Source organism: Larkinella humicola, from assembly GCF_008727875.1.
GTDB lineage: Bacteria > Bacteroidota > Bacteroidia > Cytophagales > Spirosomataceae > Larkinella > Larkinella humicola.
Genome location: NZ_VTWS01000012.1, coordinates 57,672 through 173,014, shown reverse-complemented (window position 1 = coordinate 173,014; position 115,343 = coordinate 57,672). Strand labels below are relative to the sequence as shown.

At 53.8% G+C, this 115,343-nt stretch carries 80 protein-coding genes and 1 pseudogene (2 of these 81 cut by a window edge); 29 read left to right on the top strand and 52 right to left on the bottom strand.

Annotated elements, in window-relative coordinates; all coding sequences use genetic code 11:
* Positions 1-695, bottom strand: partial view of an alpha-hydroxy acid oxidase gene (locus F0P93_RS29975; protein WP_150881476.1) — the 5' portion only. It extends 361 nt beyond the left edge of the window; only the first 695 of its 1,056 coding nucleotides appear in the window; it begins with the start codon at positions 693-695; its stop codon lies off the left edge, out of view.
* A 304-nt stretch (positions 696-999) separates the two neighbouring features.
* On the opposite strand from F0P93_RS29975, the gene F0P93_RS29970 reads away from it, so the two are divergent.
* Together F0P93_RS29970 and F0P93_RS29965 are read left to right on the top strand one after the other, a co-directional pair.
* Positions 1,000-3,258, top strand: coding sequence for a S8 family serine peptidase (locus F0P93_RS29970; protein WP_150881475.1), 2,259 nt, complete (start codon positions 1,000-1,002; stop codon positions 3,256-3,258).
* Positions 3,259-3,279: 21 nt separating this feature from the next.
* Positions 3,280-4,365 (top strand): ComEC/Rec2 family competence protein, encoded by a 1,086-nt coding sequence (locus tag F0P93_RS29965; protein WP_150881474.1) that lies wholly within the window; start codon positions 3,280-3,282, stop codon positions 4,363-4,365.
* 10 nt (positions 4,366-4,375) lie between these two features.
* On the opposite strand, the gene F0P93_RS29960 is transcribed toward F0P93_RS29965, so the two are convergent.
* Entirely contained in the window at positions 4,376-5,131 is a 756-nt protein-coding gene (locus F0P93_RS29960; RefSeq protein WP_150881473.1) for a sensor histidine kinase, read from the bottom strand.
* Between the two features lie 297 nt (positions 5,132-5,428).
* Here F0P93_RS29960 and F0P93_RS29955 point away from each other — a divergent pair, with 297 nt between their 5' ends.
* A complete protein-coding gene (locus tag F0P93_RS29955) occupies positions 5,429-7,348 on the top strand; it encodes a tetratricopeptide repeat-containing sensor histidine kinase (protein ID WP_150881472.1) in 1,920 nt (639 codons plus the stop codon).
* On the opposite strand, the gene F0P93_RS29950 is transcribed toward F0P93_RS29955, so the two are convergent.
* From F0P93_RS29950 to F0P93_RS29925, 6 genes are all read right to left on the bottom strand, one after another.
* Positions 7,320-9,170, bottom strand: coding sequence for a T3SS effector HopA1 family protein (locus F0P93_RS29950; protein WP_150881471.1), 1,851 nt, complete (start codon positions 9,168-9,170; stop codon positions 7,320-7,322). The two genes, F0P93_RS29955 and F0P93_RS29950, sit on opposite strands and share 29 nt — an antisense overlap.
* The gene (locus F0P93_RS29945; RefSeq protein ID WP_150881470.1) at positions 9,167-10,240 is read right to left on the bottom strand and encodes a phosphotransferase; all 1,074 of its coding nucleotides are present in this window, start codon (positions 10,238-10,240) and stop codon (positions 9,167-9,169) included. Before F0P93_RS29945 ends, F0P93_RS29950 begins: the two co-directional genes overlap by 4 nt.
* Positions 10,237-10,767, bottom strand: a complete 531-nt coding sequence (locus tag F0P93_RS29940) for a hypothetical protein (protein ID WP_150881469.1) — start codon at positions 10,765-10,767, stop codon at positions 10,237-10,239. The genes F0P93_RS29945 and F0P93_RS29940 overlap by 4 nt, the downstream gene beginning before the upstream one ends.
* A gap of 96 nt (positions 10,768-10,863) precedes the next feature.
* Positions 10,864-12,195: a tetratricopeptide repeat protein gene (locus F0P93_RS29935; RefSeq protein ID WP_150881468.1), complete on the bottom strand. Its 1,332-nt coding sequence runs from the start codon at positions 12,193-12,195 to the stop codon at positions 10,864-10,866.
* Positions 12,196-12,382: 187 nt separating this feature from the next.
* Positions 12,383-13,627 carry a beta-ketoacyl-ACP synthase II gene (fabF, locus tag F0P93_RS29930; RefSeq protein WP_150881467.1) on the bottom strand — a complete coding sequence of 415 codons (1,245 nt, stop codon included), beginning with the start codon at positions 13,625-13,627 and terminating at the stop codon, positions 12,383-12,385.
* Positions 13,628-13,853: 226 nt separating this feature from the next.
* A complete protein-coding gene (locus tag F0P93_RS29925) occupies positions 13,854-14,975 on the bottom strand; it encodes a fatty acid desaturase family protein (RefSeq protein ID WP_150881466.1) in 1,122 nt (373 codons plus the stop codon).
* 678 nt (positions 14,976-15,653) lie between these two features.
* On the opposite strand from F0P93_RS29925, the gene F0P93_RS29920 reads away from it, so the two are divergent.
* The 6 genes from F0P93_RS29920 to F0P93_RS29895 all read left to right on the top strand — a co-directional run bounded on the left by F0P93_RS29920 (position 15,654) and on the right by F0P93_RS29895 (position 22,907).
* On the top strand, positions 15,654-16,865 hold the full coding sequence (locus F0P93_RS29920) for a cystathionine gamma-synthase family protein (protein WP_150881465.1): 1,212 nt from the start codon (positions 15,654-15,656) through the stop codon (positions 16,863-16,865).
* Between the two features lie 121 nt (positions 16,866-16,986).
* Positions 16,987-18,060, top strand: coding sequence for a class A beta-lactamase (gene bla / locus F0P93_RS29915; RefSeq protein ID WP_225309710.1), 1,074 nt, complete (start codon positions 16,987-16,989; stop codon positions 18,058-18,060).
* Complete coding sequence (locus F0P93_RS29910) at positions 18,060-19,553, top strand: serine hydrolase (RefSeq protein WP_150881464.1); 1,494 nt, start codon at positions 18,060-18,062, stop codon at positions 19,551-19,553. The genes bla and F0P93_RS29910 overlap by 1 nt, the downstream gene beginning before the upstream one ends.
* A gap of 52 nt (positions 19,554-19,605) precedes the next feature.
* A complete protein-coding gene (locus F0P93_RS29905; RefSeq protein WP_150881463.1) occupies positions 19,606-20,175 on the top strand; it encodes a type 1 glutamine amidotransferase domain-containing protein in 570 nt (189 codons plus the stop codon).
* A gap of 123 nt (positions 20,176-20,298) precedes the next feature.
* On the top strand, positions 20,299-21,129 hold the full coding sequence (locus F0P93_RS29900; RefSeq protein ID WP_150881462.1) for a helix-turn-helix domain-containing protein: 831 nt from the start codon (positions 20,299-20,301) through the stop codon (positions 21,127-21,129).
* Positions 21,130-21,224: 95 nt separating this feature from the next.
* Positions 21,225-22,907: a serine hydrolase domain-containing protein gene (locus F0P93_RS29895; protein WP_150881461.1), complete on the top strand. Its 1,683-nt coding sequence runs from the start codon at positions 21,225-21,227 to the stop codon at positions 22,905-22,907.
* 67 nt (positions 22,908-22,974) lie between these two features.
* Here F0P93_RS29895 and F0P93_RS29890 read toward each other — a convergent pair whose 3' ends face one another.
* Positions 22,975-25,398 (bottom strand): ABC transporter permease, encoded by a 2,424-nt coding sequence (locus F0P93_RS29890; RefSeq protein ID WP_150881460.1) that lies wholly within the window; start codon positions 25,396-25,398, stop codon positions 22,975-22,977.
* A 189-nt stretch (positions 25,399-25,587) separates the two neighbouring features.
* Positions 25,588-26,568: a GTP 3',8-cyclase MoaA gene (gene moaA / locus F0P93_RS29885; protein WP_150881459.1), complete on the bottom strand. Its 981-nt coding sequence runs from the start codon at positions 26,566-26,568 to the stop codon at positions 25,588-25,590.
* 138 nt (positions 26,569-26,706) lie between these two features.
* Here moaA and F0P93_RS29880 point away from each other — a divergent pair, with 138 nt between their 5' ends.
* The 5 genes from F0P93_RS29880 (at position 26,707) to F0P93_RS29860 (ending at position 30,522) form a co-directional block, all read left to right on the top strand.
* Positions 26,707-27,225, top strand: coding sequence for an RNA polymerase sigma factor (locus tag F0P93_RS29880; protein ID WP_150881502.1), 519 nt, complete (start codon positions 26,707-26,709; stop codon positions 27,223-27,225).
* A gap of 42 nt (positions 27,226-27,267) precedes the next feature.
* Complete coding sequence (locus F0P93_RS29875; RefSeq protein WP_150881458.1) at positions 27,268-28,083, top strand: HEAT repeat domain-containing protein; 816 nt, start codon at positions 27,268-27,270, stop codon at positions 28,081-28,083.
* 89 nt (positions 28,084-28,172) lie between these two features.
* Positions 28,173-29,042, top strand: coding sequence for a DUF4097 family beta strand repeat-containing protein (locus F0P93_RS29870; protein ID WP_150881457.1), 870 nt, complete (start codon positions 28,173-28,175; stop codon positions 29,040-29,042).
* Positions 29,043-29,169: 127 nt separating this feature from the next.
* Complete coding sequence (locus F0P93_RS29865; RefSeq protein ID WP_150881456.1) at positions 29,170-30,012, top strand: DUF4097 family beta strand repeat-containing protein; 843 nt, start codon at positions 29,170-29,172, stop codon at positions 30,010-30,012.
* A 90-nt stretch (positions 30,013-30,102) separates the two neighbouring features.
* Positions 30,103-30,522 (top strand): organic hydroperoxide resistance protein, encoded by a 420-nt coding sequence (locus F0P93_RS29860; protein WP_150881455.1) that lies wholly within the window; start codon positions 30,103-30,105, stop codon positions 30,520-30,522.
* Between the two features lie 163 nt (positions 30,523-30,685).
* Here the strand turns inward: F0P93_RS29860 and F0P93_RS29855 are convergent, their stop codons facing one another.
* Positions 30,686-31,108 (bottom strand): phage holin family protein, encoded by a 423-nt coding sequence (locus F0P93_RS29855; protein ID WP_114405663.1) that lies wholly within the window; start codon positions 31,106-31,108, stop codon positions 30,686-30,688.
* 86 nt (positions 31,109-31,194) lie between these two features.
* On the opposite strand from F0P93_RS29855, the gene F0P93_RS29850 reads away from it, so the two are divergent.
* The 3 genes from F0P93_RS29850 (at position 31,195) to F0P93_RS29840 (ending at position 36,666) form a co-directional block, all read left to right on the top strand.
* Positions 31,195-31,932 (top strand): class I SAM-dependent methyltransferase, encoded by a 738-nt coding sequence (locus F0P93_RS29850; RefSeq protein WP_150881454.1) that lies wholly within the window; start codon positions 31,195-31,197, stop codon positions 31,930-31,932.
* A 195-nt stretch (positions 31,933-32,127) separates the two neighbouring features.
* Positions 32,128-33,600, top strand: a complete 1,473-nt coding sequence (locus F0P93_RS29845; RefSeq protein WP_225309709.1) for an MFS transporter — start codon at positions 32,128-32,130, stop codon at positions 33,598-33,600.
* Between the two features lie 315 nt (positions 33,601-33,915).
* Positions 33,916-36,666, top strand: coding sequence for an alpha-d-galacturonidase (locus F0P93_RS29840; RefSeq protein ID WP_150881453.1), 2,751 nt, complete (start codon positions 33,916-33,918; stop codon positions 36,664-36,666).
* Between the two features lie 34 nt (positions 36,667-36,700).
* Here F0P93_RS29840 and F0P93_RS29835 read toward each other — a convergent pair whose 3' ends face one another.
* From F0P93_RS29835 to F0P93_RS29825, 3 genes are all read right to left on the bottom strand, one after another.
* On the bottom strand, positions 36,701-37,651 hold the full coding sequence (locus F0P93_RS29835) for an NmrA/HSCARG family protein (RefSeq protein WP_150881452.1): 951 nt from the start codon (positions 37,649-37,651) through the stop codon (positions 36,701-36,703).
* A gap of 141 nt (positions 37,652-37,792) precedes the next feature.
* Positions 37,793-38,557: a DeoR/GlpR family DNA-binding transcription regulator gene (locus tag F0P93_RS29830; protein ID WP_114405658.1), complete on the bottom strand. Its 765-nt coding sequence runs from the start codon at positions 38,555-38,557 to the stop codon at positions 37,793-37,795.
* Between the two features lie 315 nt (positions 38,558-38,872).
* Positions 38,873-40,486: a DUF5060 domain-containing protein gene (locus tag F0P93_RS29825; RefSeq protein WP_150881451.1), complete on the bottom strand. Its 1,614-nt coding sequence runs from the start codon at positions 40,484-40,486 to the stop codon at positions 38,873-38,875.
* Between the two features lie 169 nt (positions 40,487-40,655).
* On the opposite strand from F0P93_RS29825, the gene F0P93_RS29820 reads away from it, so the two are divergent.
* The 8 genes from F0P93_RS29820 to F0P93_RS29785 all read left to right on the top strand — a co-directional run bounded on the left by F0P93_RS29820 (position 40,656) and on the right by F0P93_RS29785 (position 57,404).
* The gene (locus F0P93_RS29820) at positions 40,656-43,829 is read left to right on the top strand and encodes a SusC/RagA family TonB-linked outer membrane protein (RefSeq protein WP_150881450.1); all 3,174 of its coding nucleotides are present in this window, start codon (positions 40,656-40,658) and stop codon (positions 43,827-43,829) included.
* A gap of 23 nt (positions 43,830-43,852) precedes the next feature.
* Positions 43,853-45,268, top strand: a complete 1,416-nt coding sequence (locus tag F0P93_RS29815) for a RagB/SusD family nutrient uptake outer membrane protein (protein WP_150881449.1) — start codon at positions 43,853-43,855, stop codon at positions 45,266-45,268.
* 258 nt (positions 45,269-45,526) lie between these two features.
* On the top strand, positions 45,527-46,435 hold the full coding sequence (locus F0P93_RS29810) for a glycoside hydrolase family 43 protein (protein ID WP_150881448.1): 909 nt from the start codon (positions 45,527-45,529) through the stop codon (positions 46,433-46,435).
* An 18-nt stretch (positions 46,436-46,453) separates the two neighbouring features.
* On the top strand, positions 46,454-49,237 hold the full coding sequence (locus F0P93_RS29805; RefSeq protein ID WP_150881447.1) for a glycoside hydrolase family 2 protein: 2,784 nt from the start codon (positions 46,454-46,456) through the stop codon (positions 49,235-49,237).
* Between the two features lie 101 nt (positions 49,238-49,338).
* Positions 49,339-51,846, top strand: coding sequence for an L-rhamnose mutarotase (locus F0P93_RS29800; RefSeq protein WP_150881446.1), 2,508 nt, complete (start codon positions 49,339-49,341; stop codon positions 51,844-51,846).
* Between the two features lie 3 nt (positions 51,847-51,849).
* Positions 51,850-52,911 carry a Gfo/Idh/MocA family protein gene (locus F0P93_RS29795; protein WP_150881445.1) on the top strand — a complete coding sequence of 354 codons (1,062 nt, stop codon included), beginning with the start codon at positions 51,850-51,852 and terminating at the stop codon, positions 52,909-52,911.
* A gap of 56 nt (positions 52,912-52,967) precedes the next feature.
* Complete coding sequence (locus tag F0P93_RS29790) at positions 52,968-54,545, top strand: sodium:solute symporter family transporter (protein ID WP_150881444.1); 1,578 nt, start codon at positions 52,968-52,970, stop codon at positions 54,543-54,545.
* Positions 54,546-54,563: 18 nt separating this feature from the next.
* The gene (locus tag F0P93_RS29785; protein WP_150881443.1) at positions 54,564-57,404 is read left to right on the top strand and encodes a glycoside hydrolase family 95 protein; all 2,841 of its coding nucleotides are present in this window, start codon (positions 54,564-54,566) and stop codon (positions 57,402-57,404) included.
* Positions 57,405-57,756: 352 nt separating this feature from the next.
* On the opposite strand, the gene F0P93_RS29780 is transcribed toward F0P93_RS29785, so the two are convergent.
* The 3 genes from F0P93_RS29780 to F0P93_RS29770 form a co-directional block, all read right to left on the bottom strand.
* Positions 57,757-59,538 (bottom strand): RagB/SusD family nutrient uptake outer membrane protein, encoded by a 1,782-nt coding sequence (locus F0P93_RS29780; RefSeq protein WP_150881442.1) that lies wholly within the window; start codon positions 59,536-59,538, stop codon positions 57,757-57,759.
* Positions 59,539-59,549: 11 nt separating this feature from the next.
* Positions 59,550-62,765, bottom strand: a complete 3,216-nt coding sequence (locus tag F0P93_RS29775) for a SusC/RagA family TonB-linked outer membrane protein (RefSeq protein WP_150881441.1) — start codon at positions 62,763-62,765, stop codon at positions 59,550-59,552.
* 61 nt (positions 62,766-62,826) lie between these two features.
* Positions 62,827-63,507 carry a DUF3826 domain-containing protein gene (locus tag F0P93_RS29770; protein WP_150881440.1) on the bottom strand — a complete coding sequence of 227 codons (681 nt, stop codon included), beginning with the start codon at positions 63,505-63,507 and terminating at the stop codon, positions 62,827-62,829.
* 460 nt (positions 63,508-63,967) lie between these two features.
* Here F0P93_RS29770 and F0P93_RS29765 point away from each other — a divergent pair, with 460 nt between their 5' ends.
* Positions 63,968-64,870, top strand: coding sequence for an AraC family transcriptional regulator (locus tag F0P93_RS29765; RefSeq protein ID WP_150881439.1), 903 nt, complete (start codon positions 63,968-63,970; stop codon positions 64,868-64,870).
* Positions 64,871-65,001: 131 nt separating this feature from the next.
* Here the strand turns inward: F0P93_RS29765 and F0P93_RS29760 are convergent, their stop codons facing one another.
* Positions 65,002-66,552: an MGH1-like glycoside hydrolase domain-containing protein gene (locus F0P93_RS29760; RefSeq protein WP_150881438.1), complete on the bottom strand. Its 1,551-nt coding sequence runs from the start codon at positions 66,550-66,552 to the stop codon at positions 65,002-65,004.
* A gap of 91 nt (positions 66,553-66,643) precedes the next feature.
* On the opposite strand from F0P93_RS29760, the gene F0P93_RS29755 reads away from it, so the two are divergent.
* Complete coding sequence (locus F0P93_RS29755; protein WP_374756795.1) at positions 66,644-68,998, top strand: DUF5703 domain-containing protein; 2,355 nt, start codon at positions 66,644-66,646, stop codon at positions 68,996-68,998.
* A gap of 2 nt (positions 68,999-69,000) precedes the next feature.
* Here the strand turns inward: F0P93_RS29755 and F0P93_RS29750 are convergent, their stop codons facing one another.
* The 11 genes from F0P93_RS29750 to F0P93_RS29700 all read right to left on the bottom strand — a co-directional run bounded on the left by F0P93_RS29750 (position 69,001) and on the right by F0P93_RS29700 (position 86,020).
* Positions 69,001-71,040 (bottom strand): aceric acid hydrolase, encoded by a 2,040-nt coding sequence (locus tag F0P93_RS29750; RefSeq protein ID WP_150881437.1) that lies wholly within the window; start codon positions 71,038-71,040, stop codon positions 69,001-69,003.
* 114 nt (positions 71,041-71,154) lie between these two features.
* Entirely contained in the window at positions 71,155-72,744 is a 1,590-nt protein-coding gene (locus F0P93_RS29745) for a sodium:solute symporter family protein (RefSeq protein WP_150881436.1), read from the bottom strand.
* 16 nt (positions 72,745-72,760) lie between these two features.
* Complete coding sequence (locus F0P93_RS29740; RefSeq protein ID WP_150881435.1) at positions 72,761-73,906, bottom strand: four-carbon acid sugar kinase family protein; 1,146 nt, start codon at positions 73,904-73,906, stop codon at positions 72,761-72,763.
* A 90-nt stretch (positions 73,907-73,996) separates the two neighbouring features.
* A complete protein-coding gene (pdxA, locus tag F0P93_RS29735) occupies positions 73,997-75,055 on the bottom strand; it encodes a 4-hydroxythreonine-4-phosphate dehydrogenase PdxA (RefSeq protein WP_150881434.1) in 1,059 nt (352 codons plus the stop codon).
* Positions 75,056-75,192: 137 nt separating this feature from the next.
* Complete coding sequence (locus F0P93_RS29730; RefSeq protein WP_225309707.1) at positions 75,193-76,107, bottom strand: dihydrodipicolinate synthase family protein; 915 nt, start codon at positions 76,105-76,107, stop codon at positions 75,193-75,195.
* Between the two features lie 8 nt (positions 76,108-76,115).
* The gene (locus F0P93_RS29725; protein WP_150881432.1) at positions 76,116-77,264 is read right to left on the bottom strand and encodes an iron-containing alcohol dehydrogenase; all 1,149 of its coding nucleotides are present in this window, start codon (positions 77,262-77,264) and stop codon (positions 76,116-76,118) included.
* Between the two features lie 13 nt (positions 77,265-77,277).
* Positions 77,278-78,411, bottom strand: coding sequence for a sialidase family protein (locus F0P93_RS29720; RefSeq protein ID WP_150881431.1), 1,134 nt, complete (start codon positions 78,409-78,411; stop codon positions 77,278-77,280).
* A gap of 74 nt (positions 78,412-78,485) precedes the next feature.
* Positions 78,486-79,181 (bottom strand): DUF3826 domain-containing protein, encoded by a 696-nt coding sequence (locus tag F0P93_RS29715; protein WP_150881430.1) that lies wholly within the window; start codon positions 79,179-79,181, stop codon positions 78,486-78,488.
* Positions 79,182-79,235: 54 nt separating this feature from the next.
* Positions 79,236-81,140: a sialidase/neuraminidase family protein gene (locus F0P93_RS29710; protein WP_225309706.1), complete on the bottom strand. Its 1,905-nt coding sequence runs from the start codon at positions 81,138-81,140 to the stop codon at positions 79,236-79,238.
* A complete protein-coding gene (locus tag F0P93_RS29705; RefSeq protein WP_150881429.1) occupies positions 81,137-84,289 on the bottom strand; it encodes a DUF6298 domain-containing protein in 3,153 nt (1,050 codons plus the stop codon). The genes F0P93_RS29710 and F0P93_RS29705 overlap by 4 nt, the downstream gene beginning before the upstream one ends.
* An 87-nt stretch (positions 84,290-84,376) precedes the next feature.
* Complete coding sequence (locus tag F0P93_RS29700) at positions 84,377-86,020, bottom strand: pectate lyase family protein (protein ID WP_225309705.1); 1,644 nt, start codon at positions 86,018-86,020, stop codon at positions 84,377-84,379.
* 323 nt (positions 86,021-86,343) lie between these two features.
* On the opposite strand from F0P93_RS29700, the gene F0P93_RS29695 reads away from it, so the two are divergent.
* Positions 86,344-87,705 (top strand): sensor histidine kinase, encoded by a 1,362-nt coding sequence (locus tag F0P93_RS29695; RefSeq protein ID WP_225309704.1) that lies wholly within the window; start codon positions 86,344-86,346, stop codon positions 87,703-87,705.
* 28 nt (positions 87,706-87,733) lie between these two features.
* On the opposite strand, the gene F0P93_RS29690 is transcribed toward F0P93_RS29695, so the two are convergent.
* The 4 genes from F0P93_RS29690 to fbp form a co-directional block, all read right to left on the bottom strand.
* Positions 87,734-89,860, bottom strand: coding sequence for a xanthine dehydrogenase family protein molybdopterin-binding subunit (locus tag F0P93_RS29690; RefSeq protein WP_150881428.1), 2,127 nt, complete (start codon positions 89,858-89,860; stop codon positions 87,734-87,736).
* 20 nt (positions 89,861-89,880) lie between these two features.
* Complete coding sequence (locus F0P93_RS29685; protein WP_150881427.1) at positions 89,881-90,894, bottom strand: FAD binding domain-containing protein; 1,014 nt, start codon at positions 90,892-90,894, stop codon at positions 89,881-89,883.
* Between the two features lie 19 nt (positions 90,895-90,913).
* Positions 90,914-91,714, bottom strand: a complete 801-nt coding sequence (locus F0P93_RS29680; RefSeq protein WP_150881496.1) for a 2Fe-2S iron-sulfur cluster-binding protein — start codon at positions 91,712-91,714, stop codon at positions 90,914-90,916.
* Between the two features lie 117 nt (positions 91,715-91,831).
* A complete protein-coding gene (gene fbp / locus F0P93_RS29675; protein WP_150881495.1) occupies positions 91,832-92,833 on the bottom strand; it encodes a class 1 fructose-bisphosphatase in 1,002 nt (333 codons plus the stop codon).
* 298 nt (positions 92,834-93,131) lie between these two features.
* Between fbp and F0P93_RS29670 the strand changes: the two genes are divergently transcribed.
* Positions 93,132-94,145, top strand: coding sequence for a LacI family DNA-binding transcriptional regulator (locus tag F0P93_RS29670; RefSeq protein ID WP_150881426.1), 1,014 nt, complete (start codon positions 93,132-93,134; stop codon positions 94,143-94,145).
* A gap of 93 nt (positions 94,146-94,238) precedes the next feature.
* On the opposite strand, the gene F0P93_RS29665 is transcribed toward F0P93_RS29670, so the two are convergent.
* From F0P93_RS29665 to F0P93_RS29580, 19 genes and pseudogenes are all read right to left on the bottom strand, one after another.
* The gene (locus tag F0P93_RS29665; RefSeq protein WP_150881425.1) at positions 94,239-97,253 is read right to left on the bottom strand and encodes an outer membrane beta-barrel protein; all 3,015 of its coding nucleotides are present in this window, start codon (positions 97,251-97,253) and stop codon (positions 94,239-94,241) included.
* Positions 97,254-97,413: 160 nt separating this feature from the next.
* Complete coding sequence (locus tag F0P93_RS29660) at positions 97,414-97,734, bottom strand: hypothetical protein (RefSeq protein ID WP_114405631.1); 321 nt, start codon at positions 97,732-97,734, stop codon at positions 97,414-97,416.
* Between the two features lie 76 nt (positions 97,735-97,810).
* Positions 97,811-98,320: a Spy/CpxP family protein refolding chaperone gene (locus F0P93_RS29655; RefSeq protein WP_191908959.1), complete on the bottom strand. Its 510-nt coding sequence runs from the start codon at positions 98,318-98,320 to the stop codon at positions 97,811-97,813.
* Positions 98,313-98,660, bottom strand: coding sequence for a hypothetical protein (locus tag F0P93_RS31635; RefSeq protein WP_191908958.1), 348 nt, complete (start codon positions 98,658-98,660; stop codon positions 98,313-98,315). Before F0P93_RS31635 ends, F0P93_RS29655 begins: the two co-directional genes overlap by 8 nt.
* Before the next feature lie 5 nt (positions 98,661-98,665).
* Positions 98,666-99,271: an RNA polymerase sigma factor gene (locus F0P93_RS29650; protein WP_225309703.1), complete on the bottom strand. Its 606-nt coding sequence runs from the start codon at positions 99,269-99,271 to the stop codon at positions 98,666-98,668.
* 124 nt (positions 99,272-99,395) lie between these two features.
* Positions 99,396-99,587, bottom strand: a complete 192-nt coding sequence (locus tag F0P93_RS29645; protein ID WP_150881423.1) for a DUF433 domain-containing protein — start codon at positions 99,585-99,587, stop codon at positions 99,396-99,398.
* Between the two features lie 51 nt (positions 99,588-99,638).
* The gene (locus tag F0P93_RS29640) at positions 99,639-101,648 is read right to left on the bottom strand and encodes a beta-L-arabinofuranosidase domain-containing protein (protein ID WP_150881422.1); all 2,010 of its coding nucleotides are present in this window, start codon (positions 101,646-101,648) and stop codon (positions 99,639-99,641) included.
* Positions 101,649-101,703: 55 nt separating this feature from the next.
* On the bottom strand, positions 101,704-102,783 hold the full coding sequence (locus F0P93_RS29635; protein WP_150881421.1) for a glycoside hydrolase family protein: 1,080 nt from the start codon (positions 102,781-102,783) through the stop codon (positions 101,704-101,706).
* A 109-nt stretch (positions 102,784-102,892) separates the two neighbouring features.
* Positions 102,893-103,207, bottom strand: a complete 315-nt coding sequence (gene rhaM, locus F0P93_RS29630) for an L-rhamnose mutarotase (protein WP_150881420.1) — start codon at positions 103,205-103,207, stop codon at positions 102,893-102,895.
* A 34-nt stretch (positions 103,208-103,241) separates the two neighbouring features.
* Positions 103,242-106,061: a glycosyl hydrolase gene (locus F0P93_RS29625; RefSeq protein ID WP_150881419.1), complete on the bottom strand. Its 2,820-nt coding sequence runs from the start codon at positions 106,059-106,061 to the stop codon at positions 103,242-103,244.
* A 125-nt stretch (positions 106,062-106,186) separates the two neighbouring features.
* Positions 106,187-107,833: a GH39 family glycosyl hydrolase gene (locus F0P93_RS29620; protein ID WP_225309711.1), complete on the bottom strand. Its 1,647-nt coding sequence runs from the start codon at positions 107,831-107,833 to the stop codon at positions 106,187-106,189.
* Between the two features lie 309 nt (positions 107,834-108,142).
* Positions 108,143-108,592, bottom strand: a pseudogene (locus F0P93_RS31805) (polysaccharide deacetylase family protein); the annotation flags it as partial.
* 123 nt (positions 108,593-108,715) lie between these two features.
* Complete coding sequence (locus F0P93_RS29610; RefSeq protein WP_150881418.1) at positions 108,716-110,035, bottom strand: MFS transporter; 1,320 nt, start codon at positions 110,033-110,035, stop codon at positions 108,716-108,718.
* Between the two features lie 175 nt (positions 110,036-110,210).
* Positions 110,211-111,326 carry an ABC transporter permease gene (locus tag F0P93_RS29605; protein ID WP_150881417.1) on the bottom strand — a complete coding sequence of 372 codons (1,116 nt, stop codon included), beginning with the start codon at positions 111,324-111,326 and terminating at the stop codon, positions 110,211-110,213.
* Positions 111,323-112,429 carry an ABC transporter permease gene (locus F0P93_RS29600; protein WP_150881416.1) on the bottom strand — a complete coding sequence of 369 codons (1,107 nt, stop codon included), beginning with the start codon at positions 112,427-112,429 and terminating at the stop codon, positions 111,323-111,325. The genes F0P93_RS29605 and F0P93_RS29600 overlap by 4 nt, the downstream gene beginning before the upstream one ends.
* Positions 112,430-112,553: 124 nt before the next feature.
* A complete protein-coding gene (locus F0P93_RS29595) occupies positions 112,554-113,288 on the bottom strand; it encodes an ABC transporter ATP-binding protein (protein ID WP_150881415.1) in 735 nt (244 codons plus the stop codon).
* A gap of 5 nt (positions 113,289-113,293) precedes the next feature.
* Complete coding sequence (locus tag F0P93_RS29590) at positions 113,294-114,217, bottom strand: ABC transporter ATP-binding protein (protein ID WP_150881414.1); 924 nt, start codon at positions 114,215-114,217, stop codon at positions 113,294-113,296.
* 98 nt (positions 114,218-114,315) lie between these two features.
* Positions 114,316-115,245 carry an HlyD family secretion protein gene (locus F0P93_RS29585; RefSeq protein ID WP_150881413.1) on the bottom strand — a complete coding sequence of 310 codons (930 nt, stop codon included), beginning with the start codon at positions 115,243-115,245 and terminating at the stop codon, positions 114,316-114,318.
* A 20-nt stretch (positions 115,246-115,265) separates the two neighbouring features.
* Positions 115,266-115,343, bottom strand: partial view of a TolC family protein gene (locus tag F0P93_RS29580; protein ID WP_150881412.1) — the final stretch only. It continues 1,188 nt past the right edge of the window; the window shows 78 of its 1,266 coding nt (coding positions 1,189-1,266); the start codon falls outside the window, past its right edge; the stop codon is at positions 115,266-115,268.

Genomic DNA, 115,343 nt, shown 5'->3' with positions numbered 1-115,343 from the left:
TCGTCCGGGTTTAGAATGCCCTTCAGCAAAACCGGTGTTCTGGCAAACGACTGAATCCACTCGATGTCTTTCCAGGTGAGCGGTTTTTTCTCGACCAACGGCCCGCCCATGTGGGGCGTGCGCACGCCGTCCGGCAATTTAAATCGGCTCCGGTGTTCCCGGTTCCGGACGCCGGGCGTGGGCGTATCCACCGTAATGCAAAGGGCGCGATAGCCCAGGGCTTCCGCTTCCTGAATCAGATCTTTGGTAAACGCCCGGTCGTCCCGAACGTAAAGCTGAAACCAGAGCGGCTGCGTCACCCGCTCCGCAATTTCAGCGAGGGGCGTGGTCGTAAACGAACTGACGACGTACAGTGCCGAAGCCGCTCCGGCTCCCCGGACGGTAGCCAGTTCACCTTCGGGGTGCAGGAGCCGATGGTAGGCCGTAGGCGCAATCAGAATGGGATGCGATAGACGGGTTCCAAAAAGCGAGACGCTGGTATCAAGTTGGCTCACATCCGTCAAAACCGTCGGGTTGAGCCGGATCGCATCCAGCGCCTGCCGGTTCCAGCGGAGGGTCAGTTCATCGGCGGCCCCGCTCGCTACGTATTCGTACGCCATTTTCGTCATCCATTCACCCGCGCTTTCTTCAAAGTCGAACAGATTGAGTAGGGTTGATACATCACGCATCAGGGCACCGGGCGGTCTTTCTTCCATACGGATTCACTTGATTTTCCAACCTATAAATGGGGATTCCGGTCCGATTCTACCCGTAAAACCGGCTTTTTATCCAAAATTCTCCTGTCATTTCATTCGACCCCTTTCGGACCGTATTTCGGAGTCAAACGAGCCAACGGTTCCCACCTTACCGTTCAGTAAAAACCGTTTCCGAGACGATGGATTCTGGGTTTCAGAATGATACCTTAGCACCTGTTCCTGTCTGGTAGAGCGGGCCGGAATACCCCGCTTCATCAACACCCGACAGGTCCTTGATTCACCCTAAAGCCTTCCTCCTACCGCCATGGCGATCAAACGTGTTATTGCTCATTTCATGCATGAGTTTGAGCAGAATGCCGCCCGGCAATTGCTCTCCCAGGCCGAAGAAACCGAGAGTTTTGTCATTGGCAGTGCCGACGACACCCAAATTGCCACCTTGCGCGAACAGGGTCTGATTGTGGAAGAAATCCCGGTTTCGGAACCGCCGGCCGTTGACGGAGATCCGCGTCGGGCGGGGAGTTTCTCCGTTGGCCGGCCCCGGGGCGGTTTTGTGGAGAACGCGGAAGATTTTCCGCGCGACATTGATTTTTACAAAGTGTACCTGAACGGTCCCTTGCTGGAATCCCAGCGGGATCGGCTGCAGGTGCTGGACGTCAGCCCGATCGAGTTTTTTCCGCCTAATTCGTTCTCCGCCCGGCTGTCCATTGCGCAGGTGCAGGATTTACGCAACGAGTCGTACGTCACGGACGTGGTGCGCTACGCCACGCCCGCCGTCAAGAGCAAACCAGCGACTAAAGGCGTCGGCAGGGGCGTTCCGCAGTTGGGTAGTATAAAAACCTACGACGTCCTGCTCCATTTGCCCGACGACCTCGACATCGTGGTGGATGCCCTCCGCGACCGGAATACACTGGTGGTTCAGGCGAAAGGGCGGAAAATTCGCATTCAGGCGCTGGAAGATGACCCGTTGCTCGACGACCTCCGATCCATGTCGGAAGTGTTTGACATTGAAGAATATACGCTCCCAAAACTCTTCAACGACGCGGCTCGTCAGTTGCTCCGGATCGACAACGCACCCGTGCCACCGGGGCTGACGACCACCAACCTTTTCCAAACCGGAACCGGTCAGATTGTGGGGGTAGCGGATACCGGTATCGACGACACGCACCCGGATCTGGTCAATCGACTGATCGGAGCGGTGGGCCTGGGGCGGCCCGGTGATCATTCCGACCCGAACGGCCACGGAACCCACGTAGCCGGGTCAGTAGCCGGTGATGGATCGGCGTCGGGCGGAGTCATACGGGGAACGGCCCCCGGAGCTTCCCTCTTTTTCCAGTCCCTGCTCGATGCGCGGGGCGAATTAGGCGGTTTGCCGCTCAACCTTGCCGATCTGTTTGAGGAAGCCTACCGCCAGGGAGCGCGGATTCACAACAACAGTTGGGGTGCCAATACCGAAGCCCGGTATACCTTCAATTCCAACGAGGTGGACGAGTACGTCGATCAAAACCGGGATATGCTCATTGTCATTGCGGCCGGTAACGACGGCGATGCGTCTGGGACCAGCCAGCGGGTGCAGCCCGGTTTTACCGACTGGCTTTCAGTAGGATCGCCAGCCACCGCCAAAAATGCCCTGACAGTGGGTGCCAGCCGCAGTAACCGCACCACAGGCGGACTCGCAGCGCTCACCTACGGCAATGTCTGGAGCGGGTCCTTTCCGGTCAACCCCAGTTCGTCCGAAACCGTGTCGGGCGACCCCACCTCCGTGGCCGAGTTCAGCAGCCGGGGGCCGTGCGACGACGAGCGGATCAAGCCCGATGTGGTGGCCCCCGGAACCGACATCGTTTCGGCCAAATCCAGACTGGCCCCCCTCCGGAACTTTTGGGGACCCGACACCCGCCCGGAATACGCCTACAACGGCGGCACCAGCATGGCCTCCCCCCTCGTGGCGGGTTGTGCCGCGCTGGTTCGTCAGTATTACATCGAAGACCGGAACCTGGCCGAACCCAGTGCCGCGCTGCTCCGGGCCACGCTCGTCAACGGCACCAAATGGCTGACGGGCCGAAGCGCCGTGGCCGAACACCCTACCCTGCCCAATTTTCACCAGGGTTTTGGCGGCATCGATATGGGCCGGACCATTCCGAACGCTGCCGAAACGTTTGATCTGGTTTTTATCGATTCCTGGAAAAACGATCCCCTGCTCCGGTTTGTAAGAACCGGCCAGCGGTTTCAGTTTGCGTTTAACCTCCCGGCCGCAAGCTGGCTGCGATTGTGCCTGGTCTACACGGATTCTCCCGGCCGCTCTCTGCAAAACGACCTGGATCTGACGCTGGAACACCGCCCGGCGGCCGGGCCTGCCACCAAATGGGTTGGCAACCAGGACGCCGTGGCCAATCAGTTGCTGAAAACGCCGGATCGGAAAAACAATGTGGAGGTCATTCGGCTGGAGGCTGCGCAGCCGGGGCGGTATCTGATCAAGGTCAGTGCCTATAACATTCCCAAACCGATTTCGCAGGATTTTGCGCTGGTGCTAACGGCCCCTTCCATTCAGAATTTCGGACGTATTTAACCCGGTTTTTTCCTCAAAACGATGGTATTTCGCATGATTCAGGCCGAATTCGGCGACTGTTTGATTTTAGAAACCCCGGACGCTGACGGCGTTATCCGTTACATCCTGATCGATGGCGGGCCGGAACGGACGTATGACGATCACCTCAGCGGGGAACTGGACGCCATCAAGCAACGGGGCGGGCAGCTCGATCTGGTGGTGTTGAGCCACGTCGACGGCGACCACATCGTGGGCTTACTGGACCTGTTTTCGGAATTGCTGCAACGCCCTCAAATTCCAATTTCGCAACTCTGGTTTAACAGTTTCGACAAAGCCATCGGGCAGAATAACGCCATTGCCGTTCGCGTCAGTGCGGTTTTTCAGCAAGCGGGCATGCAGGGCGTCCGCATGGCAAATACCGAAGAAGTAACGATTCAATCCATCAATCAGGGCAACAAACTGCGAACCCGGGCGCAGCAACTGAACATTCCGATTAACCCCAATGTGCCAAACGGCCTGCTCAAAGCCACGGGCAACCCCTTCAAGCTGCAAATCGGCGGTATTACGCTCACGGTGGTTGGCCCCACCGCCCGGAACCTGACCGAACTGCGAAAAGAATGGCAAAAGTGGCTCGACAAACAGGAAGAAGCGGTTGCCTCCGCCGACATCGAAAGTTTTGCGATGGCCGACGAAAGCATTCCGAACCTGAGCAGCATCTGTCTGCTGGCCGAATCGAACGGCGTTCGGGTGCTGCTGACCGGCGACGCCCGGGGCGATCACCTGTTGCAGGGCCTGAAGCAGACCCGCTTGTTGCAGCCTGACGGCTCCATTGATATCGATGTGCTGAAAGTCCCCCACCACGGCAGCGACCGCAACGTAACGCTGGATTTTTTCCGGAAGGTGCGGGCCAGGCAATACGTCATTTCGGCCAATGGAAAACACGGCAACCCGGATTACGACACCCTGAAATGGATCGTTACGGCAGCAACGGTTCAGCAACGACCCATCGAACTGGTTTTGTCAAACCATACGCCCCTTATCCAGCAATTTCTGGACGATTTTCCGCAGAACGAAAATACGTACCAGATCCGGTTTATGCCCCCCGGAGCGCATTCGATGGTGGTTTAGTGCGGCCCGTTCATGGCCCGACGGAAGCCGGTTTGGTTTCAGCGAACTCCGTCGGAAGCCGAATAACGACCCACGTTCCTTTTCCTTCTTCGCGGCTCATCAGGCATCGGCCACCCAGCAGGGCCATTTTCCGGTTTATCGTTTGGATTACAGCCGAAACTCCTTCCTGACTCCCGCCCGGCTTCGCAGCACGGGTAAGCCCGTAGTCATCATCACGCAGCGTGATATACAACGATGACAGAACGTACTTTAACCGGATCGTCAGTTTGGGTCCTCCCGATTTTTCCAGAACCGTTTTGGCGAGTTCCTGGATCAGGTGGAGCACAATCGGTTCGGCCCGGTGCGGAATGGGCCGGGTTGGGCCATGCCGGGTGAGCTCGACCTCAAACGGGCCTGATTGGCGGATGCGATCACAGATCTGTTTCAACCCTTCCCACAGATCCGGGTTCCGGCCATTCACCAGGGTGTTCGAAACGCCCCGAACCGCCTGGATGCTGGTCTGAAGCGAATCGAAGGCTTTCTTGAAATCGTGCGTAGTAGATGAATCGCCTATTTTCTCTTCGATGGTGTAGATGACCAATTGGGTCACGGTTAGCAATTGCCCGACGTTTTCGTGGAGTTCGTCAGCCGTTTCCTGTAACAGCACCTGCTGCATGGCCAGTCGGGAGGCCAGGCTTTCCCGGTCGAGGGATTCTTGTCGTAACCGATGGCTGAGCTGGCTCAGAAACTGTCTTTGCCGAACCAATACCAGGCAGAGACCGATCATGATCGCCCCTGTAATTACTATAAAAACCAGCAGATATCCATTTTCAAAAACCATAAAGGCCAGGGTTGTTATATGCCTCAGCCTCCCCAAATAGATTCACCATATTTTCAATTGTTTAGCTCAACGAAGGTCAGTACCTTTCGATACCATTTTACGAGAAAACCGTGATCTGAATTGGTAAATTTGCCGTTCGTTCTTTGTAGATTCAAGGGGATAATTCCCGTATTTTCCCGGGAATTCCCGCTCAACGATTCGTCATAAGCAGCAGCTTGTTTACACCGGAAACCCATCCTGTCCATGCGTCATTTCTCTCTGGCCTTTCTTTTTTCGTTTCTTTCATTGGCAGACGCATTTGCCTTTAGTCCGGTGGATAGTTTACGTAAAATGCTGGCGCAGATTCCCTCCGGTATTCATTCATTCGAAACCGATACGGCGCGGATAAAACTGCTCTGCGAATGGGGAAAGCTCGCCATGCAGGACGACACCGCGCTGGCCCTTTTCCAGCAGGCTATCGGGCTGGCCGAAAAACAGAAATGGAACCGGGGACTCATGATCGCCAATTGTTATTACGGTTATTATTCCGGCCGCAAGGGCTATTATTACCGGGCCTGCGAACACCTTTTGCGGGGGCTTCACATCGCCGAGGAATTAAACAACAAATCGTACAGGGGTTTTGCACTGCGGTTTCTAGCAGACAATTACCTGAATCTCAATGCCACTGGAAAAGCGATGGCCTATTATAAAGCGGCTATGCCGGTTTTACTGGAAGCTGGCGATACCCTGCGCCATTTGGTTTGCATCAATAATATTGGCCTTATTCAGTATCAACTAGCTGCCTACGACAAGGCCATTTCATTTTTTAATTTGTGCTTGCAGAAGAACCGCTCCCCGTATTTCATGGAAGTGGAAGGGTATTGCCTCATTAATTTATCCGCCTGTTACCGGCAAAAAAAGCAGTATACCCAAGCGCTGATGTATCTTGACTTGTTTCGAAAATTAAAGCAGCAAGATGCTAACGAAGTTACGTTTGCCGACACTCAAAAGGCCCGAATTTTGCTCCTGCAAGGCAATACCAGACAGGCACTGAACCTGGCAAAGAAAGCCTACCGTCGCAACACGGGTTTAATGAGTAATGCGATGATCGAACTACATGACGTTCTTTATCTAGGCTATAAGGCCACTGAAAATTACCGGTCTGCCCTTGCTCATCACGAAGAACTGACAACCATCCAGGCAAAAGACAGAAATGATATGCAGAAAAAGCAAATCAATGCGCTGCGTTTCGAGTATGAAAACGAAAAGAATAAAATTCGGGTCGATCGGTTGAATAGTAACCTGGCCCAAAAAGATGTCGAACAGGTTATGCTGGTTGGGAGCATTGTTATTTTCCTGCTCTTTATTGGTTTACTGATCTCAAACAACTATATTCTTAACAAAAAAAACCGGCAGATTCTCCAGGTTCAACATCAGCTCGCAGCCTCCATTCAAGACCTTAACAACCTCAACAGTACGCTCGAAGAACGCGTTTTGCTGCGAACCTCCGAATTAACCGAAGCCAACACCGAACTGGTTCGTAAAAACCGGGAGATTCAGGAAGCCTATTACAATGGCCAGTCGATTGAGCGCAAACGGGTCGCGTCCGAATTGCATGACAACCTGGGCAGTACCCTGGCGGCTTTAAAATGGCAGCTAACCGGTTTTGAAGTCGAAAACCTTACTTCTCAGGAGCAGCAAATCTACACGAACCTGGTCTCCACGCTCAACCAGGCGTATCTGGATGTTCGTTCCATCTCCCACAATTTAATGCCCCCCGAGTTAGAAAAACTGGGGCTGTCCGCAGCCATTGAAACCCAGGTAGCGGATTTAAACCGGAGTGGACGAATCGTGCTTTTATTCGAATCAAACTACCGCAGAGGCTTATTGGGCAAAAAGCAGGAGATGGAAGTCTACAGCATTAGCCGGGAGCTAATCACCAACATTTTGAAACACGCCAAAGCTTCGGCCGGTCAGGTTAGCATTTTGGTGACGGATGAGTTCATCACCCTTCGTGTTTCCGATAACGGCCTCGGGATCCGATCAGACCTGCTTTCCAATGGAATAGGCCTGAAAAACATCCGGGAGCGGGCGGCAGCCATTCCGGGAGACCTCCACCTCACCTCCGCCAACCCGTCCGGAACAATCATCACGCTCACGGTTTCGAAAGAGCAATGGGTTTGAATTGCCGTGGATCATACACGCGAAGGAAATAATAACCCAATCCGGCCAGACCGAACCGAAAATTGGGACAGAAAAGATCTGACCGCTCCGGTTCACTCTCTCCATATCCGTTCCCCAAGGGTCTGCCCTGATTCAGATAGCGCTCGATGAGGGCATCGGCCACTTTTTCATCCGGCAAATCGTTGCTCATCCCATTTTGAACCTCTTTCACTTCTTTGGAGGAAATAAAAACCGTACCGTTCAGGTTATGTTGACTTGTGCCAGGGTTCTGCACCGGCTTTTCAAATACGACCTTTAACCCCTGTTCAAGATCCGGGTCTTTTAACGTCCAGACAGGTTCAGCAAGGCCTTCCAAGCTCTCAAAAGCGGAACCTGCGGGTCGGGCGTTCGCGATCACAAACGCCAGCAATTCAGACTGGTAGCATTTTATCAAAACGGTATTCAAAAAAAATCGAATACCGCTGACCCCCTCTTCGAATGAATCATCCAGAAGCCGGTATGTGACGTTTTTCCGATCGGGAGTTGGTCGGTAGGTAAGCCAGTTACACGACCAGTTCCCGGTACGATCATCGTAATACCAGATGGCCTCCCGGCACAATTGAATGGCAATTCGCAAGGCCGCCAGCAAATACGGTTTTCGGCTGAAGCCGGGCTGGCCAAACCAGTCGGTTTCATCGATCAGACGAAACCTGACTACCCTAAATCCATCATCTTCCCCACCCGGTCCAGCCTCACCACGGGCTACCCGGTCAAGTTCTTCAAAATGGTCGAACAGAAACTGGAATTGAACGGGAGACGAAGGGTTTTTATAGAAATGGTTCGGATCAAATTCTTTTGCCCGCAAAAAATCCAGGACCGCGTTTTTCCTGATTTCGGTTTCCGGATGTGTACCGACCGCTATCAAGGCATCAGCTAGCTGAAAGGACCGATCCAGGCCAAAGCTGGTGCCGGTATCCGGCTCTTCGGCCACACCCAGCCCCGGTGCCAGTTGCCGGGTAAAGAGGGGGACATTTTCCCGCAAAGCGGAATTTCGATGCAATTCCAGGTAAATATTCTGCAACAGAACAGTCACCAGATTGAGGTATCGATGATCGGTGTAAAGCACTGACGAATCGGCCCGGTCGCATTTTTCCGGATCTCCGATGAATTTCAGGATGAACGGAACTTCATGCAGGTTGAAGCAGTTCTGGATTTCACGCACCAGACAGGCCGCTGCCGCCTTCGTGGGTTTTAAGTTAAAATAAAACCGTATAAAACCCCGGTCATCGTCATCCGACAGATGCCGACCATATACCCAATTGAATTTTACGCCGTCTGAAAGCGATCCAAATTGATGCGTTGGTTCGTTCGATTCCAGTACGATCCAGCCTGACTCTTTGGCGATACCGGTTTCAAAATATTGCCCCCCGCTGACCCACCGCGCCTTGCTTCCTTTCAGCAACACCACTTCATTCGAAAACCGGCTGGGGCGGCTCGATCCGGTCGTATACCGCCAGCTTCCGGTATTCCAGAAGTCAAATTTGATTCCCGTATCGGCATAGGTAAAGCGATCAATGTCTGTTGGCTCGTCGATGGGTGGTTGACCCGGACGGATGTAGTGCAATCGGTAAATCCATACCTGAAGTAAGGCTCTCAGATCCGATGTATCAAAGATGTACCCCTCTTCAAGCATTTTCCGACCAATGAGATCGGTCTGGTCCTGCCCATCCAGGAAAAGGCGTTGTCGGTTTTCCGAAACCCGAATCGAACGAACAATCCGTTCAATGGCTTCCAGGGTGCCGTTTTCGGTTGACTTTTCAGTCATCATGGCGTTCCTGTTCATGGGTTAAATTCAAGGATTACGGATTCAGGCTGAGTAAGACACCGCTGGGCATAGGTAAACACTTCCGGGAAGTTTGTTAATTTATCCAACGAGCCTTCGACCGCCCACCGAAAATATTTCTGAAGCAAGAGAATACCCAGAAGTTGAATCACTTTTCGGCGTTCAGTAGGGAGCTGCTCAAAAAAGTTCATCGAAGAATGAAGCAGTACGGGGATCAACCCAAGGTATTGCCCATTCGAAAGGCTGGCTTCGTCAGACGTACTGACCGTACGAAAACGCGCCAGCAAATAATCGGCCGCTAAACTGACAATTTCCCATAGTGGATCCCCGACACTGGCAAACTCCCAATCGATCAAAACATACGGCGGAATTGCGGTGTCATCCGCTCGTGGTGTGAGAATATTCCGCCAGCAAACGTCCGTATTGATCAAGTGAGTAGATTGCCAGTTTGCCAACAGGGAAGCCAAAAGTGCTTTATGCTGCTTGATAAATCGCCCAAAGGCCGACAAATAGAGGTTATTCGCCTGCCCGATTTGCTGCACTTCCTGATCGCCCAGTTTCAGCAACCAGGGGACAAATGTACCAAAACGGTGACCCGGAATCGGGTTATTCCCTTTGTTTAGCATCAGCTTGTCACGTAGTCCCGCCAGAAGCTGACCAAGCTGGCGGGTTGGCTCCTTTAACAGATTACCCCGGAACGGAGAGGGGATTTGCACCACCAGTTCCTCGAACGTAATCTTCAAATCCGAATATTCCAGAATGAGGATCCGGTTTCGCGTGTCGATCGGCTCCACGGCCCGCAGGCAATGTTCATCCAATTTCCGGTCCGCTTCTCCCACCAATTGGTAAAACCGAAGCTCACTCTGGCCTTCCGATACTTCATTGAGATGCCGGGGCTGTTTCACAAAAAAATTGGATCCAGTAGGCCGACAAACCACAAAATTGGCATTTCGGGTTGATGGAAATGGATTGTCCACCATCACCACCTCACCGGTAAATAACTCCTCAAGCTGCACTAACCGGCGATTCAGAAGGTAATGGAAGATGGTATAGCCCGTCAGCGCAATCATAGGATCAGCGGAGCGTTACTGTGGTTCGTTGATGTGGTGCCGGCAATCCGAAACTGCCCTAAAATTTCACCAATGGGCTCAAAGGATTGTGATGCCCATTGTTGGGCGGCATCATCACTATAAATAAACGGCGTATTGGTCAGCAGGTAGTTGGCAAACCCCAGACTGTTGGGGTTTGCAGCGGCATCCGCAATCGTTTGCCCCGGTGGACAATAGAAGACGTTTTCGCTCTTCCACTCAAAATACAATACTTTTTTCAGGAACTTGTTTGCGAGAAAAAGAGCCGCAAAACGCTTGCCGGACGAAAAATTCTGGCTGAAAGAATCTTCAAATTTCCCGGTCTGCCGAATTTCATGAATATCGGAAAGGGGGTCGGCGGCCACAATCCACCCTTCGCGAATAACCGCTTTGAAAGCATCTTTGACGAAGTCATCCGCCGTTTTATCAACGCCAAATTGCTTCTTGTGAAATTCAATGTACATTTCGAGAGTAATGTCAGAAGATAACTGTAGACTTTCCATCGGCATGAGGGTTAAATAAAGGTTTATTGTTTATTTGCTTTAAAACAGCACCGGTACTGCGCCAAATTCGCCCCAAAATGACGTCGAATTGATGGCGCCTTTTCAAAGGCCCACGAGTTTGCGGAAGTCTTCATCCTCCGCAAACACCTCCAGATCGCTTTCATTGGGATCCTTGTTCGGGAAGTTTTTGTCCATCATTTCCCGAATCTTTTTCTTCCATCGCTCGCCCATCCCGGCGGCTTGCTGAACCACCGCCAGTGCCCGGCTCCGGGTGGTATCCAGCGCCGTCTGATCGGCCGGATTGTTGGCCAGCAGCCATTTCATTTTTTGTCCATAAGCCGCAGCGAGGTTAGCCCAGACACCCGGCGAAACCAGGTTCTGATGGTCCCGAACGTATTCCTCACCAAACCGGATGGCATCGTCGAAGCCTTTCGGCGGGTCCTGAAACAGCGCCTGATACGTCAGGGAGCGGTATACATTTCGGCGAAGGGTTTTATCCGAGGCCGCGGTCAGTCGTTTGTAAGCTTCCAGCAGTTGCACGAAGGCCAGGTCTTTGGCCCCGCTGTAATACAGGGCCGTTGCGTAGGCATACCGTTTTTCCGGGTCTTCGCCCAGTTGGCCAATCGCTTTCCCATACCCTTTCACCGCATCGACATAATTGCCCAGCGAGAGTTGCGCTTTGGCCCAAACCGAGATTTCATTGGGGGATTCCAACTCCGCCAGAGGCTTACTGGCCACGTTTTTAGCGGCTTTTTTGTCGTCGTCAGACAACACCTCATCCCGGCCCAGTGCCGGCAGTTGGATGTTTTCGACCCGTTGCAGATCCTGCTCCTCCTGTTTCGATGCGGCCCGGTCGGCGCGGCCAAACGCACCGGCAATGTACAGCCGGGTAATCAGGTAAGCCCCCATGAACCCCAGAATGGTGAAATAGACTACCAGACCAGCCGCAAAATAGTCGGTGCCGGGGCCAATTCCCCTGGCAATATACCCTGCCGCACTTTTAAGCCGGGCAGGAACCGTTCGCAACTCGACCAGTCCCAGCCCCACGATAATTTTGGTGAGCCAGTCGGAAATCTGCTCCAGGTTGGTGTTAACCCGCAGATCGTACCCCGCCGTTTGCAGGAGAGTCGGCGGTGAAGGTGGCGGTGGTGGCGCGGTGAGCGGGGCGGCCGGGCTGCCCGATGGCGGAGGGGGGGGCGGGGGATTACCTTGCAGCACGCGCGGAATCCCAAACAGGAAACCGATCAGCGCCCCCAGCACAAAACAGGCCAGCGACCATAGCACGGCTGTGAGCGGTTTTCCGTCCTTCGTGTCGTATACGCCCACCCAAACGAAGACGATTCCGGTGCAGAACGTAATGAGCAAAAACAGAGAGACGATAACCGTGTCGCTCAGAACCGGCAACTTTTTTTTCTTCTTTTCAGGAGCTTCCATACCCATGATGTACCCAATCGGGTTAGTGCGTTATGATCAGCGGATTGCTGACTCAAAACTCACACAGTACGCCCTGATTCGGTAGGGGGGAATTCCTGTATCGATCCGGGGTTTCCCCCGTATTTCGGCAGGAACCCCGGAAAGTCCCGTCTTACGGTCTTAAAACTTCCGCTTTCTGCCCTTTAATTCACACTTTCCGGAAAACCACAATTCCGTTGTGCCCCCCAAAACCGAAGGTGTTGCTCATGACGGTTTTGACGGGCGTCGACACGGCTTCTTTGAAAACGAGATGCAGGCTTTCGGGAATCGCCGGATCGCGGACGGTGGTGTTGATGGTGGGTGGGATCACATTATCGCGCATTGCCAACAAGCAGATGATGGCTTCGATGGCCCCGGCAGCGCCCATCAAATGGCCGGTGATCGACTTGGTGGCGCTGATGTGCAGTCTTGTTTTTTTGGAGCCGGTCAGTTTGGCAACGGCATTCATCTCCGAGAGGTCGCCGACGGGCGTGGAGGTGGCGTGGGCATTCAGGTAATCCAGGTCCTCGATGTTGATGCGGGCTTCGGCCAGCGCCAGTTGCATGGCTTTGGTAGCCCCGATCCCGTCCGGGTGGGTGGCCGTAATGTGGTAGGCATCGCCCGTCATGGCCGCGCCGGTCATCTCGCCGTAGATCGTTGCTCCCCGACTCATGGCGTGTTCGTATTCCTCCAGAACAATGGCTCCTGCGCCTTCGCCCATCACAAAACCGTCGCGCTCGACGTCGAAAGGACGCGAAGCCGTTTGGGGGCTGTCATTCCGGGTCGACATGGCTTTCATGGAACAATACCCACCGAAGGACGAGGGCGTAATGGCCGCATCGGAACCGCCACTCACGATAATTTTGGCTTTTCCCAGCCGGATGTAGTTGAAGGCATCCATAAGGGCCGAATTGGAACTCGCGCAGGCCGAAACCGCCGTGTAGTTAATGCCCCTGAAACCGTGTCGGATCGAAATCAGGCCGGAGGCCAGATTCACCAGCACTTTGGGAACCAGAAACGGGCTGAACCGGGGCTGGCCGTCGCCCAGGGCATATTCTCTCGTCTGTTCTTCCAGTGTTTCCGTGCCGCCCTGACCCGATCCCCAGATAACACCCACCTCGAACGGGTCCATTTGGGCGAGATCGAAACCGGAATCGTTGATGGCCTGGTCGGCAGCAATCAGGGCAAATTGTGTAAACCGGTCGGAGCGTTTGACATCGGTGCGACTGAGGTGCTGCGAAGCGTCAAACCCGGCGATTTCGGCGGCAAACCGGGTCCGGAACAAGGACGCATCGAAGCGGGAGATACCGGCAAAAGCCGCCTTTCCATTGACGACCTGGTGCCAGAAGGTGGAAATATCGTTGCCAAGGGGAGTGAATGCGCCAATGCCTGTAATAACAACCCGGTGTAACATAAGGAACCTAAAGGTGAGTTTTCCGAAGAATTTGTCCGCAAAGAAAGCGACTTCTCCGTTGCGAAAAAACGCCGGAATCCATTTAGGTCAATACCCCAGAAATCAAAGTTCGTAAAACACGAATTAGTATAGAAAAAACCGCTTTCGTTTTTGACCCTAGAGGGGATTTAGGGTAAAAACGAAAGCGGTAAATACTAAGGCTTCAAAATTCTAAAAATACCGCAGACTACACCGGAACGCTCATTGACTCGGGAACGTGTACTTTGACGGGCTCCCGACCCAGTTTTTTCAGCAGCCGGTAGTGCGACGCCAACGCGGTGGAGAACGACGGATTTTCGATGTAAGGTAACCCGAATTCGTGGGCCGTATCCCGCACGATTGCGGTAATGGCCGGGTAATGAATGTGGCAAACTTTCGGAAATAAATGGTGTTCGATCTGGCGATTCAATCCTCCGCAGAAAAAAGCCGCAATGGGCGAATTGGGCGCAAAATTGGCCGTAGTCCGCATCTGGTGAACGGCCCACGCTTCCTGAATGCCCACGCCTTCGACCGGAACCGGGAAGGCCGTGCCTTCCACAACGTGCGCTAGTTGAAAAACCAGTCCCAACACCAAGCCTTCGGCCATGTGCATCAACACAAATCCGATAACAAACTGCCACCAGGTCAGATCCAGCACCAGCAACGGAATAACGATAAAGACGACGTAATAGGCTGCTTTGGTAACAAACAGCGTGATGTACTCTTTGCGGGGATGGTTTGTATTATCGCAGTGGCCGATGGTCTTCTTGAAAAATTTCAGATAGTCCTTCCGAAAAACCCACGAAAGCGAAGCCAGCGAATAGAGGGCGAATGAATACCACTGCTGGTGGCGCTGCCAGGGCCGAAGCGGCTCGTCGACATCCACGCGGATCAAGCCCGGTGCAATTTCGATGTCTTCGTCGTGGCCGGGAATGTTGGTATAGGTATGATGAACGACGTTGTGCGTCATTTTCCAGACGTACGGATTGGCGCCGATCAGGTAAAAACTGGACGCCAGCAACCGGTTTACCCAACCTTTTGAGGAGAAAGCACCGTGAATGGCATCGTGAGAGACATTAAAACCGATAAAAGCCGCAAACATGCCCAGTAAAATAGCCATGCCCAGCATCGTCCACAGTCCAAACTGGTTCGAAAGAATCAGCGCGTACAGCCCTGCGTAACCGGTCAGAAAGAAAATGGCTTTAGCCCACATGGCTCCATTGGCGTTGGGAGAAAGGTTCTTTTCCTTGAAGTGTGCATTGACACGCTGCCGGACAGTAGAGAAAAACGGAGAACGATTGGTGGTATTAAACTTTAGTGGCGTTACCATAAACTAGTTGTTAAAAATTCGGCCGATTACCGGAATATTTTCTAAAATGAGGTAGGTTAATCGGCCCATACCTGATTTGATATAGCAAACCCGTGACGGCATTCCGGCATTGCTCCAACGATTCAGCCTACCCGGATCGTTACCAACAATTACCATTCCGAATTGGGAGGAAGTTCGTCCTGACCCTTCTGGTCATCATGTTTTCTCGGGATACGTTAAACCCGTTTGAAGTTTCCCTCTGGTTGCCCGGTGCCTGAAAAATCATTTTTTTCTGTAGCCCGTGTTAAAGGACAACGATAGCCTGAAACCGAATTGAAGGCATCGTTGAATAGATAAAAAGAAGAGGAGTGGAACTGAACGGCCAGGGAAAGCCGATTCAGATTACGCATTATACCTATACTACGCCGTAAGCTAGCAACAAGTTCTGAAAGTCCAAGAAACATGAAAATTATTTTATATAAAACTGACTTTTTCCAAACCTGACTTCTCAAAAACGAAGCCGGGTCGGGGTTTAGTTTACGATTCAGGGTTTATAGTTCAGGGTAGTGGGTTTAGGGTTTAGGGTGGCAAATTGCCGAATGCGTGAAAAACTATTCTCATGGCAAGTTTAGCATTTATTCAAAATTTTGCAATTTTTGCTTTTCAGCGTAGATTATTCTGCTCTTTACGGAATTAAAAATGGATTTTTCTAAACAAAACAAAGGCACAGCTTCGGTTTGGGCTGGAGAGACCGATCGTTTCTATCAAGGGGCCACTACGTCTCCGATTGTCAACAGTGTCGCATTTGCGTACCACGACCTCGACGAATGGTACGACGTTGCTACCGGCAAAACCGAGGGCCACATCTACAGCCGGAACACCAACCCGACAGTTCATGTGCTGGAAGAAAAAATCCGCATTCTGGAGAGTGCCGAAGCCGCGACCTCGTTTGCCACCGGTATGGGTGCCATCAGCAACACCTTGTTTGCGTTGCTGGGTCCCGGAAAACGGGTGGTTTCCATCAAGGATACCTACGGCGGCACCAGTCGGCTCTTTCTGGATTTCCTGCCCTCCTACCAGATCAACGTAACGCTCTGCGAAACCGGAAACCACGAAGCCATGGAAGCCGAAATTGCCAAAGGCTGTGAGCTGGTTTACCTCGAAACGCCCACCAATCCGACGTTGAAAGTGGTCGACATCAAGCGCTTATCAGCAGCAGCGCATGAAGTCGGCGCGGTGGTGGTGGTCGATAATACGTTCGCGACCCCGATCAACCAGAATCCGCTGAAACTGGGGGCCGATCTGGTGATTCACAGTGCCACCAAATTCCTCGGCGGGCATTCCGACGCCATGGGCGGACTGCTGTGCGGCAAAAAGGAACTGGTCGAAAAAGTATTCCGGTTCCGCGAGATCAACGGGGCCAGCCTCCAGGCCGATCCGGCTTACCTGATTGCCCGCGGCATGAAAACGCTGGAACTGCGGATTGAGCGGCAAAACGCGTCGGCCCTGAAAATTGCCCGGTTTTTGAAAGCCCATCCCAAGGTCAGTGATGTGTTTTACCCCGGACTCGAAACGCACCCCGGTCATGCCATCGCCCGCGAACAGATGGCCGGTTTTGGCGGGGTGCTGAGTTTTTCGCTGAAGGGCGGCTACGAAGAAGTGAAAACGTTCCTGACCAAACTTCAGTTTGTCCATCTGGCGGCCAGTCTCGGATCGGTCAGCACGCTGGCCGGGCCACCCCGAACAACGAGTCACGTGGAACTGACCGAAGCCCAGCGCGCCCAGCTCGGTATTCCCGAAAGCCTGATCCGGTATTCGGTCGGCATCGAAAACGTCGAAGACCTGATCGGCGATCTGAGCCAGGCGCTGGCCACTTTGGAGACGGTTTTGGAGGAAGCACGAACTGTATAACTCAACATTTGCCCCTAAATCCCCTAAAGGGGACTTTAAGCATCCGGCTTAAGCTGTGTCCAAGTCCCCTTTAGGGGATTTAGGGGCAACTTAGGGGCAATTTCAACCTACTTTACGATTCATGAAAAAACAGCTATCCTTCGCCACCATTCCCTTTCTACTCTGGGTGATGCTCCTGGTCAGTGCGCCCGGTTTCAGCCAGTCCAAAAAAACGAAAAAAGAACCGGAGCCCGTCGTCCAGCCAACCTCCCCTATCGTTGAGCAACGACTGAATCAGGAACTGGACCGCATCGCCAAACTGGCGAAAGGCAAAGTCGGCCTTTGCGCGGTTCACCTCGAATCCGGCAAGCAGGTGAGTATGAATCTTCAGGAGCGGTTTCCGATGGCCAGCACCGTGAAAGTGGCGATTGCCGTGGAACTGCTGACTAAAATCGAAAAAGGCGATCTCTCCCTTCGGACCATGGTCGATCTGAAACCGTCCGATCTGCATCCGGGCAGCGGCACGCTGGAAACGCTGTTTGCCAAACCGGGCGTTCAGCTTTCGGTGGAAAATTTGCTGGAACTGATGATGGTCATCAGCGACAACTCCGCAACGGACATTCTGCTGAACCTGGTCGGGGGGGTGGAACCGGTTCGGGCGCGGCTGAAAGCGCTGGGCATTCAGGGCATGTCGGTCGACCGAACCATCGTCGAACTGATTGCGGATCTGGAGGGCGTCACCCTGCCGCCCTCCGACCAATGGACCGTCGGTTTCTACGATAAACTCGGCGCTGCCGCTACCCCGGAAACCCGCCGGGCGGCCGCGTTAAAACTCGAAGCCGACCCGCGCGACACCTCCACGCCGGAAGCGATGGTGAACCTGCTGACCCAGATTTACCAGGCCAAAGCCCTTAAACCCGAAAGCCGCGATCTGCTGCTGGCCGTGATGGAACGCTGTCGGGGTGGTCTGGCGCGCATCAAAGGCTACCTGCCCCCTGCCACCGTGGTAGCCCACAAAACCGGCTCGCTGAATTCCAGTGCCACCGACGACGTGGGCATCATCACCCTGCCGGGCGATGCGGGTCACATTGTCATTGCGGTTTTCATCACCGCATCCTCTCAGGCAGCGGCCGAACGGGAGCAGACCATCGCGCACCTGAGCCGCACGGTTTACGATTATTTCCTGTTTCAGCCGCCGGTTCAATCCATTCGGTAATGAAGACCTTCGCGATCATCGCCCTCGTTCTGAACGCCCTGACCTCCTTTGCACAGAAAAAACCGACGGCCAGACAACTCCAGGAATTTGATGCCTACGTGGAAGCGGTTCGCAAGGAATGGGACGTTCCGGGTCTGGCCATCACGGTGGTGAGAGACAATCAGGTGCTTTTCAAAAAGGGCTATGGTGTCCGGGAACTGGGCAAATCCGAACCCGTCGATACGCAAACCTTGTTTGCCTGCGCGTCTACCACCAAAGCCATGACGGTAACGCTGATGGGCATGCTGGTCGATGAAGGCAAGGTGTCGTGGGATGATCCGGTTTACAAATACCTGCCGGAACTCCAGTTCTCCGATCCGTATCTGACGCGGGAAGTGAAAGTGCGCGACCTGCTGACGCACAATACCGGCATTGGAAGCACCGATTTTTTCACGGGGGCCATGACCATTCCGGCTCAGGAAATGTTCCGGCGGATGGTCTACGTCAAACCGAGTTATTCGCTGCGATCAGGCTTCATTTACCAGAACATCATGTATTCAGCCGCCGGGCGGATCATCGAACGGCTTACCGGGAAAACGTGGGCGGAGGTCATGCAGGAGCGCATTTTCAATCCGCTGGGCATGACCCAAACCGCTCCCAAACGGGGTCTGAGCAAAAGTACCAACATGACCAAACCACATTTCAACGTCAACGACACCATTCGGGTGATCGACTACGGCGCGGATAGTGAAATCGGTTCGGCGGGGGCGGTTTGGTCGTCGGTCGACGACATGAGCAAGTGGGTGATTTGCATGCTCGACAGCAGCAAATACAGCGGGGGACGGCTGGTGAAACCGGCAACCTGGTCGGAAATTTTCAAACCTCAGGCGATGGTACCGGACGATGAGTACCCGACCATGCAAATTCTGAAACCCAACTGGCTCACCTACGGATTGGGCTGGTACCAGCACGATTACCGGGGCCACAAGGTCAATTTTCATACCGGAAGTCTAGGCGGACTGACCGCCATTACCGGGCAGTTACCCGACGAAAAACTGGGGGTGTACGTCTTCGGGAATTACGACCACGCCGAGGTGCGGCATGTGCTGCTCTACAAAACCCTCGACTTCTTCGCGCTCGGTGGCAACCGCGACTGGAACACCGAGTTTAAAAAACTGTATGCCGGTATCCGGGAAGCGGGTAAAAAGTCCGCCAGAGAATTTCAGGAAAAGCGGATTCTTAACACCGCTCCGTCGTTGCCACTGAAGGCGTATGCCGGAAAATACACCAGTCCGCTGTACGGGAAGGCCGAAGTAACCGTAGTCGGTAACCAACTGGTTTTCAATATCAACGACAACGCACTCAAGGCGACGCTGGCACACTGGCACTTCGATACGTTCTATGGCCCGTTCCAGAAAGCCTGGTATGGCAAGGCGCTGGCCCGGTTCAGTCTGGGAAATTCGGGCCAGGTCGATGCGCTGGTTTTCGGAGGAATGGATTTCAGGAAAGAATAAAACCTTCTTCTTTTTTCACGGTTACGTTAGCATAACCAATTCTCACGTAATCATGGAAAATCAGCAAAGATTGAAGGGAAAGAAAGTGGCGATTCTGCTGACCGACGGATTTGAACAGGTCGAACTGACGGAGCCCCGGAAGGCCTTGCAGGAAGCCGGAGCCGAAACGCATTTGATCGCGCCGAAGGGTGGTGAAGTGAAAGGCTGGGCCATGACCGACTGGGGCGATTCGTTCGCCGTCGATGTTGTTCTGGACGATGCCGACGCCAACAGCTACGACGCTTTGCTGCTGCCGGGCGGAGTCATGAATCCCGATCACCTGCGGGTGGATAAGAAAGCCGTTGCGTTTGTCCGGCACTTTTTTGAAGAACAAAAACCGGTTGCCGCCATCTGTCATGCTCCGATTATGCTCATCGAAGCGGATGTGTTGCAAGGCCGTACGGTAACGTCGTATCCGTCCATCAAGACGGATCTGATCAATGCCGGAGCCAACTGGGTCGACGAAGAAGTGGTGACGGATCAGGGTCTGGTCACGAGCCGGAAACCGGACGACATTCCGGCGTTTAACCGAAAAATGATTGAAGAGATTCGCGAAGGCGCTCACGCCGGGCAACACGCGTAAGCGGTTTCCCGCACGGAGTCGTCAGCTAACGGCAACACCCGTCAGGTCTTGAAGACCTGACGGGTGTTGCCGTTAGCTGACGACTCCGTGCACTTTTTGCCATATTGTTCGTTTACTTCGCGCATGAACAGTCAGCTTATTGATGCCGACGAACGGCTGGCGACGGTATTCAGCCATTATTATTGCGTACAGCTTTCTCCGGAAGAGCAACCGGTCACACTGCAATTGATGCCCAACTACGAGATGTTGCTGGTGTTCAATCTGGGTCCGGCCATTCCGATTGCTTTGGGCGGTGCAACCTATGTCATTCAGAAAACCGCCGTGCTGGGGCCGTTGCAAAAAATGCTAACGTATGAACTGCCCGCGGGGACCGATCTGATCGTAGTGAACTTTACGCTCGACGGTTTTTACCGGCTACTGGGCGTATCGATGCAGGAACTTAAAACCGGCGATTGGCACGATCCGGACGTTTTGCTCAACAAGAATTGTTTTTCGGAACTGTGGGAGCAATTGGCCCCCCTGTCTGAACTGGCTGACCGGATCTCGTTGCTCAATGCGTATGCATTAACGTTCGTTGCGCCGACTAATGCGACATCAGATTCTTTGCGGGAAAGCATTCCCTATTTCCGGGATGCGGTCGTCGATCCGATCAAGGTGCTGGCCGAAACGCAGCAGGTTTCAGCCCGGCGTATTCAGATGCGGTTTCAAACGCATCTGGGTTATTCGGCCAAGGAACTAACCCGATTTCTCCGATTCCGAAACCTCCTCAATTTGCTAACCCGACAACATCCACAACCGCCCGACTGGCTCAATCTGGTGCTGACGTTTGGGTATCACGATCACAGCCACCTCATCAAAGATTTTCAGTATTACCTCGGCCTGACGCCCCGGCAGTTTCTGAAGCAACTGGCGCAGGGGAATGTCTGTATCAGCAAAACCGGGCGGTTTTATTGAGGGAGATGATGAATAATGCCTGCAAATGCTTTGCAAAGGATGAATTATTTACTATCCTTGTTATATAATATTCTTTTATATATCAGATAGTAGTTATGTCATCAAAAAGGTTGATTTTCATTTTGTGTTTTATCGCTTTCCAGATCCATGCGCAGGAAATAGTGAGTTTTAACGATGACAAGGTGGCCAGCATTGACAGCGCACTTCGTTTTTATAGCCCAAATAAGCCGGGTGGACAACTTTCCATAAGCCTGAAAGGGCGCGTGGTTTACTCCAAAGCCTGGGGACTTGCTGATCTTGAACATCGTGTTCCGATGACAACCGAGACCCGGATTGAAGCGGGATCCGTTTCCAAACAATTCACCGCTGCGGCTATATTACTCTTGGAGAAACAAGGCAAACTGACCTTAGATGACCCTGTCAACCTATATCTTCCCGAGTTACCTGTCTATCAGCGTCCCATTCGAATCAGACATCTCATTCATCACACCAGTGGATTGCGTGAATGGGGAGATGTAGCTGAACTGGCAGGGTGGCCCAATTCTCTAAGAATACTCGATAATGGACGGGTGTTTGAGATTATTTGCCGACAGAAAAAACTGAATAGCCCTCCAGGAGAGCAATTTCGATACAGCAATTCCAATTATATTCTGCTGGCTATACTCGTCGAAAAAGTAAGCGGGTCATCGTTTGCCGATTTTACCGGGAAATTTATTTTTCAACCAGCGGGGATGACTCATACACAATGGCGCAACGACTATACCGAAGTGGTTCCAATGCGCAGCACCGCCTATGACATCAAGGACGGCCGTTTCTGCAAGTCGATGCCAGAAAATAATATCCACGGTTCAGGCGGCTTGCTAACGACCGCCGAAGATCTGCTAAAATGGAGTGAATTTTACCTGAGTGCCCGGTTGGGCGGCAACGCATTACGGTCTAAACAAATTGGGTTGGATACAGCCAGCACCCTCATTTTCAATACGTATGCTGCGGGATTATTTATTGAAGGAAGCCCGACAAAACGGGTTTTTCAACACGGTGGAGCAACGGCTGGTTACCGCGCCAAACTGATTTGTTTACCGGATACGGGACTATCCATCGCCTGGCTCAGTAATACTTCCACGCTGGATACGACGGGAAGAGACCCCGCCCTGGAAGTTGCCGGAATACTGGTGGGGCCTACCTACCTTTCCCCTCCACAAGAAAAAGAAAAAGTCGAAAACATGGCAGTCAATATCGAAAAACTGAACCGCTATGTGGGACTCTACAAAAGCAGTCACAGTGCCCGTGATGTGGATATTTCACTTGGGCCACATGGCCTCCTATTATCAGGCACCTTATTGAAGCCGATTACTGAAAAGTTGTTTCGTTTTCATGATATTCTTTTGTCCTTTGATACGACTAAAGAACTGGTCGTGTACCCATCCTCTTCGGAGCCGATGCGCTATCACAAAACCGACATGTCCCTTATCAATCCGATTCATTCAGAAAGCTATGTGGGCAACTACTACTCCAAAGAAGTAGGTGGGTGGGTTAAAATCAGGAAAAAGAATAAAAGGCTAATTGCCCGTTTCGCGTCGGGGGGTGAATGCGAGCTAATCAACTACTTTGTCGATGGCTTCATCGCTCCGTGTGATCTCAAAGCCGATCTATTCTTTAAGCGAGGAAGCAACCACGAAGTCACGTCACTGGAAGTGAACACCCAGCGTGCCTATCATATCGATTTTGTCAAGATTAAAAACCGGAAAGCATTATATTATATTCCCTGTATTAACTAAGAATGAGAGACAAGCGACAAAACCGTTGATCAATACCGGTCTTGTCGCTTGTCTCACCTCTCCTATTCTACTCCCCCCGCAAACTGGTCACCGGATTCATCAAGGCCGCTTTGATGGATTGAAAACTGATGGTGAACAAAGCGACCCCAATCGCCAGCAAACCGGCCAGAACGAACATCCACCACGCGATAGACACCTGGTATTCAAAACTTTGGAGCCAAAGGCTCATTGCATACCACGCAACCGGAGCAGCCAGCACCATCGCGATCAGCACCAGCTTGAGGAAGTCTTTGGAAATCAGCCCGACGATGCTGCTGATTGATGCCCCCAGTACTTTCCGAACGCCAATCTCCTTGGTGCGCTGTTCGGCGGTAAACGTAGCGAGGCCAAACAGGCCTAAACAGGCCACGAAAATAGTCAAACCGGCGAACAGGCCCAGAATCTGACCGATTTTCTGCTCGGCTTTGTAGGTATCGTTGAAGCGTTCGTCCAGAAACGAGTAGGAAAAAGGCTGTTCGGGTTTGAAAACATCCCAATTCCTTTTCATGCTGGCCAATAAACCGGTAACGTCCTTGGTTTTTATTTTCACGATCATCGTTCCGGCACCTTTCCCCAACACCATCACGAGGGGCGAAATGCGCTCGTGAAAGGATTTGAAGTGGAAATCTTTTACAACACCAATCACCCGGTACGTGCCTTTGTTGCCCTCATTGTTCATATTGGTGATCGTCCGGTTCAGGGCATTTCCCTTCCAGCCTAACTGAGCCGCTGCGGTTTCGTTGATGATGACCGCCGACGAATCCGTTCCGAAGTCGCTGGAAAAATTCCGGCCAGCCGCCATCTCCATCCCCAGCGCCGGAATGTAATTGACATCGACATCGTACCGCAGCGTTTTCACAAACTGCGTGGTCTGGTTATCGGGGTAAACCATAAAGTTGTTGTTGTACGACGGTCCCGCCGGTAAATAACCTGAGGAACTGACCGTGGCCACACGCGGGTCCCGAAGCAGTTCGTCCCGAAACACCTCCTGATTTTTCCCCAACGCCCAGGCGTCCGGTAAAACCAGCACCTGGTCTTTGTTGTAGCCCAGCTTCTTGTTCTGGATGTAACTAAGTTGCTGATACACAATCGTGGTGCCGATCATCAAGGTAATGGAAATGAAAAACTGAACGACCACCAGCCCACTCCGCAACCCAATGCTCTTTTTGCCGGACGTAAACCGGCCTTTCAACACCGCAACCGGTTTGAACGACGCCAGAAAAAAAGCCGGGTAACTGCCCGCCAGAACGCCAACCAACAGTCCGAAAAGCAAAATACCGGGCAACAGCGTAGGAACCGCATCAAGCTGCAAGCTTAAATTCTTGCCAGACAAGCTGTTAAACAGCGGTAGCGCGGCAAACGCAAAAATACTGGCCAGCACCAGCGCAATGAACGACAACAGTATCGATTCCAGCAAAAACTGCCAGACCAACTCTTTCTTCTGAGAACCCATCACCTTCCGAACGCCCACTTCCCTTGCCCGTTTGGACGCACTCGCCGTCGAGAGATTCATAAAATTGATGCAGGCAATGAGCAGCATGATGAGGGCGACGGCTCCGAAAATATAGACGTACTTGATGTCTCCATTATTTCCCAAATCGTAGGCAAAATCTGACGAATGCAGGTGAATGTCCGTCAACGGTTGCAGGTATAGGCCCAGGTCGTTGCCGCCTTTGCGGAACTCAGCCATGCTCACGCCCATCGCCTTCTTGAGTTGCGGCCCCATGTATTTTTCTACGGTTTGGGGCAGTTTCGCTTCCAGTTGTTTGTAATCGTAACCCTCCGGGAGAACCAGGTACGTAAAAAACTCCGAAATCATCCAGGACGGCGATTTCGCGTCTTCAAAACTAGCCATCGAAGCAAACAGGTCGAAGTGAAAGTGCGAATTCGCCGGTATTTTTTCCATGACTCCGGTAACTTTAAAAACCGAAGACGCGTTTTTGAATGCCAGGGTCTTGCCAATGGGGTCGGCTTTTCCAAAATATTTAGCCGCCAGTTGTTCCGAAATCACGACGGTATTCGGTTCCAGCAGGGCGGTTTTGGCGTCACCTTTCCGAAAAGGCAGCGTGAAGACCTGAAAGAAATTGGCGTCTGCAAACGCCATCTGGTTACCGGTATAGTTCTGATCGCCCAGCACCACCGTTGGCGACCCCGCCTGCCGCAAACGGGTTGACTCCAGCACCTCCGGATAATCCGCCTTGAGAGCCTGCGCCGTCGGTGGCATCACGTGCGATTCGTTCATTTTTCCCCCCTGAACTGTCCCCCGGAAGATGACACGAACGATCCGATCCGCTTTTTCGTGATACCGGTCAAAATTCAACTCGTCCAGCACATACAGGCTGATGAGCAGACAGGACGCCAGACCAAACGCCAGACCGACAATGTTGATGGCCGAAAAGGCGCGGTTACGGGCCAGATTCCGCCAGGCAATTTTGAAGTAGTTGCGAATCATAACAGGGTAAATTGAAGCAGTGATACCAAGATCGGTCAAATCTGATGCCAGTTCGTCAAAAAGGCCATTTTAATGCAACAGGGGCACTTTTCAAAAGGATTTCCGGTAGAATTTGTCCCATTGCGGACACAGAACGTCCCGATGCGGACAGGCCGTTAAGCAGCGATTCGTAGGACAGGAATGACGCGGTCAGCCGCCGATCGTCGACATGGATTCCGTAACCGGACCGCGTTCGTGTTCGGCTTCGAAGCCGTTTTTTGGGCGGTGGGCAAAGGCTTTGAGGAAAGCGGCTGTCAGGTCGGCATCGGTTGCGCCCGACCGGAGCAAGGCCCGAACATCGAGCACGCCGTTGTCGTACAGACAGGTTTTGAGTGTTCCCTGCGCGGTCAGTCGGATGCGGTTGCAGGTGCCGCAGAACGTGCGGGTGAAGGCGGCAATGATGCCGATGGTTCCCTGATGCCCGGGAATCCGGTAAGTCGCAGCGGTCGAAAACGGCGAATCCTGCTGGCGTTCCAGACCGGGATAAAGGGTTTGCAGTTCCTGGAGAATGCGCCGGTGCGTCCAGTTCAAAACCGGGTAGTGGCTCCCCTCGCCATTGAACGGCATTTCTTCGATAAACCGTACTTCCACGGGATGGTCGCGAGTGAGTTCGGCCAGGAGCGGCAGGTCTTCAATGTTCTTCCCTTCCATCACCACCGCATTCAGCTTCACCGGAATCTTGTTTTCCAGCAAGGCGCTGAGTGTTCCCTGCACGGCGGGGAGTTCGTCGCGCCGGGTGATTTGCCGAAACCGTTCGCGGTCGAGGGTGTCGATGCTGAGGTTGACCGAGCCGATGCCCAGCCGCACCAGTTCCGGCACGAGCGGTTCGGTCAACACGCCATTGGTCGTAATGTTCAGTTCGTCAATGCCTTCGGTGGCTTTCAGCCGCCACAGGAAATCCATCAGCCCGTTCCGGACGAACGGTTCTCCGCCGGTAATCCGGACTTTCGACACGCCCAGCCGGGCCAGCACGCGCACCAGCCGTTCCATTTCTTCATACGTCAGCAACTGGTTCTTCGGCAGGTACTTAATGCCCTCTTCCGGCATGCAGTAAAAGCACCGCAGATTGCAGCGGTCGGTAACGGCCAGACGGAGATAGGTGATGGGGCGATTGTGGTTGTCGAAAATCATTACAGGCAAGTTACAAAAAACAAGACGAAAAAATTTCATCTCTTTGTGTAACCTTCTCAAAGCCGCAAAGTTTCCACACCCAACTAAGCCAAACTCGAAACACACACCCGGTTGAAATCGCTGACGGACAACTCACTCATGCTGCAGGTGAAGGACGGCAATCTGGAAAAGATGGGCCTGCTCTTCGAGCGGTATCACCGCGCCCTGTTCGGTTTCCTGTACCACATGACCGGGCAGACCGATGCGAGCGAGGATCTGGTGCAGAACGTGTTTTATCGAATGCTGAAATACCGCCATACGTTCACCGGCGAGGGCGAGTTCCGGACGTGGATGTATCACCTGGCCCGCAATGTGCTGGCCGATCACGTCCGGAAAAACAAACACGCGGTACACCATTATGACGTGGCTGATTTTGTCGAGAAAATTGGCGGTGGCCCTTCGGCCGATGAATCGATGCAGAAAGAACAGGAGCTGGCATCCCTGCACGATGCCCTGCGAAAACTGAGTCCCGACAACCGTGAAGTCCTGATTTTAAGTCGTTTTCAGGAGTTGAAATACGAAGAAATTGCCCGGATCCTGGACACCACCGAAGGAGCCGTCAAGGTTCGTGTTCACCGGGCCATGAATGAATTGAAACGCGTGTATTTAAAAGCCTGAGGCCGTGATTTTTAGAGATCATGAACGGGAACCCATACAACCATGAACTGTGAAAGCGCAAAGGAACAATTGATTGATCTGTTGAGCCATCAGCTTCCGGCCACCGAACGGGCCGCCGTTGAAGTGCACCTGGCACACTGCCCGGAATGCCAGACGGAACTGGCTGCGACCCGCCAGCTCTGGCTGGCGATGGGCAACATCCCGGTGCCGGAACCCGGCGAGAAAGTCCGCTCCCGGTTTTACGCCATGCTGGAAACGGTACAAATCGAAGAGGCTAAAAAACGCCGTCGCTCGTGGAAAAGCATCCTGCGCCGGGTTCGGCGGTTTTTGACGCCCGAACTCGTCCTTCGGGTGGCGTATAGTCTATCGCTGGTGCTGGTTGGGGTGGCGGGTGGCTACTGGCTGAACGCAAAAAAAACACCGGTTTACGAGCAGCAAATCAATGATCTGGGCGCTCAGGTGCAGCAGATGCGGCAGACGGTTTTGCTGTCATTACTCGAAAACGCTTCGGCTACCGAGCGGCTTCGGGCGGTGGAATACACCAAAGACATCAAGCAGGTGGATGCGCAGGTGGTCGAAGCGCTGCTGAGTACGCTGAACAACGACTCGAATGTAAACGTCCGGCTGGTGACGCTGGAAGCCCTGGCTCAACTCGCGGCTGATCCGAAAGTTCGGGAAGGGCTGGTGCATTCGATTGTCCAACAGGATTCGCCCCTGGTGCAATCCGCGCTAGCCGACGTGATGGTGAAACTCCAGGAAAAACGATCGCTCAAACCGCTTCGGCAACTGCTCCGTCAGGAAAACCTCAACGACTTCGTCAAGGTGAAAATCGAACAAACCATCAAGGATTTGACCTGAAAGGACCCTGGACGATGGTCAAAACTATGGTCAATGGTCCATCGTCAACAGTCCTTTCACCTACTCTTTACTCTAAAAAACAACTCCGTATGAAACCATTTATCTCCCTCCTGCTGGTGGGACTGGGGCTTTCCTGTGTCGCTGCATCGGCCCAAACCCTGGAATTTAAAGACCACATCAGCAAGGAATTTACCCTGTCGAAAGACGCCGGTAGCAGCACACTGGCTATTTACAACATCAGCGGTTTTATTAAGGTGGAAGGATACTCAGGCACCAAAATAGTGCTGGAAGTGGACCGGAGCATTCGGGCCAAAACCAGTGAGTTACTGGAACAGGGCAAGAAGGAATTTCTGCTCCAGTTCGATCAGGACGCCGACAGCGTCATCGCCTACATCGCCCTGCCCTATGATTCGCGTCCGAACCGAAATAACTGGAAAGATGGCACCAACCACCGGCGGATCGACTACAAATACGAGCTCGATTTTACTGTCAAAGTCCCCTACTCCATGAACCTGCACGTGTCGACGGTGAACGGGGGCGATGTAACGGTGAAAGATGTCAGCGGTTCTTTATTCGCTCACAACGTCAATGGTGCCGTTACGTTAACCAACATCAAAGGAGCCACCGATGCCCGAACGATCAATGGCAATGTGGAAGCCAATTACCTGGTCAGTCCGCCCGAGAAATCGAAGTATTACACGCTGAACGGCGACATCAAGATCAGTTATCCGGCCAGTTTGTCCGCCGATCTGAGCTTCAAAAGTTTTCAGGGCGACTTCTACACTGATTTTCCCAATGCCGAAATCCTGCCCGTCAAAGTGACCAAAACACAGGAAAAGCAGGGCGACGGCACGGTTTACAAGCTCAACAAAGATACGTCCATCCGAATCGGAAACGGCGGTAAAACGCTCCAGTTCGAGACTTTCAACGGGAATGTGTACATCAAAAAACAATCGTAGCGGTTTTTGCCCCTAAATCCCCTAAAGGGGACTTGAACGCCGAAACATCCGGATGCAAAAGTCCCCTTTAGGGAATTTAGGGGCAAAATTCACCTCTCTATTCCAGAAAAAAAACAAGCTAAAAATCATGAAAACGAATCGCATCCTGGTCGCCCTGTTCATGCTTATTTCCTTAGCAGAAATCCGTCCGCTGTTGGCGCAAAGTGACATCAAGGAACAACTCACCATTCCGCTGACCGATCCGAACAAACCGGGTTCCCTGCACGTCGGCATCATCAACGGCTCCATTCACGTTGTTGGGTATGCCGGAAAAGAAGTCGTGGTGGATGCCGTGGCGGAAGCGTATACCAGCAAAAAGAAAGAAGAAAAACCCGACGAACTCGCCAACGGGATGAAGCGAATTTCAACCCGCGGTGGCCTCGATTTGAGCGCTGAAGAGAAAAACAACAAGATAAACCTGAGTTCGGGGGGGTCCATGAAACGAAACGTCAATCTAACCATCAAAGTCCCGCAACAATTCTCGCTCAAAGTCAGTACAATCAATCATGGCGATATTGTAATCGAAAACGTGACCGGTGAACTGGAGGTGAACAACGTGAATGGTCCCATTACGTTGACTGGCGTGTCGGGCTCTGCCGTTGCTAACAGCGTGAACGGGCCATTGAAAGCCACGTTTAAAAACGTCAATTCCGAAGCGCCGATGGCGTTTTCCACCCTCAACGGCAATGTTGATGTCACCTTTCCGGCCAATGCCAAATTTGACGTAAAACTCAAATCCGACCGGGGCGAAATCTTCAGCGACTTCGATGTGGACGTTGACAAAAGCCAGCCCAAAGCCAGCCGAAGCAGCAAAGACGGCATGTACAAAGTGAGCATCGACGACTGGGTGCAGGGGAAAGTGAACGGCGGGGGCCGCGAGGTGATGATGAAAAACATGCACGGCAACATCTACATTCGGAGAGCGAAATAAACCGTTTTTGCAACCATTTCGACCCAAAGCCAGTTGTCTTGAAAACCTATTTTGTCACCGCCGAACCCCGGCGGTGACTTATTTTTTAGCATGGACAAACTGTATACGGCGAAAGCCACCGCAACCGGAGGCCGCAACGGCCACGTAAAATCACACGATGGAGCATTGGAAGTCGATGTCCGCGTACCGAAAGAAATGGGTGGCCCGAGTGGCACCTACCTAAATCCGGAAACCCTGTTTGCCGCCGGGTATGCGGCCTGTTTCGATAGTGCGCTGAGTTTAATCATCCGCACGCAGAAAGTGGAAGCGGGTCAGACCAGCGTCACGGCGCAGGTCAGTATCGGAAAAAATGAAGACGGCGGATTTGGACTAGCCGTTGTGCTGGAGGTTCAGATTCCAGGCGTCGAGCGTTCCAAAGCGGAAGAACTGGTTGAAAAAGCACACCAGGTCTGCCCCTATTCCAATGCCACCCGCGGGAATATTCAGGTCGATTTAAAAATCATAGAGTAACTTCCTGAAGAATTTTAAATAGAAGGCTTACGTCTGATAATTCTTTACATTTTCGCTTTTGCCCCTAAATCCCCTAAAGGGGACTTGGACGCGACTTAATCCGGATCCTATAAGTCCCCTTTAGGGGATTTAGGGGCAAAAGCGAAAGTCCTAAAGCGCTTTCTTACCGTTTAAAAGTATAAGCGAATTCCGCACCGGGTGTCAGCAGCACCGCTTCCCGTTGACGCTCTTCCACAACCGCTTCGGAGGGAGCCAGGGCACCGTCGACAATGGCACCGGCAATGGCGACAGAAACCGCAATCACCAACGCGGGCCAGAATCCGGCAATGGTGAAACTGCCCATCATTTTATCGATCAGCTTCAGCAGAATGGCCGTCACCACAATCCGCACAATGCCGGTTAAGAAGAAGAGCGTCACCAGGTTGAGTGGAAAACGAATGATCCAGCCGACCAGAAAATTGAGCGCAGCCAGGATAACGGCAATCAGCAGGGCAGTGCCGAAGCTTTTGACATCAACCTGGGGCATGATGTAGGCCAAACCGAAAATCACGGCGGCATCGAGTAACAGGTGCAAAATTAGATTCATGAGAAAGCGGGATTGATGGTAAATAATCCCTAAATAAACACTTTCTTTTGCAGCTTGTTCAACCCATAGCTCATTTCCTGCCCGCCATGAAAAAACCGTTTCGATCCATCAGCCTCTTCCTTTTGTTCATTACGTCCTTCTGTAAATCAGGCTTCGGTCAGCAACCCGCTACCACGACCGATTCGCCCGAAGGCGTGTATCAGTATCGAAAAGCGGCTTACGATGGCATCGGGAAAACCTACCTGGGCCGGGAAATTTCGCAGGTCATGGGCCATTTGGGAGCCGCCTGGCTCGAACGCCCGGAGCGCGAACAGGAAGAACGCACCGATCTGCTGCTGGACGCCCTGAACCTGAAACCGACCGATGTCGTCGCCGACGTGGGGGCCGGAACCGGGTACTTTACCTTTCTGATGGCTCCCAAGGTTCCGAAAGGCAAAATCCTGGCGGTTGACATTGAAAATGAAATGATTAATGATTTGAATAGCGCCAAAAATAAGAGAGGAATTACCAACGTCGAGCCGGTTTTAGGAACGATTACAGACCCTAAACTCCCCGCCAATGGCATCGATATGGCACTGATGATCGACGCCTACCACGAGTTCTCGCACCCCCGCGAAATGATGACGAGCATCGTCCGGGCGCTCAAACCGGGTGGCCGCGTGGTGCTGGTCGAATACCGCGCCGAAGACCCGAACGTGCCCATCAAACCCCACCACAAAATGAGCATCGCCCAGGCCACGAAAGAAATGAAAGCCGTCGGCTTGCGGCTGAAAAGCGTCTATACCAAACTGCCCCAGCAACACGTGATGATCTTTCAGAAGTAAAGCCATTAAGGAATGACAAATAATAAATGATGAATGTTAAATGTAAAAGTCTTGCCAGTTCCGCACTTTCACATTTAACATTCATCATTTATTATTTGTCATTCCTTCATCGAAAACGAAGGTATCCTTTCGATACCTCATTCAAACAACCGGTCCCAACAACCCGTTACTCCTTCGAAGTAATTTGGTTTTCCTGTGTCATCAACAACGTCGGCGGTTTCATCGTCTTCTCCCAATAAATGGATTATTCTGGGCACCATCATGTTCGGAACGTTCATGTCGACGCTCGACAGCAGCATCGTCAACATTGCCCTGCCCACCATCCGGCGGGAACTGGGCGCGGGCGACAGCGTCGAGTGGATCGTGCTTTGTTACCTGCTGACGACCACCAGCACGCTGCTCATCATGGGGAAACTGTCCGACTGGGTGGGCCGGCGAACGCTATACATCACCGGTTTTTGCGTGTTTGTGCTGGGCTCCCTGCTCTGCGGGCTGGCCTGGAACCTGTGGTCGCTGGTGGGATTTCGGGTGGTTCAGGGGCTGGGAGCATCCATGATTTTCGCCGTCGGCCCAGCCATCATCGGCGACACCTTTTCTCCGCAGGAACGCGGTCAGGCGATGGGGCTAATGGGTTCCATCGTGGCGGCCGGGTCCAGTGCGGGGCCGGTTATTGGCGGTTTTCTGCTGGGTAAGTTCGGCTGGTCGAGCATCTTCTTTGTGAACGTCCCGATCGGTTTGCTGGCGATCTGGCGGGCCTGGACCATCCTGCCGGAAAGTCCGAAAGTGACCGGCCAACGGTTCGATCTGGTGGGCGCGGGGCTGTTTCTGTTCGGCGTCATCTCCCTGCTCACCGGGCTGGATTTTGGGCCGGAACCGTCGTATGGCTGGGATCATCCGCTCGTGGTCACACTCTTGTCTATCGGCACGGTTTTGCTGGTGTTGTTTCTGTTTTGGGAAATGCGGGTTCGGGAGCCGATGCTGCAACTGAGCCTGTTCCGCATCCGGCCCTACACAGCCGCCATTCTCGCAGCCTTTTGCGGTTTTCTGGCGTCGGGCGGTAATCTGTTTGTCATTCCCTTTTTCCTGCAACAACTCCTTGGGCTACCCCCCGAACGCGCCGGACTGATTTTGCTGGCAGGCCCTCTGACCCTCAGCTTGGTGGCCCCACTGGGCGGGTATCTTTCCAGCCGGATTAGCACGCGCTGGTTGTCCAGTTTCGGGTTGCTGATCACGGCGGGCGGTTATTTTGCGTTTTCGTTTCTGGCCGTCGACTGGACCTGGCAGGATGTCATCTGGCGGAGTTCGCTGGTGAGTCTGGGCTTTGGCCTTTTTCAGTCGCCCAACAGCAGCAGCGCCCTCAACGCGGCCCCCATCGCCCAGCGCGGCATTGCCAGCAGCATGATTGCCTTCATGCGCAACCTGGGATTTGTCGTCGGCATCGCCATCGCTGCCGCCGTTTGGTACAGCACCCGCAACCGCTGGGCGCTGGCAAACGATGCCTCGCCCGAATCGACGGCGGCCCAACTGCTCGGAATGCATTACGCCTACCTGACCATGTGCGGTTTAGTACTGACCGGTGCGCTCATTTCCTTCACGCGGGGGAGTACGACGCAACCAGTATCCCAGCCGGTGCAGCGGGACAACTCCGTGGCGGGCACAACTTCTTAGAAATTAGTTTGAGTTAACCGGAAAGCCCTGGAAGGGCGATCTGACAATAGAAAACAGGGCAACCAATTCCGGTTAGCTCCGGAGGAGCGGCCTGAACGTGTTTTTTAGGCCGCTCCTCCGGAGCTAACTAGATGAAAGCTAGTTTGTGTTTACGAACAGGATAGGCCTCCAGCCCGCACTCAAACCGTTTTTTGATGAATACCTCGCCGACTAAGTCATCGCTACAACGCTAACATTGTATATTTTTTGGAGAAAATGCTGGAGATTACCGGTATCTAAACAGGGTAAATTTGTACTGTTCCTAAGTCCTGTTGTATGAACCGCTACGCTACAATTCTTCTCTTCTCCGTTCTTTTTTGCTTTATAGGTACCGCATCGGTCATTGCGCAGAAAATCGGTAAAAAAGTCACCATCGTTACGCCGGTTTCAGCCCACGTTCGCGTCACCTTTGGTGCCGAAAAACTCAAACAGGCGCTGGCCAAAGCTGGTTATCAAACTACACCAGGCAAAGGCGTTCCGGAGAAGGGCAGTCAGCAGATTGTCATTGGGTTATGGTCTGATGCCAACGTCAAACAGGTTTCTTTGCGTTATAGATTAACGGCAGACCCAAACCCAGTCAAAGAAAGCTTTGCCATTCGGAGAGACGCGCAGAATCCGCTGCTGATCGTGGGAGCCGACCCGTCCGGTGTGTTGTACGGTTGTCTGGAACTGGCGGAAAAAATCAGCGAAACCGGCCAGCTTCCCGAAACGATCAATCTGCGTGACCAACCGGAAATGGTGCTGCGCGGCACGGCCGTGGGCATTCAGAAACCGGTGTATCTCCCCGGTCGCGAGGTGTATGAATATCCGTATACGCCCGAAACCTTCCCGTGGCTTTACGACAAAGCGCTCTGGATTCGGTACCTGGATCAGATGGCCGAAAACCGCTACAACTCCCTGTATTTGTGGAATGGCCACCCGTTTGCGTCACTGGTTCGGCTAAAAGACTATCCCTACGCCGTTGAAGTGGATGACGCGACGTTCCGGAGAAACGAAGAAATGTTCCGGTTCCTGACCGCCGAAGCCGACAAACGCGGCATCTGGGTCATTCAGATGTTCTACAACATCATTCTTTCAAAACCGTTTGCCGAAAAACACAACCTCAAAACTCAGGACCGAAACCGCCCGATTACTCCGCTCATTTCCGATTACACCCAGAAATCCATTGCCGCGTTTGTTCAGAAATACCCGAATGTCGGCCTGCTCATCACCCTCGGCGAAGCCATGGAAGGCGTCGGGCAGGATGATGTCGACTGGTTCACCCAAACGATTATTCCGGGCGTCAAAGACGGACTGAAAGCTCTAGGCCAAACCGCTGAACCGCCGATTGTGCTCCGCGCCCACGATTCGGATGCACCCCGCGTGATGAAAGCCGCCCTGCCGTTGTACAAGAATTTGTATACGATGGCGAAATACAACGGCGAAGCCCTGACAACCTACACGCCCCGGGGTAAATGGGCGGATTTGCACCGGACGTTAAGCAATATCGGTACGGTTCACGTTGAAAATGTGCACATTCTGGCCAATCTGGAGCCTTTTCGGTACGGTTCGCCCGATTTTATTCAAAAATCCGTTCAGGCGATGCATAACGTGTATGGTGCGAATGGCCTGCATCTGTACCCCCAGGCGTCGTACTGGGACTGGCCCTATACCGCCGACAAAACGTCGCCCCGCCTGCTCCAGCTCGACCGTGACTGGATCTGGTACAAAACCTGGGCGCGCTACGCCTGGAATTCCAAACGGAATCGTCCGACCGAAGTGACGTACTGGGGCAACCAACTGGCGGATCAATACGGTTTACCGGCCGACAAAGGCAAGGACGTACTGGAAGCCTACGAAGAAACCGGCGAGATTTCACCGAAACTATTGCGACGCTACGGCATCACCGACGGCAACCGCCAGACCCTCACGCTCGGTATGTTGATGACGCAACTCATCAATCCGTTTCGCTACGGGCTCTTTACGCTCATGTACGAATCGGAAGCCCCTGAGGGTGAAATGATTATCGAATACGCCGAGACGGAGTCTAAACAGGAAAAACACCGGGGCGAAACGCCGGTTCAGGTGGCCGATGAAGTGATTGAACACGGCAAAAAAGCCGTGGCCGCCATTGACAAAGCCGCTGGTGCGGTGACTAAAAACAAGGCCGAATTCGACCGCCTGAAAAATGACGTCTACGCCCAGAATGCGATGGCGAATTTCTACGCCCAGAAGGCCCGGGCGGCCCTGGCGGTTTTGAAATACAAGTACTCGACCGACGTCCGCGATCTGGAAAAAGCGGTTCCGCTGCTGGAAAGCAGTCTGGAACATTACACGGATCTGGTGAAGCTGACGAAAGATACGTACCTGTATGCCAACAGTATGCAGACGAAGCAGCGCAAAATTCCGATGCGGGGCGTCGATGGAACCTACAAAACGTGGGAAGAAATGCTGCCGGTTTATCAAAAAGAACTGACGCGGTTTAAGTCCGTGATCGACTCGCTGAAATCAGCACCGGCGACGGTGGCCAGGCAACCGGTTTTATTCAAACCGGCTACCGTCACGATTCAAAGCCCGACCGTGGAGACGTATGCCGTTGAAAAAGGGCAGCGTATTTTTTCCGATACGGGTCTTGCCATCGCTGCGGTGGCGGAGGAATTGAAGAACCTGAAAGGGTTGCAACTGGCAAAATCGACACAACAGTCGGAACGCACCAGCCTGACCTTTATAGCCAGCCAACCCGTCAAACTGCTGGTCGGTTTTTTTACCGAAAAGAACCCCCACTACTTACCCGAACCGGAACTGGAAACGGACGCCAGCGCCAACGACTACGGTCAGTCGGAAATCAAAATTTCGAACGCTTTGCTGCTGAACGGTTTCCCGCCCGTCAATGTGCATACGTATTCGTTCAAGGCGGGAACGCACACCCTGAATCTGGGAAAAGGAGCCTGTTTACTGCTCGGTTTTATGGACGGCAATCAGGAAATCCCGGTTTTCGACGCCGGTTTGGCGGGCAATAAAAAGAACATCGACTGGCTGTTTGAGTAACACCAATAGCCAGTCGATGTGCTGAGCCGGACCTTTAGTCCAGCGGAATACGCCCGGCGTTTTGCTCCAGCCAGGCATCAAACGACTGTAATTCGGGGTTCAACTCCCGGGTGTAGTTTACATCCCGGACCTGGTTACATACCTCGTCGAAATCACGGTAGAACTGAAACATATTGCCCATGTCATCGGCTCCCGGGAAGCCAAAGCCCCGGTATACCTCCGGCGTAACGTAGTTGTAGCTTACCTCCTGCCCGATCGCTTTGGAGAGTTTCGCAGCCATTTCCTGGCCCGTCAGTTGATCCCCGGCCACGCCGATGGTCTTCCCAACGAATTCCGTCCCGCCCTTGAAGATGGCGTAAGCGGTTTTGCCGATATCTTCGGAAGCCACACCGGCCATCTTCTTATCAGCCATCGGCAAAGTCAGATACAGCCTGTCATCGGGTCCCTTTTTAGGCCCGGCTCCAAAATAGATGAAGTTTTCCCAGTAAAAAGAAGCCCGGAGGAAGGTAGTCGGTACCCCTAAATCGGTAAAGAACTGGTCTGCTTCGCCTTTCGCATCAAAATGCGGCACTTTGTATTTGCCTTGAAGGGTTGGCATCCGGTCATCGTCCAGCGGAATCCACTCGCGGGTATCTTCCAGCGTCGACCAGATCACGTGCTTCAGCCCGGCCTGTTTGGCCGCCTGGGCCATGCTGCGGGCTTCGTTGTATTCCCGCTCCGGCGAAAAATGCGCCCAGAAAAAGGTCACAAAAAAGGCCCCATAAGCTCCCTCCAGGGCCTGGCTAAGGCTTTGCTCATCATCAATGTCAGCCACCACCACCTCGGCTCCCAATTGGGCCAGTTCCTTTGCCTTATCGGAACTGGTGTCCCGCGTAATGGCCCGGACGGCAAACTCACTGTTTTTATCATGGAGGATGGCTCTGGCAAGTCCGCCCCCCTGGGCACCGGTAGCGCCGAAAATGGCAATAATCTTTTTCTCAGACATGAGTATTATTGAGTTTAGGAGTTTAGAAACAGAACGTTCCATACCGAATGGAACAGAGCCCCCAAGTTAGGACAATAGTGGATACGTTGTCAACAACTGCACCTATTTTGCTCCACCGACCAGCAAATGGCTGTGAGCCGCCTACGGCGCAATGATCAATTCAATCTCGTTGTCGTGGAACACCTGTTTGTATTTTTCCTGAATGGTCGCGTCGGTGATGATGTAATCGATCAGCGACAAGGCCCCCAGACTGGCGAAGGCACTTTTGCCAATTTTGGTCGAATCGGCCACCAGATAGGTTACATCGGCGGCATCAATCATGGCTTTTTTCACCACTAAGTCGCTGATACTCGGATAGGTTAAGCCCGCCTTCAGCGAGATTCCCGCCGTGGCCAGAAACAGCTTCTGGACGTTGATGCCTTTGAAAAAATCGGCGGCTTTCTGGCCCGTCAGCGACAGGGTGGGCGGTTTAAACTCCCCGCCGGTCATGATCACCTCGATGCCGGTTTCGGCGCCCAGAATCAGGGCGATGTTCAGGGCGTTGGTGATCACGGTGAGGTTTCGGTAGCCGCGCAGTTTTTTGGCGATTTCGGTGGTAGTCGAACCCGAATCCAGAATGATGGTGTCACCACTTTCGATGAATTCCAGGCACTTGCTCGCGATGCGTTCCTTTTTGTCGATGTTCTCCTGATTTCCCAGCGAAACCGTCCGCACCTGGTCTTCCACGTTTTTCAGGTAGGCTCCGCCGTGGTCCTTGATCACCAGTCCGTCTTTTTCCAGTTTCTCGATGTCCTGACGAATCGTTACTTCCGTCACCTTAAAAATCCGGGCCAGGTTGACGATCTTGGCGGAGCCGTCTTCCTTCAGCAATTCAAGTATTTTATCCCGACGTTGATTCGGTAGCATACGGTTTTATTCTAAACTATCTGAGTTTGTCAAAAGTAACAAAAAGAAATTTTCTCTTCGCTATCGATTCATTATCAACGTTCCGGTTTGTTCCCCAGCCCACGGTTAAAACCGTGGGGTTTCGCGAAATATCCACCCAAATTTTGAAACCGTTTTAACGGTTTTGAGATCCTGAAACCGTTAAAACGGTTTTTGCACACCCGGTTTTGTCATCCATGTCCCACGGTTAAAACCGTGGGCTGGATTTGTCTCTTTCCCAATTCATTCTCCATTCCCACTATTCACAAATAAAACATAAAAACCGAAAACCAATTCCTATTTGATCTGCGTCAGCCGAATCGCCTGATACGGTTTGGCAGGCAGACGAATTTTCCTGAATCCTTCGTCATACACCCGGTAATCTTTCGCTTCGCCCAGCCGGAAGGTGTCCGAAACGGGGGTAATGGTCATGTTCCAGGTGTCGATGAGTTCGGCTTTGAAAACCGCTCCCGTGGGCGGTGCGCCTTTTTTGGGCAAACTGAACACCCATTCCGACGGCATCTGTTTCCCTAAATAAATCAGGTAATGCGCGCTGTCGGACTGGCAGGTCTGGTGATCTTTCCAGGGGTCCGCCAGTTCAACCGGGCCGGGTTGCTGTTCCAGCAGATTTCGCAAAAAACCGATCCGCGCCGGACTTTGCCCGTGAAACCGGCCGCCTTCGGCCCAGAAGATGGTGTCGCCCGGCGTCCGGTAGGTTTCGCCGTGGGTCACGTAGGTGCCGGCAATCACGCCCTGCCAGAACGTCTCGGTCATTTCCTCCGGACTCAGCCGTCCCCAGCGCTGCGGGAGGTTGCCTTCGTAACAGACCTCGTCGTAAATCACCGGTTTTCGGTAGGCATCGCGCAACAGAACCGCCCGCCCAAAATCCTCGACGGTCGACCCATTCTGAATGCTGACGTGGGTGAAATACGGTTTCCAGTTGTCGTAATATTCCGTTCCGTTGTGGATCGAACAGAGGTGGTGATACGGGTCGGCTTCGACCACGGCTTTGCTGTAGACATCCCAGGCTTCGCGCGGTTTCGTTTTGATAAAATCAAATTCATTCGCCATCGACCACCAGACGTTCTGATACGCAGACAATCTGGCTACCAGATACTTGATATAAAATAAATCATTCTTCATGCCCATGCTGTCGAATCCCCAGCGGCCTTTGTCGTATGGATGAAAAATAATCAGGTCGGCTTCTATATTCAGTTTGGCGAGGTCCGTAATCCGCTTTTCGAGGTGCCGGAAAAACGCCGGATTGAAGCGCGTAAAGTCCCATTCGTACTTTGTCGAACCATTCGGGCGTTTGGTGCGGCCTTTCTCTTCATAGGCAAAAAGGGCCGGTTCTTCCTCCACGTAACTGTACGTTTTCGGGAACACGCACATTCTGATTTTGTTGAACGACGCATTTTTCAAGGTGGTCAACGTCTGTTCCTGCAACGGCTCGGGCTGGTGCGTCCAGGCATACGCCGTCGTCCCAAAGGGGTAATACGGTTTTCCGTTGGCGTACTGAAAGTGGTACGTATTCCGGACGCCGACCGGGCCGTGATTGGTCGCAGAAGGCGCGCGGCATGTAAAACTTCCTGTTTTTCCACGCAACGCGTTGACGTTGCTGGATGTCCGGTACGACCATTGCCCCGTGGCTTCCGGCATGAACCGGATTTTATACACGCCGTCGCCGTCATAAAAACCGGTCGTTTTCACCCGTTTGTCGCCCGACGAGAACTCGGCGGTTAGCCAGACCTCCGTGAAGGGATTGCCAGCCGTTGGCCCCGATAAGGTGATCTCGTAGACCCCCCATTTTTCAACGGCGTTTTCGGAAGCCACCAATCCCTGCGCGATCAGATGCAGCGGAGAACCTATGAATAAAAAAAACAAAAGCCGGATTTGAGCTTGTCTGGCCATAATTCAAGAAAATATTTTTAAAAAACAAAGTAAAACAAATAAAACGAAATACTTTTAAGAAAAAATAAGAAAATACCAACCTGACGTACTTTACACTTTTCATGAACTGCTGGTAATTTATGCGGATTCAATTGATCATTTCTATGAACATTTTAACAAATCCAGTACGATGAGCTCTACTCCTACCTCCCGAAGATCCTGGCGAGCCAGCGTGATCTTTACTTTATTTTGTTTTTCTTTTGTTCAGGGCTTCGCACAGACCAAATCCCTTACCATCACGGGGAAGGTCACCGACGAAAATGGGAAACCGTTGCCGGGCGTTTCCGTGCTGATTAAATCCGCCACCAGCGGTACGATTTCGAATCAGGACGGTGCCTATTCCCTCTCTGCGAACGACAATTCGACACTGGTTTTCAGCTCCATCAGCTACGAAACCCAGGAAATTCCGGTCAGCAACCGCTCAGTGATCGATGTTTCCATGCTTCCGTCCAACAAGACGCTTAATGAAGTCGTCGTGGTGGGTTACGGGACGCAAAGCAAACGGGCCATCACCGGCGCGGTGGCCTCGGTGGGCTTCAATGAGTTCAAAGACCGTTCGTTCAGCAATGTTACTCAGTCGCTGGCGGGCAAAATTGCCGGGGTCAACATCACGCAGTCGCAGGGAGCGCCGGGGGTTTCGCCCATTATCCGGATTCGGGGCGTCAGTTCCATCACCGCCGGTACGACTCCATTGTTTGTGGTCGACGGCGTTCCGCTCGAAAACTTCAACCTCAACCTGATCAATCCGCAGGACATCGAGTCGGTCGATGTCCTGAAAGATGCCTCATCGGCCGCCATTTACGGCTCACGCGGGGCCAACGGCGTCGTTTTGATTACAACCAAACTGGGCAAGGCGGGGAAAACCAACATCAGTGCGGGCTACGAATACGGCACGCAGTCGGTGATCCGGAAGGTGCCGATGATGGACGCCCAGCAGTGGATCGGGTATTACATTGACGCCCACAACAACGCCTGGGTCGACCTGAATCCGGCGGTCAACAAAGCCTCCGACCCCAACAGCGCCCGGCCCTCGACCTACCGCATCCCCGACGATTTTATCACCAATCCGCAGCAATTTGGCAAAGGCACCGACTGGCAGGACGTCATGTTTCGCGTGGCGCCGTCGCACAACGCGCAGCTTTCGGTTTCGGGCGGTACCGAGAAAACCCAGTTTCTGTTTTCGGGATCATTCCTCGATCAACAGGCGGTTCTGGATGAAAATTATTACAAACGCCTGGCGCTGCGCACCAACATCAAACACGCGGTTTCGGACAAGTTTTCGCTGGGGCTGAACCTGAGCGCAACGACGGTTTTTGATCGGACGGAAGGCACGCAGGGCAAAAGCGACGTCGTGAGTCTGGCGATTCAGAGCGATCCGATTTTCCCGGTTTACAACGAAAACGGCAATCTGGGCTACCGCGATCCCAACTCGGTCTGGAGCAAATACGTCGCCTACAACGACCTGAACCTCTGGCATCCGTATTCGCTCACCCGGTTTTACCACAAGCAGAACAAGTCGTTCAACACCCTCGCAACCGCCTTTGCAGAATACTTTATCACCGACGACCTGAAATTTCGGACCAGCATCAGCGGCAACCTGTTCAACACGCGTCTGAACTCGTATCGGGTTAAGAACCAGGGATATGGCTATTCGGGATTGCTCCCGGCAGAGGGCAATGTGCAGTCGTCCTACATGCTGAACTGGCTGTCGGAAAACACGCTGACGTACGACAAACGCTTCGGCGACCACAGCCTGAATGTGCTGGCCGGTTATTCGGTGCAGAAACAACGCGATGAATTTGCGACCGTTACGTCGGGCAGCTTCCCGAACGACCTCGTCGAAACGCTCAATGCCGGGGTGGTCACCAGCGGCTCCAGTACGGCCACTGAATGGTCGATGATCTCGTATCTCGGTCGGGCGCAGTACAATTTCCAGAACAAATATTTCCTGACGGCGGCCATTCGTCGGGATGGCAGCTCGCGGTTTGGGCGCGACACCCGCTGGGGCTATTTCCCGTCGGTTTCGGCGGGCTGGCTGATTTCGGACGAGTCGTTCATGCAAAATGTCAAGTTTGTGAACAGCCTGAAAGTCCGCGCCAGTTACGGGATTGCAGGGAACAATCAGATTCCGAACTACGGCGCCATCAGCCTGTTGTCGGCGACCAACTACGTTTCCGGGGCCGCCCTGGCGTCCGGTCTCACGATCTCCAATATTTCCAATACCAACCTGAAATGGGAACGCACCGGCCAGATGAACATTGGCGTTGACCTGCGCGTGCTGAACGACCGGATCGGGTTGTCGGCGGAATATTACAACTCGGTGACCCGCGATATGCTCCTGAATGTGCCGGTGCCCGACATTTCCGGTTTTTCGTCCCAACTCACCAACATCGGCCGGATGCGCAACCGGGGGATTGAACTGAATATTAATTCGAAAAATACCACCGGCAAGGTCATCTGGACGACGGATCTGAATGTCAGCCGGAACCGCAATACGGTTTTGCAGTTAGGGCCGACGAACGCCCCGATCATCTACACCGATTTCGTCGTGGCGGTTAAAACCGAAGTGGGCCAGCCGATCTCGAATTTCTACGGCTACGTGGTCGACGGCGTGTTTAAAAACCAGGCGGCTGTCGATGCGGCTCCGCACTACAGCTCGACCAAACCGGGTGATCCGATCATCCGCGACGTGAACGGCGACGGCAAGATTACGCCGGACGACCGTACCTCGCTGGGTAATTTCCAGCCCGATTTCACCGCCGGTCTGACCAACACGGTTTCCTACAAAGGCTTCGATTTCTCGTTCCTGTTGCAGGGAACCTACGGCGGGGAGATTGTGAACCAGAATTTCCGCTACCTGGGCTTCTGGAACAACGGCCGGAACATGTTTGCGAGCGTGGACAACCGCTGGCGGTCGGAAGCCGATCCCGGCGATGGCAAACACTTCCGCGCGACCCTCGGCCTGACCGGTTTGCAGGATCAGTTTCACAGCCTGTGGGTGGAAGATGCGTCGTTTACCCGCCTGAAAAACATTCGGCTTTCGTATACGCTGCCGTCGTCGCTGACCCGCAAAACCCCGTTCCGCGTGGCCCGCGTGTACATCAATGCTGACAATGTGTACCTGTGGAGCAAATACACCAACTACGACCCCGAAAACACGACCTACGGCGCCAGCAATTATGCCGGTGGCAGCAACGGTTTGAATGCCTCAGGCAATGCGCCCAACGGGGCGTTCATCGGCGTCGATTACGGTTCGTATCCCATCCCGCGCGTCGTCACGGTTGGCCTGAAAGTAGATCTGTAAACTGAACTCTAGAACGATCACCCATGAAAACGATACAATATTTTCTCACCCTTCTTTGCGTCTGCTTGCTGACCTCCAGTTGCCAGGACACGTTTCTGGACCTGACGCCCCTTTCGAACGCGACAGCGGATAACTTCAAAACCCGGGACGATTTCGAGCTGGCCGTCAACGGAGCGTATGCGTCGCTGTACACGGTTTACCACCCGGAAGGGCCGGTTTCGTACGCCAACGAGCAGATGAGCGACAACGCCATCATGTTCAACATTTCGGGGATTCAGGCTGACAAATGGCAGTTCAAGGACTACAGTCTGGCCACCGCCAACACGATGGTGTACCAGTTCTGGCAGGAATCCTACAAGGCCATTTTTAACGCAAACATCGTTCTCGACAAAATTGAAGGGGCCAGTCTGGATGCGGCTTACAAGGACGGTGTGAAAGCCCAGATGCAGTTTCTGCGGGGGCTCTATTATTTCAACATGGTGCAACTGTGGGGCGATTTGCCCATCGTCACCACCCCACTGACCGGCGAAGCGAGCTATGCAGTGTTGCGTTCTCCACAAAGTGCGGTTTACGACCAGATCAAAAAAGACCTGCTTTTCGCGGCTGAAAAACTGCCGCTGGCGACGGCCATAACGGTTCCGGGCCGGGCTTCCAAAGGAGCGGCTCAGACGTTGCTGGGTAAAGTGTATCTGACCCTGGGCGATAAAGCGGCCGCGGCCACGGTTTTGAAAGAAGTGTACAATAGCAATCAGTATTCATTGCTCGCCAATTACACCGATTTGTGGGGACCGAGTGTCAAAAACACGAAGGAATCCATTTTCGAGATTCAGTATCTGGGCGGAAATGCCTCGGCTCCGTTCAGCCGCTTTTACCAGACGTTCTACCCGAACAACAACTTCCTCGGTTTCTACGGCGGTGGCATGAACCAGGTAACCGACGACCTGTACAATGAATACGAAACCGGTGACCCGCGCCGGGATGCCTCGATTGCGCTGGGCTACAACAACGCCGGAACGTTCATCGCCCAGAAATACCCGATCAAATGGACGGACACCAAAGCAACGCAGGTGGGCGGCAATCCCTTGTCGAACAACAACTTCATGGTGCTGCGCTACGCCGACGCACTGCTGTTGCTGTCCGAAGCGACGGGCGATCCGCTGTACCTCAATCTGGTCCGAACCCGGGCGAAACTGCCCAAGTTTGGCGAGGCAACGTATCCAACCGCCAAATACCCGACGCTCGATCTGGCCATCGAACACGAACGCCGGACGGAATTAGCCATCGAATTTCAGCGCTGGTTCGATCTGAAGCGCACCAACCGCGCCGTCCCGGTTCTGACCGCCAAAGGGAAAGCCATTACTGCCACGAAACTGCTCTGGCCAATTCCCCAAATCGTCCGCACCCAGAATCCGGCCATTACGCAAAATCCGGGGTATTAGTCTGCGGTTTACAGTTTTCAGTTTACGGTTTGCGGTTTACGGTTTGCGGTTTACGGTTTACGGTGGCTGACGCGCATAATTGGAACGCGTCAGCCACCGTAAACCGTAAACTGAAAACCGTAAACCGAACACCAAAATCCCGGATTGACAAAATGCTACACATCCCCGCTAAAATGATACATATCCCACACTCCATAAAATTGATCCTTTGTAGAGGCAAAAAACGGCTCTTCAGCCGAACGGATCGACCCCTAAACCATGAAGCGTATTTCTTACCTGTTCAGTATTCTGCTCCTGCTCAGTTCGTGTTCGAAGAGCGTCTACCTGTTCAGTTCGTTTCATGAACCGGCCAACGAAGGGCTCCGGTTTTTGTATAGCACGGACGGTTATCAATGGACAGATCTGAACCGCACGTTTCTTAAACCCGAAATTGGCAACCAGAAAGTGATGCGCGATCCGTCGATTGCGCAGGGCAAAGACGGTACGTTTCACCTCGTCTGGACGAGTAGCTGGAAGGACGACAAAGGCTTCGGTTATGCGAGTTCCAAAGATCTCATCCACTGGTCGGCGAAGCGGTTTATTCCGGTGATGGAACACGAACCGACGACGGTCAATGTCTGGGCACCCGAACTGTTTTACGACGACGAAACCAACCGGTTTATCATCATCTGGGCTTCCACCATTCCGAATCGGTTTGAGCGCGGGGTAGAAGAGGAGAAAAACAACCACCGGATGTATGTCACCACCACAAAAGACTTCCAAACTTTCGCGCCCACACAGCTCTTTCTCGACCCGAAATTCAGCGTGATCGATGCGGTAATTGTCAAGCGCAAACCCGCTGATTACGTGCTGGTTCTGAAAGATAATACCCGCCCGGAGCGCAACCTCAAAGTCGCGTTCGGAAAAGACGTCACCGGACCCTACACCGACGTATCCGCACCATTTACCAAAAAATTCACCGAAGGCCCCTCCGTTGCCAAAGTTGGGGATGATTGGCTGATTTATTTCGACTCCTATCAGGACAAAACCTACGGGGCCGTGAAGACCCGCGACTTCAAAACGTTTACGGATGTTTCGGCCCAAATCGCGGTTCCGGAAGGCCACAAACACGGGACGATTTTCAAGGTAAAAAAGCACATCTTAAACAGATTAGTAAAGGGTAAGTAATCGACCTGAATCCGACCCATGACGCACCGATTGATACCGGTTTTTCTCCTTCTGATTGCACAGGTTGCCACCGCCCAGCAAACCGAAAAACGGTATTTGTCCGGCACCGGAAACGACCAGACCATCGACTGGGAATTTTATTGCACCGCCGGTCGGAATTCGGGAAAGTGGACCACCATTCCGGTGCCGTCGAACTGGGAGTTGCAGGGATTCGGGAAGTACAATTACGGTTTTGCCAAAGACAGTTCGCGCGGCAAAGAACAGGGACTTTACAAGCATCATTTTCAGGCTCCTGCATCGTGGAAAGGCAAACAGATCAACCTGGTTTTTGAAGGCGTTATGACCGACACCGAAGTCAAGCTGAACGGCAAATCGGCCGGGCCAACGCACGAGGGTTCCTACTACGCATTCAAATACGACATCTCGAATTTACTCCAGTACAGTTCGGGCAATTTGCTGGAAATTACCGTCTCGAAACACTCGGCAAATGCCTCCGTCAACGAAGCCGAACGCAAGGGTGATTTCTGGATTTTCGGCGGTATTTTCCGACCGGTTTACCTGGAAATTCTGCCCGCCGGCCACATCGAACACGTTGCCATCGACGCCAAAGCCAACGGCTCTTTTACGGCCCAACTTCAATTGAAAACAAACCGCAAAGCCTCTGAAATTTCCGGACAAATTTATACGGTTTCCGGACAAAAAGTAGGCGAACCGTTCAGCGCAAAAATCGGTACCGAAACCCATACCGTTGCCCTGACAAAAACCGTCCCGAAACCGCTCTTGTGGACGTCGGAAACACCCAATCGCTACAAAGTAGAATTCAGGTTGTTGGAGGCTGGAAAACCGGTGCATACACTGACGAAATTCTTCGGTTTCCGCACCGTCGACGTGAAACCGCGCGACGGTATTTACGTCAACGGTACGAAAGTTAAGCTCAAGGGCGTCAACCGGCATTCGTTCTGGCCGTCGTCGGGCCGGGCCTTGAGCAAAAAACTGAGCATTCTGGACGTCAATCTGATGAAAGACATGAACATGAACGCCGTCCGGATGTCGCACTACCCGCCCGATGATCATTTTCTCGACGTCTGCGATTCGCTGGGGCTTTTCGTGTTCGACGAACTGGCGGGTTGGCACGGCCACTACGACACGGCGACGGGTTCCAAACTGCTCCACGAACTGATTACGCACGACGTCAACCACCCGTCGGTTATTTTCTGGATCAACGGCAACGAAGGCGGTCACAATGCCGAACTGGATGCGTTGTTCGCCCAAGAAGACCTTCAGAAACGGCCCGTTCTTCACGCCTGGGAGGATTTTGGCGGTTTCGACACGCAGCATTACCGGGAATATAATTACGGCATCGGCACTTACAACCACGGTCATTCGATCACGCTGCCCACCGAATTTCTGCACGGAATGTACGATGGCGGCCACGGCGCGGGGCTGGACGATTACTGGGAAGCGATGTGGCACGATCCGCTGGCGGCTGGCGGTTTTCTCTGGGATTTTGCCGATCAGGGCGTCGTGCGAACGGATCAGAACGGCCTCATCGACACCGACGGAAACCGGGGCGCCGACGGCATTGTGGGGCCATACCGCGAAAAAGAAGGCAGCTTTTTTACGATCAGGGAAGTCTGGTCACCGATTCGGCTGGAACGCCGGGAGATCACGCCAACCTTCGACGGAACGTTTCCGATTGAAAACCGGTATCACTTTACCCATACGAGCCGCTGTTCGTTTACCGGAAAACTAGTCAAAGTGGGTGGCCCATTCAATGGTGTAAAACCGTCTGAAAAGTCATTTCCCGTTGCGGCACCGAACCTGAAACCGCTCGAAAAAGGCGTACTAAAGGCTCAGTTACCCGGCGACTGGAAAGACTACGACTTTCTGTACATCACCGCCACCGATCCGCACCGACGCGAGCTGTTTACCTGGAGTTTCCCAATTTCGTTACCCAACCAGATTGCCGCATCGCTCGTCAAAACCGACGGTTCGGCTCCGGTCACGTTCACCGAATCTGACTCTTTGTATACGGTTTCTGCCAACGGCATTGTGTTGTCATTTAGTAAGCGAACCGGTGTCTTGAAACACGTGGCAAACCTGAACGGAACCATTCCCTTTACCAACGGCCCGGTGTTGCAGGAAGGTATCAATAACTTCAAAAATTTCACGCATCGTATGGACGGTAAAACCGTCGTCATCGAGTCGACCTTTGACCGAAAAAGCAGCTACAACACGCTGCAATGGACCATTTTCCCGTCGGGCTGGGTCAAAATGCGGGTGCGGTATTTTCCCGATGGCTATTTCACGACGCTGGTCGGGGTCAATTTCTCGTTCCCCGAACGCGAGATGAAGGCCGTCAACTGGATGGGCAAAGGACCGTACCGCGTCTGGAAAAACCGGATGAAAGGTGGCACATTGGGCGTCTGGAACAAGGCGTATAACAACACCGAAACCGGTGAAACGCCGGTTGTTTACCCAGAATTCAAAGGCTACCACGCCAACCTGTACTGGTGTCGGTTTGAAACTACGGGGCAGCCTTTTACGGTGGCGACGGAAAACGAAGATGTTTTTTTCCGGCTGTTCACCCCGGCCTGGAAAACCGATCAATGGCACAATTACGAACCCCTTTTCCCGACGGGCGACCTATCGTTCCTGCAGGGCATCAGCAGCATTGGCAGCAAAACGCAACGCAATGAAACCACCGGTCCGATGGGCATGAAGCATATTTTTTACGACTACGAAAAGGAACCCGCACGCGCCAAAGAGCTGACGTTATATTTTGATTTTTCCGGGAAATGAAAAGAATCGCCCCCAACCCCCTAAAGGGGGCTTTAACATCCGGATTTTTAAAGTCCCCTTTTGGCCGGGCCGACGATCGGGATTTAGGGGCAATTGGCTTTATGAAACGACTCATAAACCTATTCATCCTCTCCCTGCTACCAAACCTCACTTTCGCGCAGCAAGCCGAAATCTGGGTTTCGCCGGACGGATCGGATTTGAATGCGGGAACGAACGAAAAACCGGTCGCAAGCCTGTCGATCGCCCTTCGAAAAGTCCGCGAACTGCGCCGGTTAGCCGATCCAAGTGTGGCGGCAGGTGCACATATCTATCTAAAAAATGGCGTTTATGCGTTGAATGAGCCGGTTTTTATTCGCCCGGAGGATTCGGGGACGCCAGCGGGCCCGACGGTGATTGAAGCAGCTCCGAATGCGAAGCCGGTTTTGAGCGGAGGGATTTCGATAAGCGGTTGGCAGAAGTTGAAAAATAGCGTTGCCGGTTTGCCCAGAGAAGCCATTGGAAAAGTCTGGGTGGCCGATGCGCCGAAAGTCGGTGGGCGGCTGGCTGAATTCCGGCAATTGTGGGTGAACGGCGAAAAAGCAATCCGTGCCAAAGATACGCCGTATCCGCTGATGAACCGGATTCTGTCGTGGAACAAAACTGAGCAAACCTGCTGGATTCCGGCCCCAAAGTTTGGTGATTTATCAAAATCCGCCGGTCTGGAAATGCTGATTCACCAGTGGTGGGCGATTGCCAATCTACGCGTAAAACACATGGAAGTACAGGGTGATAGCGCCAAACTAGCCTTTCACCAACCCGAAAGCCGCATTCAATCGGAACATCCTTGGCCCGCACCCTGGCTTTCGAAAGAAACCGGCAACTCGGCATTTTACCTGACCAACGCCGTTCAGTTCCTGAACCAACCCGGCGAGTGGTTTCTGGATACCAAAACCGAAAGAATCTACTACATCCCACGATCCAACGAAAATCTGGCCACGGCGCAGGTCATCGTGCCGTCGCTCGAAACGTTGGTGCGAATGATCGGAACCGCCGACAGCCCGGTTTCAAACGTCCTGTTCAAGGGGATTTCCTTTCAGCATACGGGATGGCTCCGACCGTCGCAACAGGGTCATGTTCCGCACCAGGCCGGGTTGTTTATGCTCGATGCCTACAGACTGAAAATACCGGGGACGCCCGACAAAAAAACACTCGAAAATCAGGCGTGGGTCGGTCGTCCGACTGCGGCAGTGGAGGTGTCGTTTGCCCGGCAGACCGGATTTGAAAACTGCCGGTTTGAGCACCTGGCCGCTACCGGACTGGATTACCACAAAGGCGGGCGTGACAATGTGATCCGGGGCAATCTGTTCAAAGACATCGGCGGAACGGGCATTCTGGCAGGTATTTTTGCCGACGAAGGCACTGAAATTCATTTACCCTACAACCCCGCCGATGAACGCGAAGTTTGCGCGAACCTGCTCATTACCAACAACCTGATCACCAACGTCACGAACGAAGACTGGGGCTGCGTGGGAATTGGCGCGGGGTATGTTCGGGGCATTCGAATCGAGCACAACGAAATCAGCGAAGTGTCGTACAGCGGCATCAGCCTGGGTTGGGGCTGGACGCCAACGATCAACGCGATGCGGAATAATGCGGTGGTTGCCAACAGGATTCATCACTTTGCCAAACACCTGTACGATGCCGCGGCCATTTACACGCTGTCGGCGCAACCGGGTTCTGTGATCGCCGAAAATACCATCGACAGCGTGTACAAAGCGCCCTTTGCGCACCTCCCACACCACTGGTTTTACCTCTACACCGACGAAGGTTCGTCGTATTTTACGATCAAAAACAACTGGACGCCGTCGGAAAAGTTTCTGCAAAATGCCAATGGCCCGAACAACGTCTGGGAACACAACGGCCCGCAGGTTTCGGACAGCATTCGAACGAAAGCGGGGATTCAGAAACCGTATCGGTATTTGCTCAACGACAAAGCACAGCCCGACACCAACTGGCTGATTACCAAAGAAATGCCCGCACTTGTCGAGATAGTCAGCACCGACACCGAACCGGTCGATGCGCAACGCCTGAAGGCGGTTCTGGTTCGAACCAAAATCCGGCCGGATGCGCTGTATCAATGGCAAAACCGCTCCGTTATTTTTGATAAGGTGCAGGATGTTTCGGTGTTGACCGGACGGCTCAAGTCGGCTTTTCCAACGGCCACGATCAGGACCTACTACGAGCTGGTCTACGAGTTCAACCGAACCCGTTGCGATGCCGGCCCGACGGCTGGCGAGTGGGATCATACGATTCTGACGGCCAATCTGGTGGCCGATGAAAACCTTCAGAAGGCATACATCGCCGACCATGCCACGCAGTTTGAGAAGTGGCCGGAAGTGGCGAAAGGTTTCTGCAATGCCAATTTTCAGCAACTGCTGGTGTTCAAAAACGGGCGGCAACTGATGCTCGTGATCAGCATTCCAAAAGGCGAAAGTCTCGACAAACTCAACCCCAAAACCACCGAAAACAACCCGCGCGTCGCAGCCTGGAACGCCCGCATGAAGCGCTATCAGGAAGGCATTCCCGGCACAAAACCGGGGGAAGTCTGGGTCAATTTTCAGAAACCATAAACCATGCTACGAGTAGGAATTTTAGGATTAGGCGAAGGACGCAGCACCATGTCGGCGGCTTTATCGAGCCCGAATTACGAACTGGTAAACGTCTGTGATCAGAAACTGGAGCTGTGTCAACAGCGGGCCAAAGAATTTGATTTTCAGAACTATACGACCAACTATCAGGATTTACTCGACGACCCGGCGATCGACGTCATTGCGATTTACACGCCCGATAAATTCCATGCCGAGCATACCAAACAGGCGTTGTTGCACGGCAAACACGTGGTCTGTACCAAACCGTTTATCGATGATTTATCCAAAGCCAAAGAGTTGATCGACCTCACTGAGCAAACCGGCAAAAAAGTGTTCGTTGGGCAAAGTTCCCGGTTTTTTGAGCCGATGAAAAAGCAGCGGGCGGATTTTGAAGCGGGTCTGATCGGCGAATTAATCACCATCGAAGGCTATTACCACGCCGACCACCGCTGGTTTCTGGCCAAAGGCTGGTCGCTCGAAAATACCTTCAAATGGCTGTATGGCGGTCTCAGCCATCCGGTCGATTTCATCCGCTGGTATTTGCCCGACATTGAGGAAGTGATGGGCTACGGCATGCTCAGTGCCAACGGGCGGAAAGGCGGTTTGAAAAACGACGACACCATGCACTTCATTTTCAAAGCCACCGACGGACGCATCGCCCGCGTCAGCGGGGCCTACACCGGACCCGTTCAACCCGTCGTGCGCGATTCCGAAATGAGTTGCATTCTGCGCGGTACGGAAGGCTGTAGTCAGGCCGACTACATGGATTTGCGCTACGCGATCACGACCCACACCGGCGACGAAATCGTGCAGACCTGGGAACACAAGCTGAAACACTATTTCCGGTTTGAGGGCAAAAGCCACCACGCGGGTGAGTACCAGAATTACCTTGATTATTTCGCCACCTGCCTCGAATCCGGGCAAACGGCCTATCCCGACATCCGCGAAGGCATCGGCACAGTGGCGCTGCTTCAGGCCATGGACAAATCGCTGCAAACCGGTTTGCCGGTGAAACTGCGGGAGGTGCTGGGTGAGTATGGATTGTAAAAACCGGGATCGAACGCCGTCTTTCTTCTCAATTCTATCCGCTTGCTTCTATCCCCATGACCTCCCTTATCGACCGCCTGACCGTCCTGGATTATTGCATCGTTTTGGCCTACCTAACTATTCTGGCGGTGATTGGCTACCGGGCTAGTGTACCGAAAAACGACGGCAAAGACGAGACGCTGTTTCTGGCAAATAAGTCGCTGGGCTGGGCCAGTATTGGCTTCAACATGTGGGGGACGAATGTGGGGCCCTCCATGCTGCTGGCGTTTGCAAGCATCGGCTACAGTACGGGCATTGTCGCCATCAATTTCGATTGGTACGCGTTCGTGTTTTTATTCCTGCTCGCCATCGTTTTTGCCCCGAAGTACCTGACCGCCAACGTCTCGACCATGCCCGAGTTCATGGGAAAACGCTACGGCGAATCGACGCAGACCATTCTGGCGTGGTATGCCCTGATCAAAATCCTGATTTCGTGGCTATCGCTGGGCCTGTTCGCGGGCGGTTTTCTGGTGCGGCAGATTCTGGGCATTCCCATGGCGCAGTCGGTTACAGTGCTGGTGCTGTTTGCGGGACTTTTCGCCTATTCGGGCGGGCTGAAAGCCATTGCCCGCGTCAATGTGTTCCAGATGATTCTGCTCATCGGCGTGTCGTTGACGCTTACGATTCTGGGCATCGTCAAAGTCGGCGGACTCGCTGCGGTTTTTCAGAAAGCACCCGCTTCGTACTGGAGTCTGATTCACCCGGCCAGCGACCAAAGCTACCCGTGGCCCGCCATTTTGCTGGGCTATCCGGTGGCCGCCATCGCCTTTTTCTGCACCGATCAGGCGATGGTGCAATCGGTATTGGGAGCCAAAAATCTGGAGCAGGGACAGTTGGGCGTCAACTTCATCGGCTGGCTCAAAATCCTCTCCTTACCGCTGTTTATTTTACCCGGCATTCTGTGTTTCATTCTGTTTCCGAACCTGAAAGACCCCGCCGAAGCCTACATGACCATGGTCACGAACCTGTTCCCGCCCGGCCTGAACGGGCTGGTGATTGTGGTGCTGATTGCGGTTCTGGTCGGCACGATTGGCTCGTCGCTGAATTCACTGAGTACGGTTTTCACGATGGACGTTTACCGGAAGAAAATCAATCCCAACGCCAGCACACAGCAACTGATCAAAGTCGGGCGGATGACCATAGTCGCGGGTTGCGGGTTCGCCATTCTAATGGCGTTAGCGATTGACAGCATCAAGGGGCTGAATCTGTTCGACGTGTTTCAGTCGGTGCTGGGATTTATTGCCCCGCCCCTGTCGGTGGTTTTTCTGTTGACGGTTTTTTGGAAACGCACTACCCGCACCGCCGTCAACGCCATTTTATCCGTGGGTTCGGCGTTCAGTCTGGGCGTTGGTATTCTGTATTTATGGGTGTTACCGCCCGACCAATACCCTTTCTGGCCCCACTATTTGTTGGTTTCCTTTTCTATTTTTGCGGCATTATTGCTCACGGCCATTCTGATTTCGGTGTTCGATAAAAATCCGTCCATCTACGTACCCCTTGCGTCCGAAATCCGCATCAAACCGACCCGACGCGTATGGATTGCCTGGATTTCACTGATGATCACGATGGGGATTCTGTATCTTGTTTTTCACTAGCGGTCAACCGTTCCAGTTATGAAAAAAACCGCCTTCTTATTCCTTTTAGCCACTTGTTTTTCACGAACAACTCAGGCTCAGCAATCTAGTCCACAACCGCTTACGCTCTGGTACAAACAACCGGCCAGTCAGTGGGTGGAAGCGCTGCCGATCGGCAACGGGCGATTGGGTGGCATGGTGTTCGGGGGCGTTCAAACGGACCACATTCAGTTCAACGAAGAAACGCTCTGGACCGGCGAACCACGGGAATACCAGCGCGAAGGAGCGGCTCAGTACCTGCCCCGGATTCGTCAATTGCTCGCTGAGGGCAAACAGGCCGAAGCCGAAAAACTGGCGCAGGAACAGTTCATGGGGCGGCAAAGCAACGAATCGGATTATACGCCGAAGAAAACCGCCTGGTTTGCGGGTGTCCGCAAGCTGGAGAAATCAAATCCGGCAGCGGTTTCGTTCGATGACCGTTCCTGGAAAACCATGTCCGTTCCCACTCCGGAAGGCTGGGAACGGGCCGGACTGGAGGGGCTGGATGGAGCGGTCTGGTTCCGTACCTCGTTCGATTTGCCCGACGCCTGGGCGGGCAAGGACGTGATTCTGGATCTGGGCCGCATCCGTGACCAGGATTTTACGTATCTGAACGGCGAACTGATTGGTTCCGACAAAGGCATTGCCAAAAACCGGCGGTATACAATTCCGGCGGCAAAACTGCGGGCGGGGAAAAATCATCTGGCGATTCAGGTCATCAACTGGTTCGACAAAGGCGGTTTTATTGGGGTCAAATCCGCTCAGCCCACGTTTGTCGTTTACCCCGAAGGTTCGCAACCGACCGACGGTGTTGCCCTTTCCAAACCGTTCAAATACTGGATTCAGGATGATGCCCCCCCGGCCTCTCCCCGCTATCAGGCCGATTACCAGCCTTTTGGCGACCTGTGGTTCCATTTTAAAGGCTCCGAAAAACCGGTCAACTACCGCCGGGAACTGGATCTAAAAACCGCCCTCTCCCGCGTTACCTATTCGTCCAATGGCGTAACGTTTACCCGTGAATACCTCGCCAGCGCCCCCGATCAGGTCATCGCCGTTCAGCTAACCGCCAGCCAGCCGGGGAAAATCAGTTTTGAAGCCGCATTGACCAGTCCGCACAACGGCTCTTCGGTCAGGAAAATTGATAATCAGACCATTGCGTTGTCGGTTCAGGTACGAAATGGCGCGTTGAAAGGCGAAAGTTTGCTCCATGTTCAGACGAAAAAAGGCCGGATCACCGTATCAGGTAACAAACTTGTCATTTCGGGAGCCGACGAAGCCACCTTGTTCCTGACGGCGGGGACTAACTTCAGGAACTACAAAGACGTCTCCGGCGACCCGGCCACGCTAAGCCAGAAACCGCTGCGAACAGCCCGCACCAGGCCATTTTCCGCCCTAAAAACCGCTCATTGTCAGGAGTATCAGTCTTATTTCAACACCCTCACGCTGGATTTGGGCCACACCGCCAGTGAACAGTTCCCGACCGACGAACGATTGCAACGCTTCGAGAAAGCTGCCGACCCGGCGCTGGTGGCGCTTTACGTGCAATACGGGCGGTATTTGCTAATTTCGAGCTCGCGACCCGGCACGCGACCCGCCAATTTGCAGGGCATCTGGAACGATCTGCTCACTCCGCCCTGGGGCAGCAAATACACCACGAACATCAATTTCCAGATGAACTACTGGCCCGCCGAAATGCTGAACCTGTCGGCCTGCCACGAACCGATGTTTGCGGCCATCGACGAACTGGTGGAATCGGGTCGCAAAACCGCCAAAGCGCACTACAACGCCCGGGGCTGGGTGCTCCACCACAACACCGACCTCTGGCGCGGAACGGCCCCCATCAATGCATCGAACCACGGCATCTGGGTGAGCGGTGGGGCCTGGGTGTCGCGGCACCTCTGGGAACATTACCGCTACACGCAAGACAAGGATTTTCTGCAAAACCGGGGCTATCCAATCCTAAAAGAAGCAGCTCAGTTTTTTGTCGATTTTCTGGTGAAAGACCCCAAAACCGGCTGGCTCATCAGCACACCTTCCAACTCGCCCGAACACCTCGGCCTGGTGGCCGGGCCGACGATGGATCACCAGATTATCCGCGACCTGTTCAAAAACTGCATTGCCGCCAGCGAGGTGCTTGGCACCGATGTGGCTTTCCGCGACACGCTCAGAACCATGTACCGCCAGATTGCCCCCAACCAGATTGGCAAGCGGGGCCAGTTGCAGGAATGGCTGCCGGACATCGACGATCCGAACGACCACCACCGGCACGTGTCGCACCTCTGGGGCGTTCACCCCGGCACCGACATTACGTGGGACGAAACGCCCGGGTTAATGAAAGCCGCCCGGCAGTCACTGCTGGAACGGGGCGACGAAGGAACGGGCTGGAGCCTGGCCTGGAAAATCAATTTCTGGGCGCGGTTCCGCGATGGCAATCACGCGTATACCATGCTCAAACTGCTGTTTCGCCCTGCCATTTCGCCCGAAGGAGTTACGGGTGGCGGCTCCTACCCCAACCTGTTCGACGCGCATCCGCCGTTTCAGATCGACGGGAATTTTGGGGGTGCCAGCGGCATCGGCGAAATGATCCTGCAAAGTCAGGGAAAAACCCTTGATTTACTTCCGGCACTGCCTTCTGAGCTGCCAACGGGCTACCTCAACGGGATTTGCGCCCACGGCGGTTTTGTGCTGAACATCCGCTGGCAGAATGGGCAACTGAGCGGGGTTGAGGTGACGTCAAAAGCGGGCCAGCCCTGTGTGATTCGGTATGGCGATAAACAGGTAAAATTGACAACCGAAAAGGGGAAAACGTATCGACTGAACGGGGAGTTGAACGTAATTTGACGTAAAAACGGATTTAGGCGATTGAAAAAACAGCCCCGGATTTTAATCCGGGGACAACCAGGAAATGGTCCGGGATTTGGAAACCGTTTTAACGGTTTTAGGGCCTCAAAACCGTTAAAACGGTTTCAGCGCAGAGCCGGTTTTTTCAGAACCCACGGTTTGAACCGTGGGCTAAACCGTACTTCTTCCCGTTGTCGCGAGCGACAACGGAGCCCCGGTTTTCCCTATCGATTTTGTCCCGGAGGGGACTCAACAGCGTAGCGTCGCCGGGTTGTTCAGTCCCTACGGGACAAAACCGGCTGGTTTTTAACCGGATATAACCGGAGGGCTCTTTCAATCCTGTTTCAACTTCTTACTTCAACGGATCAAACGCCCCGCCCCAGGTGGTGTTCTGAATCAGTTTGGGGTTGTTGTCGATGGCCGACTGCGGAATGGCGAAGAAGTAATATTCGGGTTTCCAGTTGATGGCATACTTCGTGTCCAGCGGCTTGAATTCCAGCGTGAAATAGTTTGTATAGGCCAGATCCAGGTTGATGTTGTCGCGGGTGGTGGCAAAATCCGCCGGAACGCCTGTCGTTTTCAGGTTGATCGTCACACCCGTCCGCCGGGTGCCGTTCAGGGTTTTCTCGATCAGTTTCCACCGACGCAAATCCCAGAACCGCTTGCCTTCAAAGGCAAATTCGATCTGCCGCTCGTCCAGAATCGCGCTGAACAACTCGGCCCGGGTCATGTTGGCTTTCAACCCGTATAAACCGTCGGTACCAGCTTCGATCCCCGCCCGTTTCCGGATGGCGATCAACTGCGTATAGGCTTCGTCCAGTTTGTTAATCCCAACGGCACTTTCGGCCAGATTCAGCAGCACTTCGGCAAACCGGATTTCGATCCAGTCAGTGCCCGAAAACTGCACGTCGCCAATCGCCGGGGTGGGGTTGACGGCTTTCCGGGTGTAAAAACCGGTGTTCGTTGCTTTTGGCTCTACGGTTTTTCCGCCCGCAAAATACGTCCAGAGTTTGTATGAAGTATTGCCGTTCAGGGGCCAGTTAACGCCGTTGTAGGCGATGGTTTTGTTGAACCTTGGGTCCCGGTTTTTGTAGAACAACTGGTCGGAATAGGCGTATTTCGTTGATTCACCCGGTTTTTTGCCGTCCAGCATCGGGAAGGCTTTCACCATCTCCCACGACGGTTGGTTAGACCCGCCACTGGTGCCGGTGTAGGATGGGCGCGTCGCATTGTCATAGCCATTGTTCTTGCGGGCCTGGTCGCCCGTAGCCGTATTGAAGCCCGTCACAAAAACCGCTTCGGGATTGTTGACCTCCTGAAACCACAACTGATCGAAGGATGCGTGCAGGCCGTAGCCATTGGCCGTCAGCAGATCAACTGCCTGTTTATTGGCATCATACGCCGTCTGCCATTTCGCTACCGCATCGCCCGGATTGAACTGCGGGCTGGCGGCCGTCAGCAGCACCCGCCCTTTCAGAGCCGCAGCCGTTCCTTTCGTGATGCGACCCCAATCGCTCGAATTCCAGCGTCCCGGCACCGACGCAATGGTCGAATCCAGATCTTTCACAATGGCCGCAAACGTTTCGGTGGTGCTGTTACGGGGTAAAAACGCTTTGTCGCGGGCTTCGACGCCCACAGCCGCCAGGGGCGTCAGCACCAGCGGAACACCGCCATATAACCGCACCAGGTCGAAATACCGCCAGGCCCGGAAAAACTGCGCCTGTGCCCGGAGTTTGTTCTTTGTATACTGCGGCAAGGTCCCGGCGTTCACATCGCTCAGAAACATGTTGATCACCCGGATTTTGCCGTAGTTGTTGGTCGCACTCAGCGCCGTTCCAAAATCCCCCACTTCATTGACAAGCAGCGAGCCTTCCAGCAGTTTGCTTTCGCCAAACGACTCATCCGACAGAGTCGTAACACTGGGGCTGTTGGGGCTGCCGGGCCCCAGGGTCGCAATACCGGTGGGTAAATTCTGGTCGTACACGAAATCGAGGTTCATCTGAGTGAGCGTCGAATCATTGAAGATCAGCGCCCCGCTGGTCGAACCCAGGTCGGTTTTATCAAGTACTTCCATGCAACTGGTCAGCACCAGCGACGAACAGCAAACGGCAACGATTTTAGGAAAGAGTTTCATGGTGTCGAAGGTTACAAGCCAAGATTGAGACCGAGTGAGAAAGAGCGCAGCACCGGATAGGCGTCGTAATTGCCCGCATACGTTTTGTAATCGTACGGATTGTAGAGATTGAGCGGGTTGGTCGCCACCAGATACACCCGGACATTGCTCAACCCCAATCGGCTGGTAAAACCGGTCGGCAAGCCGTACGAAATAGTGACGTTCCGCACCGAAACCTGCGTGGCACTCCGGAACCAGAAGTCGGACTCCACGTTGTAATTATCCCGATAATACGGACTGGGGTAGGCGGCATTCGGATTTTCGGGTGTCCAGTGGTTTGCCCAGAACTGCGGACGGTTGGCGGTGGGCGTCGCCTGCGAACGGGCCGACGATTCGACCGAACTCTGGCCGCCAAACGACCCACTGATGACAGCCGCCACCGACAGCCCTTTGTATGAAGTGCTGAAATTAAACCCAAAACCGTAGTGGTTATTGGCTTTTTTCGTCAGAAACTGCATGTCGGCATCGGTGATTTTCCCATCGGGAGCGGTGAACTGCCCCGACGCATCTTTAGGGCCACGCACGTCTTCGTAATACAACATCCCCGGTCTGGGAACTGCGCCGAAAATGGTATAGCCCGGGTATTTTTCCAGATACGAGTCCACATCCTGCTGGGTTCGGAACATGCCGAGGTAGTTGTAGCCCTTGAAGCCCATGTCCGACGACTTGCCGAGAGGGTCCTCGAAGGTGCCAATTTTGCCTTTGTCGACATCGATTTTGATCTGTTTGTTATCGCTCCAGGTGAAAAATCCATTGACTTTGTAGGACCAGTCGCTGCCAATTTTATCACTCCAGCCCAGTGAAATCTCCGTTCCAAACCCGTCGACGGTCGCATAGTTTTCAGACGGCAACGTCGCCCCGACCAACAGCGGAACCGACGAGGTCAGCGACGTCAGCATGTTGTAGCGGTGGTCGTAGAATGCATCCAAACTGAGCGACAGGCGGTTTTTCAGGAATTGCGCGTCAATCCCGATGTTGTATTTCGTATTATCATCCCAGCGAGCCATGCGGTTGGCCATCGCGTTGTTGGGTGATACGATCAGCGGACGGTCGGCATTGCCACCAAAAACCGCCCCTTTTCCCGTCTGGATGGCGTAGCTGGTCAGCCAGTTATACGGTTTGGTGGCATCTCCGCCCAGAAAACCGAGTGAACCGCGCAGTTTCAGGAAATCGACCCAGCGAACGCCATTCCGAAAGAAAGGCTCCTCCGAAATGACCCAGCCTGCCGAAAACGACGGGAAAAGTCCCCAGCGGTATTCGGGCGCGAACTTGGTGGACGCATCGTACCGGATGGCGGTTTCAAACAGGTATTTATTGGCGTAATTGTAGTTGATCCGACCGGCGTAAGACAGAAAACCGACTTCCGATTCGGTTTCCGTCGTGGTTTGCGTGCCGGTGGCGTAGCGCATGTTGTCCAGCCCACCGATGATAACGCCCTCGGCCATGGCTGCAATGTTATCGGCGTGGGTTTCCGACTGCTCGAAGAAGGCAATGGCCGACACCTGGTGTTTCCCGAATTGCCGGTCGTAATTCAGGTACCCGTTGAGCTGGTAGGTATCCGTATAGCCGGGATTGGCGCGCACGCGGTCGCCGTTGTTCAGCGTAACGATTTTGAGGACATCTCCCCCGTAAATGTGCTTGTGGTCGCCCAGCATCGAGAAATTGTAGACATTGTATTTCGTTCCGTATTGTTTTCCGAAGCTGTTATCGACGGTTCGGCTATACAGCACCCGGGCTTTCAGCCCTTTCACAAACGGAATGGAATAATCCAGATTGGCGGTGATGTTCAGGCCACTGCTGCGGGTTTGAGTATAATTATTGGATTTCTGAATCTCGAAAAAGTGAAAAGCACCAAAATCGTTGGAACCGCCATTCGACAGCAAAACCGGCAGGCCGTTCACATACGGCGGAGCAAACTGGGGCGTATACAACAGGCTGCGCATGTCGTTTTCCGCGTTTTCGCCCCCCTGTTTCAGGTAATACATTTTCTTGTCCGACAGATCACCGCTCAACGACAGAGCGGCTTTCAGGTTTTTGGTCACCTGCATGTCCGCACTCGCCCGAAAGGTCCACTTGCCCGAGTTGATGTTGTCGAAGTTGGCATTCTGGGCGTTGTAGGAAGCCCCCGCGAAATACGTCGCTTTCTCGTTGCCACCGCTCACGTTCAGGGCATGACGCTGAACGGTCGACGGTTTCCAGGCCTGCCGCAGCCAGTCGGTGTTGTTGCTTTTGAAATGCGCCAGTTCGTCGGGCGTATAAATGAGCGGGTCGGTCGGGAGTCGGCCAGCGGCATAATTGACGTCGTTCAGGTAGGTCGCGTGCTCAAACCCGTTCATCATGGTTGGCAGTTGGGCATCCGAAATACCGGTCGAACCACTGTAACTGAATTTGGGCGTTCCGGCTTTTCCGCGCTTCGTCGACACCACCACCACACCCTGATTCGAACGCGCCCCGTAAATGGCGGCAGCCGCGTCTTTCAGCACCGAAATGGCCTCGACTTCCGACACATCCAGGGCGTTGAAATCATCCTCCGAGCGCACCACGTTGTCGATGACGTACAAGGGCCGCAGCGTTCCGCCGTCTTTCGATAAAACGATCGGATTCCGAACGGTAATCTGCGCATTTTCGCCCGGTCGGCTGGTTCCACCCGAAACGCCCACGCCCGGCAATTGGCCCACCAGCGCGGCCGACAAACTGTTAACCGGCAGATCCTGAACACTTTTCATATCGATGGTGGCAACGGCTCCCGTCAGACTGACCTTCTTCTGAACGCCGTAGCCCACCACCACGACTTCGCTCAACGCAGCCGCGTCTTCTTCCAGTTGCACCGCAAACGTCGTGCGTCCTTTTACCGGAACCTCCTGGGTTTTGAAACCAATGTAACTGAAAATCAAGGTTTCATCGCCCTTCGGCAGATTCAGCCGAAACGTTCCTTTGATGTCCGAAACCGTACCGGTTTTTGTGCCTTTGATCAGAACGTTCACGCCCGGCAGCGGTTCGCCTTTGGCATCTTTCACAACACCCGTAATGTTTTCCAGGGGAGACGCCGGTTTGAAAGCCGCCAGCGCAACCTTCCCGCCGGTGTTTGCGGCATAGCAAACCGCATCAGAGAGCCATCCCAGCGTCAATACGCAGAGCAACCTGCCGGTGCGCAGGAGGATTGTTTTCGTTCGTAAAACCGATGTCATAGGGTTGAAAGGATGGGAAGGTGCAGAGAACCTCCCGGTTGGTTGGAAAGGATTGACTTGGTTACTGTTTCCGGGCCTTTTCGGCCTCACTCGCAATGCGTTCTTCCCAGGCTTTGCCCGCCTGTTTCAGGTCGATTCCGGCCGCCGACAGGTAGTTGTTGATCCGCCCTTTGTATTTGCCAAACATGGCGTGTTTCTCTTTCGAGGTTCCTTCGTCCATCGCCCGCTCCCGGGCTTCGGTCAGCCAGGCCAGAATTTGCTTTTTCTGCGCTTCCGTTAAATCAGGCAACATAGCCTGATACCCCTTGTAGGTTATCGGCAGGACGCCGTACGTCATACCGTCTTTTACCTGATCGATTTGTTGGCCATTTAAATCAGCGGCTAAACGGGTCAGAAATTCCGTGTGCAGTATTTTTAATTCGCCGGTTATTTCACCTTCCAGTTTCTCTTTTTCGGCAAGTTTAGTCGCTGTCGGTGTCGTTTCAATCCGGTTTTTTATCGCTTCTTTCCGCCGTTCACGAATGGTGTTCAGATCCCGGTATTGCCGCGCGATAGACTCCTGAACCCGGGCCGATTTTGCAGGTTCGCTCAGGTTCAGCGTGGCCACAATCTTCGCAGCCCGTTCGGTAACGACCCGGTTATACGCGGTATCGATATGGGCCGGAGCCGAAGATTGCCCCACGGCCGAAAGAACGCCCATCACAACAAGCAGGCCACTGAACAGAAGGTTTTTTGGTGTCATGGTAGTCGGAAATTAAGAACGCAACAGGCTGATGACGGACTCGGATTCGCTGATTCTCGTCTGGTTGGCTTGTGCCTGCGATTTTCTACATAGCCAGGCGCTAAAAGAAGACTAAATCAGGATTTTACAATACTATTCTACAACTGAATACAAAAATATAGTACATTTCAGGGGCATAGCTGCATTTTTTTGCCAAATTATTATAGGAAGTTATCATCGAATAAATATAAATAATTGGAGTTATTTCGTTTATTTTTGTATATCGGTTACCGAAACCCACAAAGTGAAAACAAAATGAGCCGGAAACGAACGGTATGGCCCGTACGGTTTCCGTCCTGCTCCGGCGGGATAACAGACCCGCGCCAATTCAGTAGATCAGCCGGGATTTTTCTTTATAATGGAGAGGGGTCAGCTTACCGACCCGGTCCGAATTGAGTAGACACGTTAGTGCGCGATACGTATGAAGCCATTATTTCGAAAAGTGACGGATAAGCTGGAAAACTCCTACATTGTCCGGCACGATATTCTGCCGCATTTCAAGAACATCTGGCACTATCATCCCGAGCTTGAACTGCATTATATCATTAAGGGCGAAGGGGTACGGTTTATTGGCGACAAAATCGCTAACTTTTCGCCGGGAGAGATTGTATTAGTGGGCGAGAACTTGCCGCATACCTGGCGAAGTGGGAAAGAATATTACAACAACGACCCGGATTTAACCATCGAAGTTATTGTCATCCAGTTTCTGCCCGATTGCCTGGGCGATGATCTTTTAAAATTGCCGGAAGCGTATTTAATTCCCCGCTTGTTCGAAAAAGCAAAAAGCGGTATGGTCATCACCGGTCAGGCCAATGCCAGACTCGCGAACCTGATGCACCGGGCGCTCGACGCCACCAATCTCGACAAAATCATCATTCTGCTCTCCATCCTGCAAACCCTCGCGGAAACGGAAGAATATGAGCTGATCGTCAATGGCCGGGCGGTTTTTTACCAATCCGACGAAACCGATACCCAGCGACTGAATACGGTTTGCAACTACACGCTCGCAAACTACAAAAAGGAGATTTCACTGGAAGAAATTTCGGCCATCAGCAACCTGAGCGTGACCTCGTTCTGCCGGTATTTTAAACTGATGACCAACAAAACTTACTACGATTTTCTGATCGAGATCCGGATCAGCCACGCCTGCCGAGCGTTGATCGAGGGCAAAACCCTCACCGAAGTGATTTGCTTCGACTGCGGTTTTAACAACGTATCGAATTTTTACCGCCACTTCAAAAAAGTAACCGGCGTCACTCCCCTGGAATACAAACGCCAGTATCTCAACAAGTCGAAATCGCTGCTGAGCAAGGCAAGTGTTTGAAAAATAAATTGAAATATCGAAGTGTTGCCCCTAAATCCCCTGAAGGGGACTTGGACGCGAATCTTCCGGATGCAAAAAGTCCCCTTTAGGGGATTTAGGGGCAACACTTCGATATTCGTTATTTTCCAAGATTAAAACTTCCCTCTCACCGGCCCTACTTTCCCCGTCCGGATCACTTCCTTTCCATTCGCAAACACCCGAAATCCTTTGCCTTTTCCGTAGCGTTTTCCGGCTTTGTCGTACAAAATCGTCAGGATTTTTCCGTGATACAGCACATTATCCAGACAAAACCAGTCCCAGTGGTCGGGAATCAGCGGATGAATTTCCAGCACATCATCAGCGCGGGGTTTCAGCCCAACCAGGTCGCTGATGATCAGATCCGCGAACCCGGAGTGGTTATAAAATTTGCTGCGGGGATTATCGCCTTTCAGCCATTCGCCGGTTTTTTCATCCTGATACTCACCCAAATAAATCGTTCCGTTCATCGTGTGCGACCGGGCGTATTTCTGCAACTCATCGTAAAAAACCGCCTTCGTCATGCGCCCCTGATTTTTGTATTTCGTCAGTAGATTCGACAACGCTTTCAGCGTTTGCGTCGTGGCAAATGGCCAGACCGGCCCATCCCATTCACAGCCGTGGCCGGAACCGTGGGTTCGGAAAAGCGGGTGGCGACGTTCCGCCGTGGTCAGCCCCCAGGGTGCTGAAAAACCGGTCGTGTCGGTCAACAGGTCCCACTGCCGGGCATAAGTCGGGCTGTCGTCGGGCAGGTCAAAATACCAGGGAATGAAACCGATGGCTTCACGGGCGTTGGCAAAACTACCTTTGGGGGATTTCACTTCAAAAAACCGATCCTCCGCGTTCCAGAGACTATCCAGGGTCAGTTTTTTCAGCGACGCGGCCAGTTGCCGGTAGCGGTTTTGGAGCGTATCGTTGTGGACCAGAGCCGCCAGGTCTGCCAGGGCTTTGGCATTGCCATACATGTAACTGTTGATGGTCGGACGCCGGTTTTTATCTTTCCGCGAGCCACTGATCGATTCTTCCATGGCGTCCCGCACGTCAAACTGCCAGAACAAACCGCTGGCTAACTGCTTCTCCTGCTGCCACTTGCGGTAATCAGCATCTAGCGCCAGCAGGTTCTTTTGAATAAAGGGTTTATCCAGATTGACCAGATACCGGTTGTAAACGGCGTCATCGACCCAGCTACTGAACGCGTGAAACCGGGGGGCGGTGTGTTTCGGATCGACGTAGAGCCAGAACGAAATGTAGTCATCGATGTACTGCGGATCGTGCAGCCAGCGCCCCTCGTAAATGTGATGGCCCAACGCGCTGCTGATGGCGTTGTATTTGCCGGCGTGGTTCATTTTCGTGATGAACTCCGTAAAAATATAGCCTTCCGGCGTTCGTTTCAGGTGTTTTCGAAACGACCACCAGCGGTAGTAATACACGGTTTGAAGCGTCGAATCCGGGCAGTCAAAAAGCGGAATGTTCCGGGAAAGCCAGTCGAACGACTCCGCATTCGGAACGTGGTTTATGACCGCTTCGTCATCAATGGAATTAAAGGAGGTTACGTAGTTTTTCAACGTCTCCGTCGACAGCATTTTTGCCGATTGAGCCAGACAAACCGTAGTCTGCAACAACCCGATCAACCACACCACGCCAACCGTTTTTCTGTATTGTATCATTCGCCGTTTTATGCCCGTTGCTTCACAAATATAGTCTGTAAATTTGCTCGGTATCTGTACCATTTTCTCCCATAATTATACCATATTAGCTTTGCATCAGCCAACAATCTGCCTTTTCAAAAACCGGCCATTAGCCGTCACAGCACTAATTAACCTGCTGTCTTTTAGTGTATTGACTAATGTATTTGCACAACAAACCGGTATAAATCAATACAACACAATCTGGACTAGTCCAAGCAAAAATTCTTCGGAATCGATGCCGTGTGGCGGGGGCGACATTGGACTGAATGTCTGGGTGGAAAACGGTGATCTCCTCTTTTATGTGGCCCGAAGCGGGACCTTCGACCACAACAATACGGTGTTGAAACTGGGTCGGATTCGCCTGAAACTGGCCCCCAATCCGTTCGACGCCGGAACAACCTTTAAACAGGAACTGCTGCTGAACAAAGGGCAGGTGGTGATCACCGGCACCCGAGCCGGGCTGTCAGCGAAAATCACGGTTTGGGTCGATGTGTTCCGGCCGGTTATTCACGTGGCGGTTTCCAGTAACCAGGCGGTCAAAGCCGAAGCGGCTTTCGAAAGCTGGCGGTATACCGATCGCATCACGAAAGGCAAGGAAAACAACGCCAATTCGTACAAATGGGCACCCCGGGGCGAAGTCAAAACGTTGAAGGACTCGGTGCGATTCAGCGGAGATGCGGTCGAATTTTATCATCGAAATGGTGCCGAACGTTCGGCGTTCGACGTAACGGTGCAGCAACAGGGGCTGGACAGCGTTAAAAATCAATTATTTAACCCATTGACGAACCTGACTTTCGGCGGGCACTTCTCGGGAAAACGCTTAAAACCCGCCGGAACCTACCGGGGCAAGTACCTCGCTACGGATTTTCAGGGCTGGAAACTGGTGAGTCAAACCGCTTCCCGCCAACACGAACTGGTACTGCACCTGCATACGGATCAAGCCGTCAGCATGGCAGACTGGCGCCAGGGTCTTGAGGCTGGAATAAAAGAAGCTGCGGCCTCGGCAAAAACCGCCCAACGCCGGACTGAAAACTGGTGGAATGACTACTGGCAAAAAAGTTACATTTACCTGAATGCCCCGGTTGATTCGCCCGAATGGCAGGTCGCCCGGAATTACCAACTGTTCCGGTATATGTTGGGTTGCAATGCGTTCGGAAAATACCCGACCAAATTCAACGGCGGACTGTTCACCTTCGACCCTGCACTTACCGACTCCACGATGGCCTTTACGCCCGACTTCCGCAATTGGGGGGGCGGTATTCACACGGCGCAAAACCAGCGGCTGGTATACTGGCCGATGCTGAAAAGTGGCGACTGTGACTTGATGAAACCGCAGTTTGATTTTTACCGGAACCTGCTGAAAACCGCCGAGTTGCGAACCGCCGTTTACTGGCAGCACAAAGGCGCAAGCTTTACGGAACAGATTGAAAATTTCGGTCTGCCCAACTCCGCCGAGTACGGCTGGAAACGGCCCGCTGGCTACGATAAAGGCATGGAATACAACGCCTGGCTGGAGTATGAGTGGGACACGGTTCTGGAGTTTTGCCTGATGATACTGGAAACCGAACGCTACGCCGGAAAGGACATTACGGGTGACATTCCCTTCATCGAAAGTTGCCTGACGTTCTTCAACGAACACTACCCGTATCTGGCGAAACGCCGGGGCAGCAAGGCGTTCGACGGCGAAAACAAGCTGGTGCTGTATCCGGGATCAGCCGCCGAAACCTACAAAATGGCGTACAATGCCACCTCGACCGTTTCGGCCTTGCGAACGGTTTTGACGCGCCTGCTGGAATTGCCGGGGGAGTATTTGACCGCCGAAAAAAGGACGATCTGGAAGCAGATGCTCGACCGGATTCCACCGATTAGTTTCCGGGAATTTGACGGCCACCCGACGATTGCGCCTGCCAAATTGTGGGAGCGAATCAACAACGTCGAAACGCCCCAACTCTACCCGGTTTTTCCGTGGGGAATCTACGGGATTGGGAAACCGGGTCTGGATACAGCCATTAACACCTACCGCTACGACCAAGACGCCCTGAAATTTCGCAGTGCTGTGGGCTGGAAGCAGGACAATATTTTTGCCGCCCGGCTGGGTCTGACCGACGAAGCCGCCCGGCTCACGCTCCTGAAATTAGCCAACTCCGGTCGGCGGTTTCCGGCCTTCTGGGGTCCCGGCTTCGACTGGACGCCCGACCACAACTGGGGCGGTTCGGGGATGATTGGCCTTCAGGAAATGCTGCTGCAAGCCGACGGCCGGAAAATCTACCTGTTTCCGGCCTGGCCCAAAACCTGGGAAGTTCACGTTAAACTGCACGCGCCGTATAACACAACGGTCGAAGCGGTTTTGAAAAATGGGAGACTGGAATCGTTGATCGTAACGCCGGAATCGCGCCGGGGCGATGTGGTGAATTTGCTGAACTAACCCTACCGAATCAACGGAATCCAGACGGCCATTTCGGAACGGCCCCGGTTGCTCCAGGCATAATACGGAATCAGGCGAATGGTTTTGGCAACCGGTGCTTTTTCCGACACTTCCCGGTATAACTGGTTCGTCCAGGACCGGTTTTCCGTCTGTTGCGCCGTACCTTCCAACGCCATCAGTTCGGTGTTTTCAAGGGTCATCAGCTTCGGTTTTAAGTCGTTTTTAGCGGAAAGAGCCAGCGTAGTCAGTTTGGTACCCGGATTATCGACCGATTCCAGGCAATACACCACTGGCCCGCGTTTCACGGCCACCTGATTGCGGGTTTCCTCCACCAGTGGGTTCGCTTCCAGCAGTTTCACCGGCATCGGCAGGCTGATTTCGACCTTGTCGCCCGCTTTCCAGCTCCGGTTCAGTTCGGCGTATTCGCCGGATCGGATCACGGCCGAAACCGCCACGCCATTCACCCTGATCGTCGCGCCCTGACACCAGCCCGGAATGCGGACAAAGACCGAAAACGGTTTCGCCGGAGCCTGTTGCAACCGGAGTTTGATCAGGCCGTCCCACGGATACGCGGTTTCCTGCGTCAGCCGAATCGCCGAGCCATCTTTCAGCGTCGTTGCCAGTTGATTGGCCCCGAACAGATTCAGCCACAATCCTTTATCCGACACGCTATACGCATAGCTGCTCACTTCGGCCAGCGTCCGCACGGTATTGGGCGGGCAACAGTTCGACTTACTGATGTACCGCTGGCGGCCACCCATCCACCGCAGGGCATACGGATAATCGTCGGACGCGCTCAAGGGGTTGGTGTAGAAAAACGTGTTGCCGTCCAGGCTGATGCCCGACAGGATGCCGTTGTACAATTCCAGTTCCATCACATCGGCGTACTTGGCCTGGCCGGTAATTTGCAGCATCCGGTAATTCCAGAGCAGATTGCCGATGTTGGCGCAGGTCTCGTTGTGAGCCGAATGGTTGGGCAACTGATACGCTTTGCCGTAGGATTGGTGGACTTTCTGAACGGTATCGGGTTTGTACGCCGTGCCTTCGGGCGACACGCCGTCGTACAAGGCCCCGCAGCCACCGGTGACGTACATTTTGTGGTTGACCACGTCGTCCCACATCAAATTTAGGGTCGACAACAGCGTGCTGTCGCCGGTTTCGGCAAAAACGTCGGCGGCTCCGGCAAAGAGGTAATTGGCCCGAACGGCGTGACCGATCACTTTGGTCATTTTTCGGAACGGCACACGGTCGGAGTTGTCATCCGTTCCTTCCGACAGGCCCCGAATGTCGATGAGTTTCTGGGCCAGTGCCAGATAGGCGGGTTCGCGGGTGGTGCGATACATCTCGATGATGCCCATGTAATGAGACGGACAAATGGCATTTCGGGCCTGCTCGGGGCTGGCGTTGTTGTAAAAACCGATCAGGAAATTCGTCGCTTTTTTAGCGATGTCGAGCAGGGCGGTTTTTCCCGTGGCGCGGTAATGCACGCAAGCCGCCGTCATCAGGTGTCCGAAGTTGTAAGCCTCAAAACTCAGCTTATCATCGAACATCTTTTTCTCACCGCTTTTTTTCTGCTGGATGATGGCTTTGGTGTAAATATACCCATCGGCTGTTTGCGCCGTGCCGATGACCGCAATGGCCTCATCCATCAACGCATCGAGCTTTTTGTCCCTGGTCATCGCGTACATCCCGGCCAGCGACTCCAGTGTTTTGTAGAAATCCCCATCGTGAAACGACGGCCCCTTAAAATTCCCCGACGCCAGTCCGGCGGCTATTTTGAAGTTCTCGTAGGAATGACTCAGGTTCGGATCGGTATAGGTTTTCCAGAGTTGTGGCACCATCGCGTCGCGGCACACCTGAAAGCGGTCGGCCCAGAAGCCCGTTGTCCAGCTCACTTCGTTCAGGTTGACGCCCTGCAAGCGCACAAACCGGCTCTGTGCCGTATTGACCAGCGCGTTCGGCTGGGCGTGGGCGGTGAGGCTAATGAGTGCGACCGCGAAGCCGGTAAACGTTTGGGTTAAAAAAAATCGCGTTAAGTTCATCGGTTTATAATTACAAAATTAAAAACACAGACAGGTTAAAACCCATCGCTACAAAATCGGTCATCCCTACGGGATTATAGCCCCCTTGTCCATCTACACCCCGGTTTAAACCGTTCAAAAAAAGACCGTCTTTCCCGTTGACCTCTCGTTAACAGTCGCCGTTTTCGAATCTCGCCAGCCGCTGTACAAAAGGTTTTTATCCAGGGTCGGTTTTGGAAAAAACAGGCTGGCAATGTACCCGACGCCAATGACAACCAGGTGACTGTAGACGCCCAGCATCAGTTTATGGTGCGTAAAATTGTATTGACCCAAGTCGAGTAAAAGCGTTTTGTCGTTGCCATAACCAATTTTGGTGGAGGTCAGAAAGGCATACGCCGTGAACAGAATACACACCACAATGGCGATGTTGACGCCCTGCCGGTTGGCCCGCGCACTGAAAATCCCCAGCAGAAAAATACCAACAATGCCGCCCGAAAAAATGGCGTATAGTGTGAAGACAATCCCCAGAACGCCCTCATTCCCAGCCCGCAGATAGAAGGCACCGATCAGAATGGCGGTCAGGCCCGAAGCCACCACAATGGCTTTGCTAACGGTCAGGTATTCGGCATCGGGCCGAGCCGGGCGTGATTTTTTGTAGAAATCTTCCAAGCCGACAGCCGCCAGCGCGTTCAGATCGGCGCTGAGGCTACAAATAGCGGCTGAAATCATGGCGGCCAGAATGAAACCGACCACGCCCGTCGGAAATTGGGTCATAATGAAATACGGAAAAACCGCATCGGGGCGGATGGACGCGGGCAATGGCTGTTGTTTATAATACACAAACAGGGCGGTTCCGATGAACATGAACAGCGCCCAAACCGGCACCGTGAGCGAGATGCCCAGAATCGACGCTTTGATGGCCGCTTTGTCGGTTTTGGCCGTCAGGTAACGCTGCACAACGGTTTGGTCGGTGCCGTATTTCTGAATGGCGTAGAACATACCGTTGATGACCATGACAAAAAACGTCAACTTCGTCAGATCCAGATCATACGGGCCAAAACCGGTTCGACCATTGGCGGAGGCCACCTCGATAACTTCGTAAAAACCGCCTTTGACGGAAAACAGGATGACAGTGACACAGAGAATACCGCTGGCAAACAGCATAAAGCCCTGAAACACATCCAGCCAGATCACGGCTTCGATGCCACCCAGCAGGTTGACGGCAATGATGATCAGCCCGACGACGATGATGATGTAGAACGTATCAACGCCGGTCATGTTGGTCAGCGCGACCGCCAGCAGAAAAAAAACCGTTCCCATCGATGAAAACTGCCGGAGAACAAAGGCGATGGAACTGTAATACCGGGCAAAGGAACCAAAGCGTTTTTCGAAATATTCGTAGGTGCTGAGGCCGATCACTTTGCGGTACAGCGGCACGATGAACCAGATGGTTCCGAGCAACACGATGGGCACCATCAAACCCTGGACGAGCAGAATCCAGTTCGACGAAAAGCCTTCACTCGGGTAACCCAGAAACGTCACGCTGCTGATGAGCGTCGCCAGCAACGACATGCCAATGGCCCAGGCAGGAACCCGGCCTTTGGCGGCAAAATACGTCTCCGTCGTGCGCTGATTCCGGGCATACCGAAGTCCGAAATACAGGTTGATCAGCAATACCGCACTGATGATCAGGTAGTCGATTAGGCTCAGGGTCGGATTTGGCATTCGGTTCAGTAATTTATTAAAATAGGCCCAATTCCGGGGGCCAGCGATAGCTTCCCGGTTTTACGGTAACGTGCAACTCTGTTTTTTCAATGGCTTTGCTGCGAACCACGCCCGTCGCCAGTTCCTCAACCGGGGCCAGCCGCGTAATGCCGATTTCCCGCAAAACCGCCGACGCCGTGGAACCGCCCTCGATGATCAGTTCGTCAATGTGCGTCCGGTTCAGCACGTCCCGGACGGTTTTTGCCAGGTCGGTTCGCAACTGAACTGCCGATGAATTCTCTACCCAGGCGGGGTCGATGGCCATCACAACCGGCTTTCGCTGTTGAAGGCTCGTCGCCACTTCGGTTGCCCACGTAGTTCGGCTCGATTCATCCAACGTGCCGGGTTGCAGTAGTGCTTTGGGCATATACTGCACGAAATGCCCGGAATGTACGGCTTTCTTCACCCAATCCACGCTCTCTTTAAACGCACTGCCGCAGACGTACAGGCGGGTGTTGCCCGGCGCAACCGGCGTTACGGTTTTCCGTTTTGGCGGAAACCGCGAATCCAGAATGGCCGTAAAAAAACCGGAACCGCCCCCCGCCAGGACCTGGTGGTCAATCCGTTCGACCCAGGCTTGTAGATCCGTCCATTTTTCAACGTTGCCAAAAACAACGCCCCGGTTCGGTAATGCATCCGAAGGATTGCGAACAAAAACCGGTTCAGTCGTGATCTTGAACCGCTTCAGAACGTCGGAATCCGTCACCGGAAATTCCGGATCATGGGCGAAATGCGTCTGGTGGAGCGGTTTTCCATCAACGTAATAGCATCCATGAACCAGCGTTCGTCCCAGCGCCGGATTGGCCGGAACGAGCAGCGCCTTCGCCAAACCCAGCACGGTCAACTGTGCGCGAGTTTCCGCCAGAATATGCCCGCGCAGCACCGAATCGATCTTTTTATAAATCAGTAGCGGTTTCAATTCCTGCAAAGCCCGGCTGACTTCAGTCATTTCCCGTACCGCTTCCGGCTCCGAAACCGAGCGGGCGTCGGTAGAAATAACGAGCAAATCGGCTTTCGATTGCAGATTGACCGACATCGAAAGCTCGACCTCCAGGCCGTACGCCAGACCAATTCCACCCAGTTCGGCGGCCCCCGTTAAATCATCGGCAATGACGGCGATCATAGTTTTACAGTAGGCAAACGCCCCTAAATCCCCTAAAGGGGACTTAAAGCATCCGGATTTGAAAGTCCCCTTTAGGGGATTTAGGGGCGTTTATTCCACTGGCAGCAAGTTCTTGCGCCGGTTTTTCGCCAGTTGCACCGCCGACTCAATCGCCAACACCATCGCATCCGGACTCGCCACGCCCTTTCCGGCAATTTCAAACGCCGTTCCGTGATCCACCGAGGTACGAATAATGGGCAATCCCATCGTAATGTTCACACCTTTGACGCTATCCATCTGCTTTTTAGCCGCGTTCCACTGAAAACCGGTCAGTTTGAACGGAATGTGGCCCTGATCGTGGTACATCGCCACGACGCCCCCGTAATAGCCCGTGGCGGCTTTAGAAAACAGCGTGTCGGCCGGAACCGGCCCTTCCACGTCGAAACCGCGTCGTCTGGCTTCCTCAACGGCGGGCAAAATCTCCTCGTCGTCCTCCGTTCCGAACAGGCCCGAATCACCGGCGTGGGGGTTCAGACCGGCAACGCCCAGTTTCAGGTTGGTTTCGCCCAGCGAAATCAACCCGTTGTGCAGCAGTTCGATGACTTCCAGGATCCGGTCTTTTTTGACCAGATCGCAGGCCTGCCGCAACGACACGTGCGTCGAGACGTGAATCACTTTCAGGTTGTCTTCGACCAGCAACATGCCGTATTTCTTCGTATGGGTAAAGTGGGCGTAGATTTCGGTATGACCCGCAAAGTGGTGCCCGGCTTCGTTAATCGACTTTTTGTTGATCGGACCGGTCACCGTCGCGTCGATTTCCTCCGCCAGTGCCAGATCGATCACGGTTTTTACCGAAGCAAAGGCCGCTTCCCCCGCCATCGCCGAGATTTCGCCGAATCGCAGGTTCGCCAGCTCCACGTTCGCCAGGTCATAGACATCGATCGTTCCCAACCGGAACGTGGCGTCCTGAACGGAGGCAACCGGGTGAATAACCGCCTTTAGGTTCAACCGGTAAGAAATATCTTCATAAACCCGGGCGTCACCCACCAGAATCGGACGGCAGATGTCGTAAATAACAGGGTTCAATAGCGCCTTGACCGCGATTTCGGGGCCAATACTCGCCGGATCGCCCATCGTAATGCCGATGATCGGTTTGGAGTCTGTGCTCATTGGTTCTATTTTTGGGGGTTTGCGGTAGTAGGTTTACGGTATTCGGTTTTCAGTTTACGGTTTACGGTGGCTGACGCATTGGCATTCTTGCGTCAGCCACCGTAAACCGAATACCGTAAACGGAAAACCGTAATCCGTTAAAGCTGTATCTCCTCTTTCACCAACACCTCGGCCAGCGCCACTTTCAGCCGGTTTTCCTCAGCTTCGGAAAGGGCTTGCAATGGCGGCATCACGGTGGTTCCGCACAAACCGTATTCCTGCATCAGCACTTTCAGCGCCCACAAAGACTCGCCCAGCGTGCGGCCACCCTGGTAAAGATGGCCGAACGCGTCGGATTGGTTCTGGTGATAATAGGCTTTTGCCGCATCGCCTGCCTGAACGGCTTTTAGCATGTCGCGGTAAATGCCCGGCAACAGATTGCCCGTACTCGGCACCAGTCCATCACTCCCCGCCAGCAAAGCGTCTGCCGACCGGGCCGCCCAGCCCATGAAATGGCTAAAATCCGGACGACCAGCCCACAACGCCAGGGATTCGGCCAGGCGGTCGGCGTTTCGTTCTGAATCCTTGATCCCGGCGATATTCGGGTGGTAGCTCAATTCATCAATGACCGCAACCGGAATCGACATGCGGGTGGTCGCCAGAATGTTATACATGATGAGCGGCCCGTTGAGCTGGTCGGCCAACTGCTCGAAATACCGCTTCATCTGTTCGTCCGATAAGGTGTAATAGCAGGGTAGCGTAGCGGCCACCGCATCGACGCCCAGATCGAAACAATAGTTGGCAAAGTCGACCGATTCCTCCAGGCAATTGGACGAAATGCCCGCGTACAAAACCGTATCGGACGTCTTCAACCGGGCCGCAGCCTTGACGTAGGCTTTTTTCACCGACGCCGAAAGGGAAGTCGCTTCGCCCGTGGTTCCGAGCACAAACGGCATGGAGGCATGGGCCCGCAGGTTCGCCAGCATTTTCTCGACAGCCGCTTCATCCAGTCGATAGGCTTCGGTCAGGGGCGTCACCAGCGGAACCACTACACCCCGGTATTTCTTTTTCATGCTCATAGCTAGTAAGCGGCTGTATAGATGGCCATCGCATCCGCGCGGGTGATCTCCCGCGGGTTATTTTTCAGTAAGCGGGTAATTTTCAATGCATCATCCGCCAGTTGCGGAAGGGCTTCTTCGGGAATCCCAACATCCCGCAACCGGGCCGGAATCCCGCATTCCTGAATCAATTCTTTTATTTTCTGAACCCCGTTCGCGGCCGTTTCGGCTTCATCCCGCCCCCGCTCACACCCCAGCGCCACGGCCACTTGCGCGTACCGCGAAACCGCAGCGGGCGTATTGAATTCCATGACGTAAGGCAACAAAAGTGCGTTGGAAAGACCGTGAGCCAGGTGAAACTGACTCCCCAGCGGATAACTCAGCGCATGAACACCCGCCGTATTCACCGGCCCCAGGCAAAAACCGCCCAGCAAACTGCCCATCGCCACCTGCGTCCGGGCTTCTTCGTCCGCGCCGTTTTTCACGGCCTGCACGATGTTGGCGGCAATTAGGCGCATCCCTTCAAACGCGTAGAGGTCGATGAACGGCTGGGCAAATCGATTCGTATAGGCTTCCAGGCAGTGCGTCAACGCGTCAATGCCCGTAGCCGCCGTGATGCCCGAAGGAACACTTAGCGTCAGCAACGGATCGACGTACACAATGTCCGGCACGAGAAACGGGCTGATGATGCCTTTTTTCTGGTTATCCGCATCGTCCACCAAAATCGCGTTGGGAGAAACCTCACTGCCCGTTCCCGAGGTCGCCGGAACACAGATCAGTTTCTTCCGTCGTCCGCTCAGGTTACCGATGCCGAGCATGTCCGGGAGCGTCTGGTCATTTTCCAGTTGAGCCGCCACCAGTTTGGCCACATCCAGCACGCTGCCCCCGCCAATGCCCAGCACCACATCGGGATTGAACGGCAATGCGGTTTTCATCAGCGCGTCGAAATCTGCAAATGACGGCTCCTGTACAATACTCGTATCAATTTTTACGACTATCTGACTGGATTCCAACGCTTCCACCAGATTTTTCAGCGCCCCCAACAGCGGACTGATCGTGATCAGCAATACGTTGCGGGGTGATAACTGAATTACCTCACCGGCCAGATTCCCCAGCGAACCCTTGCCAAAAACCAGTTTCCCGGGAAAGTGTATGGTTAATTCCTGCGTCATTCGTTCCAGGTTGCTACTCTTTCGTGTTCTCTTTTGCGACGGGTGTGGCATATCCCTCCAGCGCGGGCCAGACGCCGTTTTCAATCGGTCGTGCCTTCATTTTGGCCGGATCGATCACCGCGTGTTTGATTTTCTGCCGACGCCAGGTGTAAATCACGTGAATCAGGCCATCACTCGTCTGAATGACTGACGGATACGAATACTGGCTGATGGGCGAATCTTCCAGTATTACGGCGGCCGACCAGCTTTTACCGTCGTTCGAAACCGCCAGATTCAATGGCGTCCGGGGGCCTTTCGCCAGATCGCCGGGTGGTAGAACGTGGTTATACACCAGCACCTGCCGACCGTCTTTCAACGTGACGGCGTCGGTGCCCGAGTTGTTGTTGGGCAGGGCCGTTTTGGCCAAAGGTGACCAGGTTTCGCCGTTATCGGTCGACCAGGATTCCACCAGGGCGCGGTCTTTGCTACGCGCCAGAATCTGAAGTTTCCCGTTGCCGTAGGTCAAAATGCTGGGCTGAATCGCGTTCAGGGTTCGGCCATCGCTGATCGGCCCAATCTTTCGCCAGGTTTTGCCAAAATCCGGGGTGACTTCGAAATGGAGTTTCCAGCCGTCGACTTCGGTGCTGGTCGGGCAAAACAAATTGCCGTTGGCGAGCAAAACCGGCTTGTTTTTGACCGGCCCGATGAAGCCGTCGGGCAGCGGTTTTGCGGCTGACCACGTACGCCCGCCGTCGGACGAGGTTTTCAGCCAGCCTTTCCACTTGGACGGGCTGGGACCGATTTTGTAAAACAGCATCAGGTCGCCTTTCGGGATCTGGTACAAAACCGGGTTCCAGCAGGCATACCGGAGCGAGTCGTTTACAATGCCGTTGGCCACGTTCTGCGGAGCCAGCCACTTGCCTTTTTCCTGCCGACTCACCCAGATGCACACATCCGGATTCCGCTCTTTGGTGCCGCCAAACCAGGCCGACACCAAACCGGTCGGGGTTTCGGCGATGGTGGCCGCGTGGCTCTCCGGGAAAGGCGGTTTTTCAACTACAAATTCATCGACCACCAGCCCCGATTGCCATTTGGTGAGTTGCGCTGAAGCTTTCGTGAATAAACACAGAATGGCAAAAAAAACTATATATAATCGTCTCTTTATCATGATTTTATTCGGATTACAAATCCTTGACAGATGGGGTCGGGATTGCAAATCCCGACCAGCACTCCAGCAAACGTTTACTTCTTCCCGGCGGCTTTTTGGGCCTTCAATATGGCAGTATAGTTGTTATACATTTCCCGCCAGTTTCGGCCGTTGGCGTTGAGATACTGCTCGGATTTGGTTTTGTAGATCTCGAAAATGGCCGAGATTTCCTTCATGCTTTTGTAATCCACGGCCTGTTCGCGGGCCTGTTCCATGAATCCCAGCAGCGTTGCTTCTTCCTTTTCGGTGATGTTTGGCACGATGGCCCGGTAGCCATTCATCGTGAAAGCTACTTTTCCAATCGTGTATTTATCCAGAATAGCCGCTACCTGATTCTTATCCAGCTCCTTTTGCAAACCGCGCATCAGGTTCTGGTGAACGGTTTCGGGCATGGCCGAATCCGCAATGAGCTGCCGGTCCAGTTCGGAGAGCGGTTTTCCGGTTACCGGATTGATGCCCGCCGGAACCGTGCTGAACGGATGCTCATTGTGCCAGTCGCGAACGGCTTGTAAATGAGTTGCCACGACCTTGGTCAGCCGGTTTTCTTTTTCCGCATCGTTCAGGTTCAGGGACGCAACCCAGTCGGCGGCTTTCTTTTCCTGCTCGGCGTCCGATTTTACCTTTGCTTCGGCCACGGAAACCGCTGGTTTGGCGGGTTGTTCCTGGCCGAACGCTTGGACTGTGGCGGTAACAGCAACGGCCAGAAAAAAGCGTTTTAACATTGTATTCATTTTGTTTTTTGGTTAATTCCAGACGGTAGAAACCGTTAAAACGGTATTATTCGATCATTCACTCCGGCTTGGCAACGCACTCGTTTTAAAGGTTTTGAGGATAAAAACCGCTTCCGGTTGCAGCTCGCCCGCTTTAGGCACATCGAAATTCTGATCAGTCGGCGTGTCGGCATCCGGGAAACGACGCACCCCGCCGGTTCGGAAAACGACCCGCCGAAACGAAGCGACCGGCGCAAAAAACAGGCGGTTTCCTTTCGGCTGGCCGTTGACAAAGGCCACGAACATCCGCTTGTCGCGGTCCAGTTCGATGCGCACCACCACCGGTTTTCCGGCTTCGTATTTCTGAATCTGCGAATCGCGGTAGCCGACTTTGGCTTTGAAAAAACCGTCGGCATCGAACAGCAAACGAACGGCGGCATTGCCTTTGGCATCCTGAAATTCAATCTGCAAACTGCCTTTGTCAGCCTGCTGCGGCACCACCGCAAACTCGACCGCCAGCTTCGTCGATTCGGGAATCACACGCTCGGCTTTGGCGTAATCGAACGGATCTTTATCCCTCAAAACCAGCGCTTTACTTCCGTCCACGGACTCTATTTTAGCCGAAGCGAAAACCGGGCTGTAAAGATTCCAGAATTTCAGTTCATCCCCGGCCGGCAATTGGGCGAAGATTTCATTGGGGTGCGTTGTCACCTGGTCGGTGATTGGCACCGGTATTTTCGACACCCAGATGTCTTCCTTGTTCATGCTGTAGGTCACCCACAACGAGCCGTCGGGCGGGGTGCCGTTGCCTTCCTCAATGCCCCGAACGTACTGCGGCCCGTACGACTTGTAGGCTCCGCCGTAGCGCATGGTCGTGATTTCGCCGTTCACCAATAGCAGGTTGGTGTAGTTCAGCCCGTCTTTGCTGGTCGAAACCGCCAGCGGCCAGCGAAATTCCGAGGGATTATAGACCGTCGCGTATTGCCCATCCGTCGTTTTCTGCCCCCAGATTTTGGCGTTGCTGTTCACAAAACCGGGTGCCCGCAACGGGTTATACAACCAGGTTTGCCCCTCGTCCGGGCTGATCGTCGTCAGGGCGTGCTTCCACAATCCCACGACGCGCTTGTCCGGCAAATGGTAATAACTGAAGGCTTTCACTTCTTTTTTGAGTGTAACCAGTGGGTCGTTGCGGTCGGCTTCTTCGATCCATTGCTGCATCATCAGCGTGTTGGCCAGCAGCTCGTTACAGGCTTCCACAAAGCCTTTGTCTTTCGAGCTGGTATAGAACGGGTAGGCCGATTTGGTTTTGTCCCAGGACGCATTATTCCGGATGAAATAAATCGGTCCAAATTTCCCATCGGCGTAGATTTCCCGAACCACGCGGCCAATGCCGTTGCCATCGTTCGGATCGTCTTTCGGCCCCATCACAATGCCGTAAAAAGCCAGGGTCAGCAGCCTTTTGTTTTTCGCCACGAAGAAGCCCATGCGTTGGTGCATCACCGCGTACAGATCTTTTGCCACCTCGGGGCGACCCGGTTTTTTCCAGCCATCCGGCAGTTTATACGGCGGAAAAAGAACTGTAGGTTTCGTCCAGTTATAACCGTCTTTCGAGGTCAGCAGCAGCGTTTGGCCCGGCGGTTCGTGTTCGCCCACCGGATTGCTGAGGTATTGCAGGTAAAACGTGTTGTTCCAGTAGGCCAGCATCGGCGCATGGTTGTAGGTCCAGTGGGTGCCCCCGGCCAACTCCGGGTGCTCGCGGTTCGCCCGAAACACCTGCATGTTATGCACACCCACCGCCGGACTCAACTGCCCGTGGTGGTAATCGACGTTGGAAAGCGTTTGCCCCACGTAGCGCACCGTGTCCTGCGCGTGAACGTGGGTGAGGAAAAGTAAAATAGCCCCCAACCCCCTAAAGGGGGCTTTAAAAGCCGACTTTTTTAAAGTCCCCTTTAGGGGGTTGGGGGCTATTTTACTTTTCATAATCCCTTGCTCTTTTTAACCCAGATCACTTCCGCGCCTTCTGTCGCCTTGCTCAGACTGACCACACTTCCCCCCTTGATCCCCTCTTTTGATTTCACGATCTGACCGGTTTTCGGGTGTATGGAATGTACGGAAAAAGAACCGGCGGCTTTGGTCAGGTCGAGCTGAACCGCCCCCGCCGATTCGGTATAGAGGATATAGCCGGTTTTTTCGTTGCCCATCGCCCACTGACCGGCCGGTTTCTGCGGTACGTCAACAGGTTGCATCTGAGCGACATCCGCCAGAAACTGCGGGTCGGCCACCACCGGAAGATTCGGCATGGAGCCGCCCGCCAGCAAAACCGCCCAGGCCAGGGCATCGGCATGGTCTGCCGCGTAGGTGACGGCCTTGTCTGGAAATTTCCGGTGGTAGTCCCGAACCGCCCGGTAGACCTGTTCGAACGAACTTTTTTTCGGATGCAGCAAGCGGGCGTGTTGCCGGGGAGCCAGATTCTGACCGCCAGCGGGGGCATAAACCGTGCCGTCGGCCTGGTAATGCCAGTACCGGATGTCCACCAGATCAATTACGGAGGCCCGTTTGGTATCCGCCAGAATCGCGTCCTGAACGTCTTTGGTTGTGCTTAGGCCGACGACGGCTTTCTGGCCGGTTTCCTTTTCCCATTCGCTGATGGTATCGATCCAGAACTGCACAAACGACAACGGCCCGGTAAATTCGGCACCAATAAGCTGAATGACTCCTGAATTCGTCGCGAAATTGGCGAGACATTGGCGAATGTAGGCCCGGTGCAAGGCCCGCCGAACGGGGTGCGAAACGTCGTAAAACTGTTCGGCCATGAAAATCCGTTTGTCACCCGCATACGGAGCCGGTTCCGGAAAACCGGTCTGGTTGATGTTGTTGACGGGTCGCCAGGGAAAATCGGCGTAGTGGGCACCCGCTTCGATGATGTTGTGCTGGAAATAGTTCTCGTGTATCAGCGTCAGCCCTTTCTGATCGGCCAGATCGGCAAACTGCTTCAGTCGGCTCCAGTACCAGGGATTGTATTTCGTCAAATCATATTTACTGAGTCCATCCCAGGCGGTTTCCCGGCCGCTGCGGGCAAACGGCAGTTCGTAGAAAGGCGGCCACACTTCGCCGTCCATCCGCCGAATGCGTTCGTGATCGTCGCGCCGACGGTCGTACCAAAGCCCGTAATTGTGGTCGATGGCCACGGTATTTTCGGCCTTCATGGAATCCGTCATTATCGCCAGATCATCCGTCAGGCCAAGGCCCGTCATGCCCGGAACGAAGCGGGTGATGTGCAGTTTGGCATTCGCCAGTCCGTGGGGCCGCGCGCTGCCGTTCCACCAGGGCACTTCCTGCCGCCGACCAGCGACCAACGTACTTCCGCGAACCAGTTTTCCCTGCTGAATCTGCATCGGCTCGGCTTTGGCAAGAGCGGTTTCTTTCGGCAGGCCAATCGCGTCGATTGACTTTACTTTCGTAGCCGTCGGAATGGGTTGCCGTTGACTGGCTGCCGTGATAAAATCGTACAATGTTGGAGCCGGATTCACGGCTTGTTTGGTTAGGGCTGCGGCCACTTCCACCTTTGGGCTGCTGGACGCTTCGGATTCGACCGGCAGCAGAATCGTTCGGGCCGCAACGCCATCGCCCAGCCGGTCTTTGAGTTGGGCGTAATACAGACTCCGGGGCTGAATGTGCTCGTTCGACAGGTCCCAAAAACCGTCTCCGGCAAACTGCGCCCAGGTGCCGAACGCCCAGTTTTGGGCTGTGGGCGGCTGGTAGCACTCCACCCGCGCGGCTGTACATTGCCAGAAAACGCTGTTGGCGGCATTCCAGCCCGCGCCCTGTCCGTCCTGCCCCAGATTGGAAAACCGTAACGCATTTCCGTCAATATTGACCAGATCGAACAACACGCCCGACGCCCAGCTATCGACGCTCCCGCTGAAACTGAAGGGCAAATGTGACTCGCACTGCACAAACGCATTCGGCCCGGCACTGCAATAGCCGACCGCAAAATCATGGTAGCCGTGTTCGGCATAAAGCCGCTGGCACAGAATCTGTTGGCCCCGAACCAGGAACGTATTGCGCCGTTCGCCCCCGATTTCTGAAACCGGTTCCAGCGACTGGCAATCTTCCACTGTAATGCGTTTGGCGGTTTCCTGAACGAAGACGGCGGAACCGGCGAAATGCCGAAAAACCACCTGCCGCACCCAGGCATCCTGTACGTTTTCGAGCACAATCGCCATCCAGCGGTGGTCCTCGTCTTTCGGATTCGCTTTGTCGTACGAGGAGATAAATTGCAGGTTTTCGACACCCGACTGCGCAATCCGTCCGGGCCAGGTGTAGCGAGCTATCGTTCCTCCGCCAAACGCCGAATCCAGCGCGGTGGTCAGGGGCGCATCAAGAGTAAGTTCAGAACCGTTGACTGCCGTAATCTGCCGATCCCAAACCAGATCGCGTTGACCCGGTTTCCAGCCCAGCGACGTGATGCCCCCCCCGAAATGATCCGTTCCCAGTTGCTGAATCCACGCTTTGGTGGATGGCCGTCGAATCTGCACGAAGTCGCCGACCTTGAAAGTCGTCGGTTTTCCAGCGTGAATTTTCAGCGCATTGACTGGTACGTAGCCGTCCGTAATTGGCCCTGTTTCGGCGGTTTGGCGGTCGCTTTTTCCGGAAATCGTCAGCAGGTTATCGCGGCTGAAACCCGTTCCCAAAATTGTCGTTCCACCAGTTCCCATGCCGCTCCCACGCAGCACAACGCCCGAAGCGGTTATTTTCAAATGGCCCGACACTTCATGAACGCCTTTATCAAGCAAAACCGCCCCGCGAAAACCGTTCGCATTGATCGGCAATGTGCTTACATAATCAATGGCAGCCTGGATTCGCCGGGTGGCATCGCCTTTTCGGAACGGTACGACTACCCGTATGACTATATCAGGAATCGACTGGTTACCAGCCTGATACCCACAATACGAGAAATCGGAAATTCGATTTCCGCGTTCGTCAGGCTCGTAAACCAACCGCCCTTGTGGTCCCGGTGCAACCGGCTGCTTTTTGACCGGTTTCGACCCCTGCGCACACACCGCTCCGAATCGCCAAAAGGCGAAGAAAAGGGAAAAAAGAGCGATGAAAAGGCTGGGTTTATACACGGTATTGGAATTTTGCCCCCAACCCCCTAAAGGGGATTATATAAATCTGGATTCTCAAAGCCCCCTTTAGGGGGTTGGGGGCATTCTTTACGTTCTTGGCCGCACCTGCTGCACCGGAACGACGCTATTCAAATAGTCTTCGATGCTCGTATAGCCGTCCTTGTTTTTGTCCAGGCTGGCGTCCGACGCGTCTTTTGGGTTCAGGCCGTTTTTGGTTTCCCAATCGTCCGGCATACCATCTTTATCCGTATCAAGGTACGGTTTTCCGGTGTATTCGGGATAACCGCCCACCTGACTGATGTCGGTAATGATGCCATTTTTGTAGGAATCGATGGGCAGACGACGGTGTTTGAACTGCGTTTCGGGCAGTTTCACACCTTCTTTGTACGTAATTTTGCCGGTTCTGACCTGTTCCACCACCCGAACATCGACGGGGTCGCGTTTGGGCAGCGTTGCTCCGGCGTTGGCCAGCACGTAGTCATAGGCTTTCGCCGTCGGCAACAGGGTGATTTCGGGCATGGGAAGCGGTTTGTCCCATTTCATACTGGCCGTGTATTTTCCGGCATTCGCCAGGTCTTCCACCTGAACCCCGCCATCCCAGTTGTCTTTCGTGACTTTGTCGTTTCCTTCCACAATGTTCCCGTTGACATACGCCCGGCCAAAGGTCAGATAACCCAGTTTGCTCCGCCCCGCTTCGGGTTTCAAAATCCGGTGGGCGATGGGCGAATCCTTCGGCGTTTGCGGGCCGGGTTTGTAGTAGTTGTTGATCATGTTGTACATCGCGCGGTAGTCGCCCCCGTCGGTGGACCGATGCACCCAGTTGAAGATCACGTTGTTGGCAAAGTTGAAGATTCCATACCAGCCAATCGACGGATTCCGCCCCGCATTATCGGCCCAGAGGTTGCGCATGAACGTACAATTTTCGCCCCCGAGCGTGCTGCCAAACGAGTGGTTCCAGGTGTCCAGTGCTTCGGAAAAAATCGAGTTCTGAATGGTAATATTGACCGTCGGCAGCTTGTCTTCGGCCGCCTTCCCGGTGCTGTCGTTGTACATATGGCGGTACATCGACATGTTTTCGTCCAGCCCCCAGCTCGCCGAAACGTGGTCAATCATGATGTTGCCAATCGGGTTGCCGCCAATGGAATCGTCGCGACGCCCCACGTAGGTTTCGCCCCGCCGGAAGCGCATGTACCGAATCACGACATCGTGCGTGTTGATCCAGACCGATTCGCCGGCCACGCAAATCCCGTCGCCCGGTGCCGTCTGGCCCGCAATCGTAATATACGGTGCTCTGATAATCAGGGGTGTTTTCAGTTTAATAATCCCGGCAACGTTGAAAACGATGGTTCGCGCTCCCCCCTGCTCACAGGCGTCCCGCAGCGTGCCGGGCCCCTGATCTTCCAGGCTGGTCACCACGTAGACTTTACCGCCCCGTCCACCAAACGTGAAAGCTCCTCCGCCCTCGGCACCCGGAAAAGCCGGGATGCTGGCCTGGGGCAAATCGACGGGTCGGGCCGCCCAGGGAATATACGGTTTTCCCTCTTTGGCTTCTTTCTCAATGATCGGCAGGGCTTTTTGCCAGGCGATGTTGGATTGTCGGTTGGCTTCCCTGAGCAATTCGTCACTTTGCTTTTGAACATCCGCCGGAATGGTGGGATATTGGGCAAAAACCAGTGGCGGTCCGAAAAACAGAGCCCCTAAAACAAATACCGGAATCAGTCGCTTTTTCATGGAAAAGGGTTTCTTTCAGGTCGTTATCGTATTCAAAAACAGAACATTGACTGAAATTTGAGTACACTATGGCTATATGCTATACCTAATCTCAAAATAAGGCTAAAAAAACCAGCCATCCCTATATCATTTTCTCGGCAATGTATAGGATATTATCATTCCCAAAAAGACCGGACGGCTCCTTATCAGTACCGCCATTGAATCCAGATAAAAACCGGTCTCACCCCTACTCGACCCGTATGGAAACAATCCGTTAACGATCGGTTGAGTTGAATCAATCCGTATCTTCGTGACGACGAGCGTCATTCCGTCTTCGTTTTTGTATGTCCGGCGAGGCAGTGCTGTTTATTTACCTGGGTTCGGTGGGGTCCATCCTGATCCTGAATGCCGTTCAGTGGAGTTTTTTCCGGGACTGGGTCTACGGTTTGTTTACCCTGCAAACCTTGATCTGGTTCTCCCATTCGGTCTTTAACCGACTCTCCGGCGAGGACATTCCCCTGAGCGAATCGCAAAACATGGCGGTTTATGTGGCCGAGTATGGCTTGAGCCGCATCCTTTATCTGGGGCTGGTGTATGGTCTTTTCAATTTGGCGCAGGCTCCGCTCCGGCTAACACGCGGGCTGCGGTGGGCACAATTCGGGCTGGGGTTATTTCTGGTGGCGGAAGTCGGTATGATGCTGCTGGAGGAACACTGGCACATGTCGCCACCGGGGCGGTTTATGACGATCATTTACTTTGGGTTGCTAATGAGCACTAGCCTGGTGGGTGCCTGGATTGCGTCTCGTCGGCGCGATGCGGTAGGCGGTCTTTTCGTCTTTGGTAGTGTGCTGCTGCTGGTCAATGAGGGCAACAACCTGTTTTATTACACCGGTTATCCCTTGCCGCTGTCAACTGATCCCGCCGATGTTCAGGTCCACATCCGGATGCTGGGGGCCAGCCGCATCCTTCAACTGCTTTGTTTTTCGCTGTGCCTGGTGTTTCGCCAGCGGCAGCTTGCCGTGGCCGAAGCGGTCGAGCAAACGCGCCGGGCGGAGCAACTGATTCAGCAAAGGCTGGAAACTGAACTGGCCGTTCGGCGGCTGGAGCAGGAAAAAACTGACGTTCAGCTTCGGGCGTTACAGGCGCAGGTAAACCCCCATTTTCTGTTCAACAGTCTCAACTCGCTGTCGTCGTTGATCGACGAGCAACCGCAGCGGGCCAGTCAGTTTGTCGACCAGTTGAGTCAGGTGTACCGGTATCTGCTGAAAGCCAATGAGCAATCCCTGACGACGCTGGAAAGTGAACTTGGTTTCATTCAGTCGTATGCCCACTTGCTCAAAACGCGGTACGGCGCGGGCTTGACGGTAGCCGTGCAGATTGATCCGGTCTATTCGTCGTGGCTGCTGCCCTCGCTGACGCTTCAGTTGCTGGTCGAAAACGCCGTCAAGCATAACGTGATTCTGGTCACGAAACCGTTGCAGATCGACATTTTCACGGATGAGCCGGGGTATCTGGTGCTGAAAAACAACCTCCAGCGCAAACGGACGTCGGTTCTTTCCAACGGGGTCGGCCTTTCGACCATTCTGGCGCAGTACCAGAAACTCAACCAGCCTACGCCGGAGGTGAGTGATGCCGAAAACACATTTACCGTTCGGATTCCCCTGATTAACCCCATTACGGAACCCGTTCAGCCGGTTAGGCCCTGAGCTTCGCGGTTTCTGGAAACAACGAAGCTTACAGGAGTTTATCCGGCGTAATCGGCAGTTCCCGAACGCGTTTGCCGGTGGCGTTAAAAACCGCATTGGCCACGGCCGCAGCCACCCCGACAATGCCGACTTCACCAATTCCCTTCACGCCCAGCGCATTAGACGCCCGGTCGTCTTCCCGAATAAAAATCGCTTCCATCGCTCCGATATCCAGGTTAGCCGGAACGTGATAATCCCCGAACGAGCGGGTGACAAAATTCCCCCAGCGTGGATCAACCACCGACTCTTCGGTTAATGCCATCCCGATGCCCCAGACGTTGCCGCCAATGATCTGGGAGCGGGCGGTTTTCGGATTCAGGATTTTACCGGCACCGGTTACGGCCAGAAAACGCGTTACCCGCACCATGCCGGTGGCAATGTCGACCCGCACTTCGGCAAAATTGGCATTGAAGCTGTGGGACGAGTATTGATCGGCATTGGCGGGCGGTTTGGCATCGACCCGGGTCTGGTAATCGGCTACGTTCTCGGACACCATCAATTGCGCAGCCGTTGGGCGAACAAAAAACTGTTTGCCGGATTTGGCAATCAGTTCATCCGTTAGTTTTACGCAGGCATCATGCACGGCATTGGCATAACTCGACGCGCCCACCGACCCCACCGCCCCGGCGGCTGGCGGCAAATCCGAGTCGCCGAGCTTTACGGTAATTTGATTCAGCGGCAAACCCAGCGCATCGGCCGCCGTTTGCGCCAGAATCGTATGCGTTCCCGTTCCCAGATCCGCAGCCGCCAGTTCAACACGGGCCGTGATGGCATTGCCTTTGCGGTTGAGTGATACCCGCGCCGAACTGGGTCGTTGGTGGGCCGGGTAGGTTCCGCAGGCGACGCCGTATCCGATCAGGAAATTACCCTGCTGATTCTGACGCGGTTCGGCCTTCCGTTTTTCCCAGCCAAACGCTTTGGCTCCTTCCTGCAAACACTGCACCGTTGTGCGCGACGACCAGGGCTTGCCATTGGACGGATCGCGCGTCGGCTCGTTTTTCAGCCGGAATTCGATCGGGTCCATTTTAAGCTGATACGCCAGTTCGTCCATGGCCGACTCCAGCGCAAAACTACCCGTGGATTTCCCCGGACCGCGCGTATAGGTCGGCAGAATCAGATTCATCGGAACCACCCGGTAGGTAATCAGCGAGTTGGGAACCTCGTACATGATTTTCGAGCAGTCGCCACACGGTTCTACAAATTCGTTTTCAATGGCGCAATGGGTAGTAGTTTCGTGGGCGAGTGCCGTCAGCTTCCCGTCTTTGGTGGCCGCCAGACTCACTTTCTGGTGGTTTTTTTGCCGCAAACCCACCGAATTCACCATCTGCTGGCGGGTCAGCGCGAGTTTGACTGGACGGTTCACCACTTTGGCCGCCACCGCCGTCAGCACCAGATTCGCCCACTGGCCACCCTTCGACCCAAAACCCCCGCCGATGTACGGCGAAACGATTCGGACATTTTCCGGTTTGATGTTGAGGGTAGCCGCAGCCGCCATTTGCGCGCCGTTTACGATCTGCGAACTGTTGTAGAGAACCACGTTCTCACCCTGCCATTCGGCAATGGTGGAATGAGGTTCCAGCGGGTGGTGGTGTTCGATGGGCGTTCCATAGACCGCTTCCACCTTGAATTCCGCGTTTTGGAGAGCCGCTTTGGCGTCGCCCCGCTTCGCGTCGGCCTTCTCTTTGTCTTTTGGCAACACGGCTTCCTTCGAAAGCTTCTCAAAATCCACCCTGGGTTCGCTTTTGATGTACTCCACCTTTACCAGACGGGCCGCGTGCCGGGCCTGTTCGTAGGTTTCCGCCACCACCAGACCGATGTGTTGTCCGTGAAACTCAATTTTCGGGCTTTGCAGCAACGCTCCGCCCCGAATACCGCCATCGATTTTGAGTTTCGGCGCATTTTTATGGGTAATCACTGCCAACACACCGGGCGACTTTTCCGCCGGGCCGGTGTCGAGCGAGCGAATTGTTCCGGCAGCAATCGTGCTTTTAAAAAGGACGGCGTAGGCGATGTTCTTCACCGGATAATCAGTCGCATAGGCGGCTTTTCCCGTCACTTTCAAAATCCCGTCGATGCGACTGACCGGCGTACCGGTCACTTTGTTTTTCTCCTGCATGAAATTGATTCAGTATACGATCAGGACCGGTTTCCGGTTAGAGCCACTTGCAACGCCCGGACCATACTCCGCTTGCCGAGTTCCACCTTAAACGCATTGTGTTCCAGCGGTTTGGCATCCGCCATTTCGGCCTCGGCGGCCCGTTTAAAATTCGCTTCAGTAGCTTCCTGACCCACCAGGAGTTGTTCGGCTTTCAACGCCCGCCAGGGCTTGTGGGCCACCCCGCCTAGGGCGATCCGGGCCTGCACGATCCGGTTGCCGTCCAGTTCCAGTGCGGCCGCGACTGAAATCAGGGCGAAGGCATACGAAGACCGGTCGCGGACTTTCAGGTAGTAGGATTTTTCGGCAAAGCGGTTTTTCGGCAGTTCAATGGCCGTGATCAGTTCGCCCGGCCGGAGGTTCGTGTCGATTTCGGGCCGGTCTTCCGGCAGGCGGTGAAAATCCGCCAACGCAATGATCCGCTCCGGTCCGCTGGCACTCCGAACTTTAATCACGGCATCCAGTGCCGCCAGCGCAACGGCCATGTCCGACGGATGAACGGCAACGCATTTTTCGGACCAGCCGAAAATCGCGTGCATCCGGTTAATGCCTTCGCGGGCACCACACCCTGGCTGTTCGCCCGGTTCGCGTTTGTTGCAGGGCATGGCCACATCGTAGAAATACGGACAACGGGTTCGTTGCAGAAGATTGCCGCCGTTGGTGGCCATGTTCCGAATCTGCCCGGACGCCCCCGCCAGAATCGCCTGTGCGAGCAGCGGATAGTGTTGACGGATCAGCGGATGATTGGCCGCGTCGGTGTTTTTCCCCAGCGCCCCGATGGAAATACCGATTTCATTGGCGCCATCGGTGAGCGGTTTGATCTGGGTAAGGTTGAGCCGGGTAATGTCGATCAACTCTTCGGGCCGCTCCACATCTTCCTTCATCAGGTCCAGCAGGTTGGTTCCGCCCGCCAGAAACCGGGCGTTGGGTTTTCCGGCCACACTGTTGGTTGCCGAAGAAATATCAGAAACGGTCGTAAATTTAAAAGGTCTCATGGGTGCGGGGTTTGTCCGATTAGCCGATCAACTGCCAGGTTTGTTCCACCGGTTTTCCGCTGTGTACTTCCTGAATCGCAGCCACAATGTTGGGGTACGCCCCACAGCGGCACAGATTCCCCGACATCCGCTCCCGGATTTCTTCGTTGGAAAGCTGAACCGGCCCCGGTTTGGAACGAATTGATTCCGTGACGTAACTGGCCTCTCCCTTTTTGGCTTCATCGAGCAGGGCCACCGCCGAGCAAATCTGCCCCGGCGTGCAGAAACCGCACTGAAAACCGTCATGTTTGAGAAAAGCAGCCTGCATCGGGTGGAGACGATCCGGTGATCCGGCGGTTCCGTTGGCCAGGCCTTCGATGGTTTGCACCGACCGGCCTTCGCAGGTTGCGGCCAGGGTCAGGCAGGACAACACCCGGCGTCCGTCCACAATAACCGTGCAGGCTCCGCATTGGCCGTGATCACAGCCTTTTTTAGAACCGGTGAGTTCCAGTCGTTCGCGGAGCGTATCGAGCAGCGACATGCGGGAATCCACCGTCAGTTTTCGGGCCGTCCCGTTGACTTTGAACGAGACAGAAACGCCGTTTTCGATGGCTGCCGACGAAAGCTCATCCGCGACCGGTCCGCTCGGCGAGCGGGTGAAAACCTGCTCGGCAGCGGCTGATTGCCAGGCCAGAATGCCGCCACCCGCCAGCCCCATCAGTTTCAAAAAATGACGCCGGTTGACGCCGGTATCGAGGATTTCGTCCAGATCTTCCGGCATCAGATCTTCGAACAGTTTCTTTTCGTCCTCGGTCAGGTCCGGGGCGTTGTGGTCTTCCATCATGGAATGTTCTGGAAATAAAGAGTCCCTATACACTCCTAACCCGGAAACCGGTTGAAAGTTTATAGGGAATCCCGGAAAACGCTGAACGTTCCACACCAGCCCGGCGGGAGCGGTTTACCCCAGAAATCCGACCAGATTTTCCACCATCACCGGCGACCCGATGTAGAGGGGCGTACGCTGGTGAAAACTATCCGGTTTGATATCGAGAATGGATTGCTGGCCGGTGGTGGCGACACAGCCCGTCATTTCGGCCAGAAAAGCCAGCGGAAAAGCTTCGTACAGCAGCCGGAGCTTGCCATCGGGGTTCTTTTGAGTCGGCGGATAGAGGTAAATACCGCCTTTGAGCAGATTCCGGTGAAAATCGGCCACGAGCGAACCGATGTAGCGGGCGGTGTATTTTTTTCGGCGGCACGCGGTCAGGTAGGCCTGCACACCCGGTTCATAGTCGTCCAGATTGCCGTCGTTGCACGAATAAATCTGCCCATCGGCCGGACTTTGAATGTCGGGATGGGACAGAATAAACTCACCCAGCGACGCGTCGTAGGTGAATCCGTTGGCGTTATGTCCGGTGCTGTAGACCAGAATTGTTGAAGAACCGTAGAGAATGTAGCCGGCCGCCACCTGCCGGCGACCGCCCTGCAAAAAATCCGCCATCGTGGGCTGCGTGCCGATGGGCGTTACGCGCCGGTAAATGGAAAAGATGGTGCCGATGGACACGTTGACGTCGATGTTGGAGGAGCCGTCGAGGGGGTCCATGGCCACGACGTATTTGGCGTGGTTGTTTCCGGTATAAATAATTTCTTCCTCTTCTTCCGAAATGATCGCGCAGGCTTCACCCCCGTTTTTCAAGGCGCGGCTGAACCGGATGTTGGCAATCATGTCGAGTTTCTGCTGGCTTTCGCCCTGCACGTTCTGAATGCCCATGCCGCCGGTGAGGTCGATCAAACCCGCCCGGTTGACTTCCCGATGGATGATTTTACCGGCCAGCGCAATGTCGCGTAACAATTGCGAGAGTTCACCGGTTGCGTACGGGAACGCCGTTTGCCGGTGCATGATGTACCGATCCAGGGTTACGCCAACGGGCAACGCCAAGGGATGCGAGGCCGTTATTTCCATCTGCTGAACATTCATAATCGTCGAGAATCGTTATAGGTGAATTGCTTGTTTACAGAGAAAATCAATCGGATGGCCGATGCAGCCAGCGTACTATCAAAAATTAGCTTTTTCGCAGAATGGGAGCAAACGGGGAAATAGCCGGAATAGTTGGATTATTACACTAAGGTTAGGCAGGATGTTTTTTATTTTAAAATTTTACCGCATATTTATTCACGCAATCGTTACCGGGAACGTTGCCGGAAGTTGGTTTCTTTGAAAAAGTACTGGGCTGTTTTTTTGAATTTTACCAATAAATACCTTGGACACCATAACCATCAAAGATATTGCCCGCGCCTTAAATCTCTCGACCTCGACGGTATCGCGGGCGCTGCGGGACAGCTACGAAATCAACGCCGAAACCAAGCGGCTGGTTGTCGAGTATGCCGAGCGGCTTCAGTACCGCCCCAATCCCATTGCGCTGAGCCTGAAAGAAAACCGTAGTCGGGTCATCGGCGTCGTGGTTCCCCAGATTGCCAACCTCTTTTTCTCGCAGGTCATCAACGGCATCGAAGCCATTGCCTATAACCGGGGCTATCACGTTAGCATTTTTCAAAGTCACGAATCCTACGAACGGGAGCTGGCCACGGTGCAGCAGGTGGTGGCCCGCAAGGCCGACGGCCTGCTCATCTCGCTCTCCAGCAACACCTGCAACGTCGCCTATCTGCGTCAGCTTCAGGAGAAAAAACTACCCATTGTGTTGTTCGACCGCGTGTCGAAAGACCTGGAGGTACCGAGTATAACGGCGGATAATTTTGCGGGAGCCTATGCCGCCACGGAACACCTGATCCAGTCGGGACGCCGTCGGATTGCGCACGTCGCCATTCCGGCCACGATCTCCATTGCGCAGGAACGGCTGGCGGGATACCGGGCGGCACTGGAACACTACGGCATTCCGTATGAAGAGAAGCTGGTGCGGCACGCCGGTTTTGGCCCGAACGAGGTGGACCCTATCGTCGATGATCTGCTTCGTCAAAAACCGGACGCGTTTTTTGCGGCCAGTGACCGGCTCGCCATCGGCTGTCTGACAGCTCTAAAGAAACGAAGCATCCTGATTCCCAAGGAAATAGCCCTGATCGGTTTTACCAACATCACCGTAGCCGATTTGCTGGACCCGCCCATGACAACGGTTGAGCAACCGGCCCTGGAAATTGGTCAGGTGGCCGCCGGGCGACTGATCGACCTGATTGAAGGAAAACCCCGGCACCTTACTGCCGACTCCGTGAAAATTCCCACCCGGCTTGTGATCCGGGCGTCCACGAAAACGGGGGCTTGAGCCATTTCGCCCCTAAATCCCCTAAAGGGGACTTTTTGAATTCGGATTAGGCTGCGTCCAATGTCCCCTTTAGGGGATTTAGGGGCAAACTAATCAATTATTTCCCGGCCCACCCGGACGACCACCACCGGGGAACCGCCCCCCTCCTCCGCCACCATCGCGCCAGTTCTGGCCGTCGGGCCGGTCGGTGCCGCGCGCCGGGGAGGCTGAAGCTTTAAACTGGCGCAGGTTGTAGGTAAACGTCAGCATAAAATACCGTTGCAGCACCTGCGCCCGGCTGTTTTCCACATACGTATCGGTCTGCGTTACATTCAGGCTGTTGTTCTGCTTCAGCAAGTCAAAAACCGACAACCGGAGTTCGCCCCGCTGGTCTTTCAGGAATTTCTTGCCAACGGCGGCATTCCAGAGCGTATACTGCTGATTGACACTGCCATTGAAACCGGTGTACTTCTGATTCGAAATGTCGGACTGCAACACCAGACCCGGCCCGAATATCCAGTTGATGCGGCCACTCAGCACCTGAAAATAATATTTGTTGTTGTTCTGTTCCTGAAGCGAGTATTTCACATCGTTGAAGTTACCGGAATACGAGAACGAGAAGTCCAGCTTCTGGCTGATGTTGCTGCTCAGGTTGACACCCTGCGACCAGGTGGTCGTGTTGGCGTTGTTGATCTGGTTGTTGATCAAACTCGGCGACGTTCCGTAGCTGTTTCCGGCGTTGATGCTGATGTTACTCTTGATGAATTTGAGCGGGGTGCTGTAGGTAACAAACGTGCGGAGGTTCCACAAACCGCTCAGGTTAACCGGGCGGGTCAACTGAACCCCCTGCCCCAGCGTCGTGCCATCGGGCAAGGTGGCGGCTCCGTTGCTGATCAGGGTAGACGTTCCGATGTAATTGTTGGTCGAACCCATGTTAATAAACACAAACAGGCTGCGGCCTTTAACCGGTTTGGTGAGTTGATACCGAACCGACACGTTGTGGCTATACGACTGCTTCAAATCCGGATTCCCTGTGGTCAGAAACAGCGGGTTGGAGTTGTCGAGCACATTCTGGAGCTGCGTGACCCCCGGCGCCTGCGTGTTGGTGCGGTAAAATAACCGAACGCGGCTGTCGGTCGACAGTTTCAGGTCCAGCATCGCCGATGGCAGCAGGTTGTTAAAATGCGCCTGAACGTCGTTGTTGATCGGGAATGTCTGGTCGCTGAGCAGATCCGCCCGCTGGTAGTTCAGGTTGACGTTCAGCCCCATTTTTGGTGACCGGTAATTGTAGCCCACCCCCGCCTGGTTCGTAAAATAATCGTTCTGAAACGTGTTCGACAACAACGAATCCAGTTGGTCGTAGCGCTGCGTGGCCGGATTGTAACGGTTGGTCCGTTTGGTGGCATCGCTATACCGGTACGTGGTCGTATAATTGATCTGCAACTGGCTCAGCTTGCTCAGCGGTTCCGTAAAAGCCGCATTGAGTGAATACTGGTAGCTCGGCGTGTTGGTATTGGTTTCCTGCTGAATGCGCTGATCCGGGGTTCTTCCCGTAAAATATTCATTCAGCGACAACTGCGAATTGTCCCGGTCCTGCGTGCTGATCTGGGTGCCGAAATTCAGGGAAAGCGACCGTCCGCGTTTGGCAAACCGGTGCCGAAACAGAATGTTGTTGCTGAAGTTGAACGCCTTGGTTCGGCTGATGTTGTCGGTATTGCTCCGGTTCAGCAACAGGCTGTCGGGGGGCAAAACCGGGTTGAAGTTGTTACCCAGCGTCTGGTTTTGGGAGGTACTGTCGCCAGCCAGGTACGTAATCCCCTGCGTGCTGCTCGACGAACGGTTGTTTTGCCACCGCAACCGGGGCGTAATCAGCAGCGAATTGTTGGAATTGATCGTATATTCGAGCCGGAAATCCAGCCGGTGGTTGTAGTTTTCGCTGCGGGTATTGCTGTTTTCCAGGTAGTTCTGGCTCGCATTTTCGGTCAGCGTATACCGGCGAAAAACCGTCTGCGAGTTGGCGTTGTTGCTGTTGTTGAAGAAATAGCTCCCCCGAATGGTGACGTGCTTACCCCAGTCGTCGGAAAAATTGAGCCCGATGGAGTTCGTTTTGTTGATCCCGCTCTGCTGACCCACCAGAAAGCTGTCGCTTCCGCCACCACCCTGGCCACCGCCACCACCCCGGTTGCCGCCCCCGCCCCGGTTGCCACCCCGGCCACCGCCACCACCTCCTCCGCCACTGTTGCTGCTGACGACGCCGGTCAAATCCTGCGAGGAAAAGTTTTGCTGGTTGATGTTGTTGCTCAGGCCCACGATGGAAAACCGCCGGGCGCCGTTGAAGAAATTAACATTTCCGCCCGCCGAATACGTATCGTCCGTTCCATAGCCCGCATACACCCGGCCAAATACGCCGTTCTGCCGATCGCCCCGCGTCACGATGTTGATGGTTTTCGAGGTTTGGCCGTCGTTAAAACCGGTAAACTGCGACTGGTCGCTCATGCGGTCGAAAATTTCGATTTTATCGACTACTTCGGCGGGCAGGTTGCGGAGGGCAATGCTCGGATCGTCGCCAAAAAAGATTTTGCCGTCCACCAGCACCTGCTGCACATCTTCGCCTTGGGCTTTTACGGTTCCGTTTTCCACCGTAATTCCCGGCATTTTCTTGATCAGGTCTTCCGTGGTGGCATCGCGGGTGACTTTAAACGCTTCGGCATTCAACTGGAGCGTATCGCCTTTTTGCTGCGCGGGCGGTATTTGCCCTTTGATTACGACTTCCTTGAGCGTTTTGGCGTCCTCAGTCAGGGTGATGGTGCCCAGATTCTGGACAGATTCGGTAATCGTAATCACTTTGTCATAATCTGTAAACCCCAGGTAGGTGGCTTTCAGCCGATAGGCTGCCGGATTGAGGTTTAGGAAGGTAAAGACGCCACTCGTATCGGTTACAGTATATTGTTTCTGGGTCGTATCCTGCTGCGACGTCAGAATAACCGGCACCCCGATCAGAACGCCGATGTTGACATCGGCAAATTTTCCGGTCAACTGGTTGGTTTGGGCGAACAGCGACGGTCCCGAAATCAGCAAAAGAGCCAAAACCGGAAGCAAACGAAAAAAACGTAGAGAATTTACCTTCATGGTGCAAGTGCGTAAGGGCGGATTTTCACAGGTTTGTCACCGCACGGGAACCCCGGGGCGGTGACAAACGCTGCGAACGACTGAACTGAAAATTTGATGAAGTGTAATCCTGAAACCGGATTACGACAACGACACATTGTTGTGCCTGTTTGTTTGAATTTTACCGGTTTCCACCCCGACGACCGCGCATGGCCCGTTCTTCCTTGAACGTTCCTTTGGCGTCGAAAACCACAATTTTCCGGGTGGTATCGGCCGCCACGACCACATTATAGTTGTCTTCTTTGTCTTTCATGATCCGCCGAACCGTCATACCGGGGTATTTATCTTTCACATACGCCATCACCGGAGCGGGTAGTGCGCTTTCTTCCACCTGCGTCATTCCCTGCATCTGACCGCGTCCGCCCCCCTGTCCGTTCTGCGCATTACTTTCGAAAACCGTCATCCCGGCCAGCAGCAGGGCAATGAACATTCCTTTTTTCATGATCGATTGCTGTTTAGTTGTAGTGCTTAGATGTCAATGGCCCCGAAACCCTGCGGGCTGCGGACAAAAAAAGAATTTATTTTTCGGAACGGTCCCGGCGGCTGGAATCGGAGCGGTGTTTTCCCGACCAGCCCGATCCACTAAAGGAGCCAAAACCGGGCCGGTCGGCCAGGACTTTCTGTAATTTCTGCCGTTGTTCGGGCGTACACAGGGCGCTCACCTGCTGAAAATGCCGCAAGGTCAGCACGTCCAGCCGAACGCTGTTTTCTTCCAGTTGCCGGGCCTGTTGCGTCAACTGCGCATCGGTCTGCGTCGAATCGTTGACCTGCCGGAAAAACCGCTGGCGTTCCTGCCGCATCGAATCCAGCAAGGGCCGGATGGTTTTAAAATGGCGTTGCCGCATGGCCCGGTATTTCGTACGCTGCTCTTCCGAAAAACCGAGGGTTTTGGAAAGATACGACCGACCATCGCCCTCCCGGTGGTGCCGCTGCGAACCCAGCCACATCCAGGTTAGCAAACCGGCGTTGAGCAGCACCAGCGCGATGATGATGCCGATCAGCATTCGAACTCGATTCCGGTCATTCATCGGCGTACACGGTTTGGTGGTCCAGTTGATAATCCTGCACAAAAGCTTCGTAGGTTCCGGCATCGGGTTCCGGCGTGGGAGGGCTGGGGCTGGTCTGCCAGAGTGCCACCGAAACATTGAGTACCACCAGTATGCCGAGCGTTCCGAAGGCGTAGGCCGGGCGTTGCAACCACCACGGCAGACGGACCGATCCTTCCAACTGGTCCAGGCGGTTTTTCAGCCGGGTTTCCAACCGGGCCTCCAGCCGGGTATAAAAGAAAGGCCGGGGCTGGGCGGGCTTTAGCTGGCCCAACTTCCGAAACCGGTCTTCCCACTGTTGCTCTTCTTCGTTCGTGTTCATGATTGTCACGGGTTATTTCTTTCCTGATAATACGGGCCTAGCTGTTTCCGAAGATTCTGTTTGGCCCGGTGCAGCAGCGACTCGACCGCCGACACGCTGACCTGCATCACCTCCGCAATTTCACGGTGGCTTTGTTCGTCGATGTAATGCAAAATAAAGGCGACTTTTTGCGTATCCGCCAGTTGGTCAATGGCTTTAAACAGGGTGCGCATCTCCTCCTGCTGCTCCAGCGAAACCCCCGGATGGTGGAAATCCGGCGGATCGTGCAGCACCTCGTTGTTCAGCCCAAACAAACTGGTCAGGACCGAAAACCGCTTTTGTGCCTTTCGTTTCCGGTGGTGCGCCAGGGCTTTGGTGGTGGTGATGCGATACAGCCAGGTCGTCAGTTTGGCCTCTTCCCGAAAATTCTGAATGGTTTGGTACACTTCAATAAATACCTCCTGCGCAATATCCTCTGCTTCTTCGGGATGCTGCACGATCGCCAGTGCCAGGTTGTAGACCTTTTCCTGATGCGTTTCGACCAGCATCCGAAAAGCCGACGCACGGCCTGCTTTTAGCTCAGCAATCAGTTCGGACTCCTGCAAACGGGCGGTATCGTTAAAAGTGAACACATGGCATTAGGTACGAAAGATTGGAAAAACCTGCGGGAATGAAGTAACTTTTTTCGGCTAACCAAAAAAAGCACCACGCCGTTTTGGGATGGTGCTTAGAGAAGTGAGTGGCAGTATGATTTTTTTAGCTTGCCAGATCCATAACCGCAATGGCGTGATTTTTCGATACAGTAGGGAAATCGTCCAAAAATTCATCCAGTGAAACCCCTGCTTCTAAGTGATCAAAAAGCGATTCCACCGGAACCCGGGTTCCGGTGAAGACAGGTTGTCCCCCCAAAATATCGGCGTCTACGAATATCAGTTCCTTGATGTCCATGCCCTAAAGGCAATCATTTTTCACAATCCACGAATTCTTTGCCGAACCCATTTACCTCACCACCGGAAACTGGGAAATCCGCAAACTCGTGCAGCCATACGGCACCAGTGTGATTTCTTCTTCCTCCGGGCTGGCTTCCAGTTGATACATGACACTGTAGGGAATGGGACCGGTCATTTCGTTGTAGAGCTGCCAGGATGGAATGCGCCGGGCCTTCGTTTTGATCTGTATCGGGGCATTTTCCAGATTCCACGGAAACGTCGAAACCGCTCCTTTCTGTTCAATTTTATAAGCCGCTTCGAGGTTCTTATCCGCGACTTCCACTAAACCGTAGTTCCAGGGTGTTGAGGGCCGTACTTCCTCGTACGAATCGCCATACTCGATCGGGTCTTTGTCATTTTTCACCTTCTTCACCTCCTCCCCCATTTTCAGCGCGTAGGTGATCGGCCCCCGTTCCAGCGACACCGAATTTTCGTACCAGGTATTTTTAAACAGATGCATTGGCAGGTTCAATTCAACAACATCGCCGGTTTTCCATTCCCGCCTGATTGGCACAATCTGGTTGCCGTTGACTTCCTGCCAAACCTTGCCGTTAATTTTGATCGAGGCTTTTTTACACCATTCCGGAATGCGCAGGTGGAACGGGAAGGAAACGGTTTTCCCGGTGGTCAGCGTAAACCTAACGGTTTCCTCAAACGGGTAATTCGTCTCTTCTTTCAACGAAACTTCGGTGCCATTCGCCACGGTGATTCTGGCTTCGCTGGGGGCATACACCAGAGCCGCCACGCCTTTGTCCGGAGTGGCATACCACAGATTCTGCGTGAACTTCGGCCAGCCCTGGTGCATGTTCGATGTGCAGCACGGGTACCCGGAAAGCAGGCCAAAGCACAGATCGGTTCCGTGGTGATTGACGTCAAAATTGCGCATATGCCGGGTCGCCATCACCTGGTTGGCCTGCTGAAAATACTGGCGACCCATGAAATCGTCGGATATCTGTGCGGGCAGCGCATTGAAGGCAATTTTTTCAATCTGGTCGGCGAAATTCACATTGCCGGTAATTTCCAGCATACTTTCCAGCGAAAACAGCATTTCCACGGCGGTACACAACTCGGAACCCTGCGTCGGATTGTTACCGTGCAAGGCTTCGTCACCCCCATACAGCCCGTGCGCCATACCGTTGAAGTTGCGGATATCGGCCAATCCCTTTTTTGTCGCGTCCAGGTATTTCTGTTCCGGGTGGTGCTGGTAATAGATGATCGGGGCCTTCATGCCCTGCGCCAGATTGACACAATGGATGCTGCCTTCTCTGGAAAGCAGGTCGGTGTTTAGGAACGCGTTCGTGTAATCAAACGTCTGTTTATGAATCAGATCGCCCAGTTCGAGCAGAAATTGATCGCCGGTTCGGTTGAAAAGCCAGTACACATTCATCAGGTTGTCGCCCCCCCGATACCGCGCCCAGAACGTCCAGTGATCGAGCGGTTTCCGGGGCAGTTCCTTCAATTGGTACCTGAAATAATTCGTCATCAACGTGATCACGCGCTGGTCGCCGGTCGCAGAATAATACTGCTTCAAAATCTTGAGCATCACCATCTTGGGCCACCAGTCGCGGCTGTTGTTCCGTTGCACACCGGGTTCGGGGCCGTAATCTTTCGAAGGGCCAAAATACCCGTCCGGCTGCTGGCTTTTAATCGCCCATTCCACCCAGGGTTTGGTTTTGGCAATCAGTTCTTTATCGTCCAGAATATAGGCCAGCGGCAACAGCCCGTCGATCCAGTAGGGTCCCCGCTCCCACTGATCACCGTCGCCCCCCAGCCAGCCGTTTCGTTCGTTCATGACCAGCGGGTAGAGCTTATCCAGATTTCCGGTAGCTCCGTTTTTCTGGCGGATCAGCATTTCGCGCAACCAGCCCTGCGGTTTAATGGCGCCCAACGGCAATTCCAGATACGAATTTTGCCGCAACGGAGCGCGGCTGTTCGTATACATTGCCGACTTTTTCACCTGCCCGATGGCCGTAAAAACAAACGTTGCAAAGAGAATGGAAAGAATAGATTTCAGTTTCATGTTGAGCCCTTGTGATGGTTTTGTTCCTGCTTAACTACCGTTCCCGCGACAGCACCTACTTTCCGAACCCACTCTTGCCCAGATCTTTAGAGGTGGCCACGGCAATGACGCGCCCCTGGTCGCCAACGGCGTTGTAGAAATGGTAGACGACGCCTTTCCACTTGATGACCCACGGTTTGTGGGCGTAGGTTTTGTCGTACGGTTCCGAGGATGCAACCAGATCGTCCCCCTGCCAGTCGGTCCAGTTAACGAGGTCGTAGGAACACGCAAACCGCTCGAACGCGCCGGGTTTCCAGAACGCGCCGAAGTAAAACAGCACGTATACATCTCCGATTTTAGTAATCTGCGCATCGCCACAAATGCCGGTTTTCCGGGTGATCAACGGTTCCTGTCCGAAGCGTTTCCAATGCGTCAGGTCGTTGGAAACCGCCATCGCGATGTTTTCAAAACCGGCTCCTTTGGCATCCGGTTTCTCGCCTTTGGCGTTGTAATACATCACAAACGGATACCCGGTTTTCTGCGCCTTATCCCGAATCACCAGACTTTTGTAGATGGTTTTGTTGTCGTACCAGCGCGCGTCTTGATCCACCGCCGACAGCACCGGCTGTGGCAACCGCGTGACTTCCTTCGGTTTCGACAAATCGTTTGCGCTGGCGATACCAACTCCCAAGCGGCCCGCTTCGTAGCCTTTTTCGGAACCGCCCAAATACGACAGCCAGTAGCGGTTCCGGTATTTTTCGGCTTCGTACGAACCACCCCAGTCGGTATCGATCAAGGCAACATACCCGGCTTTCTGCGTGGCATCCCAGTCTTTATCGGTAAAGGACATCAGTTTGCCCAGAGTGGTCCAGTGCAGCAGATCGGTGCTTTTCGCCAGCCAGGTTTCGTAGCCCTTTCCATCAAAAATGATGTAGGTCATATACCAGTTGTTGCCCTTGCGGAAAACCGTCGGACTGTCGACCATCCGGCCTTTGTCGGGCTGGGGCAGCACAATGCCATATTTATAAGGCGTTTTCACTTCCTCAAAAACCGCCCGCATCTTTTCGTCCGGGACGGTTACCGCAGGATTTGTCGGCTGGGCAAAACCCGTTACCGTCATCACTACGAATAAAGAGCCGACAATCCATTGTTTCATTTTAATTGACCAAAAGGTAAGGCCATCCAATTCCCCAAATTCCATTCCGTGAACGGGTCAATGATTCCTACGGGATAATTAGCAGGTTTGATTTGATCCACAATTTGGTTTAATCCATATGAAAAACGCGCTCCAATGGAATCGCGACCGGCGACTGATCCGGATTGGTGTCCATCAGTTCGGCCATGTATGCCCACCAGCGTTTCATCACCGGCAGCGTCGGCAATTGGTCGGCGGTATGGTTTTCCTCCCGTTTTTGCACGCCAAACAGAATCCCGCTTGAGCGGTCGAGGAAAATGGAATAATCCCGGATACCGGCTTCCGTGAGCGCCTGCGACAATTCCGGCCAGATTTCGTCGTGACGGCGCTGGTATTCAGCCTCTACGCCGGGTTTGAGTTTCATGGTAAAAGCGATTTCCTGCATATGAATTCTGGGTCAAAAGTCGTTTTAACCGTTTTTATTTCCCGGAAACAACGGGCGTCAACGTCACCGGTCCAAGCAGTCCGGACGCCAACGGCTTCCATTTTTCGGCGGTAAAATTTCCATCCGCCCCCCGGTTTTCGCGCAGCCGGGCCGACATGTTGATGTTGTAAAATTTCTTCCAGTTGATGTGTTCCCGGTCCATGTCAGCAATCCGGTTCGCCATGCTGTTCGACACAAAAACCGTCAGCATATTGGTCGGTTTCAGTTGGTCTTTGGGAATAAAAACCTGATACGTCGGCCCGATCAAGGTTCCGATTTCTTTGCCATTCAACTGAACACGAGCACTTTCGGCTACTTTTCCCAGATCGAGCAGCCAGCCGTCCCCGGTTCCTTCCGGTTTCGGAAAAGAAATCGTGTAGGTAGCGGTTCCCGAAAACTTTTTCACATCATCGCCCTCCAGTTCCGTCCATGAAGCCAGTTGGGCAGTTTCTTTTTTGGTGGGCAATTGTGGCCCTCCCTCAACGAAGTTGATTGCCCAGGTTCCCTTGATTTCAGTCCCGGTTGCCGCCGGTTTCAGATACGCATACGCCGGACCGCTGACCGCCGTCCGCGACGTTTCCAGAATGCAGGACTCGCCGGGCGCCAGTTGCAGATATACCTCCCCAACCCCGCCGGCGGTCCGAAACCGGGCCAGGCCCAGCTTCTCCGTCATCGGGTTATACAACGCTACCGACTTCGCAGCCACGCTGATTGGCACCCAACCGTCTACGGCCTTATTGCCCCAGTTGGCAATGAAATAATAGTTGCCATTGGCATGGCTCCGGCGCACCACCTGAAGCCCGGTATCGACCATTTTCTCCCGCTTGACGCCCGCAGCCGTCAGCATAGCTTCCAGATCATTGGCCACCCAGAATGCGCCTTTCCCGACCCGCGCTTTCTGCAAGCCATCCTCAGCGTCTTCAAAGTTAATCGACGTAATCAGCGCATTGAACGCGTTCTGGCGAAGAGCCAGTTTGCCCCAACCGGGAACATCCTGCGGCAGTTCGTTGGCAAAAACCACCTTTGCGCCACTTTGGGCCAGCTTCATCAACTGCTGCAGCGTTTCCAGCGGAATCAGTTGCGCTTCGGGTACCAGAATCGTCTGGTACGTTACGCCCCCGGTTTGCAATTTCCCGCCAATGGCCGTTACCTTCATCAGTTGTTTGTCCGATATAAAGTCAAAACTGTAGCCTTTTTTCAAGAGTGCCTCGGCGTGTTTCTCCACCGGCAAGCCTTTGAAACCGTGTTCAATGCCGTCGAAATGTTGCAGCAGTTCCCGGGCAGGGCGGGCAAAGGCATCGTAGATCGGCAGGTACACCAGCACGTCGTTGTTGGGCTTTCCGGCTTGCAGAAACGACTGGCAACGAGCCACATACTGGTTCAGCTTCCCAAAATCAGCCCAGAAGGAATTGTTCGGATTGAAATGTACGGCGGCATAAAACAGCCAGCCGGGCCAGGCAGCTTCCTGCGGGGAATAGTTGGTGCCGTGATAAAAGGTGTGGTTCACCCCGCCGAGCAGAAACCGGTCCATATCCTTTTTAATGTCGCTGAGTTTCGACAGGAAATGTTCGTTATCCCAGGTCGCCGACTCCGACGAGGTCAGCTTTTTGCCCGTCACGTTAGCCGCCGACGACGCAAATTTGATGCGCAGCATTTCCGTGCCTTCGATTTCGGGAATGTCGGTGATGGCATACAAGTCCAGAATGTTTGCGGGCGAACCGTGCGCCTGGTTCCGGATGATTTTGCCTTTCCCTTTGGCCCAATCGCTCCAGGTTTTTGTGTAATTTTCGAGCAGCAGTTCCGAAATGGTTTCCCGGTAATCGGTCAGCACGCGCTGGTAACGGTCATTTTTCCCTTTTGCAAAGAAGGACACCAGTTGGTGCCGCAGGTCGTAGCCGCGCCGTTTCACAAACTCATTGAACAAGGCCGGGGTCCAGTTGCTTTCGCCCTGGGCGTCGTCCACTTCATAGGAATCGTTGAAAAACGCCCGGAGGTTTTTCAGGTCGTGGCCTTTAAAAGCCGTATCAAATTTCTTGAGGTAATTCTGCGTGGCGGTTTTGGAAAAGTGATCGATCACGTCACCCTCGCCCCCCGGTCCGGCCCGCTCCACCATCTTGCCGTGCCAGCCCTGAAAAACCGCATACAGAATCCAGGTACCCTCCGGTGCCGTCCAGTTCAGTTTCCCCGTACTGTCGACGCTCGTGGTCAGGTTGATGACCCGGCCGTTGTCCGAATACGCCATCATCGCAACCAGCGGCAACGGTTTTTCAAACCGCACCTGATCGAACGCATGACGTTGCAGGTTTGGATTTTTTGCAATCGGTTCGACTACTTCTTTGATGTCAATTTTCTCGCCCACCGTCCGCATGATCGGCTTCTGGATGTACGTAACGGGCTCAGTGAGGGTTTCGCCACTTTTCAGCGTGAACGTCTTGTGAACGACGTACTTACAGGCATCTTCCGGGCTCACCCACGGACCGCCAAACGGCCAGCCCGACGCCTGCGCCAGATCAACTCCCAGGCCGATCCGATTCGCTTCTTTCAGGGTATGATCCAGCATCGACATCCACTTCGGCGACAGAAAGTCGATGAATTGTTTTTCCGATCCCTGGACCCCGTAAATGGGGGTAATTTCGACTCCGCCCAAACCGGCTTTCTGGTATTGGGTCATCAGGCTCGTCAGGTCTTTCGGATTCACCGCGCTCCCCATCCACCACCAGCGGGTCCAGGGTTTGGCCTGCTGCGTAACGGCTGGCCAACGCGGTTGGGCAAGGAGAGCATTGCTGAGGAGAAGTAAAAAAAGTAATTTTTTCATGTGTTTTAAAGGATTATTTCGCGGAGTTGAGCGGAGGAAGAGGAGCTAAGCGGAGATTATAATTAATTCTCTCCGCTTAGCTCCTCTTCCTCCGCTCAACTCCGCGAAATAACTTCAATTTCTCTTTACCACGTCAGTTTATACAACGAAACACCCTGCCGTGGCAGGTCGGTTTTCAGCCGGACGGTGCCGTTGGTAACCGCCACCTGCGCCGGTGCTTCGAATTGGGCCAACTTCCCGGCTTTTTCCAGCGTTGCAATCTGTTCTGCCGACGGTTGCTTTGGAGAACCCATTTTTAGCCAGACCGCATAGGAATTGCTGTGGTTTTCGTCGATCCGGTACTGCGTCACCGTCACCTGTTGGGTCGGTACCCCCTTGATAGCCAGATCGACCGGCGAAGCGGCCGCAGGGACGTTGTCGTCGTGGTAGTTCCAAACCAACACAGCCGCCGTGTTCGAAGCCGTGTCGCGGGTTGCCAGGGCGTTGACGTCCGGTTCAGCCCGCCGAACGCTGGAGTCACGAATTGCCATCGTGTGGTAGGCCAGGTTACCGCTAACCTCTACCCGGTTTCCGCGCATCATGCCGTACATCCGAAACACGTTCAAAACCGGTTTATCGACGCCATTGGTCGCCAGATCGCGAAAACCGTAGAACCAGGGCTGGTTTTCAAATTCAAACGACCACGAAACCGCGCCTTTGAAATTCACCTGGTGCGCATCCGCCAGTTCGTATTTCCGGGCAAACGCGGCTGCCGTGTAGCTCGAATACATCGTACCGTTGCGGTAGGCGTTCTCCGGGTTGGTCTGCATCCCGCAGGCCGCACAGCCTTCCGGGTCCGACTCGCCAATGATGATCGGGAGTTTGCTGAATTCAGGATACGAGGCCACGATCTGAAAACCGCTGGAAATGTCGCGCAGTTGGGTTCCCAGATTCATTCGAACGTGTCCGTCGACCAGTTTGGGCGACCCTTTGGCGTGGAAAGCTACAAAATCGAGGGGAGTGCCGGTTTTGCCGGTGACGTAATTTTTCCCGCTCCGGCAGTGTTCCAGAAACGCTTTCAGGAAAGTCGCACCCCGTTTCCCCTGCGGCCCCGTCACGTGCGGCCCACCGACTTTGGCCGTCGGCAAGGCCCGCCGAACGGCGTCTACGGAATAGTCATACAGTTTGTTGTATTCATCGACCGTGCCGCCCCAATACGGACTATCGGGTTCGTTCCAGAGTTCCCAATACCAGCTTTCGACCTCTTTTTTGCCGTATCGCTTCACCGAATGCCGGACCCACTGGTAGATCAATTCGCCCCATTTCCGGTAATCTTTCGGTGGATACCGCCAGCCGGTGTAAATCTTGTCGTAGGGTTGTCCGGGTTGCCAGTCATGCCCATACGGTTGCGGTTTGGAGGATAACGCTTCCGGCATGAACCCCATCTGCGCCATCGGTTTCATCTTCCGCTCGACGTACGTATCGAAAATCCTGTCGACAATCGTCCAGTCATACACCGGTTTCCCTTTGGCGTCTTCCGTGTAGGCGTTGGTCGAACCCCATTTCAGAGCCGGTTTTCCGTCGCCGGTCACCAGAAGACTGTGCGCGCGGACATACACCGGAACCGGACTCAGTTCGGCCAGTTCCGACAGCAGTTTTTTGCCGTCTTTCATGTACGTGTAATTCGGCTCGTCGTAACCAAACCACGCCCAGACGGGTTCCATTTTGCCTTTTTTCTTATTCAGATCCACCTGAATCGAAACCGGGGGCGGGGGCGTCGGAATGACCCGCAGCGCTTCTTTGTAATCGACGTATTGCGCCAGATCCCGCAGCGCAATGACCTTGTAATTGTTGTCGTGCAGGTATTTCAGGTAGGCTTCAAAAATAGCCGGGGGCGTCGTCACCCAGTCGTGCGCGTAGTCGGGAACACCATGGATCGTCAGCACGACAACCTTGCCGTTTTTTGCTTCCTGAAAGGCCTTGAAAATCCGCTCCTTGTCGAAATTATTGGGTTCGGTGGTGCTGAAACTCGGAATCAGGTACGGATAATCGGTTGTCGGATCATAGGCCCGCGCCCCGCCAACCCGCGCAAACTGGTAGTTTTTTTCTTTCAGAACCTCAAAGGCAAGCGGGTTGGTGCCGTAGCCGGGATACGCAAACGTGGTCAGGGGCCGGTCGATGCCATACGTTTTGCAACGCGCTTCGAGGGAATCCAGTTGGGCGGTAAACTGCGCTTTGGAGAGTTTCGCCACATTGCTGTGCGTCAGCGTATGATTGGCAATTTCGAACCCCATGCGATCCAGCTCCCGCATCTGCTCCCAGCTCATGTATTTCTGCTTGTCGGCAAAGTCGGGCGGGAATTCACAGACGTAGAACGTGCCGCCAAAACCGTATTTCTTCAACAGCGGAGCCACCACCGTTGCGTGGGTAACGGGAGCATCGTCAAACGTCAAAACCACCAGTTTATCCGGAATCGGTTTCCGAACAATCTGCGCGTTAACGCCAGTCAAGAAACTGATAATCAGAAAAATGACAATACCGATTCGGTTCATCTGAAAACAAGGAGAGAGGGTTGGTTCGGTTTTCAGTTTACGGTATTCGGTTTACGGTGGCTGACGCATTAGGCTTCTTGAGCCAGCATGCGTCAGCCACCGTAAACCGAATACCGTAAACCATCAGGCTACCGGCGCACTTGAACTGGAGAGTTCGATCAGTTTGTAGCGCGGAACCAGCAGGTGCATGACCAGCCAGGCCAGCAGATACCCAAACCCGCAGATCAGGAACATGATGTAATAGCCCGTTTCGAGGTGCCCGAGTGCCTTGTAATGGTCGAACAGTTTTCCCGCCAGTTTCGAAAAAGCCATCCCACCAAGTCCACCCGCCATGCCGCCAATCCCAATGACAGAGGCCACGGCTTTTTTAGGAAACATGTCCGAAACCGTCGTGAAAATGTTGGCACTCCAGGCCTGGTGGGCCGAGGTAGCAAACCCGATGCTCAAAACCGCCAGCCAAAGTCCCATGCTTCCCAGATACTGAATAAAAACCGCCGGAATGGCACAAAGCGCATAAATGAACATGGACGTTTTCCGCGCCCGGAACACCGGAAACCCTTTTTTAATCAGATTCAGGGGCAACCAGCCGCCAAAAATACTGCCAACACTGGCAATCGTGTAGACCACGGCGACCGGCAGCGAAGCCGCACTGCCTTCCAGTCCGTACTCCGCTTTCAGGAAGGCGGGCAACCAGAACAGATAAAACCACCAGATGGGATCGGTGAGCATTTTCCCGATCACGAATGCCCAGGTCTGGCGGAACGTCAGGAGTTTAAACCAGGAGACTTTTTCGGTCGAAGTTTGATCTTCCGTTTGCTCATCCTGATCGCTGTTGATGTAAGCCAGTTCTTCCGGGCTGACTTTCTTGTGCTTCGCGGGCGTATCGTATATGGTAATCCACAGGATCAACCACAGAAACCCAATCGCACCGGTAATGATGAAGGCCCATTGCCAGCCCCAGAATTCGGCGATGAACGGCACGGAAAGGGGCGCCAGGATGGCCCCGACGTTGGTACCGGAGTTGAAAATACCGGTGGCCAGCGCGCGTTCTTTTTTGGGAAACCACTCGGCAATCGTTTTGACAGCCGCCGGGAAGTTGCCGGATTCACTCAATCCCAAACCGGCCCGGGCAATGCCAAAGCCGAAGGTTGTTTTGGCAAAAGCCGTTAACACCCCCACAATACTCCAGGCGGTCAGCGAAATGGTATAGCCTATTTTGGTTCCGAATTTATCGATCAGGCTTCCTGCGCCCAGCATCCCAAAGGCGTAGGCGAGCTGGAAAACCACCACCAAATCTGCGTAGTCTGATTCCGACCAGTTAAAATCTTTTTCCAGGTCGCCTTTCAGCAAACTGATGACAACCCGATCCAGGTAATTAATCGTCGTTGCAAAAAACACCAGAGCACAAATCGTCCAGCGGTACCTTCCAATGGCTTTATTCATGAGAAAAAAGAGTAATATTCAGCTATAGAAAGCAGATGGTATAGCTTATCTACCTTAGTTTAAAAGTTGTTTCGCGGAGATGAGCGGAGAAAAGAAGAGTTTAGCGGAGTTTATTTAAAAACCTCTGCGTAACTCTTTTTTTCTCCGCTCATCTCCGCGAAACAACTCAAACTTCTCACACCGTTTTCCGATACCGCCACGACGCCAGCAGCAACAGTCCGACGGCCATGCCGCCCAGCACGAAAAACTGACGGCTGACATCGGCGAAGGTGCTGCCTTTCAGCATGACGTTCCGGCCCACTTCAATGATGTATTTCAGCGGGTTAAGCCAATTGAGCCACTGCGCCCAGACCGGCATATTCTCGGTCGACGCAAACAAACCGCTCAGGAGAATGAAGAGGACCAGCAGGAAAAACGAGACAAACAGCGCCTGTTGCTGGTTCTCGGCCAGGGTGGAAATCAGCAGGCCCAGCCCCACACACAAAATCAGAAAGAGGAGGGCAAAAACGTACATCAATGCCACGCTGCCTTCGATCCGGATCTGAAATAAAAACCGCCCCAGCAGCAAACCGACCGTGAATAACCCCAGCCCGACGATCACGAACGGAATCGATTTTCCCAGAATAAATTCGTGTTTGCGGATGGGCGTTACGTTCAACTGTTCCATCGTCCCGATTTCCTTTTCCCGCACGATGTTGAGGGCCGACACCAACCCGCCCACCAGCAGCAGGAGTTCGAACAGAACGCCCGGCACCATGAACGTTTTGTATTCCAGTTTCGGGTTGTACCAGTACTGATTTTCAATGGCTAATTGCGGCACCACACCCGGCGAAACCGCCCGGGTTTCAGCCAGAATATCAGTGCTAAAATCCCGGATGATGGCCGTCGCGTAGCCGTTGGCAATGCCAGCTTTGGAACCGTCGATGGCGTTGACCAGCAACTGGACGGCGGTGCTTCCCGCCTTTTCCAGATCGCGCTCAAAATGGGGTGGAATCACCAGAACCAGGTCGGCATCACCCGCCAGCAGCGTTTGCCGGGCCTGTTTGTCCGATGGTAAATAACCGGTCAGCTTAAAGTTATCGAGGTGCCGGAATTTGCCGACGAGCCGCTGCGAATACGTCGTATGATCGCCGTCGACCACGGCGATATTCAGATTTTTCACCTCGTAATTGGCCGCGTACGACAGCAGAATCAACTGCATGATCGGGGCCAGAATCATGATCCGGAGCAACACCGGATTCCGGCGAAGCTGGCGGATTTCCTTTTCAACCATATACCAAATCCGGTTCATGACAGGCGGGTTTTTAAGTTACGTAAGCTCAGGCCCATGAATACAATCGACATTCCGATCAGCACCAGCGTGGGTTGCCAGAGATACCGCAAACCGGCACCTTTGATCATGATTCCTTTCACGATGTTGATGAAATATTTTGCCGGAATGAGGTTGGAAACAATCTGAAGCGGTTTGGGCATGCTTTCGATCGGAAACATAAAGCCTGACAGAAAAATGGTCGGCAGCAACAGCGCCATCAGCGACGCAAACATGGCAACCAACTGGGTGTCAACGATCGACGAGATGAAAATACCGATCGATAACGACAGAAAGATGAACAGCAATGTTTCGGACAATAGCAGCAAAAGACTGCCATTCAGCGGGACGTTCAGGACAAACACGCCGAGTGCGATGATGATGCAGCCGTTCAGAAATGATAACAACAGATACGGCACAACCTTCCCCAGCAAAATCTGCCCCTGACTCAGTGGCGATACCATCAGCACTTCGAGCGTGCCGGTTTCACGTTCGCGGGCAATGGTAACGGAGGTCATCAGGGCCGACACCAGCAGCAAAACCATCGCCATCACGCCCGGCACAAACACGAACGCGCCCTTCAGTTCGGAGTTGAACACCATGCGGCTGCGAATGTCGATGGTCAACGGCGGCTGAACGGTCGGGTTGAGGTCCGTGGTGTAATCGCGGATGATCGCCGTAGCATAATTGGTTAGGCTAATGGCGGTATTTTGCTCGGTGGCGTCGGCCAGCAATTGAATTTGGGTGCTGCGACCGTGTTCGTAGTTTTCCGTCAAACCGGCCGGAAAAACCACCGCCAGTTTGATCGTCCCTTTCCGGAACGCCCGTTCGATGTCGTCGTTTGAGCGCAGGTTTTCCCGCAACTGAAAATACCCGGAAGCCAGTAACTTGTTGGTAATCTGCTGCGAATGCGGACTTTTGTCGTTGTCGAGAATCGCAATCTTAGCATTTTTGATTTCGTTCGTGAGTGCAAACCCAAACAACAACACCTGCACCAGCGGCAACCCGAACAGGATCAGCAGCGTCCGCCGGTCGCGCAGGATGTGGAAGAATTCTTTTTTGACAAAAGCAGTGAAGCGGTTCATAAGTGACGTTGTGTTTTCAGTTTTCGGTATACGGTTTTCGGTGGCTGACGCAGGCTAAATATCGACGGTTTCTAACGCGCCAGAAAGAATGCGTCAGCCACCGAAAACCGTAAACCGTAAACCCTCATTTCGTTGACGTTCCTCTGGCTAAAATCTGGAAAACCGCATCCATTGAATCCACGTTGTAGGCGGTTTTTAGACCTGCCGGAGTGTCGAGGGCTTTCATTTTCCCATCCACCATGATCGACACGCGGTTGCAATACTCGGCTTCGTCCATGTAGTGCGTGGTGACAAAAACCGTCGTTCCACCGTGGGCGGCTTCGTAGATCAAATCCCAGAACTGTCGGCGGGTGATGGGATCGACCCCACCGGTCGGTTCGTCCAGAAACACAATTTTCGGTTCGTGAATCAGCGCTACCGAAAACGCCAGTTTCTGCTTCCAGCCCAGCGGCAGCGACGCCACGAGCGAATCGGCAACGGTTTCGATGCCCAGTTTCCGCAAAATCTGGTCGGTTTTTACCGGAATGTCCGCCCGGCGCAGGCCGTAAATGCCGCCGTAAAACCGGATGTTTTCGCGAACCGTCAAATCTTCGTAGAGTGAAAACCGCTGACTCATGTAGCCGATGTTTTGCTTGATCTTTTCAGACTGGCGATAGACATCAAAACCGGCTACGGTAGCTTCGCCCGACGATGGTTTCAACAAACCGCAGAGCATCCGCATCGCCGTGGTTTTCCCAGCTCCATTTGCGCCCAGAAAGCCAAAAATTTCGCCCTGCGCCACGTCGAACGTAATGGCATCCGTGGCAATGAAACTGCCGAACTTTTTGGTCAGTTGGTGGGTATGAACTGCGTTTTCCATAATCGTCAGGCCGTTGGTTGCGGTTGGGTCATCAACGCCATAAAGGTGTCTTCGATGCCCGGTTGAATGGGATGGATTTCAATGTTTCGATGGTTATGGTCCAGCAAATACGAGCCGATTTGCCGGTCAGACACGACGGCTGTTTTCACCGCTAGGTGCAAAAATTCGCCAAACGCGTAGCACGATTCTGTAAAGGGAGCCAGCCGCAGATCGTGAATGAGTTGGTAGGTATCGGCGGCCCGAACGGCAAACAACGGTTTCGTAAACCGGTTCGTAATCGCCGACGGCGTATCGACCGCCAGCACCGTTCCGGTTTGCATGAAGGCCACCCGGTCGCAGCGGCTGGCTTCGTCCATGTAGGGCGTGGAGACCAGCGTGGTCAGTCCGCGTTCGTTGAGTTTACGGAGCATATCCCAGAATTCCTTGCGGGAAACCGCATCGACACCGGTGGTCGGTTCGTCCAGAAACAGCACTTCGGGCTTGTGAATCAGGGCACAACACAGGGCCAGTTTCTGTTTCATCCCCCCGGACAGTTGCCCGGCCCGACGGTCTTTGAACGGTTCCAGTTGCGAATAAATCTCCTGAATCAGGGGATAGTTTTCCCGGATGGTGGTTCCGAAAACCGTCGCAAAAAACGCCAGATTTTCCTGGACACTTAAGTCGGGATACAACGAAAACCGCCCCGGCATATACCCCACCAGTTGCCGCAACGCTTTATAGTCTTTCACCACATCGTATCCCGCCACCGTTGCCCGGCCCTGGTCGGGCAGCAACAACGTCACCAGAATCTTGAAAAGGGTGGTTTTCCCGGCTCCATCCGGCCCGATCAGCCCGAACAACTCGCCCGGCCGGATCGACAGGGAGATGTCAGAAACCGCTGGTATGTCGCCGTACGATTTCGAGATGTTTTCAATGCTGATTGCGTCCATGATTTGACTGTTTATGGTTTTCGGTTTTCGGTGGCTGACGCGTTAGAATTTCTGTAACAGCGAAGAATGCGTCAGCTACCGAAAACTGTAAACCAACCTCATAACCGAATCTCCCCCGGCATCCCGATCTTCAGTCCGCCGTCATTTTTCACCTTCACTTTCAGGGCGTACACCAGATTGACGCGTTCGTCTTTGGTCTGGATCACCTTGGGCGTAAACTCGGCTTTGCTCGAAATCCAGGTCACGGTTCCGGCGTATTCTTTGAACTGATCGTTCGGTGCATCAACCAGCACCTTCACCGGCTGACCGGTTTTGACCCGCACGAGTTGGTCGCCACTGATGTAAGCCCGGAGCGTGATCTGGTCCAGGTCAGCCACTTTATACAGCGGTTTGCCGTACGTGGCTACCTCGCCGGTTTCGGCCAACTTGACGGTGACCGTACCTGCCGACGGGTTCACAATCGTTGCTTTTTTGATCTGGTCGTCAATCTGCCGGATTTGTTCTTCCAAAGGGGCTTCCTCCGACAGCGTTCCGCTCCGCTGGGTCGTCAGGGCAGACTGCTGGGCCGCCCGTTGCTGGCGAATCAAGGCAATCTGTCGCTCGATGAGGTCGATCTGGGCAACGATGTCGTCCAGTTGTTTCGTCGGGGACGCTCCGGCGGCAATCAGGTTCTGGGTGCGGACTTTCTCGCGCCGGAGCGTCTTCAGTTGCTGTTGCTGAACGGCAATTTGCTGTTCAAAAGGCGAAAGTTGCGCCGGAATGTTCGGGGAGCGACTGGAAACCGCCCGCCGACTGGCCAGCAACTGCGCTTTCCGAAGCTGGAGTTGCAGCGGGTCGATCTGCCCGACGGTTTGTCCAGCTTTCAGCGTCTGGCCTTCCTCCACCGACAAGTGTTGCAATGCGCCGGTGGCCTCGGCGGAGACGATGGTTTCGACGGCTTCAAAATTGCCGTACGCGTCTGATTGCGGCTCGGTTTCGCAGGCCATCAGGCCGATTAGAAAGACGGAAGGAATCAGAATGGATTTCATGGAGTAGCTGGTCTATGGTGTTAATTTCCGGTCAGCGTTCGGTACTGGATTTTCGCCAACAACAGTTGTAATTCGTGGGTTTTCTGGTTCAACAGTGC

Bases quoted from the DNA above. Each gene is read 5' to 3' on its own strand.
- F0P93_RS29720 (WP_150881431.1), bottom strand. From the start codon at position 78,411: ATGATAAAGAGACGATTATATATAGTTTTTTTTGCCATTCTGTGTTTA.
- F0P93_RS29830 (WP_114405658.1), bottom strand. From the start codon at position 38,557: ATGCTACCGAATCAACGTCGGGATAAAATACTTGAATTGCTGAAGGAA.
- F0P93_RS29935 (WP_150881468.1), bottom strand. From the start codon at position 12,195: ATGGAAGCTCCTGAAAAGAAGAAAAAAAAGTTGCCGGTTCTGAGCGAC.
- F0P93_RS29900 (WP_150881462.1), top strand. From the start codon at position 20,299: ATGAACAGTCAGCTTATTGATGCCGACGAACGGCTGGCGACGGTATTC.
- F0P93_RS29895 (WP_150881461.1), top strand. From the start codon at position 21,225: ATGTCATCAAAAAGGTTGATTTTCATTTTGTGTTTTATCGCTTTCCAG.
- F0P93_RS29800 (WP_150881446.1), top strand. From the start codon at position 49,339: ATGAAACGACTCATAAACCTATTCATCCTCTCCCTGCTACCAAACCTC.
- F0P93_RS29860 (WP_150881455.1), top strand. From the start codon at position 30,103: ATGGACAAACTGTATACGGCGAAAGCCACCGCAACCGGAGGCCGCAAC.
- F0P93_RS29870 (WP_150881457.1), top strand. From the start codon at position 28,173: ATGAAACCATTTATCTCCCTCCTGCTGGTGGGACTGGGGCTTTCCTGT.
- F0P93_RS29805 (WP_150881447.1), top strand. From the start codon at position 46,454: ATGACGCACCGATTGATACCGGTTTTTCTCCTTCTGATTGCACAGGTT.
- fabF (WP_150881467.1), bottom strand. From the start codon at position 13,627: ATGTTACACCGGGTTGTTATTACAGGCATTGGCGCATTCACTCCCCTT.
- F0P93_RS29940 (WP_150881469.1), bottom strand. From the start codon at position 10,767: ATGCCGATGGAAAGTCTACAGTTATCTTCTGACATTACTCTCGAAATG.
- F0P93_RS29855 (WP_114405663.1), bottom strand. From the start codon at position 31,108: ATGAATCTAATTTTGCACCTGTTACTCGATGCCGCCGTGATTTTCGGT.
- F0P93_RS31635 (WP_191908958.1), bottom strand. From the start codon at position 98,660: ATGAACACGAACGAAGAAGAGCAACAGTGGGAAGACCGGTTTCGGAAG.
- bla (WP_225309710.1), top strand. From the start codon at position 16,987: ATGAAAAAACAGCTATCCTTCGCCACCATTCCCTTTCTACTCTGGGTG.
- F0P93_RS29815 (WP_150881449.1), top strand. From the start codon at position 43,853: ATGAAAACGATACAATATTTTCTCACCCTTCTTTGCGTCTGCTTGCTG.
- F0P93_RS29625 (WP_150881419.1), bottom strand. From the start codon at position 106,061: ATGAAAAAATTACTTTTTTTACTTCTCCTCAGCAATGCTCTCCTTGCC.
- F0P93_RS29645 (WP_150881423.1), bottom strand. From the start codon at position 99,587: ATGGACATCAAGGAACTGATATTCGTAGACGCCGATATTTTGGGGGGA.
- F0P93_RS29600 (WP_150881416.1), bottom strand. From the start codon at position 112,429: ATGAACCGCTTCACTGCTTTTGTCAAAAAAGAATTCTTCCACATCCTG.
- F0P93_RS29765 (WP_150881439.1), top strand. From the start codon at position 63,968: ATGAAGCCATTATTTCGAAAAGTGACGGATAAGCTGGAAAACTCCTAC.
- F0P93_RS29810 (WP_150881448.1), top strand. From the start codon at position 45,527: ATGAAGCGTATTTCTTACCTGTTCAGTATTCTGCTCCTGCTCAGTTCG.
- F0P93_RS29785 (WP_150881443.1), top strand. From the start codon at position 54,564: ATGAAAAAAACCGCCTTCTTATTCCTTTTAGCCACTTGTTTTTCACGA.
- F0P93_RS29660 (WP_114405631.1), bottom strand. From the start codon at position 97,734: ATGAAAAAAGGAATGTTCATTGCCCTGCTGCTGGCCGGGATGACGGTT.
- F0P93_RS29875 (WP_150881458.1), top strand. From the start codon at position 27,268: ATGAACTGTGAAAGCGCAAAGGAACAATTGATTGATCTGTTGAGCCAT.
- F0P93_RS29725 (WP_150881432.1), bottom strand. From the start codon at position 77,264: ATGACGCAGGAATTAACCATACACTTTCCCGGGAAACTGGTTTTTGGC.
- F0P93_RS29820 (WP_150881450.1), top strand. From the start codon at position 40,656: ATGAGCTCTACTCCTACCTCCCGAAGATCCTGGCGAGCCAGCGTGATC.
- F0P93_RS29640 (WP_150881422.1), bottom strand. From the start codon at position 101,648: ATGAAACTGAAATCTATTCTTTCCATTCTCTTTGCAACGTTTGTTTTT.
- F0P93_RS29740 (WP_150881435.1), bottom strand. From the start codon at position 73,906: ATGATCGCCGTCATTGCCGATGATTTAACGGGGGCCGCCGAACTGGGT.
- F0P93_RS29835 (WP_150881452.1), bottom strand. From the start codon at position 37,651: ATGTCTGAGAAAAAGATTATTGCCATTTTCGGCGCTACCGGTGCCCAG.
- F0P93_RS29585 (WP_150881413.1), bottom strand. From the start codon at position 115,245: ATGAAATCCATTCTGATTCCTTCCGTCTTTCTAATCGGCCTGATGGCC.
- F0P93_RS29905 (WP_150881463.1), top strand. From the start codon at position 19,606: ATGGAAAATCAGCAAAGATTGAAGGGAAAGAAAGTGGCGATTCTGCTG.
- F0P93_RS29840 (WP_150881453.1), top strand. From the start codon at position 33,916: ATGAACCGCTACGCTACAATTCTTCTCTTCTCCGTTCTTTTTTGCTTT.
- F0P93_RS29685 (WP_150881427.1), bottom strand. From the start codon at position 90,894: ATGAGACCTTTTAAATTTACGACCGTTTCTGATATTTCTTCGGCAACC.
- F0P93_RS29965 (WP_150881474.1), top strand. From the start codon at position 3,280: ATGGTATTTCGCATGATTCAGGCCGAATTCGGCGACTGTTTGATTTTA.
- F0P93_RS29955 (WP_150881472.1), top strand. From the start codon at position 5,429: ATGCGTCATTTCTCTCTGGCCTTTCTTTTTTCGTTTCTTTCATTGGCA.
- F0P93_RS29665 (WP_150881425.1), bottom strand. From the start codon at position 97,253: ATGAAGGTAAATTCTCTACGTTTTTTTCGTTTGCTTCCGGTTTTGGCT.
- F0P93_RS29850 (WP_150881454.1), top strand. From the start codon at position 31,195: ATGAAAAAACCGTTTCGATCCATCAGCCTCTTCCTTTTGTTCATTACG.
- F0P93_RS29880 (WP_150881502.1), top strand. From the start codon at position 26,707: ATGCTGCAGGTGAAGGACGGCAATCTGGAAAAGATGGGCCTGCTCTTC.
- F0P93_RS29795 (WP_150881445.1), top strand. From the start codon at position 51,850: ATGCTACGAGTAGGAATTTTAGGATTAGGCGAAGGACGCAGCACCATG.
- F0P93_RS29700 (WP_225309705.1), bottom strand. From the start codon at position 86,020: ATGAAAAAGCGACTGATTCCGGTATTTGTTTTAGGGGCTCTGTTTTTC.
- F0P93_RS29730 (WP_225309707.1), bottom strand. From the start codon at position 76,107: ATGAAAAAGAAATACCGGGGTGTAGTGGTTCCGCTGGTGACGCCCCTG.
- F0P93_RS29910 (WP_150881464.1), top strand. From the start codon at position 18,060: ATGAAGACCTTCGCGATCATCGCCCTCGTTCTGAACGCCCTGACCTCC.
- F0P93_RS29950 (WP_150881471.1), bottom strand. From the start codon at position 9,170: ATGAACAGGAACGCCATGATGACTGAAAAGTCAACCGAAAACGGCACC.
- F0P93_RS29925 (WP_150881466.1), bottom strand. From the start codon at position 14,975: ATGGTAACGCCACTAAAGTTTAATACCACCAATCGTTCTCCGTTTTTC.
- F0P93_RS29750 (WP_150881437.1), bottom strand. From the start codon at position 71,040: ATGAACTTAACGCGATTTTTTTTAACCCAAACGTTTACCGGCTTCGCG.
- F0P93_RS29865 (WP_150881456.1), top strand. From the start codon at position 29,170: ATGAAAACGAATCGCATCCTGGTCGCCCTGTTCATGCTTATTTCCTTA.
- F0P93_RS29770 (WP_150881440.1), bottom strand. From the start codon at position 63,507: ATGACACCAAAAAACCTTCTGTTCAGTGGCCTGCTTGTTGTGATGGGC.
- F0P93_RS29775 (WP_150881441.1), bottom strand. From the start codon at position 62,765: ATGACATCGGTTTTACGAACGAAAACAATCCTCCTGCGCACCGGCAGG.
- F0P93_RS29605 (WP_150881417.1), bottom strand. From the start codon at position 111,326: ATGAACCGGATTTGGTATATGGTTGAAAAGGAAATCCGCCAGCTTCGC.
- F0P93_RS29690 (WP_150881428.1), bottom strand. From the start codon at position 89,860: ATGCAGGAGAAAAACAAAGTGACCGGTACGCCGGTCAGTCGCATCGAC.
- F0P93_RS29710 (WP_225309706.1), bottom strand. From the start codon at position 81,140: ATGAAAAGTAAAATAGCCCCCAACCCCCTAAAGGGGACTTTAAAAAAG.
- moaA (WP_150881459.1), bottom strand. From the start codon at position 26,568: ATGATTTTCGACAACCACAATCGCCCCATCACCTATCTCCGTCTGGCC.
- F0P93_RS29595 (WP_150881415.1), bottom strand. From the start codon at position 113,288: ATGGAAAACGCAGTTCATACCCACCAACTGACCAAAAAGTTCGGCAGT.
- rhaM (WP_150881420.1), bottom strand. From the start codon at position 103,207: ATGCAGGAAATCGCTTTTACCATGAAACTCAAACCCGGCGTAGAGGCT.
- fbp (WP_150881495.1), bottom strand. From the start codon at position 92,833: ATGGAAATAACGGCCTCGCATCCCTTGGCGTTGCCCGTTGGCGTAACC.
- F0P93_RS29790 (WP_150881444.1), top strand. From the start codon at position 52,968: ATGACCTCCCTTATCGACCGCCTGACCGTCCTGGATTATTGCATCGTT.
- F0P93_RS29695 (WP_225309704.1), top strand. From the start codon at position 86,344: ATGTCCGGCGAGGCAGTGCTGTTTATTTACCTGGGTTCGGTGGGGTCC.
- F0P93_RS29635 (WP_150881421.1), bottom strand. From the start codon at position 102,783: ATGAAACAATGGATTGTCGGCTCTTTATTCGTAGTGATGACGGTAACG.
- F0P93_RS29960 (WP_150881473.1), bottom strand. From the start codon at position 5,131: ATGATCGGTCTCTGCCTGGTATTGGTTCGGCAAAGACAGTTTCTGAGC.
- F0P93_RS29760 (WP_150881438.1), bottom strand. From the start codon at position 66,552: ATGATACAATACAGAAAAACGGTTGGCGTGGTGTGGTTGATCGGGTTG.
- F0P93_RS29590 (WP_150881414.1), bottom strand. From the start codon at position 114,217: ATGGACGCAATCAGCATTGAAAACATCTCGAAATCGTACGGCGACATA.
- F0P93_RS29655 (WP_191908959.1), bottom strand. From the start codon at position 98,320: ATGAATGACCGGAATCGAGTTCGAATGCTGATCGGCATCATCATCGCG.
- F0P93_RS29920 (WP_150881465.1), top strand. From the start codon at position 15,654: ATGGATTTTTCTAAACAAAACAAAGGCACAGCTTCGGTTTGGGCTGGA.
- F0P93_RS29780 (WP_150881442.1), bottom strand. From the start codon at position 59,538: ATGAAACTCTTTCCTAAAATCGTTGCCGTTTGCTGTTCGTCGCTGGTG.
- F0P93_RS29945 (WP_150881470.1), bottom strand. From the start codon at position 10,240: ATGATTGCGCTGACGGGCTATACCATCTTCCATTACCTTCTGAATCGC.
- F0P93_RS29680 (WP_150881496.1), bottom strand. From the start codon at position 91,714: ATGGAAGACCACAACGCCCCGGACCTGACCGAGGACGAAAAGAAACTG.
- F0P93_RS29825 (WP_150881451.1), bottom strand. From the start codon at position 40,486: ATGGCCAGACAAGCTCAAATCCGGCTTTTGTTTTTTTTATTCATAGGT.
- F0P93_RS29715 (WP_150881430.1), bottom strand. From the start codon at position 79,181: ATGAATACAATGTTAAAACGCTTTTTTCTGGCCGTTGCTGTTACCGCC.
- pdxA (WP_150881434.1), bottom strand. From the start codon at position 75,055: ATGAGCACAGACTCCAAACCGATCATCGGCATTACGATGGGCGATCCG.
- F0P93_RS29610 (WP_150881418.1), bottom strand. From the start codon at position 110,035: ATGAATAAAGCCATTGGAAGGTACCGCTGGACGATTTGTGCTCTGGTG.
- F0P93_RS29970 (WP_150881475.1), top strand. From the start codon at position 1,000: ATGGCGATCAAACGTGTTATTGCTCATTTCATGCATGAGTTTGAGCAG.
- F0P93_RS29745 (WP_150881436.1), bottom strand. From the start codon at position 72,744: ATGCCAAATCCGACCCTGAGCCTAATCGACTACCTGATCATCAGTGCG.
- F0P93_RS29890 (WP_150881460.1), bottom strand. From the start codon at position 25,398: ATGATTCGCAACTACTTCAAAATTGCCTGGCGGAATCTGGCCCGTAAC.